The sequence below is a fragment of the Desulfonatronum zhilinae genome, from assembly GCF_900182865.1.
GTDB classification, from domain to species: Bacteria; Desulfobacterota; Desulfovibrionia; order Desulfovibrionales; family Desulfonatronaceae; genus Desulfonatronum; species Desulfonatronum lacustre.
Window position 1 is genome coordinate 1 of sequence record NZ_FXUJ01000019.1, and the last position, 87,685, is coordinate 87,685.

An 87,685-nucleotide genomic window follows, 5' to 3' on the forward strand; every position below is an offset into this window, starting at 1 on the left:
GGAATGGCTGGAGCAATGGGGCGACGCTTCGGCTCCGACGGACCACCACGGACATTGATCATCTGACGCTGAGATGCCCCCCCGGTTCCAGAGCACGTTCCTTCAGTCCAACCTGCACTCGCCCCTGGAACCGGGGCCGCATGTCCGCCCGTCGATCCACACGGCGCCGATCAGGTTGGCTCCGTTCCATTCCACGCCGTCGATCTCGGCCCCTCTCAGATCGGCTCGGCTCAGGTCCGCCAGGAACAGGTTCGCGCGAACCAAGCGCGCGTTCTTCAGGTCCGCCCTGTGCAAGTTGGCCTTGAACAGGACGGCTTCGGTCAGGTCGGCTCCGGCAAGCACCGCCCTGTACAGATTGGCCCCGGTCGCGTCCGAGGTGGTCATGTCCGCGGCCTTGAGATCGACCCGGATCAGGTTGGCCATATGGAGGTCGGCCCCGTGCAAGTCGGCTTCGCGCAAATCCGCTTCAAGCAGATTGGCTTCCGCCAAATTCGCGAACCGCAAATCCGCGCCCCACAGATCAGCCTTGGTCAGATCGGCTTTGCTCAGGTCCGCCCGGCTAAGGTCGCATCCCGGACAGGACCGAGTGAGCAGAAGGCGCTCCAGGTCCGCCTGATCAAATGCAAAACAAGGGAGTGCCCCCAGCCAAAACAGCACGGCCGTCATCGCCAAGGCGACAACGGCCGTGTTCGCGGCGTTCTTGTTCACAAAACCGCCCTACCGGTTGGCCAAATATTCCACCACGGCGTCCCGCTCCTCGGCGTTGAGCAATCCGGCTCGCTTGCCGATCATCCGGTCCACCGTGGTTTCCCAGCCAGCCTGGTCTTTGGTGGCCCGCTCAACCCGCCCCAAACCGTGGCACTGGGAACACCGCTCCTGATAGAGTTTCTCCCCGTCCAGGGCTACAGCGGAAACGGCCGCCGTGCCGGCGAACAACAAAAACCCGCTCAGAGCCAGGCTGGTTATGATGGTATTCTTCTTCATGATGCTCCCTCCTTGGTTTGACGGACACCCTCGTCATTCCGGGTCCGTCCGTTATGGAACCAACTTTCTGACAAGGTGACAGCAGTCCCCAAAAAGATCAATCCCCGGTCGACAGCCTTCCCTGGGCAGATGTGATCTCTCGATTTTCACGCACTATCGGATCGGTATCGAAATCGAAATCGAAATCGTGATCGAAATCGAACATCATATCAAGAAGATGGCGTCATTACGGCGTGAAGCACGTATTTTCCGATTTCGATCACGATTTCGATTTCGATTTCGATGCCCTTGAACCAAACAGGGGTAACTTGACGGCCTTCGGAAAGCTTGGGAAGGAAAGCGACCACCGGCGGGAACGGACGAAGTACCTTTCCCTCCACCCACATGACGACCGAGAGACGAACGTGAGACGACCATGACCATCTGTGACCAATGCGACACCTCCTGCCGTGCCGACGCCCACAAGGGGCCCAGCCCCCATTATGTGTTCATCGGCACGATGAAAGTCGGCAAGAGCACCTTGTACGACCGGTTGACCGCTTCCGACTGCGCTGAAATCGCGATCCCCGGCATCGCGGTCTCCATTCCTCGGGGACGGCTCAAAGGGCGAGACGGAACGGCCCTGGACACGCCGGGCATCCATTCTCTGTTCTCCACCAACGAGGATGAACGGGCCTCCCGGGACATTCTGCTGTCCCCGGAAATCCCGGGCGAAGACCTGCGTCTCGTCCTGGTGGCGGACGCCAAAAACCTGAAGCGGACCATCGCCATCGCCCTGCAGTTCGCGGAATACGGGCTGCCCATGCTTCTGGTCGTGAACATGGTCGACGAGGCCGCATCCCGAGGCATTGAGATCGACTACGCCAAGCTTTCAGAAAAGCTGGGCATGCGCGTAATGACCACCATTGCCCGGGAAGGAATCGGGGTGCGGGAGCTCGGCCGGGCTTTGGACGACGTCCGGCCGATGAAGCCTCTTGTGACGTACTCCCAGCGGGTCGAACAGTTTCTTTCGGTGGTGCAGAAATTGATGCCTTCAAGCCCGTTTTCTTCCAGGGCCTTGGGCATCCTGCTGCTCACCGAGGACACGGCCGTGGAACGATACATCCTGGATAAATACGGGGCCGGAATGCTCGACCAGCTTCACCGACTCGCCGAGGAAGCCCGTCGGGAAAGGCCCCTTGCCGTGGATATCGAGTTGAGCAACCTCTACCAGGCCGAGGCCGCCAGGATCGCCGAACAGGTTCAAAAGGTCGAACCGCCAACCAAAAGTTCGCTGATCCTCTCCTTCGGCGACTGGTGCACCCAACTTTCCACCGGCATTCCCATTGCCCTGGGTATCCTTGTGCTCCTGTACTATTTCATCGGGGCCTTTGGGGCCACCTTCCTGGTGGATACGATCCACGACCAACTCTTCGAGGCCCACCTGATCCCGCTGCTCGCGGCCCTGGTGGACTTCATTCCCAGCGCCCTGATCCGGGACATGCTCATGGACCCGGATTTCGGCGTGTTCCCCACCGGGGTCTTTCTGGCCCTGGGGCTGGTCATGCCGGTGATCTTCTGCTTCTACATCGCCTTCGGTTTTCTGCAGGACTCCGGATACCTGGTCCGGATTTCCATTCTTCTGGACCGGGTCTTCCGCCTGATCGGCCTGAACGGCAAGGGCGTGATCCCTCTGTTCATGGGCTTTTCCTGCGTGACCATGTCCATCCTGACCACACGGGTACTCAGTACGGACAAGGAAAAAAACATCGCCTCGTTCCTGGTCTTTCTGTGCCTGCCGTGCGCCCCGCTGCTGGCGGTGATGATGATCATTCTGGCCAAGATGCCCGTCTCCGCCTCCATCACGGTTTATGGATTGATTTTTTCGCAACTGCTCCTGGCCGGCTGGCTGGCGAACAAGGTCATTCCGGGCAAGCGCTCTCACCTGATCCTGGAAATCCCGACCATGCGCCTGCCCAAGCCCTGGCCGGTGATCAAAATGGCCTCTCAGAAGACCTTTTTTTTCATCAAGGAGGCTTTGCCGATCTTTGTCCTGGCCTCGATGTTCATCTTCCTCTTCCAGCGCGTGGGCGGGCTGAACGCCCTGGAAGCCGCCCTGGGGCCGGTGATCAACACGGTCATGGGCCTTCCGGAACAGAGCATCCAGGTGTTCATCAAGACCATGATCCGCCGGGAAAGCGGCGTGGCCGAACTGGAGCACCTCAGCCCCCTGTTCACCAACCTGCAAATCGTGGTCAACCTGGTGCTGATGACCTTTCTGGCCCCATGCATCAACGCGACCATCGTCCTGTTCAAGGAACGCGGCGCCCGGGCCGGGGCCTTGATCTTGGGCACGGTAACGGTCTACGCCATCGTCCTGGCCGGCCTGCTGAACCACGTGTGTCGCTTGGCCGGGATCACCTTCACATAGCGTCTTCGACTCACAAGGATCATCAACCATGGAACACAAACACGAGGAAATTCTGGAGGCCGTGCTCTGCGCCAGCGAATGCGGGAAGTACGCTCTGGAGGACGTCAGAAAGTACTGTTGCGTGGATTTTTCGGATGAGGATGTTTCCGAACTGGAACGCCAAGGTCTGCTCGTCCGCGGCGAGGGCAAGATCCTGTTTTCCCGTGAGGGCAAGGCCCATGCCGAAAAGATCATGCGTCGGCACCGCCTGGCCGAGGTGTTGCTCAAGAGCATTCTGAAACTCAAAAACTCGGAAATGGAAAAGATCGCCTGCGAGGTGGAGCACGCCCTGCTGCCCGAAGTGGAGGAATCCATCTGCACCTTGCTGGGCCATCCGGAAATCTGTCCGGACGGCAAGCCCATCCCCAAAGGCCCGTGCTGTCACGCCGGACAGCGGACCATCAGCAACACGGTGGTCGGCCTGGACGAACTGCAACCCGGCGAGAAAGGCACCATCACCTACATCAAACCCGGCAGCCACTCCAACCTGCAACAGCTCATCTCGCTGGGCCTGAATCCGGGAACAGTGGTCACGGTCCACCGCAAGACCCCGGCCTTCTGCATCAAATACGAGCAGACCGAACTGGCCTTGGACGACGAAATCGCCAAGAATATTTTTGTCTGGAAAGTGCTGGGAGAAGAAGGCCGGGCTACTGGGGCGCGGGCCTGAATACCGAAAAGCTTTGCGCTATCCGTTTCCCATCGGCAAACGTACGCGCAACGTCGTTCCCTGGCCGACGACGCTCTCCAAGCGGACTTCGCCTCCGTGGGCTTGGACAATTCGTTTGACGATGCTCAGGCCCAGGCCGGTGCTGCGTTCTCCGGCGGTGGGCCGGGCCGAGGCCTTGGCAAAAGGCTGGAATAGTTTGGCCTGGTCTTCCGGGCTGATGCCCGCTCCATGATCCTGGACCGTGAACAGCAGATCCTTCTCTTTCCGGGCCAGGCTGATTTCGACCCGGCTCTCCGCGCTGCTGAACTTCACGGCGTTGCTGACCAGGTTGTCCACCACCTGGGTCAGGCGACCGCGATCCCCTTGGATGACGTGCGGACCCTCTCCCTGGACGGCGAACACCAGCTCCACGCCCTTGGCCTCGGCCGAGGTCCGGGCGTAGGATATCTGCTGGGAGATCAACGCTTCCAGGTCCACGGTTTCCAGTTCCAGGGTCAACTTGCCGGACTCGATCTGGGAAAAGTCCAGTAGGTCCGAGATCAATTGCAGCAGAAAGCCGCAGCTCGAATCGATCAACTGGAAATACAGCGCGGAGTCTTCATTGAGTTTGCCTTGAAACTCGCCCTGGAGCAGTTGGCTCAGGTTCAGGATATTCCCGATGGGATTGCGCAGGTCGTGGGCCGCGATGCCCAGAAACAGGTTCTTCTGCTGATCCAAGGCTTCCAGTGCACGGGTCTTCTTGACCAGATCCCGCTGCATGGTCACCAACTCGTTGTTCAGCCGGGTGACCTCCTCGTAACCTTCCAGATTTATCAAATGCAGTTCGTCGGCCAGTTCCTTGCGCCTCTTGACCTCGGCCCGGAGCAAGGAGATCTGGTCGCCGTGCATGCTGAGGATCTCTTCATAAAGTTCCATGACCGAGTTGATGTCCTCGGCCCCGACTATGACCGTTTGCTTCTCATGGCGGATTCCGGTGAACCGGAGAATGGTCACCGTGTTGTTGGTAAACACGCCCAGCTCCCAGTCCAGGACAATGCCGCTTTTTCGAATTTCCTCCAGAAAGTTTCGGGCTTTAATCAGGGACGTTGGATGGACGAAGGCCGTGAACGGCAACCCGGCGGGAACATTCTCGAACCGGTTGCGCTCGTCGGCGAGCACTTCCCGGACAACCCCCATATCGTCGCACAGCAGGGCGATGACGTCGCGGTGTTCGGTCTTTTTCATGGCTTTCTCCCGTCGTTCAGAAGACGACCGGCCACCTCGATGGCCTGATGGGCGTCCGGGGCAAAAGCATGCGCTCCCACGCCCTTCCAAAGCTGCTGATTGGCCAGAAAAGGATATCCGCCGACCATAATCTTGACGTCGCGGCATTCCGGACGGCTGCGAATGCGCAGGATCAAGCGGCCCACAAGGTGCAGGTGGAAAGTCATGGTCACGGAGATGCCCACCACATCGGCCTTTTGTTCGATGATGGTCCGGATCACGTCCTCATCCGGCGTGTTGGCTCCCATGTAGTAGGTGTCCCAGCCTTCCATTTCAAAAAAGTCCGTGACCATCCGCATCCCGATCTCGTGCAGTTCTCCGCCCACGCAGCACCCTACGAACCGATGTCCGATCTGCTTGCCACTGAAGATGTACGGGTAGAGCAAGGACATGGTGAACTGCGTCGCCGCGGTGCAGTAATGCTCCTGGGCCACGGAGACCTGGTTGCGTTGCCAGAGATTGCCGACCTCGTAGAGCACGGGCTGAAAGACCCGCAGATAGACGTCCCTGACGGTGACTCCGTTTTCCACGGCTTTCACCACCAGGTTCGACGCTTCCTTGCGTTTGGCCGCCAGCAAATATTGCAGATAGTCCCGGGCCAACTCAGCATGCTCCCCGGCCATCTCCGAAAGGCCGACAAATAAAGGCATACGCTCCTGATTCATGACGACTTCCGTCCTGTAGACAGGTTGATGACTCTCTCCAGTTTAGCCATCCTTGGTACTGTAAAAACCGTTATAGGTCCAGGTCAGGGCCAGGGCGAAAAGGGCCGCGGCCACGCCGATTCCGGCGTCGTAATACGGCGGCGCGGTCAGGGACAGGCGCAGCAACAGGGTGGATACGGCATATCCGGAGTTGCGCAGCACTGCGTGAAAGGTCGGGAGGAATCGATGGGAAACCAGAACCAACAGGATATCGCTGAAGATCAGGACCGTGTAAAAAGTGGCGAAAAAGGCAAAAGCACGGTCTCCGAAGAAAAAGTCCCAACCCCCATAGACCGCCAGGGCGATGAACACCGCCAGCAGGCCCAGGGCCACCAGCTTCTTGGCCGCCACGAAACGGTACCGGGTCTCGCCGGTCATCAGTTCGCCGCGCTGCTTCTGCTGGCGGTAGTAAAGACCGAGGATTACGAAGATGGCCAGGGCCCCGAAGCCGTCGGACAGAATCCGCAGCACCGGCATCATGTCCGTGCCGAGCTGGATGGGCTCGGGCAGATAGACCAGTTCCTTGAAGGAGTTGCGCAACAGGATCAGCGCCAGAATCTCGAACTGCTTGCCCACGGACTTGGAAACCGAGCAGGGCAGCACGAAGATCAGGCTGACCACCTCCACCAGCAAAACCAGGGTAAAGGCCGCGTTGATGGCCTGAAAATGGCTCAACCCGACCACCCCTTGCAGGGACGCCGGCAACATTCCTTGCCGGTTCAGTTCGATCAGTCCCAGGGAGACCAGGAACAGGGTCACCAGCAAGACCGTGACCACCTTGCGGTTGGCCTCGGACTCCCAGTAGGCGTGCAAGGGGTCGAAGACGTGGGTTGCGGCGTCGTAGACCCGGGTGGTCATTGATCCGGTTCCTGAAGACGGCTCGAAGCCAACGGCGAAAGCGCCGTGTCCCGCAAGGCGCTCTCCACGTCCGTGAGGATCCCTGCCAAGGCCGAATTCCAACCGGCCACCAGGGAACTGATCGAACCGTCAGGCAGATCCAAAACCTGGTGATAATCCCGCTGCGCGACCACCTCCATGGCCCCGGAGCGGGTCGGGCGCAGCAGCAGCATTTGCAGGGCCAGCGCGGCTTGGGGCCTGTCGGAACGCAGATCCCGGTGCAGTTCCTGAACATACCCTTCCAGAATCAGGTCCGGCTCGGTCAGCCCCCCCATGTCCGTGACCAGGCTGAAGAGCCCGGCTTGGCTCAACCAATTCCGAAACTGTCCGGCGAGCATCTCACCCGGAGACAGAAAGAAGCGTTCGTAAAAATCCCGCTGAACCAGCCCGTCGGCCCGGATGGTCACGATGCCCCTGGAATCGGAAGCCGGAGCGACGCGAAAGGTACGCACGGCCAGAATCGGAGCCTCGGCGGGACGCTCCAGCGCGGGCTCGGGACGTTGGACTTGGATCAGGTAATGGCGACGATCCGGGTCTGGGCGATTCAGGGAGGCGCAACCGGACAGGCCCAGTAAAATGGCCAAGGCAAAAACGCCGAGATACTTCATCGGGTGCAAAAAAAGCGACAAACGGCTCATGGGAAGGACTCCTGGTTCCGAAAACCGGACGGGGGTTCGCCGAAGAACAGCCTGGAGGGATAATCCCGGGCGTCATCCGTGATTTCCCGAATGTTTTCACTGGATCGTCCAAGGTTGTGCAGCAGGACGTCGATCTGTTCCAGCTTCGAGGCCAGGCCAAGCTGGATCTGACCCAGGAGCAGTTGGAGGCGTAAAAAACTCTCCTGAGCCGTGTCCGCAGCGGTGGAAAAATCCTCCACCATCTCCGGGGCCCCGGCCATGGTCCGCCGCAGATCGACGATGGCCAGGCGCACGTCCTCCAGCCCGCCCTGCTCGGCATGGACCCATTTATTCACTTCTTCGGCCATGCCCCGCACTTCGCGCATGGCCAGGGAGACGTCCTGGAAGATGGATTGCAGATCCACCCTCTCGCCCTGCCCCGCGGGATCGTCCGTACCGCCCAGAAGACGAGCCACCTGGGCGTTGGTCCGGCGCAGCTCTTCCATCAGGGCAATGGCCTCGGCGCTGAACTGTTCGGTCTGAACCGCGTCGACCTTCTCCATGGCCAGACTCAGGAGTTGCTCCAGGCGCTCCACCGGGCCGCTCAGATTGACCTCTTCCAGGTTCTTCAGAGTGGTGCTGACCGACTCGAAGGTTTCCTCGAACCGGGCGATGGTTCCCGGGGCCGAAGGAATGTATGGCGCGGCAGGCGTCCAGTTGATGGGCAGGGCCGGAGCCCGAAACGGAATGGTATAGTCCAGTTCCAGATAAGCCGCTCCGGTCAGTCCCTGGGGAGTGATCCGAATCCGCAGCCCGGTAGCGATTTCCTCGGTCAGGAGTTCCTTGAACCTGTCCCGGGGGAATTCCCCGAACTTGTCGGCCTGCAGGCCGATCTCCACCAGCACGTAGCGGTGTCCGGCCTGAAACGCTTCGGGATATTTGAGGTAAACAAAGGATATCCGTTCGATATTGCCCACCTGGACGCCGCGCATCTTGACCACGGACCCGGCTTCCAGCCCTTGGGCGGATTCGTCCAGATAGGTTTCCACAAGGAAGCGCTCGCTCCAGAGCTTGCCGCCGCCCAGCACGATCAGCCCGGCGATGATCAAGGCCGTGGTGATCAAAACGAAGGCCCCGAGTTTGACGTAGTTGGTCTGGACGCTCATGAGAGAAGGGGTTCACGGTTTATGGGTTCAGGTGTTTCACCCTTTAACATTCGCCCTCCAGATACGTGACGGTGGAAGAAATCCTGGACCAGCGGGTCAGTGGATTGGTCGCGCAGAGTTCTCGGGTCGCCTTGGGCCGCGATGCCTTGCCGGGCTTTGTCCAGCATGATCACCCGGTCGGCGATGGCGTACACGCTGGCCAGTTCGTGGGTCACGATCACGAAGGTCATGCCCAGACTGCGGGCCAGGTCCAGGATCAGGGCATCCAGCTCGGCGGAGGTCACGGGGTCCAGCCCGGCTGAGGGTTCGTCCAGGAATAAAATACAGGGGTCGAGGGCCATGGCCCGGGCAATGGCCGCCCGCTTGACCATCCCGCCGCTCAGCTCCGAAGGGGCGTGGTTCTCGAACCCGGCCAGCCCCACCTGGGCCAGCTTCATCCGCGCCACGCGCAGCCGCAAGGGCTTGGGCAGGTCCGTACACTCTTCCAGCGGCAACAGGACGTTTTCCAGGACGCTCAGGGAACCGAACAAAGCCCCGGTCTGATAGCTGACTCCGAAGCCGTGCAGGATACGCGTCCGTTCGGCCCCCCGGGCCGCGTGGATATCCCGGCCGCTGATCAATACCGTGCCGGACATGGGCCGCTCCAGGCCGATCATCTGTTTGAGCAACGTACTTTTTCCGCATCCTGAACCGCCCAGGAGGATCAACACCTCGCCGGGAAAGACCTCCAGGTTCACGTCGCGGAGAATGATTTGTTCTCCATAACCGGCCGTCAAGGCCCGGACCTGGATCAGCGGAGCGCCCCGGTCACCGGCTTCCATGCCGCAGGCCGTGGCCTCAGTAGTTAAAGACATAATACAGCACCGCGAATATGCCGTCCATGACCGCTATCAGAATAATCCCGCTGACCACCGCGCTGGTGGTCGCCGCGCCCACGGCCCAGGCCCCCTGCCCGGTCTGCAGGCCGCGCACGCACCCGATCCAGCCCACCAGCAGGCTGAAAACGAAGGATTTGAACAGCCCGTTGACCAGATCCCCCACGCCCACGGAAAGCGTCACCTGATTAGTGTAGCTTACCAGGGGATAGCCCAGGGAAAGCATGACCACGGCCCCGCCGATGAGGCTGAAGACGATGAACACCATGGTCAACAGCGGCGTCATGCACATGGCGGCCAGCATTCGGGGGACCACCAGCAGCCGGACCGGGTCCAGGCCCATGGTGGTCAGGGCGTCCAGTTCCTGGTTGATCTTCATGGTGCCCAGTTCCGCGGCAAAGGACGCCCCGGACCGACCGGCCAGGATGATGGCCGTGACCAGCGGGCCGAGTTCCCGGATCATGGACAGACCCAAAAGCCTGGCCACGTAGATTTCCGCGCCGAACATCCGCAGGGGCATGGCGGACTGGAAGGAGATGATCAAGCCCATCAGAAAGCCGATGAGGATGATGATCAGCACGGCGTTGGCCCCCACGGTTTCGCAGCTCAGCCAGAAGTCCCGCCACCGGATGCTCCCCGGACGCCTCAGGGCCTGGACGAACCCGGAAACGAACAGCCCCACGAAGCCCACCAAATCCCGCACGTCCCGCCAAAATGCCTGGGCGCCGCGCCCGATCCGCTCCAGCACCCCGCCACGCCGCGCCGGAACGGCGGCGGCACGACTCTGGGCCTGAAACCGCTCCAGGCTTCGACGCAGTTCCTCGCGCATCCCGACCAGCTCCAGCCCCCCTCCCCTGCCTCGCAAATCCTCGTCGAGTTCCGCGAACAAGGCCAACCCCGAGGCGTCCACGTACTCCACCTCTGAAACATCCAGACGCAAAACCACCGACCGGGCCTTGCCCACGAGAACCTGCAACCGCCCCCAGATTGCCCCCGTGCTTCGGACGTCCAGCCGACCGGTCAGGGTCGCGGAAAGCGTGCCGGAAGCAGTGGAGGGGTGTTCTTCAAGTTTTACTTGAGAGAGGAGTTCGGGCTGCACGTCGACCATCGTGATTCGAGTTCGCGAATCTCAGGAAACCAGTTTCAACCCCAAAATTCCGGATACGATCAGCAGGATACAGCCGATCCGGGCCCAGGTCGCCGGTTCGGCGAAGAGGATGATCCCCAGGACGGCCGTGCCCACGGCGCCGATGCCGGTCCAGACGGCGTAGCCGGTGCCCACGGGAATAGTTCGCAGGGCCTGGGCCAGGAAGCCGAAACTGAAGATCATGGCCGTCAGCGTCAGCGCCGTGGGCCAGAGTCGGGTAAAGCCGTTGGAATACTTCAGGCCGATGGCCCAGATTATCTCGAAAACACCGGCAACGGCCAGAAAAAACCAAGCCATTGTTTATCCTCGTGATTGGTTGCGGTTTTTCAGCACGTCGAGAATCGCCCGCCGCAAGGCCTCGATGCTGAACGGTTTTTGCAAAAACGCCCCGGGACGGTCGGCGGCGAAGCGCTGCTCCGCTTCCCGTGAACTGTATCCACTGCACAGGACCACCGGGACGTCCGGCGCGATCTTGCGCAGTTTCGTGAACGCCGTGACCCCGTCCATGTTCGGCATCATCAGATCCAGGACCACGCAGCCGATCCGTTGATGGTTTTCCTGAAAAACCCGGACCGCCTCGACGCCGTCCTTGGCCGTGATCACCGCATACCCAATATGTCTCAAGGCTTCAACCGAGAGGTCCCGGACCATTTCCTCGTCGTCCACGACCAGGATCAGTTCCGGCTCCGGATGAACGTCGCTTCCGGCTTCGGCGACCGGATTCGAGGTCAACGACGGCTCCGGAAGCGGAGAGCTTTTCACTATTGCATCGTCCACCGGAAAAAGCACGTGAAACGTGGTCCCCGAGTCCGGAGCGCTGTCCACGATGATCGCTCCGCGATGACCGCGCACGATGCCCAGGACCGCGGAAAGGCCCAGCCCGCGTCCGGTAAACTTGGTACTGAAGAACGGATCGAACAGTTTGGACTGGACCTCCTCGCTCATCCCCACGCCCGTATCCCGAACCTCCAGGTGGACGAACCAGCCGGGCTCGGGCTTTTCCTCGAGCCGGGAACGGCCCAGAAACGCGGCGTCGCAATGCGCCAGCCGGGTGGCGAGGGTCATGGTTCCGGGATGGTCGCCAATGGCTTCCGAGGCGTTGGTGATCAGGTTCATGATCACCTGCTGGATCTGTCCGGCGTCGGCCCGGATCGGGGGCAGGGACGAGGTCAGTTCCTGAACGAAGCGAACGTTCTTGCCCAGGGCGGTTTGGAAAATATGAGCGTTGTCCCGGACCAGGTCGTTAAGCACCACGGAACGGACATCGAATCCGCCCTTCCCCGAATAGGCCAGCATCTGACGAGTCAGGTCCGCGGCTCGCCGGGCGGCTAAAAGGGCCTGTTCCACGCGCTTGCGGCTCGGTTCCGCCAAGCCGGACATGGACAGAGCCAGTTCCATGTTGCCCATCATGGCCGCGAGAAGGTTGTTGAAATCATGGGCGATACCACCGGCCATGACTCCCAGGCTTTCCAGCTTCTGGGCATGAAGCAGCCGCCGTTCCATTTCCAGGCGCTGTTCCTGCATCCAGGCGCGTTCGGTGACGTCTTCCAGCAGGACCACGGTTTCGCCGTTGGCCGCTCGGGAATACCGAACCCGCAGGATGCGTTCCTCGGAGACGCGAATTTCTTCCGTGCCGACACCGAGGCGAAACATGTCCAGGTGTCGTTCCAACCAGTTTTCCTGCCGTCCAGGCTGATCCAAATTCGTGGATCGTTCGCGGGGAAGCATTTTGGCCTCCTGGATCACGGACAGGCATTCGTGAAACGAAATGCCGGTGCGCAAGGCATTTTCCAGGGCCGGGAACATCCTGGTCACGTTGCGGTTCGCGGTGACCAGGCGTCCGTGCTTGTCGAACAGGGCAAACCCTTCCTCAATGGACTCGATACCCTGGAACAGCCGATTCTGGGTCATTTCCATGCGCCGCTGCAGGTCGTGCATCAGCTTCGCGATGCGCTCGGCCATGGTGTTGAAGGTTTCGGCCAGTCGACCGATCTCGTCGCTGGATCGCACCTCGGCCCGGGCCTGGAGATTGCCGCCCCGGATCTCATCCGCGGCGGCGGTCAGAACCGCGAACTTGCGGGAGATGGAGCGGTGCATGAACAGGGCTGAGGTCAATCCCAAAAGCACGGCGCAGACCACGGCCGAGAGCAAGAGCATGGAGGCGTTCCAGCGGGTCTTGGCGATGCTCATCCAGGCCCGATCCACCTCCTGCCGAGCCTGGGTCATCAGCTGTTCGGAAATGGGCAACAAGGCGTTAATCCGCAGATCGAACTCCCGTGACTTCGCCTCCAAAAGCCGGTCCAACTCGAGAATCCGCTCGGCGACGTATCCGTGATAGCGCAGCATGTTCTGCAGGTCCGAACGACTGACTTCCGGCAGGTCCGGGTCGAGGAGCAAGCGGTCTTCAAAGATTTTCAACACGTTCAGAGCGGACTGCATGTCCGAACGTTGCCGGGTGGCCAGGTAGCGGTTCTGCCAGGTCTGGGCCGTACGAAACAGCAGGAGCAGATCCCAATGCCGGAGCATCTCCATCCGCTCCGCCAGCACGTCGCCCATCACGTACAGCGTGGTCTGTCGCCCGGTGTCTTCCTTGGCCAGTTCCGAAACCAGCAACACGGCTTCGGCAAACGCCTCGGCGTAGCGTTCCGCCGCGGAAAGATAAAAGTCCAGGTACAGCACCGTGTCCCGCAAGTCCTGGCTGATGGCCGGATCGTCAAGCTTGCCGCGCAATCTGGTGGTCAGGGCGATCACGTACTCGATCCGAAGTTGCAGCGGTTCCCCGAAGGACTTCATGGCCTGGGAAAAACCGACTTTGGGCCATTGTTGAAAAAAACCCCGCTCAAGTTGGCGGGCGTATTGCAGTTCCCGGTCGATTTCCAGGGTCAGCTCGCGAATGTCCGTGCTGGCGATGATCACGGATTCAACATGGTTCAGGGTCGCACGCAGGGCGATGGCCCCGGTCAGGGCGGTGAGCATGATCAAGAGCAGCATGAAGGCCATGATGGCCGCGAATTTGAAGCCGATGGACGACCCGCGCCACCATTGCCGAATCAACGATCCGACGCCGTGTTTGGACTGCGGGGAGGGAACCATGGAATCAGGGGGCATACACGGCAAGAGTGTTGTTCAAGGTCTGTTCGAAATCCATGGACGCTTCCAGACGGACCAGCTTGAATCGCGGGACGCCGCAGTCGCCGAAGGCGTCGCAGCTTAGCGCTCCGGTCAGGGCTGGAAAACGGCGCAGTCCATGCAGGACGTCCCGGATCCGCTGCCGCTCGATGCGCAGAGAGCCGTCCGGCTCCGGAAAAGAGGCCTGTTCCAGGGCGTGGAGCAGGATGGACGCGGCGTCGTAGCCGTGGGCATGGAAGTAGCCCACCGGGCCCGTACCGTGATTTTCAACATAACGGTCCAGAAACGCTGTGTACGCCGGGCTCCGGACCTGGTCCGGGGCAATGAAGAGCATGCCCCGGCAGACGTCGCCGCAGCCCTGAATGAATGGCTGGTTGAAGATGGAGTCCGCACTGAGCAGGATTAAATTGGAAAGTTCCGGTTCAGCCCGGATGGCCTGGATCAAGTATTCGGCTTCTGGAGAAAAAATCGGCAGAAAGAGCAATTCCGGACCATATCCGGCCATAGCCTGGGCCACGGGCCGCATATTGCGGTCTCCCGGAGCGACGGCGCCGATGAAGACCACTTCGCCGCCCTTGGCCAGAAAGGCTTCCGCAAAGGCCTCGGTCAGGCCGGCGGCATAGGGGCTTTGATCATGAACCGCCGCGACTCTGCGCAACCCCAGAAAATCGTAGGTTAAGGAGGCCGCGGCCACCCCTTGGAACTGATCATTGGCCGCGGTCCGGAAAAAGCCCGGCTGGTGGTGCTCGCCCCGCTTGCCGTTCTGGGAAGTCAAAGACGGGGCCGTGGCAGTCCCGGAGACCATGACCATCCCCGCTTCAGAGAGAACGCGGGCTGCGGGAACCGCAGCGCTGGAGCAGTTGGGGCCGTGGATCGCGACCACGCTCGAATCCGTGGCGATTTTCTGGGCCGCCACCAATCCCCCGGCCGCGGAACACTGTTCGTCCTCGCGCACGATGGTCACGGCCCGGCCGTGCAGTCCGCCGTGTTCAGCGACATGCATTTTCAAGGTCCGGAGATGCTCAACGCTGACTGTCTCCAAAGGGCCGCTGAAGGTCTGCAAGCTGACGAGCTTCACCGCCTCGTCCGGCTCGATCCAGACGCAGCCCAGGGCGTCCCGGCACGCCGACCGCGGCGCGGTCTCCGGAGCGCAACTTAGGATCACCGCGACCATGGTGCCAAGCAGCAGGCCAAGGAGAAGCCGAAGCGTCCAGAAGCGCAAATTATCCGTTGTTTTCATCGGGCTTCCGTGGTGTTGAGGCCAAACTCCTTCCACAGCGGCCTTCATCCCGCGGGGAGGCGGATGGTCAAGATGTTTCCAATCGCTTCAGGTAGCGCAGACAAACCTCACGCCCGTCATGCCAGTGAATGATCTTGTCCACGCAGCGAAAGTCGATATTCTTCAGGGTATTGTGATATTCTCGGACCATAACGCCATTTTCACCGGCGGACGCGACCTTCTCGGCGCAGCTCTCGCAAGGCTGATCCGTGCCCTGAATCCGTTCATGGCAGGTCCGCCCTACCAGGCCCTCGCCGAAAAGCCGCTCAATGGCCTTGTTGGCATAAAGAATTTCATGGTTTTCCATGTCCGCGACGTAGATACATTCATCAATGTCGTCGAACCAGTCGAAAATGTGCATTCGTTCAGTACGGAGAGCGTCTTCGGCCATTTTCCGTGCCGTGATGTCCAAGCACGAACCAATATAGCCGATGAACGCACCGTCCGTGGAAATTCGAGGATGCCCCTGGTCCAGAAGCCAGCGGTATTCCCCGTCATGGCGGCGCAGTCGATATTCCATTTCAAACGGCTCGCGCCGGTCGAAGGCTTCGGAGTAGATGCGCAGACATCGGGCATGATCCTCTGGGTGGACGCCTTTGGTCCAACCGTCCCCCTGCTCTTGCTCCATGGTCCTGCCGGTAAAGGCCAGCCAGGGTTCATTGAACCACATACACAGCTTGTCCGGGCCGGACATCCAGATCAAAGCCGGCGACGTGTTGGCCACGGAGGCGAAGCGCTGTTCCGACTCCCGCAATTCCTGCTCCACGGTTTTCAGCCGGGTGATGTCCACGAAGGTCAGCACGGTGCCGGAGTACACATTGGGACCGACCAAATACGGGGTGATCCGCATCAGATACCATCGATCGCCCTGGGCCCGGACCTCGGTTTCGATCATCTCCGTGGTCTCCTGGACCTTGCGGGCCATCTTCAGCAGGTCCATGTCCTCCAGAAAATGCACGATATGGGAGATGGGCCGACCGATGTCCTTTTCCATCAGGCGGAACAAGTCGGTGATTTTCGGAGAAAATCGCCGGACCTCGAAGTTTTCATCCAGCAGCAGCTTGCCCACCATGGAGGCGGCCATCAGGTTGTTCACGTCGTGGTTCAGTTCGGTCAACTCGATGATTCGGTTCTGGTATTCGGCGTTAACCGTGTACAGTTCCTCGTTGGTGGATTGCAGCTCCTCGTTGGTGGCCTGCAGTTCCTCGTTGCTGGCCACCAGTTCCTCGTTGGTGGCTTGCAACTCCTCGTTTGAGGTTTCCAACTCCTCAATGGTGGCTTGCAGGTTTTCCCGAGAGAATTGCAGTTCCTGTTCAAGATCGTTGATCCGTTGCTCGGCTTCCTGGCTCAGGTCGCAGGCGTCGGCAGCCCGAGCCATGCCGACCTGGGACACGGTCTGGGAGGCCTCCTCAATGAGTACCGCCACCAACGACGCCTGACCCTTGGCCATGGGCAAAGGCACGAACCGCAGGTTTACGGTGCGGGTGTCGACGGGCGTGGGCATGGGCAAGTTGTGAAACGCCACGTCCCTGCCCTGGCGAAAGACCTTCTGGATGCCCGTGGCCATGGGGATGGCCAGTTGCTTGGCGGCCATCTTGGTCACGTTCAGGGTCGGCTTGCCCGAGGGCAAACGCAGATACCCCTCGCTGTTCCCGATAATGTGCAGCACTTCCATCTGTTCGTTCACGATCAGGGCCAAGGGGATGTAGTGGGTGCTGACGGCGTCCAGGAAGCGCTCCAAAACCCGATCCGGGTCCCCGGAATGCAGGGCCTTGCGGGCCGCGGCGAACTGCCCTTTGACCTCCTGGACCCTGGTGTCGGTCACCGCCAACTGCATCGGTCCTCCGACCCGCTTCATCCGGCCCTTGGACTGGTAGAGCTTCCATTTATGATCCAAGGGGGCGAAGTATTCGGTCATGTCGCCGATGGTCTCGCTGGTACCCAGCAAAAGCAGCCCGTTTGGGTTCAGGGAAAAATTGAAAAACTCGAAAACCTTCTGCTGAAGGGAGGGCTGAAGGTAGATCAGCAGGTTGCGGCAGGAGATCAGGCTGATGTTGGTAAAGGGCGGATCCTTGATCAGATTGTGCTGGGCAAAGACCACCATTTCCCGGATGGTCCGGGAAATCTGGAAATGCTCGTCTTTTCGATGAAAAAACTTGGCCAGCCGCTGTGGGGAAACGTCCGCGGCGATGCTTTCCGGATAGGTGCCGTTGGCCGCGAAGTGGATGGCGTCCCGGTCGATGTCCGTGGCGAATATTTTGATATCCCGACTGACCTCAAGGTCGGCCAGGCACTCCCTGGCCAGAATCGCCAGGCTGTAGGCTTCTTCCCCGGTGGAGCAACCGGCCACCCAGAAGCGGATTTCCCGTGAGTCTATGCTCTGAATCAGTTCCTTGAGCCACTTTTGCCCCAATACGTCGTAGACGGAAGGATCTCGAAAAAAACTGGTCACGCCGATGAGCAGTTCCCGGAACAAGACCGCGGCCTCTCCGGCGTAGCTGTTCATAAACGCGACATAGTCCTTGATGTCCTTGACCTGGTTGATGGTCATCCGCCGCTCGATGCGGCGGTTGACCGTGCTGGGCTTGTAATAGGTGAAATCGACTTTGAACCGTTCCCGGAGAATGGAGAATATCCGGGTCAGACCTTCCTCCTCCTTGAACAGCATCTCCGCCCGCTCGGCCTTGGTCACGTAAGGATGTTTGACCCAGTTCAGGAGCTGTCCGGGCATTTCCTCCGGCGGGAGGATGAAATCGCACAGGCCAGTAGAAATGGCGGCCCGGGGCATGCCGTCGAACTTGGCGCTCTCCTCGTTCTGGGCCATGATCATCCCGCCGAATTCCTTGATGGCCCGGACTCCGCGCATCCCGTCACTGCCCGTGCCGGAAAGAATCACCGCCACGGCCCGCTCCCCCTGGTCCTCGGCCAGGGAATGCAGAAACACATCAATGGGGAGATTGATGCCCCGGGTGTGGTCCTGCTCCGAGAGCAGCAGCTTGCCGTGAAAAATGGTCAGGTTCTTTTTCGGCGGAATCAAATAGACGTTGTCGGCCTTGACGAGCATCCCCTCCTCGGCCCGGTGCACCGGCATCCGGGTCTTTTTGGAGAGCAGTTCCTTCATCAGGCTTTTGTAGTCCGGCGAAAGGTGCTGGACCACGACAAACCCCAGCCCGCTGTTCGGGACCATGCTCGTGAAAAAGGACTCGATGGCTTCCAAACCGCCGGCGGACGCGCCGATGGCCACGTAATGGGACGGGGAGGCATCCGATTGCGGCTGTCCGGCCTGCGGCGTGGAGGGCTTGTCAGTATTGGACATGGGGCTCGCGAAGATGTTGGGTGAGGGAAAACAAATTTCAGACCTGCTTGTTCTCCGCGGCCTGGACCTTGGCCCAGGTATCGCGCAGGGAGATGATCCGGTTGAAAATCAGTTCCTCCGGAGTGCTTTCCACGGGATCCACGCTGAAATAGCCCAGACGCTCGAACTGCCAGCGGCTGCCCGTTTCCGCCGCGGCCAAATGCGGCTCCACCAGACAGTTTTCCAGGACTTCCAGGGAGTCGGGGTTGAGATTGTGGCGAAAATCCTTGCCTTCCGGGGCTTCGTTGGGGTTGAGCGTGGTGAAGAGATGGTCGTAGATCCGGACCTTGGCCCGCTTGGCCGTCCGGGCGCAGACCCAGTGCAGGGTGGCCTTGACCTTGCGCCCGTCCGGAGTGCCTCCGCCCCGTGAGGCCGGGTCGTAAGTGCAGTGCAGCTCCATAACCTCGCCCAGGCTGTTTTTGATCACTTCCCGGCAGGTGATGTAATATCCATAGCGCAACCGGACCTCCCGGCCCGGCGCCAACCGGTAGAATTTCTTGGGCGGCTCCTCCATGAAGTCGTCCTGTTCGATGTACAGCTCCCGGCCGAAGGGAATCTCTCGCGAGCCCATCTCCGGGTTCTCCGGATGCAGGGGCGCTTCCAACTCGTCGATCTGGTCTTCCGGGTAGTTGGTGATCACCACCTTCAGGGGCCGCAGCACGGCCATCACCCGGGGGGCACGGACATTGAGCACCTCACGGACGCAGTGCTCCAGCATGGAAATGTCCACCGTGGAGTCGGCCCGGGCAACGCCGATCCGATCGCAGAACGTCCGCAACGCCTCCGGAGGCACGCCCCGCCGCCGCAGGCCGGAGATGGTCGGCATCCGCGGATCGTCCCACCCGGACACAGCCTTGTCCTGAACCAACTGGATCAGCTTGCGCTTGCTGAGCACGGTATAGCTCAGGTTCAGGCGGGCGAATTCGATCTGCTCCGGGTGGCACGGGGTTTCCAAGGCGTCCAGGAACCAGTGGTACAGGGGGCGGTTGTTTTCAAACTCCAGGGTGCAGATGGAGTGGGTGATCCCCTCGATGGAGTCGGACAGGCAGTGGGCGAAGTCGTACATGGGGTAAATGCACCAGGCGCTTCCGGTCCGGTGGTGGGCGGCCTTCTTGATCCGGTAGATCACCGGATCGCGCAGGCTGACGTTGGGTGAAGCCATGTCGATTTTGGCCCGAAGCACATGCTCGCCGTCCTCGAATTCCCCGGCCCGCATCCGGGCGAACAGCTCCAGATTTTCTTCAACGGTTCGGTCGCGGTACGGGCTGTTCCGGCCCGGCTCGGTCAAGGTGCCGCGGTAGGCCCGGATATCCTCGGCGCTCAGACTGCACACGTAGGCCTTGCCCCGGCGGATCAGCTCCTGGGCGTAGTCGTGGAGCCGGTCGAAATAGTCCGAGGCGTAGAACAGGTTGTCGCCCCAGTCGAAGCCCAGCCAGCGCACGTCGCGCTTGATGGACTCCACGTACTCCACATCTTCCTTGATCGGATTGGTGTCGTCGAACCGCATATGGCAGGCCCCGCCGAATTCCCGGGCCAGACCGAAGTTCAGGCAAATGGACTTGGCATGGCCGATATGCAGATAGCCGTTGGGCTCCGGGGGGAACCGGGTCGTCACCCGGCCGTCGTTTTTTCCGGCCCGCAGGTCTTCCTCCACGATGGTCTTGATGAAATTGGGCGCAATAGTGTTGGTGCTTGTCATATGATTGACTCCTTGATCGGTCCTTTAATTCGACCCGACCGAATCCCGCGTCTTGGCCAGTTCAATGACGCGCTGAAACTCGGACAACGGCACGGCTCCGCGCAGCGGAATGCCGTTGACCAGAAACATGGGGGTACCGCTGAAGCCGAATTTCCGGGCCTCATCCATATCGGCCTGGATCAACTCGGCCAGTTCCGGGCGCTTGCGGTCCTCGGCGAACCGCTCCGAATCGATGCCCAATTCAGCGACGATCTCCTGAAGCACGGCCTCGGCCCCGCCCCGCAACCGGCCCTGTTGTTCGAAAAGGCGGTCGTGCAGCTTCCACGCCGCATCGTGGCTTTGCAGGGCCGCGGCCTCGAAAGCCAAGGCCAATTCCTGGGAAACCGGGTTCAGGGGCAGGTGCTTGAAAACCAGGCGCAGTTCCCCGGCTTGATCCAGGGCCATCAGGCGTTTGACGGTCTCCGTGGCCTGACTGCAATACGGGCACTGGAAATCCGAATATTCGACAATCGTCACGGCGGCATCCGCATTGCCCCGGATGGGACGCTGGTCGGAAACTTCCGGAGTGCGCTCCACGGCCAGATCGGCCTGCTCCTGCCGACGGTGATCCGCCTCCCGCTTGGCCATCACGGCCTGTTCCAGAATTTCCACCAGTTCGAGGGGATTGTCCCGCAGGACGTCCAATACCAGTTCAGGATAGGCCGCAAACAGCTCCCGAACCTCGGACGGCGCGATATTTCCGGCCATGTCTTGCGCATCGGCCGCCTGGGGGGCAAGACAGGAGAAAACAAACGCCAAGGCCGGAACGATAAACAAAAGCCGCAAGGTTTTGATCATGGGTCAGTGTGCTCCAATCCGAAAAAACGTATTGATTTCGGCGGTCATTGTTATGATTAAAAAATCCGTCGGACCAGGGCATGATCGGCAACGCGCGCGACTGTTCCCGAACCGCCTTGAGACAAAAAACCACATTCGCAAAAGTAAGGGTTCATATCCCTTGCCCGATCGCTTGTAAACACGACCCTCAAAGAGGAGGCCACGACTGCTTGTGTCGAAGTGATACGATTCAAACATATTGCACGGCATGACCCTTTCCCGTAAGGACCACCAGTATAATGGAGACAGACCAGCACCCGGCCCCTTGACGGATACCCAGACCAATGCCCGAACACGATATCTACCTGCTCTTCCACGCCGCGAACCGACGCTATGCCCTGGCGGTTTCCGATGTCCTGCGCGTGGTCCCGGCCGCGGAAACCACGCCGGTGCGAAACATGCCCCCTTTGGTCCAGGGCGTGATCAACGTGGCCGGTGAGATTTTGCCGGTGATCGACATTCGGGTGCATGAAGGTGGCAAAGTTGAAACCATTGAGCCCAGCGATCGTTTCATTCTGACCCGGGCCGCCGGGCCGCCGCTGGCTCTCTTGGTGAACGGGGTGGATGGGGTTGAGGAACTGGAGGAAATACCGGTCTCGCTGCCCATGGATGCCGTGGCGTCGCGGGAAACGGATACACCGTGCCCAAGCCGCAAATCAGAGGATCAAGGATCAACCGAGGTTTCTGGCCATGCTCCTGAAAACGGCGCTGACCACGTCTCCGGCCAGGACGACCGCCCCGGGACGGCCGTGGTGGCCACGATGGACGGAGAAATCGTCCTGATCCGGAACATCCGGCATTTCGTTGCCGCGATAGCCGCGATGCTCCCGCCCCACCCAACATCAGACGCAATACCCGACCCAACATCAGTCGTCGCCAAAGACTCCTTGGAAGGCGAAACCATGCCGGAACCCGAACCGATAATCGAGACGCTCCCGTGACCGCCCCCTCTCGATCTGTCGCCGAACCTTCCCCGGAACTGCTCTCCCGGCTGGGAGCGCTGATCGGCGAAAAAATGGGCTTGCGGTTCTCCGAAGACAAGCTGGAGGACCTGCGGCGGGGCGTTCTGGAACTGTCGACGCTCCAGGGCTTTGAAAGCCCCACCGCATTTGTCCGCAATCTGCTGGACTCTTCCCTGAACGAGGAAGAGATCCAGCTTCTGGCCGGGCGGCTGACCACCGGGGAAACCTACTTTTTCCGAGAACAGAACATCCTGCGGGCCCTTCAGGAGCACGTCCTGCGGGAGGTGATCGCGGCCCGTTGGCCCCAGGACCGCACCCTGCGAATCTGGTGCGCGGGATGCAGTTCCGGCGAAGAGCCCTACACCATGGCCATGCTCCTGGACCAAACCCTCCCGGAACCCTCGTCCTGGACCATTCGTATTCTGGGCACGGACATCAACCCCCTGGCCCTGGAAAAAGCCCGTCACGGCATCTATTCCAGATGGTCATTCCGGGGCGTATCCGCCACCCTTCGCGACAGCCACTTTACGCCCGTGGGCAGCGACCGCTACGCGATCAAGCCCAGATTCCGGGCCAATGTTTCCTTCGCCCACCTGAACCTGGCCACGGACACGTATCCGTCCCTGCTCAACGCCACCTCCGGCCTGGACGTGATCGTTTGTCGCAACGTGATGATCTATCTCCTGCCTGAAACCATCCGCCGAGTGATCCATCGCTTTCACCGCTGCCTGGTGGACGGCGGATGGCTGATCGTTTCTCCCAGTGAAAGTTCCCAATTGCTGGCCACGGAGTTCACGCCCATCCACCTCACGGATGCCACGGTCTACCGCAAAGGTCCCCCTTCCGGTTCCCCCGAGACGTCCTTTTCCCCGACAACGGGGTGGAAAGCCGACACCACGATCCAAACCACCTTTTCAGCCCTGGACGGTCAGACGTCGATACCATCGCCATCCCCAGCATACAGGGCATCCAGTCCTGCGGCGGCGTCGCCGTTTACAGTCTCCAAACCGCCACCAGAAGCACCCCAAAAAGCAATCAGCGACCCGCCTCCAGCTTCATTGAGCAATGCATCAAAAGATAGTCCGGACCCGTCGTGGCCGGAGTACGAACAAGCGGCTCTAGCCGTTCAGGAGGGCCGGGCCGGTGAAGCCGAAGCCCTTTTACAGGCTCTGCTTTCCGGGGAAAACGCCCTGAACCCGCATCCCAGGCGACGCATCCGGGTCCTGCGGCTCATGGCCCGGATCCAGGCCGATCTGGGACGGTCGGACGCGGCCCTGGACTGGTGCGAACAGGCTCTGGCAGTGGACAAGACCGACCCTCAAGTGCTTTACCTCCAGGGCATGATTCTCCAGGAAATGGGCCGGGACAAGGATGCCCGGCAGCCCCTGAAGCGGCTGCTCTACCTTGATCCGGACTGCATCGCGGCCCATGCGGCCCTGGCCGGGATCGCCCTGCGGGAGCACGACTCCGGACAGGCCGAACGGTATTTCAACAATGTTCTGGATCTGCTGGCGGACCTGCCCCGTGACGCGCCCATTCCGGAAATGGGCGGCCTGTCCGCCGGAAGACTGATGGAAACCATTCATATGCTGCGCAAGGAGGGCCGCTGATGCAGGACGACACCGCGACCGTGGACCGCAAGCGGGCCATCCTCCGGGAGCGGGCCAAACTTTTGGCTCGCCGCGTCGAGACACCGGAAAGCCAGGGCCCGACCCTGGACATCGTGGAGTTCATTCTGGCCCGGGAACGCTACGCCGTGGAATCCATCCATGTCCGCGAAGTCCTGCCCCTGCGGGACCCGACCCCGGTCCCCTGCACCCCGGCCTTTGTCCACGGCATCGTGAACATCCGAGGCAAAATCCTGTCCGTGATCGACCTGCGCCTGTTTTTCGATCTGCCCCGATCCGCAACGAACCAGGACAAAAATCAGACGCCCAAAGTGGTGGTCCTGGCCTCGCAAACCATGAGCCTGGGCATCCTGGCCGAAGCCTTGGTCGGGGCCGGTTCCGTGCCCCTGGCAAACCTGAACCCACCCCTTCCGAACCTGGAAGGCGTCCCCAGGGCCTATCTGCGCGGCGTGCTCGGCCCCGACCTGATCCTCCTGGACGCGCTCAAACTCCTGAACGACCCGGCCATCGTGGTCAATGAAGAACCTTGATCATCGACAAGGATAAAGAAAGAAGGACTTTGTGCGCTGATGGCCGACTGGTGTGTGATGGTATACAAGGCCAAATCCTGACTCCTGACTCCTGACTTCTGAATTCCACTATCCTTCGACCCTCGGAGCACATCATGCTGGATATGGCAAACCTGAGCATTGGAAACAAACTTGGCTGGGGCTTCGGCCTGGTGGTGGGCATCGCCGTGATTTTAGGGCTGGTGGGTTATTATGGCATTTCCAAAACCGAACAGGCCGTGCTGGAAATTGGTTCGGCCCGGTTGCCCGGCGTCTCCAGTCTGCAGGAAATCAAGGTCGAGGCCGAACGAATCCGCAGTGCACAGCGTATCCTGGGCATACATGGAGTCCCCATCCAGACCCGGCAGCTCCAGTATCAGGAGATGGAGCGGATGAACCAGCGCCTGCACACGGCCCGGAATATCTACGAAGAGTTGGAGCACTCCCCGAAGAATGCCGAGCTGTGGCGCTCCTTTTCCACGGCCTGGGAGGCCTGGCAGGTCGAAAGCGCCACCTTTCTGGAACGCAGCCGGGAATTCGACATCCAGGGCATCGAAGGTCCCAGGGAAGTTACCCGCCAGATCGAACGGTTCATGAAGGACCACTATATTCTGGTCCAGCAGATTCTGCACTTGATCTACCGCGAAAACGAGTTTTCCGGGGGTGATGACCCGACGGCCTGCAATTTCGGGCAGTGGCTTCCGACCTTCCGCTCCGACAACCAGAAACTCACCGAACTGCTGCGGGCCTTTGTCGGCCCGCATAATCGCTTCCATAAAACCGTTGGACGGATCAGGCAGGCGGTGGATCAGGGCCGTCAGGTTCAGGCCGAAACCCTGTATCTCCACGACATGATTCCGGCCAAGGATGAAGTTTTCAGTCAATTCGCGGAAATGCTGGCCATTGCCAACCACTCGGCCCAACTCCTGGAACATGCCCGTGTCCAGCTCCTCGGCCCGCTGACCGAACGCCAGGAAGCCGCTCTGGCCATTCTTGACCAACTGGTCGCCCTGAACATGGACATGGCCGGACAGACGCTGCGGGAAGCCGAAGCCCAAAGTACCCTGTTGCGCGCTCTGAGCCTGATCGCCATGGTCCTGGGACTGCTCCTGGGGGTGTTCCTGGCCGTGTCTATCACTCGCGGCGTTTCCGGACCTATTGCCACCGGAGTGAACCTGCTCAAGGAAATCAGCGCCGGGGATCTGCGCAAGGAAGTTCCGGAAAAGCTGCGTCATCGCCGGGATGAAATCGGCGTACTGGCCCGGGCCCTGCACGACATGAGCACGGCCTTTCGCTCCCAGTTGCGGGACATCGCCGAAGTTTCCACCACCCTGGGCGCTTCGGCCGGGCAGATTTCCGCCTCGGTCACCCAGGTCACTTCCAGCGCCCAGGAAAGCGCCGCCGCAGTGACCGAAACCGTGGCCACGGTGGAGGAAGTCAAGCAGACCGCCCGGATCACCACCGAAAAAGCCCGGGACGTGGCCGAGAACGCCCAGCAGGGTCTGCGGACCGCCCAGGCCGGCCAGCAGACCACCGAAACCCTGGCCCAAGGCATGCATCGCATCAATGACCAGATGACCTCCATCGCCGAAACCATCATGAAACTCAGCGACCAGACCCAGGCCATCGGGGAAATCACCGCCAGCGTGGACGATATCGCGGAACAGTCCAACCTCCTGGCGGTCAACGCCGCGGTGGAGGCGGCCCGGGCCGGGGAAGCCGGGCGTGGTTTCGCCGTTGTGGCCCAGGAAATCCGCAGCCTGGCCGAACAATCCAAGCAGTCCACGCGCAAGGTTCGGGCAATTCTCAATGACATCCAGAAAGCCACCGCCGCCGCGGTCATGGCCACGGAACAGGGCGGCAAGGCCGTGGACCAGGGGGTCCGGGAGGCTCGGGAAGCCACCACGGCCATCCAGACCCTGAACAAGACCTTCACCGAATCCGTGCAGTCCGCCGCCCAGATCGCCGCGGCCAACAAAGAGCAGCTCCTGGGCATGGACCAGGTCTCCCAGGCCATGGTCAACATCAAGGAAGCCGGGAACCAGAACGTAGCCGCCATGCGCCAACTGGAAGCCGCGGCCCGCGGCTTGCGGGACATGGGGACCAAGCTGGGAGAGTTGATTGGGAAGTACAAGATATGAGGTACAGGGGTTCACGGTTCAGCGGTTGGTGGCAGCGCGATTGTTCAACCTCTGAACCGTGAACCTTAGCTAAAACCTCTGAACCACTAAACCCCTGAACCCTTGAACCGTTGAATCATTATGCCCCTGTCCGACGCCGAATTCCTGCGCGAGCTGCGCAAGACCTTTGCCCTGGAGGCCGAGGAATACCTTCAGACTATTGTTCGCGGACTGGTTGACCTGGAGCGGGGGGATGATCCCGGCCGGAGCAAGCAGATCGTCGAGGAGGTCTTTCGCTCGGCCCACAGTCTGAAGGGAGCGGCCCATACCGTGGACATGCAAGGGGTCGGCGAGGTTTGTCACGCCCTGGAAAATATTTTCCTGGCCCTGCGCAACGACAAACTGGTCCTGCAACCCCAGGACTACGATACGCTGCAACGCACCGCGGACGCCGTGGCCAAAATCCTCGCCGCGCCGGATGCGCCGGAATGCGTTGCTGACCGGGACGTCCTCGCGGCCCTGGACCGGATCGTCGGCCAGGAAGCCCGCCTGGTTCCTTCAGCCCGCGCCCGGAAACGAATAGTCCCCAAGCCCTATCTTTCCAAACCAAGGCCGTTGGAAAGCGACCCATTCCAGCACCCAGGGGAAGCAAGGATATCCGCACCGGAGCGACCTTCAGGCGATGAAACCGGACTGGCCGGAAAAGGTATTCCCCCGGACTCACAAACCAATGCCGTAGTTCCGGAACAGGGTCCGCCACCACGCCCCGGCCCCCTGGAACCTGAACCGCCGGAACCCGGGCCGACGGAGCAGTCGGAAACGCCCACGGCCCAGAGCTGTGCCGCGCCCGCCTTGGAAGCCGTTGCGGATCCGGGCGCGGAGATCATTCGGGTTTCCGCCGGTCGGCTGGATGCCATTCTGTTGCGGGCCGAGGAGTTGGTTTCCATCAAACTGGCCTTGGAGCAACGCACTCAGGAGCTTACGGACCTGCTGGCCCTGTTCGGCCCATGGAAGCGCCACTGGCGGCAATTGGAGGACAAGGCCAGACGGACCGTCCGAAAACAAGATCAGGCTGAGGCCGCGGCGACAATCAAGGACATATCCGCCGTGGTCCAGGGCTGGGACTGGAACCAGTCTCCATTGCCGGTCCTGGAGGAACGGCTGGAGGCCATGCGTTCGGCTCTGAGCGCCCAAACCCACGGCGCCGGCCTGCTCATCACCGACCTGCTGGAAAGCACCAAGTCCGTGCTGATGCTTCCAGCGGCCACCCTCACCGCGGCCCTGCCCCGGACCGTGCGCAACATCGCCCGGAGCCAGGGCAAGGAAGCCGTACTGAATGTCTTTGGTGCGGAAATCGAGGTGGACAAGCGCATCCTGGAACGAATCAAGGACCCGCTGATCCACTTGGTCCGCAACTGCATCGACCACGGCCTGGAACCTCCGGACCGACGCCGGGAACGGGGCAAGCCGACCACCGGAACCGTGAGCCTGGAATTCTCCCAGGCCCATGGCAACCTGCTGCGGATCGTGATTGCGGACGACGGCTCGGGCATTGATCCGGAAAAGGTTCGCAAGAGCGCCCTGAAACGTGGATTGATCACCCCGGAGGAAGCCCGGTCCCTGGACGACCAGGCATCCCTGAAGCTGATCCTGCGCTCCGGGGTTTCCACCAGCGGAATCATCACGGACATTTCCGGTCGCGGACTGGGCATGGCCATTGTCCTGGAAGCGGTGGAGGCCCTGGGCGGAGACATCCTCATCCAGTCCCGGATCCATGCCCGAACCGAATTCACCATCACCCTGCCCATGTTCCTGGCCGGAGTCCGCGGCCTGCTGGTCCGGGAATCCGACCAGGTTTTCGCCCTGCCGGCGGCGCATGTGGAAAGCACGCTGCGCGTGGCTCGCGACGCGGTCTATACCGTTGAAGGGCGGGATACCATTGCCCCTCGGGGCGTTCCGGTACCGCTTTACCGCCTGGGCCGGATTCTGGAAATGACCGAGCCGCCCCCCGTCACGGCGGAATCCGGCTTCCTCTCCGTTGTCCTGCTTCAGGCCGGACGACGGCACATGGCCTTTTCCGTGGACGAGGTGCTCAATGAACAGGAAATCCTGATCAAGGGGCTGGGCCGACAATTGCAAAGGGTGCGCAATGTTTCCGGAGCGGCGGTGCTCGGCTCGGGCCGGGTCGTTCCGGTGCTCAACGTCAACGATCTGCTGCGCTCCGCGGTCCAGGCCGCCCCGCATTCCCGTTCCGCCTTTGCCGCGTTCCAGGACAGGCCGGCAACACGCCGGGTTCTGGTGGCCGAGGATTCCATCACCTCCAGGACCCTGCTCAAAAACATTCTCACCGCGGCCGGGTACGCCGTCCGGGTCGCCGTTGACGGGGCCGCGGCCTGGAGCCTCCTGGGAGACGAACCGGCGGACGTTGTGGTATCGGATGTGGAAATGCCGCGGATGAACGGCTTCGAACTGACCGGGCGAATCCGCTCCGACAAACGAACGGCCCATATCCCCGTGGTCCTGGTCACCTCCCTGGAATCCAGAGAGGACAAGGAACGCGGCATCGACGTGGGCGCGGACGCCTACATCGTCAAAAGCAGTTTCGATCAGAGCAACCTGCTGGACGTGCTGCGCAGACTGGTCGGGTAACCAAGGAGCAGAGGCACATGACCACGGTGCTCATCGTCGACGATTCCAAGTCCGTCCGGGACTACCTCGAACACCTGATCGGCTCGGACCCGGAACTGCGAATCATCGGCAAGGTGGACAATGGACGCCAAGCCCTGGAATTTCTGGGCCGACAACGCCCGGACGTGATCACCATGGACATCCAAATGCCGGAGATGGACGGATTTGAGACCACGCGGCGGATCATGGAGACCGATCCCGTACCCATCGTGATCATCAGCTCGCTCTGGAGCCCGGGGGAGGTGGTCAGGACGTTTCAGGCCATGGAAGCCGGAGCCGTGAGCATCCTCCAAAAACCGGCCGGCATCGGACATCCGGGCCATGCCGATTCCAGGGAAGAGCTGCTGAAATCCATCAAACAGGCCGCCTTGGCCAAAGTTCGCCGTCTGCGCCGCCTGTTTCGCGACGATCCTCGAACCGCTCCGTCCCCCTCTGCATCGAACGAGGCCGCCAGAAACGTCCAGGTCGTGGCCATGGGCGCATCCACTGGCGGGCCTCCAGCCATTCAACAACTCCTCGCCGCCCTGCCCACGGACTTTCCCGCGCCCATTCTGGTCGTCCAGCACATTGCCTCGGGCTTCACCAGCGGCTTCGTGGACTGGCTGGGAGGAACCATTCGCCTGCCGGTGCACCTGGCCGGAGACGGCCTCCCACTCCTTCCCGGCCAGGTGTACGTGGCCCCCGAGGGAACGCATCTTCTGGTCGGCTTCCGATCCACCGCCCGGCTCTCCGCCGACCCGCCGGAACATGCCATGCGCCCGGCGGTTTCCTGTCTGTTCCGTTCCGTGGCCCGAACCTGCGGGCGGAACGGAGTCGGCATCCTGCTCACGGGCATGGGCCGCGACGGTGCGGCGGAACTGAAGCTGATCAAGGACGCCGGGGGGATCACCTTTGCCCAGGACCGGGCCACCTCGGTGATCCACGGCATGCCCGGAGAAGCCCTCAGACTCGACGCCTGCACCCACGTCCTGCCCCCCCAGGACATCGCGGCCACCTTGGTCAGCCTGGCAGGCGCAACCAAACCCTGAAACCCCAACCCAACCAGGCAAGCAACCGCGAACCAGATTGGCAGTCAATACCCGCATGTTCCCGAATCGAAATCGAAATCGTGATCGAAATCGGCTTCAAACATGCTCAGTAACGATTTCGATGGCGATTTCGATTGACCCCGTTTTACGCTGAACCGTTGAACCCCAACCTCCCCGGAAAACCCATGAAACGCAGAAACGACATCCTGATCGTCGAGGACAGCCTGACCCAGGCCATGCGCCTGCAACGCCTCCTGGAAGACGCCGGGTACGTGGTCCATGTCGGTCGCGACGGTCTCCAGGGGCTGGAACTGGCCAGACACGTTCGTCCCACGGTGGTGATCACGGACATCATGATGCCGAACCTGGACGGCTACGAATTGTGTTCCCGGATCAAGGCCGACGAGGACCTCAAGGACATTCCCGTGGTCCTGCTGACCTCTCTGACCGACCCGCGCAACGTGATCCGAGGCATCCAGTGCGGGGCGGACAACTTCATCACCAAGCCCTACGACGAGGAATTGCTGCTGCGTCGGCTGGAGCACATCCTGACCAACATGGAGCTGCGCAAGGCCGGCATCGCCCAGGTTTCCGTGGACGTGTTCTTCGCCGGGCAGTACTACACCCTGAACTCGAATCGCTTCCAGATCATCGACATGCTGCTGTCCACCTTCGAGTCGGCCATCCAGCAGAACATCAAGCTGAACAAGACCGAGGCCGAGCTTCGGGAGGCCAACCGAAGTCTGCAAGCGGCCAAGGATGCGGCCGAAGCGGCCAGCGCGGCCAAAAGCGAATTTCTGGCCAATATGAGTCACGAAATTCGGACCCCTCTGAACGGGGTGGTCGGAATGACCGGAATGTTGTTGGACTCCGAACTGAAGGAAGAGCAGCGCTATCAGGCCGAGGTGGTCCGTTCCAGTGCCCTGACCCTGCTGAGCCTGATCAACGATATTCTGGATTTTTCCAAAATCGAGGCCGGGAAGATGGAGCTGGACCGGATGGACTTCTCCCTGCACGACATGCTGGAGGAATTCGCGGCCATGATGGCCCTGAACGCCAACGAAAAACATGTGGAGTTCATCTGCGGCGCGGACCCGGACGTACCGTCCACCCTCCACGGCGACGAAAAACGACTCCGTCAGATCCTGACCAATCTCACCTCCAACGCCTTGAAGTTCACCGCCGCCGGAGAAGTCTCGGTGCGCATCGTTCTGGAAGAGCAAGCCGCGGACCAGGCCCTGCTCAAGGGCGTGGTCCGGGATACGGGCATCGGCATCCCGGAGGACAAACTGGACGTCCTGTTCACCAAATTTTCCCAGGTGGACGCCTCCATGTCCCGCAAGTACGGCGGAACAGGGCTGGGCCTGGTCATCTCCAAACAATTGGTCGAGTTGATGGGCGGCGAAATCGGTGTGTTCAGCACCCCGGGAAAGGGATCGGAATTCTGGTTCACCTTCCGTATCCAGCTTCCGGAAAAGTCCTCGCCATCGGCCATGCCCCCGGACGCCCTTCAGAACGCCCGCATTCTGGTCGTGGACCAGAACTCCGCGGTCCGCGAGTTCCTGATGAGTTGGTTGACCCATTGGAAGTTTCGACCGGTGGAGGCCAGGAACCGCTCCGAGGCCCTGGAACTGCTCTCCCGGGCCGCCACCTCCGGAGACCCGTTCAAGCTGGCCATGATCAGCCAGCCCCTGACCGAGTCGGAGGATGGACGCGAACAAGAGCCGGAAGGACAGGAGCCACGACCGATCAAGGAAGCGGAACGATTTCCTCAGACCGTCATGCTGGCCATGCTTCCCCTGGACCGACACGTTCCGACGGATCGTATCCGCGGACTCGGCTTCGCCTCCTCCATCAACAAGCCCATTCGAATGTCCACCCTTTTGGAATGTTTGACCTCCCTGCTCACTTCCGAATGTTCCCCACGCTGTCGGCACGTCGGGGGCTCCGGTTTCGCCCTGCCCCGGGTTCCGGAAAACGCAAAGGTGCTGGTGGTGGAGGACAATATCGTCAATCAGCGCGTGGCCCTGGGTATTTTAAAAAAAATGAATATCCATGCGGACCTGGCCAATGACGGCGAGGAAGCCCTGACTATCCTGGAGCACAAGGCGTATGACTTGGTGTTCATGGATATCCAGATGCCCGGGCTGGACGGTCTGGAGGTCACCCGGATCATCCGCTCCTGGCCCCCTGTCTCCGGTCCGGAAGAACCCAAAAACCCGCTTGTCCCGATCATCGCCATGACCGCCCACGCCCTGGACAGCGACCGGACCCAATGCCTGCAAACCGGAATGAACGATTATCTGTCCAAACCTCTGAACCCCAAGGCCTTGGCTGAAATGCTCGAAAAGTGGCTGGGACCCGGTTCGAACAGGGATTCGCTCCAAAGTTGCTGATCCCCCGGAGTGGCTTTAAAATGACGAAAAACACTGAACAACAGTCGCTGCTTGAGCCTTCGGCGGCTTCCCGGACTGATCAACGGCCTGACCCGGCCTCCGAACACCCGACGGACCGGACATCTGAATGTTCGGAAGATACGATGCGACTGGTCGAGGAACGCGGCGAGCTGCTGGCCGAACTTGAACAGCAAAACGAGGAATTGCGGCTCGCCCAGACCGAACTGGCCCATTCACGGGACCGTCTGCAAAGCCTGTTCGATCAAGCGCCCATCGGATACGTGGTCCTGAACGAAGCCGGAATCATCCGCGAGGTCAACCGGCGCTTCAGCGCGATGGTCGGACGCGAACCCAGCCGCATCATCGGCACGGGCCTGAACCAGTTTCTGGACCCCAGGGACGCCGACTCCTTCCTGGCCCGGTACCGCTCCTTGTACAAAAATCCGAAGAACAAGATCCTGGAAGCCAGCCTGGCGGTTGCGGGCCGGAATACCGCCATCACCGTCCGCATGGAAGCCGCGGTCTTGAAGACCTCCGCGCAGGGAACCACCAATTTGCTGCTCACCGTGGCCGACGTCACGGACCGCAAGCAGGCCGAGAAAGCCCTGCAAAGAAACGCCTCCCGGCTGCGCAAGGTCGTCCGCATCCTGGAAACGCCCATCGACTCCACGGAAGCGTTTCTGGATTTCGTCCTGCAGCAGGCCGTCGCCCTGACCGGCAGCGTCACCGGCTGTCTGTACCTTCTGGACCAGGAAACCCGCCAATTGGTGCTCAATACCAACCCGCTCACCGAAGGCATTCCCGAGGCCGCGCTCCCGATTCCGGCCCGTTTGTCCTTGGCCGAGGCCGGAGTCTGGGCCGACGCCGTGCGCTTCGCCCGTCCGGTTCTGGAAAACGACCTCGACGACCCTCGCCTCCAAGCCGGATTCTTGTCCGACGGCCCGCGCATCCACCGTTTTCTCTCCCTGCCCGTGATCCGGGACGGGCTGGTGGTCGCGGTGATCTGGGTGGGCAACAAGCCGCATGACTACTCGGAAAACGATGTGCTTCAGCTCTCCCTGCTCATGGACTCGGTCTGGAACATGGTCGAGCGCAAACGGATGGAGGTGGAGTTGAAAGCACGGCGGATCGAGGAAAAGAATTTCGCCGCCCTGGGTACGGCCCTGCTCCGTTCCGAAGACCTGGATGCCATGGCCTACCGGGTCTATAGAATGTCCCGCAAACTGACCCGCAGTCGCCACGGTTTTACCGGGCTGATCGACCCGGATACCGGGTTCATGTACAGCCACTCCATGTCCAGGGACGTCTGGTCGGAATGCGACATCCCGGAAAAGACCTCCGTCTTCAAGGAGTTTTCCGGCCTTTGGGGCTGGGTGCTGCACCACCGCAAACCCCTGCTGACCAATGATCCGAAGCAAGATGCCCGCTCAACGGGCATCCCGGCGGGGCACATCCCGATCCAGAATTTCCTGGCGGTTCCCGTAATGGTCCACGGCGAACTGATGGGCGAAATCACCGTGGCCAACAGCACCACGGAATACACCCGGCAAGACCTGCGCATCCTGAAGCGACTGGCCAACATTTTCGGCATGGCCATCGCGCGAGGCCGCTTCATTGAACGGCTGACCGAGGCCAAGCACCAGGCCGAGGCCGCGAACAAGGCCAAGAGCGATTTTCTGGCCAACATGAGCCATGAAATCCGCACCCCGCTGAACGCGGTCATCGGCATGACCCATCTGGTCCTGCGAACGAACATGACCCACGAACAGCGGGACTATCTGCACAAGGTGGACCGCTCGGCCCAGTCTCTTCTGGCGGTTCTGAACGATATCCTGGACTTCTCCCGCATCGAGGCCGATCGCCTGGAACTGGAGAAGACGCCGTTCTCCCTGGACGATGTCCTGGAGAACCTGGCGACCATCATCTCCGGGGCGATCCAGGACAAGGATCTGGACCTGCACTTCAAACTGGAGCCCGATATTCCCCGGACCCTGCTCGGCGACCCGTTGCGGCTGAATCAGGTGCTGATCAACCTGACCAGCAATGCCGTCAAGTTCACGGAAAAAGGGAGCATCACCATCCATGTCGGTGCGGATGGCCAGATTGAAGGCTCCCGTGAGCTGCGGTTCAGGATTGAGGATACGGGCATCGGCATGACCCAGGAGCAGATCAGCCGTCTGTTTCAGCCCTTTTCCCAGGCCGACACCTCCACCACCCGGCGCTTCGGCGGGACCGGACTGGGATTGTCCATATGCAAGCGCTTGGTGGAGATGATGGGAGGAGAGATAGCCGTCGTCAGCGAGGTGGGACGGGGCAGCACCTTTTCCTTCACCGTCCTGATGGAGCAGGCCGATGCGGAACAGGTGGCCGGGCTGGCCCTGCGACGCCAGCGGGCCTATCTGACGGAACATGCCCTTTCGGACTCCGCCCTGCATGGCCGCAAGGTGCTGCTGACCGAGGACAACAAACTGAACCAGGAAGTGGCTCTGGGCATGTTGCGGGGGTTCGGGATCCAGGCCAAAGTGGCTGAAAACGGAGAGCAGGCCCTGGAACTGTATGCCCAGGAGCGATTCGACGCCGTGCTCATGGACATTCAGATGCCGGTGATGGACGGACTGGAAGCCGCGCGGCGCATCCGGGCCTGGGAAGCGGAACAGGGACAGCCCCGGGTGCCGATCATCGCCATGACCGCCCACGCCCTGAGCCAGGACCGGGAAGCCAGCCTGAACGCGGGCATGGACGACCACCTGGCCAAGCCCGTCAACCCACAAGGGCTCTACCAGATTCTGAACACCTGGCTGCGCCGGGAAACGCCGCCGGACGGCGTACGGCAAATATCCCCAGCGACCATGACCGCGCTCACGCCGGATCTCAAGACACCAGCCGTCCCGACGGACGGAGAGGCCCTCCTGCCCGGCATCGATATGCCGTCGCTCCAGGAGCGACTGATGCACGACGAAGACCTGATCCAGGAAGTATTTGGACTGTTTCTGCGGGAAAACGTCGGAAAAATCGACCAGATCCGGCAAGCCCTGCTCCAGGGTGACTACGCCCAATCCGTCCTGCTGGCCCACTCCCTGAAAGGCATGGCCGCCAACATCAGCGCCGTCCCCCTCTCCCAGGCCGCCGCAACCCTGGAACATACCCTCCGCGAAACCCAAACCATCTGCTCCCCCCAAGCCCTGGAGCCCATGCTACGGCAAATCGAAACGGCCCTGAACGAGGTCACCCGGGGATTGCGAGCGCGGCTTCCCGGACTGGACGCCTGACCTGCCTTCGCGGGCCCGCTCCCCCGGAAAACCGCTACGGGGAAAACGTTGGTGCTCCGGTGAAAAATTGCTGGCAGGTCAGGACCAGAGCGGTCAAAACAGGCAGCATCAACAGGATGTGCGCCAGCATCAGTCCTTTCAGGCGCATGGGATGCTGGCTTTTGATCAGCGGAATCAGGCTCAGCCAGGCCAGCAAGGATAAAACCAGAAACGCCAGTAGAGCCGCGAGGGCCGAAGATCCGGATACCGCCGCGAGGGCGGTCGCAAGCCAAGAGGACGGCCCCTGAAGCGCCAAATCGGCCCAGGGCACGCTGAGGGCGATGAACGTCGTCACGCCCCAAAGGGCTTGGACCACGCCGGAACTCAGGGCCCTGCCGGAGCAGGTCCGCGCGGCCCAGGCGTAGTAGTCCCGTCCATAGTCTTCCTTGTTGCGCCGGGCCACCAGGAACAGCAGTCCCGCCCCACCGGCCAGGGCCATGGCCAAGAACAGGCCTTGGGCCCAGATCAGCCAGGCCGTGGGATTCATGAGCAGCAGCGGCAGGGTAACGGGATCCATCTTTTGGGCCATGCCCTCGACGCGCCCGCTCTCCAGCCAGCCGGTAATGAACAGCATCAAGGCGACCATCCAGGTCAGGCAGGATATGCCGCCGAGCACGAAGTGCACGGCAGAGCCTTTCTTGTGTCGCCTCCAGGCTCGGGCGGTAATGATGGACGTCAGGACAGCCAGCATGCTCACGTGCCCGGGGATGTCGAAAAAGAGGTGGTAAAACCGTCGCAAGGTTCCGGACACCGGCCAAATCTCGCTGATCCAGAGCCCCCACCTCGCTGAAACGAGCAACAGCCACACGCCCAGCACGAGCATCCCGAACTCGGACATCTGCTTGGCCAGCTTGTCCGCGAACACTCTGGACGATTTTCTGTATGTCACCGCCGTAAGCACGGCCACGAACACCGCCCCCACGGCGATCAGTCCGGGCAGGAGCAATGCCGCCAAGCCCAAGGCCGGAAGCAGAACGTCCGGCGTGATCAGGGCCGATATGTCTTCCATCCGCATGATATTTGGCTCCCGATAGTCTTATCGTTCGATGATTTCGCGAATAATATAGGACTTATCCTTGGATTTCTCGTAGTACAGCTTGGACATCATGTCCGCGAGGAGGCCGCTGACAAAGAGTTGCAATCCAGTGATCACGGAAAAGGCGGACAAGAGCGGCCAGACCGTGTTGGAGAGGTTCTGCCCCTTCAGGAACAAGATCAACGTATACAACGAGAAAAACATTCCGATACCCAACAGGACCATTCCGACTCCGCCCAGCAGATGCAAGGGCCGGACCGCATATTTGTTCCAGAACCACACGGAAACCATGTCCACGAAGCCTTTCATGGCCCGCTTCCAGTTGTACTTGGAAACCCCGGCCACCCGGGGCCGGTGGTTGACCTCCACCTCGCCCACGGTGAAGCCCTTGATCTTGAGCAGGGCCGGAATAAAGCGGTGCATCTCGCCGAACAGATTGATGTTTTCGAAACATTCCCGCCGATAGACCTTCAGGGCGCAACCGCTGTCGTGAATTCTGTCCTTGACCAGCACGTCCCGCAACATTTTGGCCCCGTTGGAAAAAAACCGTTTAGAAAAATTATCCTTGCGGTTCTTGCGCCATCCCGAAACCACATCGTAGTCATGCTCTTCCAAATAGGCGACCATCCGGGGGATGTCCCGGGGGTCGTTCTGCCGGTCGCCGTCCATGGTCACGATATACCGGTATCGAGCCTGCTTGATCCCGGCGTCGAAGGCGGCTGTTTGCCCGAAGTTGCGGCGAAAGCGAACAATTTTCGCCGGCGAACATTCCTTGGCCCGCTTCAGCGTCTCATCCTCGGACCCGTCGTCCACCAGGATGATTTCATACGTATACCCGTTGGCTTCGCAAACGTCCTTGATCTCCCGGTGCAGTTCCGCCACGTTGCCCTCTTCGTTGTACAAGGGCACCACAACCGATAATTCCGTCATGATGGCAACTCAACTTGTTTCATAGCTGTTCGATAATCAGATAAAATCAAATCGTACTCGTGTTCAGCCCAGCCCCATTCGATCCAACACCCGCTGAAATCGATCATGGAACCTCTCGGCCACGAAGGCTTCCCGACGCTCCCGTTGGGACTGGATCACACGTTGCCGGACCTGGTCGTCACGGATCAACACATGGGCCAAAGCGGCCAGCCGAGAAGTGCTCTCCACCCGATGAATCAGCGCTCCGGCGCCGCCCATGGTTTCCGGGACCGCGGAACTGGCTAAAGCCAGCACCGGGATATTGAACCACATGGCTTCGATCAGCGGCACGCCAAAGCCCTCGTGCTCGCTCATGGACCAAAACAGATGGGCCGTGCGGTAGCAGGACTGCAAGCTCGCATCCGGAATGCTTCCCAGAAACAGCACGTTGTTTCTGAGGCCGAACTTGTCCACCATCCAGGTCAGGCTGACATAATAAGGGTCCGCCGGGTCGTAGCCGCCCGCCAGGATCAGCCGGGCAAAAGGATCCAGAGTCCGGTACGCGGCAAAGGCCCTGATCAGTTGGTCCTGACGTTTGTTCGGCGCCAGTCGTCCCACAAACAGTATATTCGTCCGTCCGTCCTGAAACCGGGCCATCAGGGTCGGCCCGGGAGAGTTGTTCCACTGGCCGGGGTCCACGATCAAGGGCAATACGCCCGGATCACGAAATCCGGCCTGGGCCAGTTCCTGGGCATTGTAGGCGGAGTCTCCGACGCTGAGCGGAAACCGGTCCGCCAATGATCCCAGTTCGGCTCGACCACCTTCCAGCAGACCGACCCGGGCATCGCTGTAGGGCGCATAAAAGTGCGCCGGGGTGACGTTGTGGTAGATCAAGCATTTCGGTCCGTTATGGTCAGCGGCAAAAGGCGTCAGATCCGAACCGATGGAATGGTGGTAGATCAGGCCGTCGCCGGGTTTGATGCAGCCATCCTGAAAAGGATGAGCCAAGTGCCGGGCCGCGGAGTCCAGGTGTTGGCCGGGCAGATAAATTTCCGAGGCGAATCCGCGTGCAATGAGCTGTTGACGGATGGCTCGGGCATAGTTGGAAATGGCGTCGCCTAGGCGAAATCCGGCCACGATCTGATGGACCGACCGGCCCGAGGAGCGCACTTCGAGACGGCTTGTTTTCGGCCCCGGCGCAGGGGCCGAGGTCGGAATCAGGCCCAATGCCTGTTCATAGCGATCCACCACCCGCTCCCAGGAAGCGTGTTCCCGGGCATAGGCCTGGCCCAGTCGTCCCAGAGAGCTCAGCTCGGCTTCGGACGCCTGCTCCACGGTCGCGAACAAATCAGCCCATTGGTCCAGGGTCTCCGCCAGCCAGCCGCCGCCACTGCGGCGGACCACCGTGGCCGTGGCCAGACAGCGTCCGTGGGCCACCACCGGTCGCTCACTGAACCAGGCCTCCATGATCACCCGCGAATAGCTCTCGTTTTCGCTGGGATGAAACAAGGCGCGGCATTTGGCCAGGAGAACGGCTTTATCCTCTTCGCTCACCAAGCCCAGATCCACCACGCCGCGTTCCCGGTCGTCGTAGGGATGGTCCCCCGGACCGGCAAGAACCAGTCGCAACCTGGACTCCGGGTGGCGGGACCGATAGGCTTGGTGGGCTTGAACCAGAAAGTTCGTATTCTTATGCAGGTCCCTCCGGCCCAGGCAGAGCACGAAGGCCTCGCCCGCCTGATCCAGAATCCGATTCGTGTCCGACCCGACATGCGGAGCGACCAGTTCCACCCCCGCGCCCACCAGCACGCCCTTGGAGACGATCCCAGGGCCATAGAGCCGCTCGGCCAAGGCCTGTTCTCCGGCGGAGAGGTACAGAATGCCCTTGGCCTGCCGAAAAATACGTTCCACCTGAGACAGATAAGCATAAGCCTCGTCGTGCAGGCAGGGCATCAGAAAGGCCCGCTCCGCCACCAACGGCAGTCCGTTCAAAATCGGCCCGTACAGATAGGGCAAAAAAACCACGGCGGCGTAGTTTTGACCATGGCCGCGCAGATGGTTCAGCAGCCCTTGGGCGTTGACGCTGTCTGAGGCGAAAACCTCGGACGCATTGCCCGGCACCGGACTGACTCCGGGCTTCAGCATGTTCCGATCCAGGCGCAGCAAGTGACCGTTCAATGCGTTGAAATCCTGGAAGGAACTCCGGCGCAAGGCAAACCGCCGGATCACCACTCCATCTTCGCGGCTCATGCCTTCGGGGTAATGATTCTCGGCCCAATGGTCCTGAAATGAACGACCGCAGGTGGTCAGCACCTCGACGCGATGGCCCCGAGCCGCCAGCCGGGTGGCCATCTGCCAGGCCTGCTGTTCGGCCCCGCCCTTGAGGTCCTTGCCGAACCAGGGAATAACGATGGCGATGGTTCGTTCTATGGAAGTGGTATGCACGGTGAAATCGGATCGATGAGGTGATGAGGAGACGCGGTCCGGATCGGACCACGAAAGATCAGGCCGGGAACGCATGGTCGAGACGACGTGGCCGGGACTATCCGGCGGCGTCAGCCCCGTTCCCGCAATTCCCGCAACTCGCGTTCCAGGCGGTCCACCATGGCCTGCTGGGCCGCGGCCCGGACCTGCATGTCGCGCAGCACCTCGGCCAGCTTGTGCTGTCCGCGCCGGACCTGCTCGTTGAGCTGGCGATTGACGGCCATGGACTCCCGTAAGGCCTTGATCAGGGCCAGATTCACCCCGCGCTGCTCCCGGAACAGCACCTCGTAGAATCTCAGGATGAAGCGATGCAGAAATCCAAGGTACTTCAGGGGAAACCGGCTCATCCTGGCCGGCAGCACGGTTCTGGACGGGAAACACTGGGCCGCTTCGTTGACCAGGCCTTCCACGTGGTAGCTGCGCAAAGCGATGTCGTCCTGCAAGGCCTTGATCATCGGATCGCCCTGATCCGCACCCATTTCCGCCAATACGGCGTCGATCTTGGCATTGAGTTCGTCGACGGAGATCCCCGCCGCGGTGATATCGGTGGTTTCAGACATTACTTCACCTTCGCCTCGACCATCATCCGAGCCACGTCCGGCATGGCGAACTTGGCCCGCCACCCTAACTCTCGCGCGGCCTTGGTCGGGTCGGCGCGGCTGATCATGATGTCCGTGGGACGGATAAATTCGGGGTTGGTACGCACATGACGGGTCCAGTCCAAGTCCAGGCGCTCGAAAACCATGCGCACGAAGTCTTCCAGGCTGAAGGTTTGGCCGGTGGCGATGACGTAGTCGTCCGGGGCGTCCTGCTGGAGCATCAGCCACATGGCCTCCACGTACTCCGGGGCCCAGCCCCAGTCCCGCTGGACGTCGATGTTGCCCAACGACAATTCCCCGCCGCCCTCCCGGGCGATCCGGCAGGCCGCGGCCACGATCTTCTGGGTCACGAAGCGTTCCGGGCGCAGGGGGGACTCGTGGTTGAAAAGGATTCCGGAGCAGGCGTAGAGGCCGTAGGCTTCGCGATAATTGGCCACTTCCCAGAACGCGGCGGACTTGGCCACGGCGTAAGGACTGCGTGGTCGGTACGGGGTCTCTTCGTTGGCGGGCACCCCCTGGGTGTTCCCGAAGCATTCGCTGGAACCGGCGTTGTACAACCGCACCGGTCGTTCAAAGAACCGAATCGCCTCCAACAGATTGATCACCCCGACGCTGATGCTCTCGAAGGTTTCCATGGGCTGTTCAAAGGACAGTCCCACGGAACTCTGCCCGGCGAGATTGTAAATTTCGTCCGGCTCGGAGCGGATGATGGCCTGCAGCACGCTGCGAAAATCATTCACGGCCACGGAGAAGAGCGTGACCCGGTCCAGCACGTCCAGCCGCCGCAGATTCGCGAACGAGGACATCTGCACGTCCCGGGACGTACCGAAAACCTGGTAGCCTTTGTCCAGCAGCAGCTTGGTTAAATAGGCCCCATCCTGTCCGGAGATGCCCATGATCAGGGCTTTTTTTTGTGGGTTCGACATATCCTTGGATCAGATCTGTTCGGGGTTACTTTTCGGGAGGGATATTCATGAATCAGAGCAGATTTTTTCTCGATCCTCATCCGTTATCTGAATCGGCATCGAAATCGAAATCGCGATCGAAATCGAACCTCATGTCCAAAAAGATGACGTAATCCCGGGTGATGCACAACATTGTCCAATTCCGATTTCGATTTCGATTGCGATTTGGATTTTGATGAGAAAAAACCTGCCCTGGCTCATGAATGCGGTGGTCTTGCGTGAAGCTGTTCTTTATGGTCAAATTTTCAGCTTGTCCACCTGGAACCCCATGCACCACACCTCCCCTTCTTCATCCACCAAACCGGACGTCCTGCTGCTCACGGACCCCTTGCGCGACACGCCCTTGACCGGGATTGGCCGCTATGTCCTGGAGCTGGCTCGTGGGTTGCGATCCCACTCCGGGCTTGGTTCGGTGCGTTTTTTCGCCGGCCGCGGCTGGGTGGCTGATCCGTGTCGGCCCTTTGCGCCAAGTGTTGCCAAGGGTGCCGCAGCGGATGCGCGGACAGGTTCGGATCAAACCGGACGCCTGCGGTCACTGCGCAAGGCCCTGCCCTGGCGATGCTTGCAGGACCGAATCAGTTTCAGCTTGAAAAAGGTTTCTTTTTGGACAAAAACTCGCCGGGGTGCAACCCCGATCGTACATGGCCCCAACTATCTGCTCCTGCCCTACGACGGCCCGAGCGTGGTCACGATCCACGATCTCTCCTTCATTCATTACCCCGAATATCACCCCAAGGAACGGCTTGCCCTGCTGGACCGGGAGCTACCCAAAACCCTGCGCCGGGCGGACCATGTGCTCACGGACTCGGAGTTCGTTCGCCGGGAAATCATCGATATCCTGGGCGTGGCCGCGCACCGAATCAGCGTCACGCCCTTGGGAGTGGACCCCGTCTTCCAGCCCATGTCCGCGCAGCGTACCCAGCCTGTCCTGAAAAAGTTGAGCCTTGAACACGGACGCTACCTGCTTTGCGTGGCCACACGGGAACCGCGCAAGAACCTGGCCCGATTGCTCACGGCCTTTTCCGGACTTCCAGCCGGAATCAGGTCCACTTTTCCTCTTGTCCTGGCCGGATCCGGCGGATGGCTGACCGAAGACCTGGAACGGCTGATTCAGCCTTTGGAATCCTCCGGGCTGGTCCGTCGCCTGGGCTATGTTCCGGAACCCAGCCTGCCCGCCCTGGTCGCCGGAGCTTGCGGACTGGCCATGCCCTCGTTTTACGAAGGATTCGGCCTGCCCGTCCTGGAAGCCATGGCCTGCGGTGTGCCGGTGCTCACCGCCAACCGCGCAAGTCTGCCCGAAGTGGCCGGAGACGCGGCCCTACTGGTGGATCCCGAGGACGAGCAGGCCATCCGCGAGGGCCTGGAGCGATTGCTGACGGACGAACGGTTTCGAAGTACGGCCACGGAGCGCGGGTTGAAACAGGCCACGCGGTTCACCTGGGCCGCATGCGTGGACCAAACCGTGCGGGTCTACCAGCAAGTCGCCGGTCACCAGGCTTCCCCCTCTTTCTCCCAACACCCCTCCCCGGCGTCTCCGGGAGATGTACGAGTGGCACCATGAAGCGCACCACAAAACGCCTTTTGGTCGACCTCAGCCTGACGGCCCAAACCGAGGCCGGTTCCGCGGTGTACGCCTGGGAAATCTGTCACCGCCTGATGCGTCAGGCCATGCCCATGCAGGTCATGCCCCTGACCAGCCCTTTCCGCGTCCAGGGCCGAACCGGCATCCGGCGCAAGCTCAACGGCCTGCTCCGTGATCTGCTCTGGCGGCCCCTTCTGGCCGGTCTTGAAGCCCGGCCCGACGACTGTTTTCTGTTCACCAACGCTTTTGTGCCCCGGAAATTTTGGCGTCGAAAATTCGGAGTGGTCATCCTGGACCTGGGCGCATGGCACGACCGGGCCTTGCTCTCCTGGCGCGGACGCCTGGGCACCCGCTCCCTGCCCGCGGTCCTGGCCGGCGCGACCCATATTTTCGCCATCTCGGAACACACGGCTCAGGATGTTGCCCGCGAATTCGCCATTCCCCTCCATCGGATCACCCTGGCCCCCTGCGGGCTCTCCGAAGCCTTCTCCGCTCCGGCGGCTCCCTTGGCGACAATCAACGGCATCCCTCTGCCCCCGCGCTACCTGCTCCACGTGGGCAGCCTGGAGCCCAAGAAGAACATCCCCTTTCTGCTCCAGGTCTTTGCCCAGCTTCGACAGCAGGACGACAACCCGGCCTCGCCGCCAACCGGCACACGGCCCCCTTGCAAACTCGTCCTCACGGGCGGCGAGTCCTGGCACGACGCATCTCTGCGCCAGGCCGTCGCCGACCACCCCTATGCCGAGGACATTCTCATCCTTGGCCGGGTGGCTCCGGAAGAACTGCCCGCGCTCTACCACCAGGCCGCGGCCCTGGTCTTCCCCTCCCTGCTGGAAGGTTTCGGCCTGCCGGTAATCGAAGCCCTGTCTCAAGGCACTCCGGCCCTGGTCCAGGCCAACAGTTCCCTGACCCAGTTCGGGGCCTACGGAGCCACGGTCCTGGACAGCTTCGAGCCCGAACTCTGGGTCCGTCGGCTCCAGGAAATACTTGCATCAGAAGCCGGAATACCCGAGAAACAGAGACAGGCCATTCAGGAAACATTCAACTGGGACCGCACAGCCGCTATTATTCATCGGGCCATGCTTGGAGCGACATGACCGCCACATCGCTTGATCTCGGCACCCACCGCCCCATGCGCGTCGGCCTGAACCTCCTTTATCTTCTGCCCGGCATCGTGGGCGGTACGGAGACGTACGCCGCGGGATTGCTGCGGGGTTTGGCCGAGGTCGAGGACGGGTTGGAGTATGTGGTTTTCCTGAACAGGGAGAGCGCGGACTGGCCTTTGCCCGATATTCCGGCCTTTCAGCGGGTGGTCTGCCCGATACGGGCTTCGAGCCGGGCTTGGCGGCTGCTGTACGAGCAATTCCGGCTCCCCGCCCTGGCCCGCCGTCACGGCGTGGACGTGCTGCACTCCCTGGGCTACGTGGCCCCGGTGCTGGGCCGCTGTCCCGGAGTGGTCACCATTCACGACATGAACACCAGGGGCCATGGCCGGAGTATGCCGCTGTTCAAGCGCCTTGCGCTGGCCTTTCTGGTCCGTCTCGGCGCCCAGGCGGCCCGCCAGGTGATCACGGTTTCCGAATTTTCCCGCCAGGAAATCCACCGCCATCTCGGCCTGCCCCTGGAACGGATCCATGTGGTCCACGAAGCCCCGTTGTCGCCGACATCAGTGCATGAAGAAGCAACAGCGTCTCCTGTTGCCGATGCCTCCACCAATCAACAGCCTCGCCAGCCGGACGCGCCCTTCATCCTGGCCTTTGCCAGCCAGTCCCCGCACAAGAACATCCCCCGGTTGATCGAAGCCTTTGCCCGGATCGCGCCTTCCGTGCCGCACCATCTGGTCCTGGCCGGACATCTGCCCGGAGACGGAGCCGTGGACCGGGCCATCGTCCGCTGGGACATTGCCCACCGGGTCCGGCTGACCGGCTACCTGCCCCGGCCCGAGGTGGAGCGCCTACTGACCCAGGCCGCGCTGTTCGCCTTTCCGTCCATGTACGAAGGGTTCGGCCTGCCCGTGTTGGAAGCCCAGGCCGCAGAGACGCCCGTGGCCTGCGCACGTCGCGGAGCCCTGCCCGAAGTGGCCGGTGAGGGCGCGGTGTTTTTCGATCCGGAAAACGTCCTGGACATGGCCGCGACCCTGGCCCACGCCCTCACGGACGAGGATCTTCGCCACAACCTCGTGGCCCAGGGACGCCTCAACCTGGAGCGCTTTTCCTGGACCGAGGCGGCCCGCCAAACCCTGAACCTTTACGCCCGGGCCGCTTGGCGCGGTGGGAACAGGTACGCCGGATCTCCGGCCAAACCTTCGGCCGTCCTTGCACACGGCGCTCCAGCGACTTCCCGTGATCACTCAGCGGGCGAATCGTCGGACGTCGCCGATGAAGAGTTCTCGCTCGGCGATCATACACTCCCGCCTCCCCGCGCCGGGTCCAAACCAAAGCAGCCCTGATCCATGACCGCTCCCTCCGCCATGGCCCCCGGGAACGACGTTTCTCAACTGGAACGGGAACGCGCCCCGGAACACTTTCCTGAACACTTTCCTGAACACTTTCGGGTCAGCATCGTCACCGCGGTGCTCAACGGCGAAGCGCATCTGGCCGACGCCATCCAGAGCATTCGCGACCAGAACTATCCCCACATCGAGCACATCATCGTGGACGGCGGCTCCCGGGATGGAACCGTCTCCATCATCCAGACCCACGCGGACGGGATCGCTAAATGGATTTCCGAACCGGACCAGGGCATTTACGACGCCATGAACAAGGGCATCAGCATGGCAACCGGGACCATCGTCGGCACGCTCAACGCCGATGATTTCTACCCCCGACCGGACGTCATCGCCGACGTGGTCCAAGCCTTCGCGCGAACCAAGGCCGACGCGGTGTTCGCCGATTTGCTGGTGGTGGACCGGGCCGACCCGCGCAAGGTCGTCCGGTATTACGACTCTTCCGAGTTCCATCCCGGACGCTTTTGCCAGGGCTGGATGCCGCCCCACCCCACCTTTTTCACCCTGCGAGAACACTACCGACGCTTCGGGCTCTACCGCACGGACTACCGCATCGCCGCGGACTACGAACTGCTGACCCGCTTCCTGGCCCGCCACGGCCTCGCCTATACCCGCATACCCAAGGTACTGGTGCACATGCGTTCAGGAGGGGTCAGCTCCAGGAACCTCAAGAGCAACTGGGTGTTGAACCGTGAAATCGTGCGAGCCTGCAAGGAAAACGACATCCACACGTCCATGCCGCGCCTGCTCTGCAAGTATCCGCGCAAACTGCTGGAGTATGTTCGCAGGCCAGGGCGCTAGGTCCGGGCGTCTCGGGTTGGGCGACTTGGCGGCCCAGCTTGTCAGGACAATGTCCGGATGATAGAAAAATACTTCGTATCTACTCAGCACATTTTGTATCCGCCCTTGCTCCGACAATCGGAGTCGGGGTCGCTATCGGAATCGGAATCGGAACAGGAAAAATTTGAACGCTTCCCAGCGTTTTCGATCCCGATAGCGAAGCGCCGATCCCGACTCCGACCCCGACAACGGCATTACTCTATGCTGAATAGTTACAATACTTCGCCATTCATAAATCGATGGAGGAAAGATATGGCCACTGTAACGCATCAGAAAACCGAACGAATCGATGTCCGTGCCAGCTATGCGGTCAAACAGTTACTCCAGGAAGCCGCTCGGGCATCCCATAAAAATGTCAGCGAATTCTTGCTGGACGCTGGAGTGACCGTCGCCAACCAAGCTTTGGCGGATCGTCGCCGCTTCGTCCTTGATGATACGCAATGGGCCGCTTTTCAACAGGCCTTGGACCGGCCCGTCCAAGCCAAGCCCCGCCTTGCCAAACTGCTGGCGGAACCCGGGGTGCTGGATTGAACGAATACGACCCGGTTCGAAAACTTCTGCCCGAAGACAAGATTGACGGGTTTGATTGCGGCGAACCGGCATTGAACCACTTCCTGAAGCGCTATGCCCTCGTCAACCAAAAGGCGGACAGCGCTCAAACGTACGTCGTTTGCTGCTCGGGAGCCGTTGTCGGATTTTACAGCCTTGCCGTCGGCAGCGTGCATCATGAACTCACTCCAGCCAGAGTCGCCAAGGGCTTGGCTCGCCACCCCATCCCGGTGATGATTCTGGCTCGCTTGGCCGTGGACAGGGGACACCAACGCAAGGGGCTGGGCCGGGCTCTCCTTCGGGACGCCTTGTTACGTACCTTCCAGGCATCGGATATCGCGGGGATCCGATGTCTGCTTGTCCACGCCAAGGATGACAAAGCCAAGCATTGGCACACATCCTGGGATTTCGAACCAAGCCCCACCGCTCCCAACCATCTGTTTCTGATGCTCAAGGACGTAAAAGCGCTGCTTTCGTGAGCCGTCACGAAGAGTCGTGCCGCCTCGTTTTTTCCTACCGCGTCATTTCGTTCCCAGCCCCTTGAAAAAGCAGTGCCGCATGGCTCCCCTCACGGCAAGGACGAAAAGCCCTTGTATTGAGGGGAGTCATGCGGCACTGCGGAAAACGGCTTGGTCGATCGGCGAGAGATGTCGGCTACAGAAGCTTCTTGGCCGCATCCAAGGCCAGTTCGTAATTCGGCTCCTGCCCTACTTCCTTGACCAACTCCATATACCGAACGATTTTCTGACGATCCACGACGAACACGGCCCGGGCCAGGAGGCGCAGCTCCTTGATTAACACGCCATACTCGGTGCCGAAGGAGGCATCTTTGTGATCGGAGAGGGTCAGGACGTTGTTCACCCCGGCGGCGGCGCACCAGCGTTTTTGAGCAAAGGGCAGATCCATGCTGATGACCAGGATCTGGACGTCGTCTCCCAATTTGGCCGCTTCCTGATTGAAGCGACGGGCTTCGAGGTCGCAGACCGGGGTGTCCAGGGACGGAACCGATGTGATGATCGCCACCTTGTCCTTGAGGGACGAAAAACTGAACGGCTTCAGGTCGTTGTCCACGACCTGAAAATCCGGCGCGGCGTCACCTTCCTGAACCGTGTTGCCCGTCAGCGTTATGGGCTGGCCTTTCAACGTGATCAATCCAAAACGTTCCTTCATGATCGGCTCCTTGTTATAGTTATGTTTTCCAAAAGCACGTCCATCGGGGTGGACTCGGCGAAACGGGTGTTCGTCGACGGCGATTCCCGGGCAGGGCAGATTTGTTCTTGATACTCACCCGCTATCTGAATCGGTATCGAAATCGTGATCGAAATCGAACTCATGTCCACGAAGATACCGTAATCACGGGATGATGCCGGCATTTTCCAATTCCGATTCTGATTTCGATCGCGATTTGGATTTTGATGAGAACATATTTGCCCTGTATTCCCGGGTCATCATCTCTTGGCATTCTGGTTTCGTAAGAGTATCCTTCACGATTCGGAGTTGCAAGGACCTCCCGCAATTCTTATGAACATCTTCAAGACGGCAATCAATCACCCAATCTCATGCCCGCTTCCACCACCCGACTCCTCATCGACATGTACGACGCCATGCTGGCCCGACTCGGGCCAAGCGGGTGGTGGCCGGCCAAGAGTCCGTTTGAAGTGGCCGTGGGCGCGATTTTGACCCAGAACACCAACTGGTCCAACGTGGAAAAAGCCATTGCCAACCTACGCCTCCACGACCTGCTCGAGCCGGAACAGCTCCGCTCAGCCCGGCCGGAGGTCGTGGAGGAATGCATTCGGCCATCGGGATTCTTTCGGCAAAAAGCCAAAAAACTACGAAATTTTCTGGACTTTCTGGATCGGGAGCAGGCCTTGGATCTACAGAGTCTTGCCCTCCTGGACACCGTCGAACTCCGCGTACGGTTGCTGGCCGTCAATGGCATCGGTCCGGAGACAGCGGACAGCATTCTGCTCTACGCATTGGACCGCCCGGTGTTCGTGGTGGACGCCTACACGGCCAGGATCTGCAATCGACATGGGCTTGTTCCCGAAGACGTGGATTACGACGCTTTGCAAGATTTGTTCCTGTCCCACCTCCCTGAACGGGTTGAACACTACAACGAATACCACGCCTTACTGGTTCGAGTCGGCAAGCAATGGTGTCGAAAACGAGAGCCGCGCTGCGATGGGTGTCCCCTCCGACCGTTTCTCCCGCACTCACACCTCTCATAAGCCCTGGCTCTCCATCTACCGTGCCCTCCACGCATCCCATGAAAGCGTCGCCCTTTGCCCTTCCTCGACTCCGTTGGACCATGATTTGGTTTTGGACGGCCATGATCGGACTTCTTCTGAGCGGTCCGAACCCGGCCGCGGCCACGACCACGGGAACCATTCAACGCACCCTGGAAGAGCGTGAGCGCGATGTTCGGGCCCACGAAGAAATTCTGAAAGGCCTGTCGGAGCAGGAACGCGCCTTGTTCGCCGACCTGCAGGAAGTGGAAGCCCGGTTGCGGGCCACCGCGGACGAGATTACGGACCTGGAAACGCATTTGGACCGACTGCGTCAGGAAGAACGCGTCCGGCTGAAGGACTATCAGGAACTGGACCTGGCCCGGGCCCAAACCAGCGAGGAATTGGGGCGTCTGCTGGCCCTGCTCTGGCCGGTGCATTTGCAGGGCGTGGAACACAATCTCCAATCTTTAACCTCCTGGGACGAGGCTGACCGGCAATACCATTGGCTGTCCCGGATCTACGACTTGGTTCAGGACCGGATCGATCAACTCCGCCGACAAGGGCGGGAATTGGCCCAAGGACAGGCCCGCCTGGAGCGGGCGCGAGAAGAAATCACCGCGCAGATGCTCCGGATCAATGCCGGCAAGGACCGGCTTCTCAAGCAAAAGCTGGAATTCCTGCGCCGCGTCCAGGAAGTGCGTGCGCAACAAGTCTCCGCTGAGGAGCAGATTAAGGAAATCCTGCAAAGCATCGCCGAGCTGAACTACCGACTCCAAACCCTGACCTCCAGGAACTTTACGGATTTGCGCGGTCACATGCCTTGGCCGACCCAGGGCCGGATCGTGGAGCGGTTTCGGCCTCAGACTGATCCTCCGCACCGCGGTTTGAGTTTCGCGATGTCCGAGAACGCACCGGTACGCGCCATCTCCTGGGGCAAGGTGGTCCATAGCGATGTGCTCCGAGGATATGGCCACGTGGTCATTCTCTACCACGGTGAAGATTACTACAGCCTGTACGCCTTTCTGAACAACCCTCTGGTCGCCGTGGGCCAGGAAGTGGAAAAGGATGAACAGATCGGCGTAGCGGGGCTTTACCCCAAAGTGGATGGTCCGGGGCTGTACTTTGAATTGCGTTTTCAGCAAAATCCCGTTAATCCTGATATCTGGCTTGTCGCCGATTAACGGCGGCAGTGGCGAAACCCGTCGTCACCAAGCCGCACCGGAGCTTATATCCCCCTGCACGGCGCTTTCGGGCGCCGTCCACCATACCAGCACACGCTTTCAAAATGCATTCGGAGGTCATTATGCGGGTTGTCCACTGGGTCGGCACCGTTACACTTCTTTTCTTGCTGGCCGTCACCTTCGGCCAGAGCATGGCCACGGACGAGGAACGCTACTCGCCGCTCAAGCGCTTCAGCCAGGTTTTGGACTTGGTGGAGCGCTATTACGTTCAGGACGTGGATCGCAACGAGATGATCCAGGGCGCCATCCGGGGCATGCTTCAGGAACTGGATCCCCATTCCAGCTTCATGACCCAGGACGCCTTCCGGGAAATGCAGATCGACACCTCCGGCGAATTCACGGGGATCGGCATTGAGATCAGCCTCGTGGAAGGCAGGCTGACTGTCGTGTCCCCCATCGAGGACACCCCGGCTTTCCGTGAGGGACTCAAATCCGGAGATCACATCCTGGAGATCGACGGCCAGTCCACCCAGGACATCACGATCATGGACGCCGTGAAGCTGATTCGAGGCCCCCGGGGCACCACCGTGGATATGACCATCCTGTCCAAGGGCGAGACCGTTCCCCGCACCGTGACCATCACCCGGGACGTCATCCCGATGCACACGGTCAAGCTGTTCGAATTGGAACCCGGCGTGGTCCTGATGCGACTGACCAGCTTCAAGGAAACCACCATGGACGACCTGCGGGAAGCCCTGGACCGATTCGACCTTGATCAGCGCGTCGGCCTGATCCTTGATCTGCGCAACAACCCCGGCGGATTGCTGAACCAGGCCGTGGCCGTGGCCGACGCCTTTTTGCACGAGGGCAAAATCGTCTACACCAAGGGGCGGTCGGCTCAGGCGGAAATGAATTTCGACGCATCCCGAAACGTGCTGGACAAGGAAACCCCCATGGTGGTGCTGATCAACGCCGGCTCCGCCTCTGCCTCGGAAATCGTCGCCGGGGCCCTGCAGGACCACGGACGGGCGCTGATCCTGGGTGAGCAGACCTTCGGCAAGGGGTCCGTGCAGACGATCATCCCCCTGGCCGACGGCTCCGGGATCAAGCTGACCACGGCGGTCTACTATACGCCCAACGGCCGCTCCATCCAGGCCAAGGGCATCGACCCGGACATTTCCGTTCCCTTCGTCGCCTTGAATGACGACCAGCGAGAAGGACGCATGCCTTTGGTTCGCGAAGGCGACCTGATCCGACACCTGGAAACCGGCCCGATTCCTCCGGACCAACGCGATCAACCCAGGCCTCAAGCTCTGGAAATGCTCGAACGGGACAATCAGCTGCGCCTGGCCTTGGAAATGGTCAAAGCCATGCCCAGGCTCAAGGCGCTCCGTTAACCACGCAAACCGACATGGGTCGGCGATGACCGGTAAAACAGCGAAAAAAAGCGGCAAGCCCTCCCGCTCTTCCACTTCCACGAAAAGTGGTGGCAAGAGCGGGGGCAAGCCCAAGAAAACCACCGCCAAAACCAGCCGCAAACGATCATCCCGCAGGGGTTTTTCCAAGCTCTGGGTGATGCTCATGGCCGCGGCCACCGGGTTGACCGCCATCACCCTTGTCTGGGCCTTGAGCCTCTCCCCCGTGGATACCTTGTCCACGGACGTCGCGACTATCGACAAGCCTGTCTCCGCTCCACCCCCAACCTCCGCTGCACCGTCCGCTTCCCGCTCCACCCCCCGGTCCGCGCCTGCGCAGCCGGACAGGGTCGCCAGTTTGACGACTCCTGCCCCCACAAACCACATCCGCGCCCGAATCGCGCCCGATGCCGCCCCCCCCCCGGCTCCCTCACGGCGCCAAGGCTTGGTTTACGAAATATTCGATACGGAACTGCTGGAACAGCAGGTCAAGGAAGTCGACCTGGCCCTGGTCCAGACCATCATGGAGTTGAACCTGGACCCTCGTTCGGTGCGTCATCTGGATATTCAGATGAAAACCCGCAACGGGCAGAAATATCATACCCAATCCTTGGCCATCGGATTGGACCGGGACGCCCGAAGCTTTGAGCAGACCTTGCGCCGGAATCTGGAACTCTGGGTCCAAAGCGCGGAACTGCGTCAGATCAACAAAAAATCCGGCAAGCAAGAGTGGCGAATAACCCTGCTCAACCTGCCCACGCACACCCTGTTCCTGGAGGAACACGGTCGCAAACCATCCCCGCCTCCCCCGCCGGCCTCGCCGGGAATCGGGCCGCGGCTGGTGGTGGTGATCGACGACCTTGGCGAGAACGTACACCAAGCCCAGGAACTGGCCGCCCTCTCCTTCCCGGTGACCTTCGCCGTTTTGCCCAATATTTCCAAAAGTCGGGAAGTGGCCCGGATCGGGGCCGCGGCGGGTCGCGACGTGCTCCTGCACCAGCCCATGGAACCCCTGGACTACCCCCACCGGGCCGACCCCGGCCCCGGGGCCCTGTTCGTGGGCATGGAGGACGAACAAATCCTGAGAATCCTGCGGGACAATTTGGCCCAGGTTCCTCAGGCCATCGGCATCAACAACCACATGGGCTCCCGGTTCACCGCCGACGAGTCGGGCATGTCCACGGTGCTCCAGGAATTGAAGCGCCGCGACCTCTTTTTTCTGGACAGCCTGACCACCGGAAGCTCCGTCGCGGACAAACAGGCCCGCAAAGTCGGCCTGGAGCATCTGCGCAGACATATTTTCCTGGACAACATTCCCAATGTCCGGGCAATTCTGTTTCAACTACGCAAAGCCGAGCAACTGGCCCATAACCAGGGCCAGGTGATAGCCATCGGCCACCCCTACCCGGAAACCCTGGAAGCCTTGAAGCTCTGGGAGCGGGAACGTGATCAGCGGATCAACGTCGTCTCCCTCGGCTCCCTGCTCTCCCGCCGGTCATTGGCCGAGCGTTGAAAGCGCGACTCGCCATGCTCAACCTGTTCGCCATCCCAAAGGGCCCCATGCCCGAGGAACGCGTCGATCTGCTGGCGCGTGGGGACGGGTTGCGCATCGAACGAATCATCTCGCTGGGCCATGTTTCGCCTCCCGATTTCTGGTATGACCAAGAATTGGACGAATGGGTCGTCCTCTTGCAGGGCGAGGCGGAAATCCGCTTCGCGGACGGGCGGACCAAGGCCCTCAAAGCCGGAGACTGTCTCTTTCTCCCAGCCGGCCTGGGACATCGTGTGGACCGCACCAGCGACGACCCGCCTTGCATCTGGCTGGCCGTGCATGGCCGAATGACCGACAAGGCGCGCCCCTGATCCGTGCGCCCCGCCGACGGATCAGACTTTCGCCGCCCCTCGAAGACCAAAGGAGACGATCATGCACCGGATACGCTTTCCCCTGGCTCTCATCCTGTTAGTGTTCCTGACCGGCTGTTCCTACTCCAGCGTCGGCCACTTGCAGCGCCAGCCCTGGGTATTGAACGCGGAACAACAATTGGAGATGCGTTTCTGGCGGTTTTCCTATGTCGCGGAATCCTTCGGCGGACAGTACAGAGTCAAGGGGCGGGCGACGCCCAAGACGGAAAGCCTCCCCGCCGACCTGGGTTGGATCGAGGACTTGTGGCTGGCCGCTTATCTCAGTGATGATCAGGGACGGGTGTTGGCTCAGGATTTGCGGGTTTATTCCAGCCTCCCACTGGACCCCGACCAAGGCGTGTCCTTCACCTTCACCCTGCGTCCGGACCGACTGAACCGCACGGCCTCCCTCCAGATCACCTTCGGCTACAACATGACCCTCACCCCGGATGAACACTACATGGCCCAGGAAACCCCGGAAAAGAAACACGCTGGGGAGCGCGGCGCGGTGTTCTTCGCCCATGAGGGGGCATTGACCAGGTTTTAAGCCGCAGGCTGGTGGCCAAAGTCGGCGATTATTCCGTCCAGTCGTCCACGTGCCAATTCCGCCACTTCGTCGCGACTTCTGGACATTGTCACGGATTCTTTTTAAGTACGTCACACGCATGGTTGAACTCGTTTTCAACGAACGACCACGCCACGTCTCCTTGCTTCAGGTCGCCGCATGGCGCCAAGAGGGAACCCGGTGCGATTCCGGGACGGTCCCGCCGCTGTAAGTCCCATTCAACCTGACTGGCTTCGCATGGCCACTGGAACCGTGTTCCGGGAAGGCCCGCCAAAGTCGGGGGGACAAGTCAGAAGACCTGCCTGAAGCGCATTTGTCGCGGGACACGCGGATGTCCAGGCGGCCGTTCCCCGGGGCTTTTCAGCCCCATCGCTGACTATGCGGAACCACCCTTCCCCCTGGTCCAGGCTGCGCGGCCTGGAGCCGCTGAGTTTGTGCGACTGGCCGGGTCGCGTCTGCGCCGTGCTGTTTCTTGGCGGCTGCGACCTGCGCTGCCCCACGTGCCACAACTTCCATCTGGCCTGGAACTCCGAAGACGATCCCCGTATCTCTCGCGACCACGTTCTGAACTTTCTCGACCAGCGAGCCCCCTGGTTGGACGGCCTCGTGGTCACCGGCGGAGAACCGGCATTGTCCACGGACCTTCCCGAATGGCTCGCCGAACTCCGAAACCGGTTTGGCTTGCCCGTCAAGCTGGATACCAACGGCATGCACCCCGACATCGTGGAGCGGATTTTGGACAACCAAGCCGCAGACCTGGTGGCCGTGGACGTCAAAGGCCCGTGGTCCAAATATCCCGCGTTGACCGGAAACAAAATTTCCGCTCGTGAAGCCAAGGCAACCCTGGGCCGGATCTTCAAGCTCGCCGAAGGCCACCCGAAACACTTTCTCTTCCGAACCACCCTGGTCCCCCTGTTGACGCCGGAAGACCTCCGGGAGACCCGGTCTTTCCCGCCTTCCGGATTTCTCCTGCAGACCCAGCCTTTTCGCCAGCCATCCCGCCCTTTCCAGGGCCATCATCACAAGGAGCAATCATGCTGACCCACATTTGCAAACGTGACGGCCGCACCGAAACCTGGGCCGTGGACAGGATCGCCGCGGCCGTTCTCAAGGCATTGAGATCCTGTGGAATCCAGGACGCGCTTTTGGCCGACCGCCTGGCCCGCAAGGTGGAGGAACGCCTGGCCGAAGCCGGCCTGACCGTCCCGGACCAGGAGCAGGTTCAGGATCAGGTCGAAGCCGTGTTGATGCAGTCCCGCTTGTTCGACGTGGCCAAGCGCTACATCCTGTACAGAGAGAAACGCCGCCAAATCCGGGAACAAAAGGCCGCGTTCCTGGACATCATGGAAACCATCGACGCCTACGTAAACAAATCCGATTGGCGGGTGGCCGAAAACGCCAACATGTCCCACTCCTTCCAGGGCCTGATGCTGCACCTTTCCGGCACGGTTCAGGCCCGTTACGCCCTGGAAAAATATCCCCTGGAAGTCCGTCAGGCCCATGAACACGGCTACCTGCACATCCACGACCTGTCCTTCGGCCTGGCCGGATACTGCGCCGGGTGGAGCCTGCGCGACCTCCTTCTGGAAGGCTTCAACCTGGAAGGCCGCTCCTCCTCCGGTCCGCCCAAACACTTCGACTCCGCTTTGGGCCAGATGGTCAACTTCCTGGGCACCCTGCAAAACGAATGGGCCGGGGCACAGGCCTTCAACAACGTGGACACCTATCTCGCGCCCTTCGTCCGTCATGACGAATTGGACTACCGACAGATTCGTCAGGCCGTCCAGAAATTCGTCTTCAATCTGAACACCACCTCCAGATGGGGCGGTCAGAGCCCGTTCACCAACCTGAGCTTCGACCTGGCTCCGCCCAAGCACCTGGCTTCCGAAGCGGTGATCATCGGCGGTCGGCTCCATGACAGCCAGACCTACGCGGACTTCGGACCGGAGATGGAGATGATCAACCGGGCCTTCCTGGAAGTCATGCTTCAGGGTGACTACCACGGCCGTATTTTCTCCTTCCCCATCCCGACCTACAACGTGACCGAGGATTTTCCCTGGGAGACCGAGGTGGGCGAGCTGCTGCTCCAGCTTACGGCCAAATACGGAGTGCCGTACTTCCAGAACTTCATCAATTCGGACTTCAAGCCCGAGGACGTCCGCTCCATGTGCTGCCGGTTGCAGATGGACCTGCGCGAGCTGCGCAAAAAGGTCGGCGGGCTGTTCGGGGCGGGGGACCTGACCGGATCCATCGGCGTAGTCACCCTGAACCTGCCCAAGCTGGCCTTCCTGGCCCACGACGAGGCGGACTACCTGGACCTGCTCACCGAATACGCCGAACTGGCCCGGGACAGCCTGGAGTTCAAGCGCAAGCTGATCAACGACAACCTGGAACGGGGCATGTTCCCCTTCACCCGGCGCTACCTGAAAAACGCCTACCGCGGGCATTTTTCCACTATCGGCGTGGTGGGCGGTCACGAGGCCTGCCAGAATCTGCTGGGCAAGGGCATCGAAACTCCGGCCGGTATCCGACTGATGCGGACCACCCTGCTCCACCTCCAGGACCTGACCCGACGCTTCCAGGAAGAGACCGGCAACCTGTACAACCTGGAGGCCACCCCGGCCGAAGGCGTGAGCTACCGGCTGGCCAAGCTGGACAAGACGCTCTACGCCGGGATCAAGGCCTCGGGCAACGGCGTGCCGTACTACACCAACTCCACGGCCCTGCCCGTGGACCTGGGGCTGGACGTCTTCGCGGCCCTGGAGCACCAGGACCAATTGCAGACCCTGTACACCGGCGGGACGGTCTTTCACACCTTCCTGGGCGAGGCCGTGGCCGATCCCCAATCCTTACGAGCCTTCCTGGTCAAAGCCATGACCCGGACCAAGCTGCCCTACATCTCCATCACCCCGACCTTTTCCGTGTGCAAGGACCACGGATACCTCCGAGGCGAGCATCCGGAATGCCCGGAATGCGGCAACCCGGCGGAAGTCTACACCCGAGTCGTGGGCTACTACCGCCCGGTCCAACGCTGGAACCAGGGCAAACAGTCCGAATACGCCCAGCGCCGCGTCTTTGCCGGGCTGGGAGGCGAAAGCGCCGCAAGCTGAATGTCGCGGTGGAGATACGATGATATGGACGCCATCGACTCGATCAAAAAGTGACCGGGTTTCCCTGGACGGTCACGACGGCTTTCGAAAACCGAAGACGCGTCCCCGAACCATAGCCCCAGGGCCGAACTTTTCCCGGATCGCGTCCAGGGTCGTGTCCAGGGTTTTGTCCAGATCGGTTTCGTTTCCGGAGAAAAGAGAAAGCTGACGCCTTGCATTGGAAAAATTGGACACGCTCAGTCCGATCAAACGGACTTTATTGGGGAGTTGCTCGGCGTCCAGCAGTTGGGCGGCGGTCTGGAAGATCATCCGCGTGGACGCGGTGGGCTCGCGCAAGGTTTTCGCGCGCGTGATCACCTTGAAGTCGCTGAACTTGACCTTCAGGGACACGGTGCGCCCGGCATGACCGTCCCGGCGCAACCGGCGTCCCACGCGCTCGGCCTGATCCAGCAGCCAGCGCTTCAACTCCTCCCGGTCGTCATGGTCCTCGGCAAAGGTGTTTTCCGCCCCTTCACTTTTGGCTTCGGACTCCGGAACAACCGGCCTGGGGTCAATGCCCCTGGCCCTGGCATAGAGGACCTCCCCCCACTTTCCGAACCGCTCGCGCCAGAATCGTTCCGAATACCTCGTGACATCGCCGACCCGACGCACTCCGAGCAGCGCGAGCTTTTCCACAGCCTGCCGCCCCACGCCCGGAATCTTGGAGACCGGCAGGGTCTCGAGAAAAGCCGGTACGTCATTCGGAGCGAGGATGAACAGACCGTCCGGCTTGTTCTGGTCCGAGGCGATCTTGGCCAGAAACTTGACCGGAGCCATGCCCACGGAGCAAGTCAGCCCGGTTTCCGCGGCCACGGCCTGCTTCAACACGATCCCCAGCCGTTGCGGAGGTCCAAAAATACGTTCCAGACCGCTGCCATCGAGATAGGCCTCGTCCACCGAGGCCTGCTCCACCAACGGTGAAAACCGCTCCAGGACGGCCATGACCAGCTGGGAGACCTGGGCATAGCGTCCCATGCGCACGGGCACGAACGCTCCGTTTGGGCACAAGCGCCTGGCCTGGACAATGGGCATGGCCGAATGCACGCCGAATTTTCGGGCTTCGTAGCTGCACGCGGAAACCACCCCGCGCTGGGACCCGCCGACGATCACGGCTCTGCCGCGCAACTCGGGATGGTCCAGTTGCTCCACGGACGCAAAAAAGGCGTCCATGTCCACATGCAGGATCAGGGGGGCAGTGGAAGATGGAAGGGAAGCGGGAACGGCGGTGCTCATGGCCCGAACTGTCCGCAAGAAAGAAGACGGGACGGAATCGTCGTCGCCGAGCAACGAAAAAGAACGCTACTCGGCGAAAACGATCTCCAGGATGTTGCTGTCGCCCTCCCGGCGATACCGCTGGGAGGCGCTCATCTCTTTGGTCAGCAGAATGCCCAGCCCACCCTGAACACGCTCGTCCATGCCCAGGGTGACGTCCGGAGGAGGCTTGGAAAGCGGGTCAAAGGGAGGCCCCTGGTCCGTGAAGCGCACCAGAAACCGCCCCTCCTCCGCCAACTGTCCGCACGCCACGGAGACCATTCCGGTCTGGTCCGGACCGTAGGCGTAATCAAAAATATTCAGGAGCACCTCTTCCAAGACCAGATCGATCTTGAGCTCCAACGCCGGAGACAACCCGGTGGATTCGAAACGCTCCAGGACAAAGCGCCGCAGAGGCTCCAGAGAGGATTTGTCCGCCGGCAGCGAAAGACCGGCCACATCCTCGGCGCTACTTGGCCGCAAGGGCCGCCTCCAGGGAATCGTACACCGGGAAAATGGACGCGAAGCCGGAGATGTCGAAGACTTCCTTGACCATGGAACTCATCCCGCCGAAAGCCAACGAGCCTCCCTGGCTTTTCAGCTTCTTGCCCACGCCCAGAATGACCCGCAATCCCGCGCTGCTGATGTATTCCAGGCCGGTGAAGTCCACGATCAGCTTGGAATCGCCCTGCTCCATCCAGCGCAGACATTCCTGCTCGAAAGACGGGGCCGTGACCGCGTCCATGCGGCCCGTCGCTTTGATCGTCACGCCCTGCTCCACCTTGGTACTCGTAAATTCCATGCTGTCACTCCTCTTGTTGTTTTTGAAAATTTTTCAACGACCCATTACATGCCCATGAATCGTTGTCGCGTGTACCCCTCTGGAATATCAAAACTTCCGGAGGGAGCGGCCATTTTTTGGTGCTCCAGAAGTTCTTCCCGGGTCACCACCGTCGCGCCCATGACATTGGCTCTGCTCACGGTCAGCACGGCGACTCCCCGAATCTTCTCCATTTCCCGAAGCAGCTCTTCGAAACCATGCTGCCCGGCCATCATGGCATGACCGATCTTGTTGTACATGCTCACGTTCACGTCGATCTGGTCCGTGGCGCAGATTTCAGCAGCCGTTTGCCCCATGGGCATGTTCAAGGTCAGCTCATAAACCCGACAGGTCCAGTCGTTGACGTTCTTCACGGTCCCGGTTTCCACGACCGAAGCCTGCATCTGCATCATCCCCCCCATCATCTGAGCCATCATCTGGGCCTTTTCATGTCCCCCTTCCTCGCCCAGCATGCCGGCCATGGCTTCGGACAGGTTCAGCGGCACCTCGGTATACGTCCGCTCACCGTGGTCCAGCATGTACATAGTCTGCTTGTCGCCATCGAAAATCACCGACGTCTTGTCGGAAGAGTTCATTCGGGCCTTGTTGCCGCTCAGCCATGTCTCGACTATTTCCTCGCTGCCCGCCTGTTTTTGCCCCATGATCTCATACGGCTCACTGACATGGAGAATCTTCAGGTAATCCTCGGCCCAGACCCAGCCCCCCTGAAGCAATACAACCAGAATAGTCGTCAAACAAATCGTGGTTCTTTTCATCTCTGCTCTCCAGTTCTGAAGTTGAAACCGGCCCAGGCCGGAACGCGTTCGGTCTCCAACGCAAACCGTCGCCACCTCTGTACGAAGCCAAGCGGAAAAAGTCCATATGGTCGGTGACCACCTCCTGAATGTTCAATCCGGCTCCAACCGACAACACTGGCTGTACAGGGCCGCGCAGTCGCCCATGTCCGTAATTTGAGGCTCGATGATCGCGTTGGGGCCGTGGCCCAGACTGACCCAGCCGTCGCGGCGGATCAGGACGACCAGGGGATGCAGGGATGCGTCCAGACGCAACCGAACAGCCATGCGTCCCAAAGGAGTGGCCAGGAAAGTCGGGCCTTCGGGGTCCAGGTCGTCCAGATCCGGGTTGTCCGGGGAGACCGATATCTCGGGCAGCCCCTGCTGCTCGCTCTCCGGAATCTGGGAGTGCATGTATTTGCTGCGGACCAGGGAGAGCAGGCGCAAAGGGAATTCGGGGTCGTCGTCCTGATCCAATTCCAGGGGTTCCGGGTCGAGCGTTTCAGGAAACCGATACAACCCGTCCGGATGGGCGAACGTCAACCCCGCGAAGGCAACGGGAGGATGGTCGGCCCTGACAAAGCCCCTGGCTCGGAACGATTCCAGGTCGACGCCCAGCGGGCCAAGGCCGATACGCAGGCACTCGTCCGGCTCCGGGAAGCCCACCGGCGGATTCAATCGTGCGCCCAGGTCACGAAGGATGTCGAAATCCGAACGACAATCTTCCCGGGGTGGGATCGCCTGGCCGGAATAGTTGACGTAGTGATGCAGACAGGAACCCACTATTTCTTCGCGCTCCAGCATCAACGCGGGCGGCAGAACCACGTCCGCACAACGAGCCGTGTCGGTCAGAAACGCATCCACGCAGACCACGAAGGGCCGTTGCAAGGCCTTGGCCATGGCCAGACCGTCCGGAACCTGATTGACCACGTTGTGCCCGTCCACCCAGACGAACTCCACCGGCGGGTCGGCCCATTCCAGTTCCCAGGCCAGGGAGGGCAACAGGAAGGAGCGCCGGCCGGCGACATCAGGTCGTCCCGGTGAATCAGCCCGCCAGCGCCCCAGATTCCGGCCCGAGGCGATGTTGAAATACGAGCCTCCTCCGACGCGACCGATATTGCCCGACAACAAGGCCAGGGCATTGATGAACCGCACATTCTGACCACCGAACAGATACCGCTGCACGCCCCAGCCGATCAGCGTGGCCGTGGGGTCGCCAAGAGCGGCACCCAAAACAGCACCAGAAACAGGATTTGCCGCAACCCAAGGCGCGTACCACTCCAGCAGTTCTTGCGCCGAACCACGATCCACGTCGCACGTCCGCAACAGATCGTCGTCGTTCAAGCCGTGCATCAGCGCTTGCAACGCATCCCAATCGGCGCAGGCCCGAACGACTTCCGGAGAGACGGCGTCCCGCTCCAAGAGTCTTCGGATCAGCCAGGCCGCCAGGAAACGGTCCGTACCGGGGCGGATGCGGACCGTCCGGTCGGACCACCCTTCGCTGCCATCCCCGCCAGGGGAAATGGTCAGCACCCGCGTTCCCTTTTTACGCGCCTCGCGGACCAAAAGGCCGATATGCGGGGAAGAACGACCCAGGTCCTTGCCCCAATTCACGATCCGGGCCGCATTGAGCAAATCCAACGGATCGTTGTGCTCCAACGCGCCGAAGTCGCGGATGCAGGCCTCAATCCCCGCGTCGTCGCACAAGGAGCCGTGGATGGTGGAGGAGCCGAGAGCCGCGAAAAAGTTCAGACTGGCCTGAGCCAGAACCCCGCGATACCCGTGGCCGCGCACGTGCAGCACGGCCTCGGGCCGGTCCGCCAAAGCGTTCAGCTTGGCCGCGATCAAATCCAAAGCCGCGGCCCAGGAAACCGGCTCAAACCCGTCATGGCCCGCCTCCACGGCTTTCCCGCGCCGCAAGCCGCGCTTGGCCTTCGTGCGCACCAAGGGCCGGGTGATGCGCTCCGGAGCGTCAAGCCGATCAAAACAACGAGCACCCTTGCGGCAAATAAACCCATTGGTGAACGGATGCGCCGGATTTGCCCGGAGAGTTCGAGCCCGAGAATCCACCAGAAACGAACAGGCATCCGGACAGTCCAGAATACAGGCGGAAATCCGCGATGTCTCACCGTTGTTCTTCAACATTTCCATGCTCCTCATGACCTACCTCGCTTCCGCGAACTTCGGTAGCGTATTGAAATTGCGAACCGTGTCATTCCGACGGCATCCGCTATATTTCGTCACCATGGAAGCGGTCAACAATCCAGACGCCGTAGCAGTAAAACGCACGAGCGCCGACCGATATATATCAGCCGCCCCTCGTGCGTTTCCACGCGCCAAAACGAGGCTCCACCGCCGGTCCGGTCCGGACCGGCGGTGACAGCGATACGGTTTCTTGTATCGCGGAGAAAATTGAAATATGGACATCCAGAACGGTCAACAGCGTCCTGCTCCGGCTCCAGTCCAGGCTGAAGAAGGAAACGGCGCTTCGGAGAAGGGTGGATTCGGTGAAAAAAGGAATACTGACGAGCCAAGAGCAGACTTGCCCCCTCACTCCAATTCGGCAGGAATCACCTCCATCTGGAATCTCCCTTCTTCCGGACAACCTTCACCTTTGACATGATATATGCAATAATGTAGCGAAATGTTTGACAAATCAATATCAATTGTTTTTGATTCGCCGACGTTCAAGGCAGTGGCCCTGGTTGTTCTCAAAGACGAACATATCTTTGCTGAGCTGGTGCGACGGGTTGATTACCACTGAACCAGATCAAACTATAAAACACACATATACTCGACTGGGTACATGCTTGGTTACAGGTACAAAAAACAATGATCGACTGAAAGAGCCATGTTTGGTAACGTTGATATAAAGGTCCGACCGGTCAAGCTAGCGTATTTGGTTGACCCGAACAATGCGACGCAGGTTCGAGCGGCTATCCAACTCAGCTCGTCACTCTGGGGCGGTGCTTTTTTTCCAATTATCCCACTCTACCGACGAATTCCCGCGACCTGGCGAAACAACTCTCTCAAGGCTCCGTCTGCTAGGAGCACAATCCTTGGCTTCATCGACGCCTTCGATCCAGACATCCTCGTGCAGTTTTCGAAGAGCGTGCCAAGCTACATCAGCCTGACTGGCCTCCAAATCATCAAGCCACAGGAGATCTGGGAGCGATTCAGCGAATATTACAGACCAATGCCGGTCTATGGCATCGGCATCTTCGAGTTGCTTGGGGATATCTACCGAGAGTACTTTAAATACAAGGCGAAGTATCCGGTCAAGGTGGTCCTACCAAAGATTCCGAGACAATTGGCCTTGTTCTGGACAAGCATTGTCGGGGAGATACCTGAAAAACTTTTGCCCGCGCTTGAATCCGAATACTTCGAACCACTCGAAATCGAACGAATTCAGCTTGAGCCCAGCAAGTTGAGCGAGCTATTAGAGCGCGACGTACTTTTTCCCCGACGAATCTCGGCGTACGGGATTTCGGTGCAAAGTCGCCGTAGCTTCGGAAGAGGGGCTGCCGCCTTCTTCATGGATGCCTCGAAGCTTGAGGATGTCGTCGATTACTGGAACCTGAGGGCTACGGGACGAGACATCCTGCCACTGCCGAAACAGTTCAAAGACGTGTCAACGTTCTGGGATACGGCTACTCGCTTTTTCAAAGCGCATCGCGTGCATTGGAGGCACCAGCCGCAGCATTGCGATACGGCCTCCATCATTCAAAGCCGCAACTCGACGATGGAAGAAATGCAGGAGTTTGTGAAGGGACTCAAGATCGAGCGGCCGCCCAACGATCCGTCAAACGACGGTTTCTTCGTCCTCCAGCACTGGTATCCGCGCATTTGGGATAAATGGGCGAGAGACCATGATGGGGCGATTGCCGACATCTACGGCAAAGATGAGGAATCATTAGATATTATGGATCAGAAAAAGGGAGGGTTTCGCTTCCGATCACTGCTACCAGAGTTCTCAAACAAGCACGCCTGCACCGGCGAAGTGCGGTGTATGAACGAAATTTCGTTTCGCTTTTATGGCACCGAGGAACACTTAGCCGAGGTCTTTCCGAAAGCCTCGGGCGAGCGATTCCAACGTGCGATCTTGAACATGGGTTCCATCACCGAGTGGCGCATTGGGCAACATGGCCTTGTCAAGTTCGTGCAGTACGAGTTCTCGGAAACACGTGACCTGCCGACCTCAGAACCGATCTTTTTCGCGTGGTTGGTGGACCAGGGTTGGAGCGCCGAGCTTTCCGCCCCAGGAATACTGGCAAAACAAATCTTGCAAAAGCTCGGCGGGCGTGTCGGCGTCCTTCGCGACGAGAAGCTTCTTGGACTCATCGAATACATGAATGGCGGGTCAGTCAACGCCGACGGAACGCCCGTGGTGTCAAACAAGATCGGGCAGGATCGTGACATGCCAGTGAGCGAAGTAAAGAGCAGGCTCGAAGGTACTGGGCGTCGAGATCTCCATGACTACCTTGTCTCCAAGGGCATCTTCAAATTAGGCCTTCGTACACAATGTCCGATATGCCAGCGACGATCGTGGTTCCCACTCGCAGCGCTGACAGATAACCTGAATTGCCCTAAGTGCCTCAACTCGTTTCCTGCTACTGGAAACATCGACCGTGGTGTTTGGTGCTACAAGACGGCCGGGCCCTTTAGTGTCCCAAGGTATGCCGAGGGAGCATACACTACGTTGCTCGCACTTGACTTTTTCAGCAATCGGAGACTCACGACGATGCGGACCACCCCAGTGCTGAGTTTTACGGCGAAGAACCGTAGCAAAGGAGATCTTGAGGCGGATTTCGGCTTGTTCTGGAGTGAATCGATATATGGTGGCCACCAAGACGGGCTGGTGTTCGGCGAATGCAAGACGTACGGGCCTTTCACGAAGAAAGACTTTGGGCGAATGCAGCACTTGGCAAAAAATTTCCCCGGCGCCGTGCTGGTTTTCTGCACGTTGCGAAAGTCCCTCACCAAGGAGGAGATTGCCGGAATAACGCGCATAGCTAGGACGGGACGGAAGTATTGGAAAGCTGAGCGGCCCATCAACCCGGTCCTTGTACTCACAGGGACGGAGCTTCTCACGCACGAGCGGCCACCGTACTGCTGGAGGGAGAAGGACCAAGAGCGACCCGAGTGGATCTCCGGCTTCCTCAGCGTGTGCGACGCGACACAGCAACGCTACCTAAATCTGCCGTCCTGGCACACGGAATGGCATGACAAATGGAAAATGCGGCGAAAGCGGTATATGGCGCGCCAAGAGGCCGCAACACAGCATGCAAAGGCAGAGGCTCGACCGGGTGAAGCGAAAGGCTAAACATGGTCCCGGCCGGGGTTGTGGAGCATCCCCGGCAATGGCCTTTCAGCCCTGGAGGGCTACCCGGGGCATTCAACAATTTAGACGGCGATGCAGGGAGCGGCGGCATTAAACCCTTTTAGCCTTTACATACCCTTTCGAAATTCAATAGATTAGCTCGGTCCGATCCCAAGCCAAAAGGCACAACTCCGACACGCCAAAGTAAAACGGCCTCGGCACGTTTCGTGCCGAGGCCGTTTGCTTATGCATTCAATGAGCTGAAACCGCGCGTTACTGAACGCGACGATTCAGATCCCAGATCAGATCCGCTTCCGGAAGCAGCGGGAGATAGCCCAGCCACTCGTGGGAATCCAGATGCTCCTGGCTTTGTTGCAGTTTGCGGCTGTGCTCCATGATCGGCGGGACGATGTCCTTGATGTCGCCTTCCAGGTTTTGGGCGATGCCGTAATTGGTGGCCTGCATGGCATAGTCCACTGCCTGTTGGCTGTATTGGATGGAACGGGAAAGCGTTTCCAGGGCTTTAGCCGGGTTATGGAATCCGGCGCTGTTTTCCGCCGAGACCCAATCCCAAAACATTTGCCCCTTCCGAATCCGTTCGCGAGCATTGATCATCAATTGATCAAAATCAGGTCGTTTGTACCCCTGATACTCGCTGGCAAGTCGAACGGCTTCGTGAGCCTTGACCGAAATATCCTGGGCGGCAAGCAATTGACCCCAAACTTTTTGTTGACTGAAAACAACACGTTCCTTGAGATATTCCGGAGACTTGTCCGCATGGCATTGCCCGCAGGCGCTCTTGATCATTTCCGCGGACTTGAGCGGTGAAGTCCAGCGATGGGATGAAATCTTCTTTTTTCCATCCAGCCGACGATAGTTCATGTGACAATCCGCGCAGGCCACGCCGGCCGCGCCATGCGGGCTATCATACCACATCTCGTATTCGGGGTGCTGGATTTTGATCATCGGCGTGTCGGACACCGCATGGGTCCAGTCGATGAAATGCCCCTCAAAGCCTTCTCGTGTGGTCGATCCATGATCCTTGTAGTATTCATACATATCTTCCGGATCCTTGCCCAGGTCCCAAGGAAAGATCGGCTTGGCCGCAGCGCCGAATTTCTTGTCCTGAAAATAGTACTCCACGTGACACTGGGCGCAGACCAGGGAGCGCATCTCGTTGCGCGAGGCTTCCCGCCAATCCTTGCCCTGACGCTTCAGCGCCTCATCCAGAGGAACGCTGGTAATTCGCAGGTCCATGGTTTGCGGGTCATGGCAGGTGGCGCAGCCGATGGTGTGGTCGTCCAAGTCCAATTCTTCCCGGAACTGGTTGAATTCCATGATCCAGAAATCGTCGCCGTATTTGGGAATCCACTCCACCATCTTGGGGGTTTTGCAGTTGTAGCAGGTGGAGGGCAACCCGGCCTGTTCGCTGTAGCGGTTGATCCGGTCGATTTCCAAAACGTCGTGCAGGGCGTAGGTATGTCCGCGGGCTCGGTTGTATTCGTAACTGAAGGGGTAGCCCATCCAGAGGTTTTTCAGATATGGCTGACAGTATTTCCAGCCTTTGGGCGGATCTTCGCAAAGATGCTTTTCATGAGGGATCGAACCGGAGTACTCGGTCATCTGGCTGTCGTCGTTGTTTTCCAGGAACGTTTGGTAGTGAATGGGAAAAAACTCTTCAAACGCGCTGTTCTTGATTTCCGTGGCCGCCAGCGTGGTCGTGTAGGACGGCGTGACCGGCTCAGGCACCTCGGTACAGCTCACCAGGGCCATGACCCCAAGGGCTATGGCCGCACAACAGACCGTGACAAGCATTCTATTCATCCGACACCCTCCTTTCGGAAATCGGTAATTTGGACATGTGTGGCACGGAGCGATGACAATCCGTGCAGTACGGCTTGGCTTCGACCATCTTCTCGGAAACATTCAAAATCGTCATGGAATGACAACGGATGCAGCTGTCGTTGACCACGTCCTTGGTCTTGTCCGATGCATGGATGACGTCGTAAACGTCACCCAGGGTATTTTGGTAAATATCCTTGGTACCGGCCCTGGCCTTGAATACAATCTTGGGCACCCCCGTCTCCGGGGCATGGCATTCGTTGCAGGCCAGATTGGCGTGGGGCGACACTTGATGCGTCCGAACGGCCTCGTACATCACGTGACAACTGCCGCAGAACTCCGGCTGATCCGTGACCTTCATGGAAAAGGCTATTCCGGCATACAGCCCGGCGCCGACAAGCAGCAGCACGAGTACGGCCACCTTTCCTCTACCGGGGGGTTGTACCATGATCCACCTCCTTGCAGGATGACGAGAGAAGATTCACATGCCGATCGACAACTCAGATAAGAAAAGACTCCATCGATTTCAACTGCTGCGAGTTTAAGCATGAAACAAAAATGAAGGTCAAGGAAAAATTTAGTATCGAAAATTTGGCACAACTCGCCTTGCCCCTTCTTTTCGCTTAGCCATCTTTCTCGTTTGATGCCTGGACAAGCTTCACTAAACCCTGAATATCCAGGATTGACCGTCAGGCTTGTCCGTCGCGCCGATCTTCGGCAAAGTAGCGAGAAAACGTATTGGCTTCCATGCTGGCACATGCTCCCCAGCGTACCGCCTTTCCAATACTTTTTCAAAACCAGGAGAAATTCATCATGTACCGCCCGTTACCCACACCGGATGAAATGGCCCATTGGGACTCCGCGGCCCAGCGCGACTACGGCTTGTTGCAGGAACTACTCATGGAAAACGCCGCACGGGAGGCATTGGCCGTGCTGCTCCAGGAGTACGGGCCAGTGGAGGGAAAGCAGGTCGTGCTGCTGGCCGGACCGGGAAACAACGGCGGGGATGCCTTTGCCTTGGCCCGGCACCTGGCCGATCGCGGCGCCTGGGTCAGCACGTTTCACGTCAAGCCGCTCGAAGCCTATACCGGCGCGGGGGCCTATCATTTGAATTTACTGAACAAGCTGAGCCTGCCTCTGGTCCCGCTGCCCGAGGCCCACATCGACCACCTGCGCCAGCCGGATATTCTGGTGGACGGCCTGCTGGGCACCGGCTTCCAGGGAGATTTGCGACCGGATTATCGGCAGTGGATCGAATACATCAACCGTCTGCCCAGGGAGGTCTTCATCCTGTCCCTGGACATCCCCACGGGCTTGAACGGACTGACCGGACGTCCTTCGCCCATTGCCGTCCGGGCTTCGGCCACGGTCAGCTTCGAGGCGACCAAGCTCGGCCCGGCCCTGCCGGAAGCCGCTTCGTACGTGGGCCGAGAACACGCCCGCCCCATCGGGATTCCGTTTCGGGTCAAACAGGCCCAGCCGCCGGGACAATTTCTGCTGGAGAGCGGCGTTTTGAATCTCCTTCCTCAATCGAACGACCTGCTGCATAAAGGCACGGCCGGCCACGTGCTGGTGGTCGGCGGCTCACCAGGGCTAACCGGAGCGCCCCTGCTCTCGGCCCTGGCCGCCTTGCGTTGCGGAGCCGGACTGGCCTCCGTGGCCTGTCCGACCAAGCTGGCGAGAGAGATCAAAGCCGGATGCCCCGAAGTGATGCTCCTGCCCCTGGGCCACGGAACCTCCTGGAGCCGGGACTGCCTCGACGACCTTTCCGGAGCTCTGGAGCGCTTCGACGCGGTGATACTCGGGCCGGGTCTTGGCCGCTCCCCGGAGACGGGCGCCTTTTGTCGAACCCTGCTGGCCCACGACCTGCCCTCCTTGATCGGCGACGCGGATTTCCTGTACGCTTTGGCCCAGGATTCGAACCTTTTCACCCAACTCCCTCCGAACACCATCCTCACCCCGCATCCGGGAGAAATGGCGATGCTGACCGGACTGACCATCGACCAGGTCCAGGCAAGCCGTATCGAAACGGCCCGGGAGTACGCCCGGAAATGGAACGTCGTCCTGGTGCTCAAAGGGGCCGGGACGGTCATTGCTTCCCGCGAAGGTGCCGTGTATGTATCTCCGTTTGCCTGCCCAAACTTGGCGGTGGGAGGTTCCGGCGACGTGCTCTGCGGCGTCCTGGGCGCCCTGCTGGCCGCGGGCCTCGACCCGCTGGCGGCCGCCAACGCGGCCGTGTACTGGCATGGCTTGGCGGGAACGGAGTTGAGGAAGCGCTTTCCCCGGCGGGGCAATTTGGCCCGGGAAATCGCGGACATGCTGCCACATGTGGTGGACTGAACAATACGGAGCCGAGAGGAGGCGCACAGGATGCGGACAGCTAAGGACATTATGACCCGGGACGTGGTCACCGTAACCCCGGATACGGACGTCAACGCGGCGGCCAAAATTCTGCTGGAAAAGGACTTCAACGGGCTGCCCGTGCTGGATGAAGACGGCAAGCTGGTGGGCGTGCTCTGCCAGAGCGACCTCGTGGTCCAGCAACGCGAATTCCCCCTGCCCTCTTTTTTCACCCTGCTGGGCGGCTTCGTGGCCCTGACCTCCCTGAGTCAGCTCCAACGCGCCGTGGACAAAATGGCCGCCACCAAGGTCAGCCAGGCCATGACCCCGGACCCGGTCAGCGTCTCCCCGGACACCCCGGTGAACAAACTGGCCGACCTGATGGCCGAAAAAAAATATCACACCATCCCGGTGCTGGAAGATGGAAAACTGGTCGGAGTCGTGGGCAAGAAGGACATCCTTCGTCTTTTGGCCAGTTCCGAGGAATAAATCAGCAAACACGAAACCAACCGAATCGCCCGCCTCACGTCGAGGCTCTCCTCCTCATGCCTTCACCGTCAGCACCGCTTCATCTCCACCTCAAGGGTCACGACGCCACCATGGCCCTGGGCGTCTGCTTCGTCGACGCTATGCGGGCCTTGGGCGCATATCCGGCGCTGTTACTGGACGGCGAGTTGGGGGCCGGGAAGACCACGTTTACCCGGGGCGCGGTTCAGGCCCTGCCCGGCGGCGACCAGGCCGAGGTGGCCAGTCCCAGCTTCAATTACCTGAACGTCTACCCCACTGAGCCGGAAACGTATCATTTCGACTTTTACCGGCTGGAAGGCCGGGAGCTGGATGACGAGTTATTCTGCGCCCTGCACGAACCGGCCCGGCTGATCATCGCGGAATGGGCCGCGTATTGCCGGTCCGGAGACCTGCCCGGGGATCATCTGGCCGTCCGGTTCAGCGTGGTTCCCGGCGGTCGCGAAGCCGCGGTCCAGGCCCATGGAGCCATGGCCGAGGCGGTGCTTCGGCGGTTGCGCGACAGCCTTTCCACTCATTTTCCGTTTCACGACGCCCTGCAAGGAGGAGATCCGAGATGCGGATCGTAGTTCAGAAATTCGGCGGCACGTCCGTGGCCAATCTGGAGTGCATGCGCCAGGTCATGGCCAAAAACCAAAAAGTCCTGGACCAGGGAGCCAAGCTGGTCGTGGTCCTCTCGGCCATGGCCGGGGAAACCAACCGTCTCCTGGGCATGGCCAAACAGTGGAGCACCCGTCCCGACCCCTGGGAGATGGACGCCCTGGTGGCCACCGGGGAGCAGGTCTCCGTGGCCTTGTTCGCCATGCTGCTCAAGGACCACGGCATCCGGGCCCGTTCCGTGCTCGGCCATCAGGCTGAAATCCTGACCGACTGCTCCGCCGGACGGGCCAGAATTTTGGGGATCAACACCGAACGACTCATGGAACTGCTGGAAAAGCACGATGTCCTGGTGGTCGCAGGATTTCAGGGCTGCGATATCCGGCAACGGATCACCACCCTGGGCCGGGGAGGCTCGGACACCTCGGCCGTGGCCATGGCCGCCGCGCTGCACGCTGATCTGTGCGAAATTTTCACGGACGTGGACGGCGTGTACACCACGGATCCGAACATCTGCCCCAAGGCCCGCAAGATCAACCGGATTACCTACGACGAGATGCTGGAGATGGCCAGCATGGGGGCCAAGGTGCTCCAGATCCGGTCCGTTCAGTTCGCCAAAAAATATTCGGTCCCGGTGCATGTCCGCTCGACGTTTTCCGACGAACCGGGAACCATCGTCACCAAGGAGGAGGAAGGCATGGAAGAAGCGCTGGTATCCAGCATCGCCTACGACAAGGATCAGGCCAGGGTCACCCTGATGGACGTGTACGACGAACCGGGCGTGGCGGCGACGATCTTCGCGCCCATTTCCGACGCGGACATCGTCGTGGACATGATCGTCCAGAACCCCAGCCGGGAGGGCCGCACGGACATGACCTTCACCGTGCCCCGGGGCGACCTGGACGGGACCATCCGCATCCTGGAGCGCATGAAGACCGAGATCGGCGCCCCGGCCGTGGTCTCCGACGCCCATGTCAGCAAGGTGTCCATCATCGGCGTGGGCATGCGCAACCACTCCGGCGTGGCGGCCATGGCCTTCACGGCCCTGAAGAACGAAAGCATCAACATCCTGATGATCAGCACCTCGGAGATCAAGATTTCCATTCTTCTGGATGAAAAATACACCGAGCTGGCCGTGCGCACCCTGCACGAGGCCTTTGGTCTGGACAAAGCGGCAACTCCGACGCACTGTGAGCAGACATGACCTTCATCAGCATCTACGACACCACCCTGCGTGACGGGGCCCAGTCCGAGGATCTGCATCTCTCCACCGAGGACAAGATCCGCATCGCCCGCAAACTGGACGAGTTAGGCATTGCCTACATCGAAGGCGGCTGGCCCGTATCCAACCCCACGGACCTGCATTTTTTCAAGGACATCAAGAACTACGACCTGAAAACCGCCCAGGTGGCCTGCTTCGGCAGCACCCACAATCCAAAGGGCTCGCCGGACAACGATCCGAACCTGAAGGCCGTGCTCCAGGCGCGGACCGAGGTGGTCACCCTGTTCGGCAAGACCTGGGACATCCATGTCCAGGAAGCCCTGCGCACCACTCTGGAGCACAACCTGGAGATCATCGCCGGCTCCCTGGCCCATGTCCGTCCGGAGGTCAAGGAGCTGTTCTTCGACGCCGAACACTTTTTCGACGGCTTCAAGGCCCATCCCGAATACGCCCTCCTCTGCCTGCGCAAGGCCTGGGAGGCCGGGGCGGATGTCCTGGTGCTCTGCGACACCAACGGCGGTTGCCTGCCCCAGGAGATCGGAGAAATCGTGACCCGGGTCCAGGAAGCCCTGCCCGGAGCCAAGCTGGGCATCCACACCCACAACGACTCCGAAACCGCGGTGGCCAGCTCGCTGATCGCCGTGGCCAACGGCGCGGTCCAGGTCCAGGGGACCATCAACGGCTACGGCGAGCGCTGCGGCAACGCCAACCTCTGTTCCGTGATACCCAGCCTGGAACTGAAAATGGGCTGCGCCTGCCTGCCCGAAGGCCACCTTTCCCGGCTGACGGCCACGGCCCATTTCGTCTCCGAGGTGGCCAACCTGAAGCCTTTCCTGCGTCAGCCCTTCGTGGGCAATTCCGCCTTTGCCCACAAGGGCGGCATCCACGTCAGCGCGGTGACCCGCAACCCGATCACCTACGAGCACATCCAGCCGGAACTGGTGGGCAACAAGCAGCGCATTCTGCTCTCGGACCTGGCCGGACGCAGCAACATCCTGTTCAAGGCCAAACAGTTCGGCTTTCACCTGGAAAAAGACGACCCCTTTGTCTCCGAGCTGCTGGCCGAGATCAAGCAGCGGGAAAGCACCGGCTACGAATACGCCGCGGCCGAGGCGTCCTTTGAGCTGCTCCTGAACCAGACCCTGGGCCGGATGCGCCGCTACTTCACCCTGCTCAGCTTCCGGGTCATCGACGCCCGCCACGAGGACCAGGCCCAGCCCTGGGCCGAAGCCACGGTGATGCTCAAGGTCGGCGGGGTGGTGGAACACACCGCCGCGGCCGGACAAGGCCCGGTCAACGCCCTGGACCATGCTCTCCGCAAGGCCCTGGAACGCTTCTACCCCAATCTCAAGGAAATGCGCCTCCTGGACTTCAAGGTCCGGGTTCTCTCCGGCCGCTCCGGCACCGCGTCCCATGTCCGCGTGCTCATCGAATCCGGGGACGCCCATTCCAGCTGGATCACCGTGGGCGTGTCCCACAATATCATTGAAGCCAGTTGGCAGGCCCTGGAGGATTCCATGAACTACAAGCTGTTCAAGGACGACCAGCGCAAACTGGAGCAGATCACCACGGGAAAATAGGAGATGGTTCAGAATTGGTTGACAGTTTTGCGCACACCCCCTGGGAGCGAGGGCGTCTCGCCTTGGGAGCATTGGAGCTTGTCCCAAGCATAGGCTTTTTCAGGTCTTTCTCGACGAAGCGGAAATGATGGGGCTCAATCAGACGTGCGAGGAATTTTGGAACCGGTTGCCACTGACCGGCAACCGGTCCAGGTTCGATTCATCATTTCAGTGCTCAGACTAGAATACGCCGAGCAGCCACAGTATAATAAGCAATGTAAACGGGACTCCGAGAAGCCATAAGAGAATAGGCATAACGTTACTCCTTTATTGTTGAGGGAGGATGCGCTTCCGACAGCCATGCTTCCGGACATGCTTCCGGACATGCTTCCGGATATGCTTGATCATTTTGCTGTCGGAAGCGAAATTGATGCAACAAGCCAGGAATCTACTTATTCCGGACAACGATCTCGTTGTTGACCGAATGAACACCTTCCACCTTGGCGGCCAGTTCTTCTGCTCGCTGTTTCTGCTGCCGCGTATCCGCCGCGCCGGTCAGATTGACCTGACCTTCAAAAGTCTTGACGCCTATTGCGAGGCCTTTCACTGAGTCATCAGCCAACAGTGCCGCCTTTACTCGCGTCGTGATGGCTGAATCGTCAACAAATTCGCCTGGCGTGCGTCCCGCTGGGGTTTGGCATCCAAGCAGGGATGCAAGCATGATCAGAACGAAACCGAATCCCAGAATTTTCTTGAAATTTAACATGACGATCTCCTTTTTATAATGTGAATAAAGATGGACGGCAGTTTATGGATGATGCGTTTTGGATGCACGCATTATTTTTTCATGGCATCTTTTCTGATACCCGGGAATTCACTCTCTCGCCCCCCCTCTTCCATTAACCGTTCCCCCTTGATTTACGTATTGCATGGTTCGCCGTCCGGCTGAATCAGGATGGCTCTGGCCGGTGCGCCGTCCGCTTTGATCCGCAACGGCAGACCGACGAAAATGTATTTCCCCGCGGACACCTCCCGCAGATCGAGCCCCTCGAAAACCGTCATCGCCGGAACCAGGGCCTGATGGACCTTCATACCGCTGTCAAAGGGCTCCACGCTCAGATAATCCACGCCCACGGTCTTTACCCGCTGCTCCGCCAGGTAGGCGGCTCCGTCCGCGGTCAGATGGGCGTAATCCTTACGGAACCGGACGTAGCCCTTCAGGGAATTTTCCGTTTTGAGCAGCACGATGAGGTCTTTGTGGATGTCTTCATTTTTCAGATGCTCCGCGGTGATTTCCCGCCCATGCCGCGTCATGTCCAACACCACGCAGGGGCCGTAGAAACTTTCCAGGGGCAGGTCGGCTACGCTGCCGCCGTCCTCTTTGATGTGCAGTAACGCATCCACATGGGTTCCGGTATGCATGCCGAGAAACAAGGACGACTCGTTTATGCCCTCATCCTGAATACTCTTGTATCGATCAATGCGCGGCGCCGGATTGCCCGGATAGACGAGCAAGTCCGGGTGAATCTCCATGGAGATGTCGTGAATTTTCATTGGTTGCTCCTTCGGCGTTCATTGATTCCCGGCAGTATCCCCGTTGTTCCGGAATTCCCTGTGTCCGGGAGTGCCGATTGGATCATGCACCGGCACATCCAACCCCTTGGCGTAGGCCAGATACAAAATGCTGTTGATCAGGCCGATGTGCGTGAAGGCCTGGGGGAAATTCCCGAGAAACCCGCCTGTCTTCGAATCCACCTGTTCAGAAAAAAGGCCGAGATGATTGGCGTATTGGACAATATTCCTGAAGATCTTCTCGGCTTCCTCGATCCGCCCGGAAAGGGCCAGTACGTCCACCAACCAGAAGGTGCACAACCCGAACGCCCCCTCTTCTCCGGGGAGGCCGTCGTCGGCGATGTAGCGTCGGATCAGGCAGTCGCTCATCAACTCCTTCATGATCCGGTTCACGGTGCCCTGGATCTTGGGGTCGTCCGCGGGCAGAAATTCCACCAATGCCAGGCGAAGATTGGCGGCATCCATGTCCTTGGAGCCGTAGGACTGGACAAATGCATTCAGTTCCGAATCAAAACCCTTCTCCATGACCTGTTCCTGGATCCTGGTCCGGGTTTCGTCCCAGAGTTCCACATTGCCCTTGAGTTTGTAATGCTTGGCCAGCAGCAGGGCCTTGTCCAGGGCGACCCAGGCCATGGCCTTGGAGTAGACGAAATGGCGCGCCTCTCCCCGGAACTCCCAGATTCCAAAATCGGGACGCTCCCACACTTCCACCACGTGGTCGGCGATCCAGGTAATGAATTCGGATATGTCGTCGGTGAGCGGATGTCCTCTGCGGGCCAGTTCGTACGCCGTACTGACCAGCTCGCCGTAGACCTCGAGCTGGAACTGACCGTATGCCTCGTTGCCGATGTTCACCGGCCTTGACCCCTTGTAGCCTTCCAGATGTTCAAGCTGCTGCTCGGTCAGTTCCAATTCCCCCTGCAGGCCGTACATGATCTGCAGGTCCCGCTTGCAGGACTTGCAGGTTTTGGAAACTTCCTCGAACCAGCGCATCAGGTCCACGGATTCCGCTTCATGGCCGATGGAAATCAGGGCCTGACCGGTCATGGCCGCATCCCGGATCCAGGCATAGCGATAGTCCCAGTTGCGCACCCCGCCGAGCACTTCCGGCAGGGAGGTGGTGGGCGCCGCGGCAATGGAGCCTTGATCGCCGATGCACATCAGCTTGATGACCAGCGCCGAGCGGATGACCATGTTGATCTGATCCCCGGCCCAGACCTGCTTCATGACGCTGCCTTCCTGATGCAGCCAGCCGTTCCAGCACTCCAGGGTGGATTTGAGCGCGAGTGCTGTTTCATAGCCGTTCTTTCCGTCCTCCGCGCCCCAGCGCACGACAATGGCCTTGCTCTCTCCGGGATTGATCCGGAACCTGGCCCGGATCAGCGGACCGTGATCGTCCTCGCCCGGTTCCGCGCTTTCCAAGCCTTCCAGGCGCATGGCATCCTCTTCGGATCGGGCGATCCATCCGCCGGAAATGCGTTCCAGGGCAACGGTCTTTCCGGCGTAATCGAATCGGGGACACCACAGGAGTTCAACATCCACGGAACCGCCGCGGCACTCGATCAGCCGGTGAATCTCCGGAGGGGCGTAGGCGTCGTTGCGCCCGTTGATGTCTCCGTCCAGGGGCATGAAGTCGGTCACCGTCAGGACGGCGCCCTCCAATTCAAAGCTGGTCTTCAGGACATTGCTTTCCTGGACATACTCCTGATTGCCGCGGCCTCCGCCCGCGGGACCGATCCGAAAAAAACCACCGCGCCGGGCATCCAGGAGAGCTCCGAAAACGCTGGGACTGTCCATCCTGGGCAGGCAACACCAGTCGATGGCCCCGTCCCTGGCGATCAGGGCGACGCTTTTCAGATTACCGATGATGCCGTAATCGGAAATGGGCTTGTAATCCTGGATGTTCATCCTTGAAGACTCCTTTCAGTGCTTGCGACCGGGTATTCGTATTCTTCCATGATTGCCAGCTTATCTTCCTGAACACCGCTGGCTGTTGGAGGAAGTAACTACTCAGCAAACAAACTACTCATAAAGATAGGGCTCGTGAGGCCACGGAAAACAACTGGATTCCGGCCTTCGCCGGATGACTGACGAAGGAGGCCGTTTTTCGTGTTGACGTCATACCGGCGAAGTTCGGCGACCGCTATCCAGGTTCTTTTCTCTGGCTTTGCTGAGTAGTTACACCTGGAGGATACCCTTTTGAGCATCCCTGTCTGTAGGGGAATCGCATGTTTATCGTGGGGAGAAATCACAGGCGGCGGGAATAATTCCCGAGATGGACGAGCGGAGAATCGAAATCGAACCTCATGTCCAAGAAGATAACGGGATCACAGGATGGTAACTGCTCAATTCTATTGCCGGGGTCGGAATCGGAATCGGGATCGGGATCGAAAACGCTGGGATGCGTTTTCAATTCTTCCTGTTTCGATTCCGACTCCGATAGCGAAGCGCCGACCCCGACACCGATTGCCGGAGCAAGATCGGACACAAAATGTACTGAGTAGTCCGGCTACCGTTCCTGAATGCTCAGCAGCTCCTCCGCCTGACGTCGCGGATCGACGCTCTCCGGCATATGGGTGGTGTCGCCGCGAAGCATCTTGAGGGCATGGCGCTCCTGCTCTATTTCCTGGCAAGTTCTGATCCCCATCCGCCGGAGGATCGGCAGTGGCGGGCACCATCCCTGCAGGGCATGCTGGACGAGAAAACCTGTCACTCCGATGGACAGAAAAAACCACTTGCGGTTGACGTATTTACCGAGGACCACGCCGGTCAAGGTCAACAGCGAGGCGTTGAGTTCCAGCACGCGTTCGACATCCCATTCCCGGTCGAGTTCCCTCAAGCGGGTATCGATCGTCTCAGGCGAGGAGACAGCCCGGGCAATATTCTCCACGGTGCGCAACCGTATCCTTTCCTGCACATGGGAAGCAGTACGTTTCGCAACCCGGACGGCTGAAGGAGGAATTATCTGTTCGAATCTGATCTCTGTTTCTTCGGAGGGGGAAGTTACACGATTATCGGTTACCTGTGTCTGATTCATGATTGATCTCCTTCTAATTTTTTCCGGGAATGGTTAGAACATAAGAGGGTGCGGGCCAACGGAACAATCAGAAAGGCCACATCAGGGGCACGAGCACGGCCACGACTGCCAGGGTGATCACCACCAGCCCGGTCCCGAACTTGAGATAATCCCTGGTCGCATATGACCCGGGACCCTGGACCATCAGGGGCGCCGGATGGCCTTCAGGCAGCAGGTAGGTGGCCGCGGCCCCCACAATAACGGCGACGGCAAACGCTTTCGGCTCGACCCCGAGCAGGCCGGCTGTATCCAATGCGACCGGAATCATGATCACCGCCACGGCTGCCCCGTGCAGGGACTGCGTCAGGAGCAGGGCGATCAACGTGATCCCGATCATGGTGACATGCGGGCCGAGTGTACCCAACGTATCGGCTATCAGGCTGGAAACCAGTCCGGCAGCGCCGCTTTTCTCCATGGCCAAGCCCAACGGGAACATCCCGCCGACCAGGACAATCGTCCGCCACTCCACATGTTCATAGACCAGCCGGAGAGGCAGAATGCCGATAAGGACCATTAACGCCGCGCCCCCCAGCGCCGCCACGGCAATCGGAAGCAGATTGAAACCAGCCAAGGCAATCACCCCGGCCATAATCAAGGCGGCCCACTTGCCCAGATGGCGCAGCTTCCGGGGAGCTTCCTGCGGGTGTGGCTCATGCAGCCACAAGAAACCCGGCCTGGGATCGTAGCTGCGCGTCTGATCGCCCGGACCATAGAGCAGCAGCGCGTCACCTTCTTGCAGGGGAGTGGTTCCCACATCGGTTCGAATGGGGCTGTCCGCGCGCCAGATCGCTACGCCCGTGAGGCAGGTTTTCCTGCGCAAATCCAAATCAGTCAGGGTCTTGCCGACCACCGGTGAACGCGGTGGGACAACCACTTCGATCAGCTCTCCACTGGATGACGGAAATTGTTCAGGTTCGCTGGGATGTCCCAATACTTTGAGTCCCGGATGTTCCTGGACCAGTTTTTCGACCCTTGTCCTGCGTCCGCCCACCAGCAGCATATCGTCCTTCTCCAGGACAAAATCCACTCGTTTAACAAGGTGGGGTTCGTCATGGCGCACAACAGACAAGACCGTAAGCCCGTGCTCATTACCGATTGCGATTTCTTGCAACGTCTTCCCCACCCAGGAAGAATCGTTCAGGAGCAAGACCTCCCAGAGACGATCTTCCAAATGGTATGTCCGCATTAAATCAGTATGATCTCCCCGGCTTTCCACGGCGCCCTTTTCGCCCGGCAACAGGCGCTGCCCAATGACCAGGGTGTAGACAGCGAAAGAAATGATCAGGGCAATGCCTACCGGCGCAATTTCGAAGAAACCAAACGCTGACTGTCCCGAGGATCGAAGCAGATCGTTGACCACAAGGTTATGCGAGGCCCCGATAATGGTCAGGCTTCCACCTGCCAGGGCAGCCATGGCGATGGGCAGGAGCAGCTTTGAACGGTGGATATCGTTCTTACGGGCCAGTCGGAGGACCACCGGGATGAATAACGAAACCGTGGCAATATCGCTCACAAAACCCGACAGGACGCCGGGGACCAGGGTGCTCATCCAAGTCAACCGTTTGCGGCTCCCTCCGGCGATGTCGTTCAGACGCTCCGCGATCCACCGGACCACCCCGCTGCGTACCAACCCGGCGCTCAAGATCAACAAGCCGGCGATGGAGATGACGGCTTCGCTGCTGAAGCCGAGCAAAACCTCCTCCACCTCCAATACGCCGGTAGCCGCCAGCGAAACGAGTACCAATACCGCGACGATATCCGCACGGATCCAACCGGTTATAAACAACAGCATGGCGGTTCCCAGTATTGCGAAAACCACCCCGATTTCCATGGTCATGGTACCTCTCTCTCCCCAGACCTTCCATGGACAAATATCAGAGCTTGGTGCAAAAAGTTATATTACACCAAGCTTGTTGAAAGTTGATGGTTGAAAGCTTATTCAAAACGATGTGTTATGAATTACGGTTTTGTCCCGGCAAGATGGTTAAGGAATGGACACCGCATGGAAGATTGGAAGGGAGCGACGGCGATTCTACCTGACGCCTCGCGAAATACAGCCCGGATTCAGACTGGTGTCGCCTTTTGCTCCCAGGTCAATCCTGAACCAGTGCGTGGCGGTACTGGATATAGGCGTCGCGGAAAGCGACATAGGGATCAATGGCTGATTCCTTCATGTCCTCGTATTGTCCGATCCTGAATGATAAAGAATTGATGCGTTGATGGGCCTTCAGAGCCCATCCCAGTTCATGAGGTTCAAGGTAGGAGAGTGGTGAAAGGAAGAAATCGCCTGTCATGCCCACCGAGTCGCGCAGTGTCGATGGACCGAGCAATGGCCAGACGATATACGGACCGTTGCCGATCCCCCAAACGCCGAATGTCTGTCCGGCATCCTCGTGAGTGACGGTCAGGGCCGGGAACGTGTCTGAGATCTTGACCAGGCCGAGGAAACCGAAGGTCGTGTTCAAAACGAAACTCCCGGTTTCCTTGGCGACCTTATCGCCCTTGCCCTGCAACAGGCTGTTCACAACGCGCACGGGATAGGCCAGATTGGTGAAGAAATTTCCAATACCGATTCTGAAGAGTTCGGGAACAACCATGGCGTACGTCTGGGCGACCGGTTTGAGCAGATAGAGATAGAGCTTGTCGTTGACGGTGAACATGGCCCTGTTCCATCCCTCCAGGGGGTCGGCCACGCGGAGAGGCTCGTACTCCTCGGCCACGACCTCCCATTCCTCTTCCCACCAATCGTCATTGTCGAGGTCATCAAGCCGGTCCGGGCCGCCCTCTCCTTCCACGGCAACCGTTCCCCCGTTCGCGATCATTGCGGGACCGGGATTGTTCTTCCCGGCGCATCCGGTCATGAACAGCAACAGGCACGCCAGCAAGAGATACGCCAGCAAGAGACGCAACACCGCTAATCCTCTTTTCGCCATCATGTTTTCCCGTCCTCCACTCAATTAGCAACCTCAACACCGTCTCGCAGGCTCGCAACTTTGCCCCGCAATGATTCGAGCAATCCTTCCACACCGCTTCGATGCAGGATCTCCTCGAACTGGGTCCGGAAGTTCTGTGACAGGCTAATCCCTTCCCCATGGATGTCGTAGACCAGCCATCTCCCATTGTCCTCATGGAGCCGGTAGAGGACCTGAACAGGACCCTGCCGGGCCATGACCCGGGTTTCCACCTCGGCCCGGTGAACGCGCGCCCCCGGCTCCGTGAGCAGTGTTTCCCGGACGTAGACGACGTCTTCATCGGAATAGTCGACAATGTAGTTTCGGTAGGTGCGCTCAATCAATTCTGAATACAGCGAAATAAATTGCTCCTTCTGCGAATCGTCCAACTGTCTCCAGCCTCGACCGAGGGTGACGCGCGAAAGAACCTCGTAGTCAAAGGCGTCATCAACTACCTGTTTGATGCGCTCGTACTTTGTATCGATGCCCTCCTGCTCCGCATTGGCCGGTTCGCGCAGAATGCTGAGGACCTGGTCAACCGCGCCCTGAACGGCCGACATCGGAGAAGCGGCCAGAGCCGTGGACGCAAAAAAGAGCAGGCAGATCGTCATTATGATGTATTTCAACATATTATCATCCTCGAAGTTTGACGTTTTCGATCGTCATTTCTTAACGTCGCCAAAGGCGAACCGTCCGATCAGGTTTTCGATATCCAGGGCTGGTACGGTATCCACGATGGTTTCTCCCGGGCCGAGTTCGAAATCCGACCCCCCGGGTGCGATATCGATGAATTTGTCCCCGATCAGGCCACGGGTTTTGATGGATGCGACGGAATCGTCGAAAATCGGCACTCCCTTGTCGATCCGCACGGTCACGATGGCCACCAGATCCGTGGGATGCAGGCGGATGCTCTCGACCTTGCCGATCCCGACTCCGGCCATTTCCACGACACTGCCCCGGTTCAGCCCGGCGGCCGAAGTGAATCTCGCGTTGAGCAAATAGGTGTTGCCGCGCAGCAGTTCCAAATCTCCCAGCCTGATCGTCAGATACCCGACGCACAGCAGTCCAATGAGCATGAACACGCCCACGCCCGTTTCCATGGCGTACTTCTTCATATCGTTTCCTTTTTTTCGCGTACCGGACAAACCGTTTGCTGCTCATTGTCACGAGCCACCAGGACCAATGCCTGCAAGTCGGGGTATGCATCCACCTCCGCAACCCCCAAACTGATGCAGAAATTTCTGTAGCCGGGATGTTCCGCTCCGGATGTGCGTTTCCCCATGGTGCTGATCCGTTCGAGCATTGCCGCGCGGAAAGCGTCGATCTGATCGGAATCGGCTACCGGGAAATACGCCGCGACCTCATTTTTCCCGATCCGCACGGCTCGCCCTTGGCCGTTCAATTGGGCGATCAGTCCGTCGGAGAGGTTTTGGATGGCTCGTTGCGCCGCGATTTGGCCCACATGCTCATCCACTTCATCCAGGCCATCCAACAAAAAGAGGATGAAACCATACCGCTCGCCGAGTTGGATGCGAGGGCCAAGGCGTCTCAAACCGGCCATGAACTCCTTGCGGTTGTCCAGCCCGGTCAGGTCGTCCTTGAGCATCTCCACGCTGTTCAGAAAGGCCTGGATGTCCGGGTCGTCGGACTGCTCCAGGACAACCGGCGTGTCTTCAAAAATGATCCCGCTGGAATCGATGATGGCCACCTTGTCCGCGATGTAGAACACATCAGGGATGTCATGGCTGACGACAACGGCCGTGAACCCCAGCTGCCGCTGATAATGAGCGATCATGTTCAGCACGGCGTTTTTTCTGATCGGGTCGAGCCCGGTGGTGGGCTCGTCAAAGAGAACGATCTCCGGATCGGTGATCAAGGCCCTGGCCAGGGCCACGCGTTTTTGCATCCCTCCCGAGATCTGCGAAGGATATTTGCTCAGGACATCGGAGATCTCCAACTGTGTCGTCCGCTGAATGACCTTCTCCCGAATCATCGCGGACGCCAGACTCGTCTTTTCGGTCAGGGGCAGGGCGATGTTCTCGTACACGGTCATGGAGTCGAACAGGGCGTTGTTCTGGAACATGTAGCTGAAACAACTCTTCAACTCGGACATGCTCTTCCGGCTCATGCTGGAAAGAGGTTTGCCCTTGAAGAAAATATCCCCGGAATCCGGCTTGAGCAGTCCGATGACGTGCTTCAGCAAGACGGACTTGCCGACCCCGCTCTTCCCGATGATCACCGTCACCTGTCCGCCGAGGATATCCAGGCTGACGTCCTTCAGGACGACCTTGCCGTTGAAGCTCTTGCAGACCTTTTCGAAGCGGATGACGGGTTCCGGCATAATCGTCCCAACTGTTTATTCAACGGACAGCTAAAGCAGAAACGAGGTCAGAACATAGTCCACCACCAGCACGGCCACGCAGGACATGACCACCGCGGTGGTCGTGGACATGCTCACCCCTTTGGCCCCGAAGCCCCCGGCGCGCATATGGGTGAAATACCCCTGGAAACAACAGATGACCGTAACGATAAATCCGAAAACCACCGCCTTGACGAAGCCCCCGGTAATGTCCTGCATGACCACGCTGGCCTCGATCTGGGTGAAGTAGGTTCCGGCGCTCAGGTGGAGCAGCACCACGCTGGTTATGTAGCCTCCAAAGATGCCCACCACGTCGAACAAGGCCGTCAAAAGGGGAAAGCTGATCAGGGAAGCCACGATTCGGGGACTCACCAGAAACTTGATGGGATTGATGTTCATGGTGTCCAGCGCGTCGATCTGTTCGGAGATGCGCATGATGCCAATTTCCGCGGCCATGGATGAGCCGGCCCGGGCAATGATCATGATGGCCGTGAGCACCGGCCCCAGCTCCCGAATCAGTGACAGGGCCACGGCCGGCCCCAGCAAGCCCGTTGAACCGAATTTTGCCAGGGTATAGTACCCCTGAAGACCCAGAACCATCCCCGTGAACACGGATACCAGGAGAATCACGGACACGGATCGGAAGCCGATGAAATACAATTGGCTCAGTATCTTTCTGAACTGGAAGGGAAAGGTGAACACGTGCAGAACGGCCAAACCGGCGAAGATGGCCATTGCCCCCAGCTCATTGACCAGGGCGAACACCATCCGTCCCAAGGCGGCAAAAGGATTTGCACGGATCTCCGCATAATCTGCCATGGCTCGACTCCATTAAAATGAAGGGATGGCCCCGCCCCTTAAAGAGGAGACATCAAGGACACGTCACCCCCTTGAAGGAGGCCGTCCCATCACTGATGAGACGGGGCTATGTCGGTGCCGATGAAACAGCGACCTGACGTTTCAGCACTCCGCCATGGATCATTCCGTCATCTTGGCGGACTCCAGGAGGCCTTCCAGCATCATGTACATCATTTCCATCTTGGAGTGCATCATCTGACGACATTTCATCATGCCCTGGCACAATTTCCGGCCACACAGTGGTTGGGGGCAAGACATCAGCCTGCTGGTTACGTTCATATTTTTTGGTAACCACGTGAGCTGTTGGCCCTTGCTCGATTATCCACCTTCGGCGTAACGGTAACTCCGAAAATACATTCACATGGCTGGCGGAATGGAGGCGTCATCATGTACCAGTGTTGTGACGAGTTCCTCGAGCAGTGCGTTAGCCTCGTGCGGCAGGTAGACGTGGATGACTGCCGAATTTTCTGTTGGCCGCTACATCAAGGAAGTCGGGATACTGTGAGAGTTATTGTCCTGCCGCCACACATACGACGGCTTGTAGTTACGGTCATAACTTCTCACGTCTGAGCAGCTGGGCATTGACGGCCACGATCACCGTGCTCAAGGACATCAAGATCGCGCCGACAGCCGGGGCCAGCAGGATGCCGGCCCAGGCCAGCACGCCTGCGGCCAGTGGAATGGCCACGATGTTATATCCGGCAGCCCACCAGAGGTTCTGAAGCATCTTGCGGTAACTTGCCCGGCTGAGTCGCACAATTCGCGGTACATCGCGCGGGTCGCTCCGGACCAGGACCACGTCTCCCGCCTCAACAGCCACATCCGTGCCGGCGCCGATGGCGATGCCGATGTCGGCCGTTACAAGGGCCGGAGCGTCGTTGACCCCGTCGCCGACCATGGCCACACGCTTGCCCTGACGCTGCAGCTCCTTCACCTTCTCGGCCTTGTCCTCGGGAAGGACCTCTGCCAGGACGATGTCGATGCCGAGTTCCTTGGCCACGCTCTCGGCCACTGCTCGGGAATCGCCCGTAAGCATGGCCACTTCCACCCCTTCTTGTTTCAGTTTCTTCACCGCTTCATAGGATTCCGGACGGATGGCGTCGGCAACAGCAAAAGTTGCCAGAACGGTTCCGCCTTCGATCAAGTAGACCGCTGCCTGACCGCTCCGGCCGAAGCGTTCGGCCGCTTCGCTCAAAGCACGGGGCGGCTCGGCACTCAGCTTTCGAAGCGAGGCCGGCCCACCCACCTGAAGCTCGCGGCCATCAACCCTGGCCTGCACGCCCTGGCCTGGGACAGCCTGAAAAGCCTCGGCTCCCGGAACCTCGATCCCCTGTTCCTCCGCGCTTTGGAGCAGGGCACGGGCAATGGGGTGCTCGGAGTCGCGTTCAACGGCCGCGGCGAGTCGGAGCGCCTCTTCAGGCGCGACCCCTTCGGTAGCCACAGTCTCGATCACACGGTGCTCCCCCAATGTCAGGGTTCCGGTCTTGTCAAAGACCACGATATCCAGATTCCTTGCCTCCTCGAGACCCCGCCGGTTGCGCACGAGTAGGCCGGACTGCGCCCCCATGGTGGTTGAGATGGCAATGACCAGAGGAACAGCCAGCCCCAGCGCGTGAGGACAGGCGATAACAAGGACAGTGACCACGCGCGTGATTGTGAAGTCGAGCGTTGCGCCAAACCACAACCAGGCGAGCAGGGTCAGTATCCCCGAACCAATAGCAACGATCGTGAGGAAAAACGCGGCACGATCGGCAAGGGCCTGGGCACGGGACCGGGAGCTCTGGGCCTGCTCGACCAGCCGCATGATTCCCGCCAAAGCGGTCTTCTCGCCGATACCGGAGACTTCGACCCGCAATGAGCCTTGACCGTTGACTGTTCCGGCAATGACCTTGTGACCCTCGCCTTTCTCGACCGGATTGGACTCGCCAGTAATCATGGCCTCGTTGACCGAACTTTTGCCGCTTTTGACCACGCCATCCACCGGGACGCTCGCACCTGGGCGGATCAGTACGAGATCACCCTCGCTCAACTGATCGACATTGACTTCCTCGGTGCGATCCCCTCCGACCAGTCGCAGGGCCGTGTCCGGCAGGAGCTTGGCCAAAGCCTTGAGGGCCCCCTGAGCCTGGAAGATGGAGCGCATCTCGATCCAGTGGCCCAGGAGCATGATCGTGACAAGGGATGAGAGTTCCCACCACAGACCATGGCCTTCAAACCCCAGGATTACGGCTACGCTGTAGAGGAAAGCAACACAGATGGCCAGGGAGATCAGAGTCATCATCCCAGGCATGCGCTCACGCAACTCGCGGACGGCACCCTGGAGGAAAATCCAGCCGCCGTAGAGGAATACCGCTGTTCCGAACAAGGCCGGAATCCAGTCGGAGCCGGGAAAGCGCGGCGCCCGGTATCCGAACCACTCCTGGAGCATGGGCTCCCAGATCAATGCCGGGATTGTCAGCGCCAGGCAGATCCAGAATCTGGTCCGAAACATCTCCACGCTGTGTCCCGCATGCTTGTCGTGTCCATCGTGCCCTGCATGCTCATCGTGCCCGGGTCCGGAACGAACATGGCCGCTAGCCTCCTCAGGCGAAGTGTGTCCACCTTGCTCCGATTGCGAGTGTTTCATCCGATCCGAGATTCCGACTCCCCGTTTTTTGTCGTGGGAATGTCCGTGATGCGATGGTTCTTTCATGTGCTTCTCCGGCTCTTATCTGCGACAAGATCTTCTGATATTGCTGCCTGATGACGTGTTTTAAACACATCCTGTGCATTCCAGGTTTTTCCCGCGCATTGAGCTCTGAAAAAGAACGTGCCCTGGAACCGGGGGGCTTCTCTGCGTCAGATGATCAATGACCGTGGTGGTCCGTCGGAGCGCCGCCCCATTGCTCCAGCCATTCG

69 protein-coding genes and 1 riboswitch are annotated in these 87,685 nt (G+C 60.1%); of the genes, 30 read left to right on the forward strand and 39 right to left on the reverse strand.

Annotated features, from left to right (window positions below):
* Positions 1-102: 102 nt before the first annotated feature.
* On the reverse strand, positions 103-708 hold the full coding sequence (locus AC559A_RS14215) for a pentapeptide repeat-containing protein (protein ID WP_498818412.1): 606 nt from the start codon (positions 706-708) through the stop codon (positions 103-105).
* A gap of 9 nt (positions 709-717) precedes the next feature.
* Complete coding sequence (locus tag AC559A_RS14220; RefSeq protein WP_028571662.1) at positions 718-984, reverse strand: c-type cytochrome; 267 nt, start codon at positions 982-984, stop codon at positions 718-720.
* Between the two features lie 415 nt (positions 985-1,399).
* Between AC559A_RS14220 and AC559A_RS14225 the strand changes: the two genes are divergently transcribed.
* Together AC559A_RS14225 and AC559A_RS14230 are read left to right on the forward strand one after the other, a co-directional pair.
* On the forward strand, positions 1,400-3,394 hold the full coding sequence (locus AC559A_RS14225; RefSeq protein WP_498818413.1) for a FeoB small GTPase domain-containing protein: 1,995 nt from the start codon (positions 1,400-1,402) through the stop codon (positions 3,392-3,394).
* Positions 3,395-3,422: 28 nt separating this feature from the next.
* On the forward strand, positions 3,423-4,103 hold the full coding sequence (locus AC559A_RS14230) for a metal-dependent transcriptional regulator (protein ID WP_498818414.1): 681 nt from the start codon (positions 3,423-3,425) through the stop codon (positions 4,101-4,103).
* A gap of 18 nt (positions 4,104-4,121) precedes the next feature.
* Here AC559A_RS14230 and AC559A_RS14235 read toward each other — a convergent pair whose 3' ends face one another.
* From AC559A_RS14235 to AC559A_RS14295, 13 genes are all read right to left on the reverse strand, one after another.
* Positions 4,122-5,327 carry a sensor histidine kinase gene (locus tag AC559A_RS14235; RefSeq protein ID WP_498818415.1) on the reverse strand — a complete coding sequence of 402 codons (1,206 nt, stop codon included), beginning with the start codon at positions 5,325-5,327 and terminating at the stop codon, positions 4,122-4,124.
* On the reverse strand, positions 5,324-6,016 hold the full coding sequence (locus AC559A_RS14240) for a cobalamin B12-binding domain-containing protein (RefSeq protein ID WP_498818416.1): 693 nt from the start codon (positions 6,014-6,016) through the stop codon (positions 5,324-5,326). The genes AC559A_RS14235 and AC559A_RS14240 overlap by 4 nt, the downstream gene beginning before the upstream one ends.
* A gap of 57 nt (positions 6,017-6,073) precedes the next feature.
* Positions 6,074-6,928, reverse strand: coding sequence for a hypothetical protein (locus AC559A_RS14245; RefSeq protein WP_028571664.1), 855 nt, complete (start codon positions 6,926-6,928; stop codon positions 6,074-6,076).
* Positions 6,925-7,605 carry a hypothetical protein gene (locus AC559A_RS14250; protein WP_498818417.1) on the reverse strand — a complete coding sequence of 227 codons (681 nt, stop codon included), beginning with the start codon at positions 7,603-7,605 and terminating at the stop codon, positions 6,925-6,927. The genes AC559A_RS14245 and AC559A_RS14250 overlap by 4 nt, the downstream gene beginning before the upstream one ends.
* The gene (locus tag AC559A_RS14255; protein ID WP_028571666.1) at positions 7,602-8,750 is read right to left on the reverse strand and encodes an MlaD family protein; all 1,149 of its coding nucleotides are present in this window, start codon (positions 8,748-8,750) and stop codon (positions 7,602-7,604) included. The genes AC559A_RS14250 and AC559A_RS14255 overlap by 4 nt, the downstream gene beginning before the upstream one ends.
* On the reverse strand, positions 8,747-9,604 hold the full coding sequence (locus AC559A_RS14260) for an ABC transporter ATP-binding protein (RefSeq protein WP_498818418.1): 858 nt from the start codon (positions 9,602-9,604) through the stop codon (positions 8,747-8,749). Before AC559A_RS14260 ends, AC559A_RS14255 begins: the two co-directional genes overlap by 4 nt.
* Complete coding sequence (locus AC559A_RS14265; RefSeq protein WP_498818419.1) at positions 9,588-10,724, reverse strand: ABC transporter permease; 1,137 nt, start codon at positions 10,722-10,724, stop codon at positions 9,588-9,590. The genes AC559A_RS14260 and AC559A_RS14265 overlap by 17 nt, the downstream gene beginning before the upstream one ends.
* A gap of 30 nt (positions 10,725-10,754) precedes the next feature.
* Positions 10,755-11,069, reverse strand: a complete 315-nt coding sequence (gene sugE / locus AC559A_RS14270; RefSeq protein ID WP_028571668.1) for a quaternary ammonium compound efflux SMR transporter SugE — start codon at positions 11,067-11,069, stop codon at positions 10,755-10,757.
* A 3-nt stretch (positions 11,070-11,072) separates the two neighbouring features.
* Positions 11,073-13,880, reverse strand: coding sequence for a hybrid sensor histidine kinase/response regulator (locus tag AC559A_RS14275; protein WP_498818420.1), 2,808 nt, complete (start codon positions 13,878-13,880; stop codon positions 11,073-11,075).
* A complete protein-coding gene (locus AC559A_RS14280; RefSeq protein WP_498818421.1) occupies positions 13,870-15,141 on the reverse strand; it encodes a branched-chain amino acid ABC transporter substrate-binding protein in 1,272 nt (423 codons plus the stop codon). Before AC559A_RS14280 ends, AC559A_RS14275 begins: the two co-directional genes overlap by 11 nt.
* Before the next feature lie 67 nt (positions 15,142-15,208).
* The gene (locus tag AC559A_RS14285) at positions 15,209-18,496 is read right to left on the reverse strand and encodes a chemotaxis protein CheB (RefSeq protein ID WP_498818422.1); all 3,288 of its coding nucleotides are present in this window, start codon (positions 18,494-18,496) and stop codon (positions 15,209-15,211) included.
* Between the two features lie 37 nt (positions 18,497-18,533).
* The gene (locus AC559A_RS14290; RefSeq protein WP_498818423.1) at positions 18,534-20,234 is read right to left on the reverse strand and encodes a glutamine--tRNA ligase/YqeY domain fusion protein; all 1,701 of its coding nucleotides are present in this window, start codon (positions 20,232-20,234) and stop codon (positions 18,534-18,536) included.
* A 24-nt stretch (positions 20,235-20,258) separates the two neighbouring features.
* Positions 20,259-21,071: a DsbA family protein gene (locus AC559A_RS14295; protein ID WP_498818424.1), complete on the reverse strand. Its 813-nt coding sequence runs from the start codon at positions 21,069-21,071 to the stop codon at positions 20,259-20,261.
* Positions 21,072-21,394: 323 nt separating this feature from the next.
* Between AC559A_RS14295 and AC559A_RS14300 the strand changes: the two genes are divergently transcribed.
* The 8 genes from AC559A_RS14300 to AC559A_RS14335 all read left to right on the forward strand — a co-directional run bounded on the left by AC559A_RS14300 (position 21,395) and on the right by AC559A_RS14335 (position 35,749).
* Positions 21,395-22,051 (forward strand): chemotaxis protein CheW, encoded by a 657-nt coding sequence (locus AC559A_RS14300; protein WP_498818425.1) that lies wholly within the window; start codon positions 21,395-21,397, stop codon positions 22,049-22,051.
* Positions 22,048-23,682, forward strand: coding sequence for a CheR family methyltransferase (locus tag AC559A_RS14305; protein WP_498818426.1), 1,635 nt, complete (start codon positions 22,048-22,050; stop codon positions 23,680-23,682). The genes AC559A_RS14300 and AC559A_RS14305 overlap by 4 nt, the downstream gene beginning before the upstream one ends.
* Positions 23,682-24,230, forward strand: coding sequence for a chemotaxis protein CheW (locus AC559A_RS14310; RefSeq protein WP_498818427.1), 549 nt, complete (start codon positions 23,682-23,684; stop codon positions 24,228-24,230). The genes AC559A_RS14305 and AC559A_RS14310 overlap by 1 nt, the downstream gene beginning before the upstream one ends.
* Before the next feature lie 134 nt (positions 24,231-24,364).
* The gene (locus AC559A_RS14315; protein ID WP_498818428.1) at positions 24,365-26,389 is read left to right on the forward strand and encodes a methyl-accepting chemotaxis protein; all 2,025 of its coding nucleotides are present in this window, start codon (positions 24,365-24,367) and stop codon (positions 26,387-26,389) included.
* 120 nt (positions 26,390-26,509) lie between these two features.
* Positions 26,510-29,017, forward strand: coding sequence for a hybrid sensor histidine kinase/response regulator (locus AC559A_RS14320; protein ID WP_498818429.1), 2,508 nt, complete (start codon positions 26,510-26,512; stop codon positions 29,015-29,017).
* A gap of 17 nt (positions 29,018-29,034) precedes the next feature.
* On the forward strand, positions 29,035-30,084 hold the full coding sequence (cheB, locus tag AC559A_RS14325; RefSeq protein ID WP_498818430.1) for a chemotaxis-specific protein-glutamate methyltransferase CheB: 1,050 nt from the start codon (positions 29,035-29,037) through the stop codon (positions 30,082-30,084).
* Positions 30,085-30,269: 185 nt separating this feature from the next.
* Positions 30,270-32,480 (forward strand): response regulator, encoded by a 2,211-nt coding sequence (locus AC559A_RS14330; RefSeq protein WP_498818431.1) that lies wholly within the window; start codon positions 30,270-30,272, stop codon positions 32,478-32,480.
* A 20-nt stretch (positions 32,481-32,500) separates the two neighbouring features.
* The gene (locus AC559A_RS14335; protein WP_498818432.1) at positions 32,501-35,749 is read left to right on the forward strand and encodes a PAS domain-containing hybrid sensor histidine kinase/response regulator; all 3,249 of its coding nucleotides are present in this window, start codon (positions 32,501-32,503) and stop codon (positions 35,747-35,749) included.
* A 34-nt stretch (positions 35,750-35,783) separates the two neighbouring features.
* Here the strand turns inward: AC559A_RS14335 and AC559A_RS14340 are convergent, their stop codons facing one another.
* The 5 genes from AC559A_RS14340 to AC559A_RS14360 form a co-directional block, all read right to left on the reverse strand.
* Positions 35,784-36,803, reverse strand: coding sequence for a hypothetical protein (locus AC559A_RS14340; RefSeq protein WP_498818433.1), 1,020 nt, complete (start codon positions 36,801-36,803; stop codon positions 35,784-35,786).
* Between the two features lie 21 nt (positions 36,804-36,824).
* A complete protein-coding gene (locus AC559A_RS14345; RefSeq protein ID WP_028571671.1) occupies positions 36,825-37,754 on the reverse strand; it encodes a glycosyltransferase in 930 nt (309 codons plus the stop codon).
* Between the two features lie 63 nt (positions 37,755-37,817).
* The gene (locus AC559A_RS14350; RefSeq protein WP_498818434.1) at positions 37,818-40,178 is read right to left on the reverse strand and encodes a glycosyltransferase family 4 protein; all 2,361 of its coding nucleotides are present in this window, start codon (positions 40,176-40,178) and stop codon (positions 37,818-37,820) included.
* A 110-nt stretch (positions 40,179-40,288) separates the two neighbouring features.
* On the reverse strand, positions 40,289-40,777 hold the full coding sequence (locus AC559A_RS14355; protein ID WP_498818435.1) for a hypothetical protein: 489 nt from the start codon (positions 40,775-40,777) through the stop codon (positions 40,289-40,291).
* Positions 40,777-41,742: a GDP-mannose 4,6-dehydratase gene (locus tag AC559A_RS14360; protein ID WP_028571674.1), complete on the reverse strand. Its 966-nt coding sequence runs from the start codon at positions 41,740-41,742 to the stop codon at positions 40,777-40,779. The genes AC559A_RS14355 and AC559A_RS14360 overlap by 1 nt, the downstream gene beginning before the upstream one ends.
* Before the next feature lie 307 nt (positions 41,743-42,049).
* Between AC559A_RS14360 and AC559A_RS14365 the strand changes: the two genes are divergently transcribed.
* The 6 genes from AC559A_RS14365 (at position 42,050) to AC559A_RS14390 (ending at position 47,737) form a co-directional block, all read left to right on the forward strand.
* Positions 42,050-43,342, forward strand: coding sequence for a glycosyltransferase family 4 protein (locus AC559A_RS14365; protein ID WP_498818436.1), 1,293 nt, complete (start codon positions 42,050-42,052; stop codon positions 43,340-43,342).
* On the forward strand, positions 43,339-44,460 hold the full coding sequence (locus tag AC559A_RS14370; protein WP_028571675.1) for a glycosyltransferase family 4 protein: 1,122 nt from the start codon (positions 43,339-43,341) through the stop codon (positions 44,458-44,460). The genes AC559A_RS14365 and AC559A_RS14370 overlap by 4 nt, the downstream gene beginning before the upstream one ends.
* Positions 44,457-45,812, forward strand: a complete 1,356-nt coding sequence (locus AC559A_RS14375; RefSeq protein WP_498818437.1) for a glycosyltransferase family 4 protein — start codon at positions 44,457-44,459, stop codon at positions 45,810-45,812. The genes AC559A_RS14370 and AC559A_RS14375 overlap by 4 nt, the downstream gene beginning before the upstream one ends.
* A 3-nt stretch (positions 45,813-45,815) precedes the next feature.
* Complete coding sequence (locus AC559A_RS14380) at positions 45,816-46,670, forward strand: glycosyltransferase family 2 protein (protein ID WP_498818438.1); 855 nt, start codon at positions 45,816-45,818, stop codon at positions 46,668-46,670.
* 291 nt (positions 46,671-46,961) lie between these two features.
* Positions 46,962-47,240 (forward strand): type II toxin-antitoxin system TacA family antitoxin, encoded by a 279-nt coding sequence (locus AC559A_RS14385; protein ID WP_028571677.1) that lies wholly within the window; start codon positions 46,962-46,964, stop codon positions 47,238-47,240.
* A complete protein-coding gene (locus AC559A_RS14390) occupies positions 47,237-47,737 on the forward strand; it encodes a GNAT family N-acetyltransferase (protein ID WP_498818439.1) in 501 nt (166 codons plus the stop codon). The genes AC559A_RS14385 and AC559A_RS14390 overlap by 4 nt, the downstream gene beginning before the upstream one ends.
* Positions 47,738-47,912: 175 nt before the next feature.
* On the opposite strand, the gene tpx is transcribed toward AC559A_RS14390, so the two are convergent.
* Positions 47,913-48,428: a thiol peroxidase gene (tpx, locus tag AC559A_RS14395; protein ID WP_028571679.1), complete on the reverse strand. Its 516-nt coding sequence runs from the start codon at positions 48,426-48,428 to the stop codon at positions 47,913-47,915.
* 389 nt (positions 48,429-48,817) lie between these two features.
* Between tpx and AC559A_RS14400 the strand changes: the two genes are divergently transcribed.
* The 8 genes from AC559A_RS14400 to AC559A_RS14435 all read left to right on the forward strand — a co-directional run bounded on the left by AC559A_RS14400 (position 48,818) and on the right by AC559A_RS14435 (position 57,662).
* Positions 48,818-49,489 (forward strand): endonuclease III domain-containing protein, encoded by a 672-nt coding sequence (locus AC559A_RS14400; RefSeq protein WP_498818440.1) that lies wholly within the window; start codon positions 48,818-48,820, stop codon positions 49,487-49,489.
* Positions 49,490-49,590: 101 nt separating this feature from the next.
* A complete protein-coding gene (locus AC559A_RS14405) occupies positions 49,591-50,670 on the forward strand; it encodes a murein hydrolase activator EnvC family protein (protein WP_498818441.1) in 1,080 nt (359 codons plus the stop codon).
* Positions 50,671-50,792: 122 nt separating this feature from the next.
* Positions 50,793-52,067, forward strand: a complete 1,275-nt coding sequence (locus tag AC559A_RS14410; RefSeq protein WP_028571682.1) for a S41 family peptidase — start codon at positions 50,793-50,795, stop codon at positions 52,065-52,067.
* Positions 52,068-52,092: 25 nt separating this feature from the next.
* Positions 52,093-53,598, forward strand: a complete 1,506-nt coding sequence (locus AC559A_RS14415) for a divergent polysaccharide deacetylase family protein (protein ID WP_498818442.1) — start codon at positions 52,093-52,095, stop codon at positions 53,596-53,598.
* Complete coding sequence (locus tag AC559A_RS14420) at positions 53,595-53,948, forward strand: cupin domain-containing protein (protein WP_498818443.1); 354 nt, start codon at positions 53,595-53,597, stop codon at positions 53,946-53,948. Before AC559A_RS14415 ends, AC559A_RS14420 begins: the two co-directional genes overlap by 4 nt.
* A 61-nt stretch (positions 53,949-54,009) precedes the next feature.
* On the forward strand, positions 54,010-54,534 hold the full coding sequence (locus tag AC559A_RS14425; protein ID WP_498818444.1) for a hypothetical protein: 525 nt from the start codon (positions 54,010-54,012) through the stop codon (positions 54,532-54,534).
* A gap of 150 nt (positions 54,535-54,684) precedes the next feature.
* Positions 54,685-54,872: riboswitch (cobalamin riboswitch) on the forward strand.
* A gap of 58 nt (positions 54,873-54,930) precedes the next feature.
* Complete coding sequence (locus AC559A_RS14430) at positions 54,931-55,593, forward strand: anaerobic ribonucleoside-triphosphate reductase activating protein (protein ID WP_035261415.1); 663 nt, start codon at positions 54,931-54,933, stop codon at positions 55,591-55,593.
* Positions 55,587-57,662: a ribonucleoside triphosphate reductase gene (locus AC559A_RS14435; RefSeq protein WP_498818445.1), complete on the forward strand. Its 2,076-nt coding sequence runs from the start codon at positions 55,587-55,589 to the stop codon at positions 57,660-57,662. Before AC559A_RS14430 ends, AC559A_RS14435 begins: the two co-directional genes overlap by 7 nt.
* Positions 57,663-57,734: 72 nt before the next feature.
* Here the strand turns inward: AC559A_RS14435 and AC559A_RS14440 are convergent, their stop codons facing one another.
* From AC559A_RS14440 to AC559A_RS14460, 5 genes are all read right to left on the reverse strand, one after another.
* The gene (locus tag AC559A_RS14440; protein WP_498818446.1) at positions 57,735-58,934 is read right to left on the reverse strand and encodes a DNA polymerase IV; all 1,200 of its coding nucleotides are present in this window, start codon (positions 58,932-58,934) and stop codon (positions 57,735-57,737) included.
* A gap of 66 nt (positions 58,935-59,000) precedes the next feature.
* The gene (locus AC559A_RS14445; protein WP_169732594.1) at positions 59,001-59,435 is read right to left on the reverse strand and encodes an ATP-binding protein; all 435 of its coding nucleotides are present in this window, start codon (positions 59,433-59,435) and stop codon (positions 59,001-59,003) included.
* Entirely contained in the window at positions 59,422-59,754 is a 333-nt protein-coding gene (locus tag AC559A_RS14450) for an STAS domain-containing protein (RefSeq protein ID WP_028571688.1), read from the reverse strand. The genes AC559A_RS14445 and AC559A_RS14450 overlap by 14 nt, the downstream gene beginning before the upstream one ends.
* 44 nt (positions 59,755-59,798) lie before the next feature.
* Entirely contained in the window at positions 59,799-60,548 is a 750-nt protein-coding gene (locus tag AC559A_RS14455) for a DUF4412 domain-containing protein (protein ID WP_498818447.1), read from the reverse strand.
* 132 nt (positions 60,549-60,680) lie between these two features.
* Entirely contained in the window at positions 60,681-62,711 is a 2,031-nt protein-coding gene (locus tag AC559A_RS14460) for a molybdopterin-dependent oxidoreductase (protein WP_498818448.1), read from the reverse strand.
* 706 nt (positions 62,712-63,417) lie between these two features.
* Here AC559A_RS14460 and AC559A_RS14465 point away from each other — a divergent pair.
* Positions 63,418-65,889, forward strand: a complete 2,472-nt coding sequence (locus tag AC559A_RS14465) for a hypothetical protein (RefSeq protein ID WP_498818449.1) — start codon at positions 63,418-63,420, stop codon at positions 65,887-65,889.
* A gap of 270 nt (positions 65,890-66,159) precedes the next feature.
* On the opposite strand, the gene AC559A_RS14470 is transcribed toward AC559A_RS14465, so the two are convergent.
* Positions 66,160-67,710 carry an ammonia-forming cytochrome c nitrite reductase subunit c552 gene (locus tag AC559A_RS14470; RefSeq protein WP_498818450.1) on the reverse strand — a complete coding sequence of 517 codons (1,551 nt, stop codon included), beginning with the start codon at positions 67,708-67,710 and terminating at the stop codon, positions 66,160-66,162.
* On the reverse strand, positions 67,703-68,176 hold the full coding sequence (locus AC559A_RS14475; protein WP_498818451.1) for a NapC/NirT family cytochrome c: 474 nt from the start codon (positions 68,174-68,176) through the stop codon (positions 67,703-67,705). Before AC559A_RS14475 ends, AC559A_RS14470 begins: the two co-directional genes overlap by 8 nt.
* Before the next feature lie 365 nt (positions 68,177-68,541).
* Here AC559A_RS14475 and AC559A_RS14480 point away from each other — a divergent pair, with 365 nt between their 5' ends.
* Genes AC559A_RS14480 through cimA form a run of 5 tightly spaced genes read left to right on the forward strand, consistent with a single transcriptional unit; the run spans position 68,542 to position 73,992 of the window.
* Positions 68,542-70,068 (forward strand): NAD(P)H-hydrate dehydratase, encoded by a 1,527-nt coding sequence (locus AC559A_RS14480; protein WP_498818452.1) that lies wholly within the window; start codon positions 68,542-68,544, stop codon positions 70,066-70,068.
* Positions 70,069-70,098: 30 nt separating this feature from the next.
* Positions 70,099-70,557, forward strand: a complete 459-nt coding sequence (locus AC559A_RS14485; protein WP_498818453.1) for a CBS domain-containing protein — start codon at positions 70,099-70,101, stop codon at positions 70,555-70,557.
* Between the two features lie 56 nt (positions 70,558-70,613).
* On the forward strand, positions 70,614-71,162 hold the full coding sequence (gene tsaE / locus AC559A_RS14490) for a tRNA (adenosine(37)-N6)-threonylcarbamoyltransferase complex ATPase subunit type 1 TsaE (RefSeq protein WP_498818454.1): 549 nt from the start codon (positions 70,614-70,616) through the stop codon (positions 71,160-71,162).
* Positions 71,150-72,394 (forward strand): aspartate kinase, encoded by a 1,245-nt coding sequence (locus tag AC559A_RS14495; RefSeq protein WP_028571697.1) that lies wholly within the window; start codon positions 71,150-71,152, stop codon positions 72,392-72,394. Before tsaE ends, AC559A_RS14495 begins: the two co-directional genes overlap by 13 nt.
* Entirely contained in the window at positions 72,391-73,992 is a 1,602-nt protein-coding gene (gene cimA, locus AC559A_RS14500; RefSeq protein ID WP_028571698.1) for a citramalate synthase, read from the forward strand. Before AC559A_RS14495 ends, cimA begins: the two co-directional genes overlap by 4 nt.
* Positions 73,993-74,419: 427 nt before the next feature.
* Here cimA and AC559A_RS14505 read toward each other — a convergent pair whose 3' ends face one another.
* The 11 genes from AC559A_RS14505 to AC559A_RS14555 form a co-directional block, all read right to left on the reverse strand.
* Positions 74,420-74,737: a BON domain-containing protein gene (locus tag AC559A_RS14505; RefSeq protein WP_498818455.1), complete on the reverse strand. Its 318-nt coding sequence runs from the start codon at positions 74,735-74,737 to the stop codon at positions 74,420-74,422.
* A 152-nt stretch (positions 74,738-74,889) separates the two neighbouring features.
* A complete protein-coding gene (locus AC559A_RS14510) occupies positions 74,890-75,525 on the reverse strand; it encodes a cyclase family protein (protein WP_028571700.1) in 636 nt (211 codons plus the stop codon).
* Between the two features lie 18 nt (positions 75,526-75,543).
* Positions 75,544-77,451, reverse strand: a complete 1,908-nt coding sequence (locus AC559A_RS14515; RefSeq protein WP_498818456.1) for a glycoside hydrolase family 15 protein — start codon at positions 77,449-77,451, stop codon at positions 75,544-75,546.
* Positions 77,452-78,052: 601 nt separating this feature from the next.
* The gene (locus tag AC559A_RS14520; RefSeq protein ID WP_498818457.1) at positions 78,053-78,580 is read right to left on the reverse strand and encodes a YgaP family membrane protein; all 528 of its coding nucleotides are present in this window, start codon (positions 78,578-78,580) and stop codon (positions 78,053-78,055) included.
* Between the two features lie 67 nt (positions 78,581-78,647).
* Positions 78,648-80,456: an SLC13 family permease gene (locus AC559A_RS14525; protein WP_498818458.1), complete on the reverse strand. Its 1,809-nt coding sequence runs from the start codon at positions 80,454-80,456 to the stop codon at positions 78,648-78,650.
* A gap of 256 nt (positions 80,457-80,712) precedes the next feature.
* The gene (locus tag AC559A_RS14530) at positions 80,713-81,555 is read right to left on the reverse strand and encodes an MlaA family lipoprotein (RefSeq protein ID WP_498818459.1); all 843 of its coding nucleotides are present in this window, start codon (positions 81,553-81,555) and stop codon (positions 80,713-80,715) included.
* A gap of 17 nt (positions 81,556-81,572) precedes the next feature.
* On the reverse strand, positions 81,573-82,199 hold the full coding sequence (locus tag AC559A_RS14535; RefSeq protein WP_498818460.1) for an MlaC/ttg2D family ABC transporter substrate-binding protein: 627 nt from the start codon (positions 82,197-82,199) through the stop codon (positions 81,573-81,575).
* Between the two features lie 33 nt (positions 82,200-82,232).
* Positions 82,233-82,685: an outer membrane lipid asymmetry maintenance protein MlaD gene (gene mlaD / locus AC559A_RS14540; protein ID WP_498818461.1), complete on the reverse strand. Its 453-nt coding sequence runs from the start codon at positions 82,683-82,685 to the stop codon at positions 82,233-82,235.
* Complete coding sequence (locus tag AC559A_RS14545; RefSeq protein ID WP_498818462.1) at positions 82,682-83,911, reverse strand: ATP-binding cassette domain-containing protein; 1,230 nt, start codon at positions 83,909-83,911, stop codon at positions 82,682-82,684. The genes mlaD and AC559A_RS14545 overlap by 4 nt, the downstream gene beginning before the upstream one ends.
* A 30-nt stretch (positions 83,912-83,941) precedes the next feature.
* Complete coding sequence (locus AC559A_RS14550; protein ID WP_028571710.1) at positions 83,942-84,748, reverse strand: MlaE family ABC transporter permease; 807 nt, start codon at positions 84,746-84,748, stop codon at positions 83,942-83,944.
* 589 nt (positions 84,749-85,337) lie between these two features.
* Positions 85,338-87,278, reverse strand: a complete 1,941-nt coding sequence (locus tag AC559A_RS14555) for a heavy metal translocating P-type ATPase (RefSeq protein WP_498818463.1) — start codon at positions 87,276-87,278, stop codon at positions 85,338-85,340.
* Between the last annotated feature and the right edge of the window lie 407 nt (positions 87,279-87,685).

Excerpts from the sequence above, each read along its gene's own strand:
- AC559A_RS14220 (WP_028571662.1), bottom strand. The coding sequence starts at position 984 with ATGAAGAAGAATACCATCATAACCAGCCTGGCTCTGAGCGGGTTTTTG.
- AC559A_RS14225 (WP_498818413.1), top strand. The coding sequence starts at position 1,400 with ATGACCATCTGTGACCAATGCGACACCTCCTGCCGTGCCGACGCCCAC.
- AC559A_RS14230 (WP_498818414.1), top strand. The coding sequence starts at position 3,423 with ATGGAACACAAACACGAGGAAATTCTGGAGGCCGTGCTCTGCGCCAGC.
- AC559A_RS14235 (WP_498818415.1), bottom strand. The coding sequence starts at position 5,327 with ATGAAAAAGACCGAACACCGCGACGTCATCGCCCTGCTGTGCGACGAT.
- AC559A_RS14240 (WP_498818416.1), bottom strand. The coding sequence starts at position 6,016 with ATGCCTTTATTTGTCGGCCTTTCGGAGATGGCCGGGGAGCATGCTGAG.
- AC559A_RS14245 (WP_028571664.1), bottom strand. The coding sequence starts at position 6,928 with ATGACCACCCGGGTCTACGACGCCGCAACCCACGTCTTCGACCCCTTG.
- AC559A_RS14250 (WP_498818417.1), bottom strand. The coding sequence starts at position 7,605 with ATGAGCCGTTTGTCGCTTTTTTTGCACCCGATGAAGTATCTCGGCGTT.
- AC559A_RS14255 (WP_028571666.1), bottom strand. The coding sequence starts at position 8,750 with ATGAGCGTCCAGACCAACTACGTCAAACTCGGGGCCTTCGTTTTGATC.
- AC559A_RS14260 (WP_498818418.1), bottom strand. The coding sequence starts at position 9,604 with ATGTCTTTAACTACTGAGGCCACGGCCTGCGGCATGGAAGCCGGTGAC.
- sugE (WP_028571668.1), bottom strand. The coding sequence starts at position 11,069 with ATGGCTTGGTTTTTTCTGGCCGTTGCCGGTGTTTTCGAGATAATCTGG.
- AC559A_RS14275 (WP_498818420.1), bottom strand. The coding sequence starts at position 13,880 with ATGCCCCCTGATTCCATGGTTCCCTCCCCGCAGTCCAAACACGGCGTC.
- AC559A_RS14280 (WP_498818421.1), bottom strand. The coding sequence starts at position 15,141 with ATGAAAACAACGGATAATTTGCGCTTCTGGACGCTTCGGCTTCTCCTT.
- AC559A_RS14285 (WP_498818422.1), bottom strand. The coding sequence starts at position 18,496 with ATGTCCAATACTGACAAGCCCTCCACGCCGCAGGCCGGACAGCCGCAA.
- AC559A_RS14290 (WP_498818423.1), bottom strand. The coding sequence starts at position 20,234 with ATGACAAGCACCAACACTATTGCGCCCAATTTCATCAAGACCATCGTG.
- AC559A_RS14295 (WP_498818424.1), bottom strand. The coding sequence starts at position 21,071 with ATGATCAAAACCTTGCGGCTTTTGTTTATCGTTCCGGCCTTGGCGTTT.
- AC559A_RS14300 (WP_498818425.1), top strand. The coding sequence starts at position 21,395 with ATGCCCGAACACGATATCTACCTGCTCTTCCACGCCGCGAACCGACGC.
- AC559A_RS14310 (WP_498818427.1), top strand. The coding sequence starts at position 23,682 with ATGCAGGACGACACCGCGACCGTGGACCGCAAGCGGGCCATCCTCCGG.
- AC559A_RS14315 (WP_498818428.1), top strand. The coding sequence starts at position 24,365 with ATGCTGGATATGGCAAACCTGAGCATTGGAAACAAACTTGGCTGGGGC.
- AC559A_RS14320 (WP_498818429.1), top strand. The coding sequence starts at position 26,510 with ATGCCCCTGTCCGACGCCGAATTCCTGCGCGAGCTGCGCAAGACCTTT.
- cheB (WP_498818430.1), top strand. The coding sequence starts at position 29,035 with ATGACCACGGTGCTCATCGTCGACGATTCCAAGTCCGTCCGGGACTAC.
- AC559A_RS14330 (WP_498818431.1), top strand. The coding sequence starts at position 30,270 with ATGAAACGCAGAAACGACATCCTGATCGTCGAGGACAGCCTGACCCAG.
- AC559A_RS14335 (WP_498818432.1), top strand. The coding sequence starts at position 32,501 with ATGACGAAAAACACTGAACAACAGTCGCTGCTTGAGCCTTCGGCGGCT.
- AC559A_RS14340 (WP_498818433.1), bottom strand. The coding sequence starts at position 36,803 with ATGCGGATGGAAGACATATCGGCCCTGATCACGCCGGACGTTCTGCTT.
- AC559A_RS14345 (WP_028571671.1), bottom strand. The coding sequence starts at position 37,754 with ATGACGGAATTATCGGTTGTGGTGCCCTTGTACAACGAAGAGGGCAAC.
- AC559A_RS14355 (WP_498818435.1), bottom strand. The coding sequence starts at position 40,777 with ATGTCTGAAACCACCGATATCACCGCGGCGGGGATCTCCGTCGACGAA.
- AC559A_RS14360 (WP_028571674.1), bottom strand. The coding sequence starts at position 41,742 with ATGTCGAACCCACAAAAAAAAGCCCTGATCATGGGCATCTCCGGACAG.
- AC559A_RS14365 (WP_498818436.1), top strand. The coding sequence starts at position 42,050 with ATGCACCACACCTCCCCTTCTTCATCCACCAAACCGGACGTCCTGCTG.
- AC559A_RS14370 (WP_028571675.1), top strand. The coding sequence starts at position 43,339 with ATGAAGCGCACCACAAAACGCCTTTTGGTCGACCTCAGCCTGACGGCC.
- AC559A_RS14375 (WP_498818437.1), top strand. The coding sequence starts at position 44,457 with ATGACCGCCACATCGCTTGATCTCGGCACCCACCGCCCCATGCGCGTC.
- AC559A_RS14380 (WP_498818438.1), top strand. The coding sequence starts at position 45,816 with ATGACCGCTCCCTCCGCCATGGCCCCCGGGAACGACGTTTCTCAACTG.
- AC559A_RS14385 (WP_028571677.1), top strand. The coding sequence starts at position 46,962 with ATGGCCACTGTAACGCATCAGAAAACCGAACGAATCGATGTCCGTGCC.
- tpx (WP_028571679.1), bottom strand. The coding sequence starts at position 48,428 with ATGAAGGAACGTTTTGGATTGATCACGTTGAAAGGCCAGCCCATAACG.
- AC559A_RS14400 (WP_498818440.1), top strand. The coding sequence starts at position 48,818 with ATGCCCGCTTCCACCACCCGACTCCTCATCGACATGTACGACGCCATG.
- AC559A_RS14405 (WP_498818441.1), top strand. The coding sequence starts at position 49,591 with ATGATCGGACTTCTTCTGAGCGGTCCGAACCCGGCCGCGGCCACGACC.
- AC559A_RS14410 (WP_028571682.1), top strand. The coding sequence starts at position 50,793 with ATGCGGGTTGTCCACTGGGTCGGCACCGTTACACTTCTTTTCTTGCTG.
- AC559A_RS14415 (WP_498818442.1), top strand. The coding sequence starts at position 52,093 with ATGACCGGTAAAACAGCGAAAAAAAGCGGCAAGCCCTCCCGCTCTTCC.
- AC559A_RS14425 (WP_498818444.1), top strand. The coding sequence starts at position 54,010 with ATGCACCGGATACGCTTTCCCCTGGCTCTCATCCTGTTAGTGTTCCTG.
- AC559A_RS14430 (WP_035261415.1), top strand. The coding sequence starts at position 54,931 with ATGCGGAACCACCCTTCCCCCTGGTCCAGGCTGCGCGGCCTGGAGCCG.
- AC559A_RS14435 (WP_498818445.1), top strand. The coding sequence starts at position 55,587 with ATGCTGACCCACATTTGCAAACGTGACGGCCGCACCGAAACCTGGGCC.
- AC559A_RS14440 (WP_498818446.1), bottom strand. The coding sequence starts at position 58,934 with ATGAGCACCGCCGTTCCCGCTTCCCTTCCATCTTCCACTGCCCCCCTG.
- AC559A_RS14450 (WP_028571688.1), bottom strand. The coding sequence starts at position 59,754 with ATGGAATTTACGAGTACCAAGGTGGAGCAGGGCGTGACGATCAAAGCG.
- AC559A_RS14455 (WP_498818447.1), bottom strand. The coding sequence starts at position 60,548 with ATGAAAAGAACCACGATTTGTTTGACGACTATTCTGGTTGTATTGCTT.
- AC559A_RS14460 (WP_498818448.1), bottom strand. The coding sequence starts at position 62,711 with ATGTTGAAGAACAACGGTGAGACATCGCGGATTTCCGCCTGTATTCTG.
- AC559A_RS14465 (WP_498818449.1), top strand. The coding sequence starts at position 63,418 with ATGTTTGGTAACGTTGATATAAAGGTCCGACCGGTCAAGCTAGCGTAT.
- AC559A_RS14470 (WP_498818450.1), bottom strand. The coding sequence starts at position 67,710 with ATGAATAGAATGCTTGTCACGGTCTGTTGTGCGGCCATAGCCCTTGGG.
- AC559A_RS14475 (WP_498818451.1), bottom strand. The coding sequence starts at position 68,176 with ATGGTACAACCCCCCGGTAGAGGAAAGGTGGCCGTACTCGTGCTGCTG.
- AC559A_RS14480 (WP_498818452.1), top strand. The coding sequence starts at position 68,542 with ATGTACCGCCCGTTACCCACACCGGATGAAATGGCCCATTGGGACTCC.
- AC559A_RS14485 (WP_498818453.1), top strand. The coding sequence starts at position 70,099 with ATGCGGACAGCTAAGGACATTATGACCCGGGACGTGGTCACCGTAACC.
- tsaE (WP_498818454.1), top strand. The coding sequence starts at position 70,614 with ATGCCTTCACCGTCAGCACCGCTTCATCTCCACCTCAAGGGTCACGAC.
- AC559A_RS14495 (WP_028571697.1), top strand. The coding sequence starts at position 71,150 with ATGCGGATCGTAGTTCAGAAATTCGGCGGCACGTCCGTGGCCAATCTG.
- cimA (WP_028571698.1), top strand. The coding sequence starts at position 72,391 with ATGACCTTCATCAGCATCTACGACACCACCCTGCGTGACGGGGCCCAG.
- AC559A_RS14505 (WP_498818455.1), bottom strand. The coding sequence starts at position 74,737 with ATGTTAAATTTCAAGAAAATTCTGGGATTCGGTTTCGTTCTGATCATG.
- AC559A_RS14510 (WP_028571700.1), bottom strand. The coding sequence starts at position 75,525 with ATGAAAATTCACGACATCTCCATGGAGATTCACCCGGACTTGCTCGTC.
- AC559A_RS14515 (WP_498818456.1), bottom strand. The coding sequence starts at position 77,451 with ATGAACATCCAGGATTACAAGCCCATTTCCGATTACGGCATCATCGGT.
- AC559A_RS14520 (WP_498818457.1), bottom strand. The coding sequence starts at position 78,580 with ATGAATCAGACACAGGTAACCGATAATCGTGTAACTTCCCCCTCCGAA.
- AC559A_RS14525 (WP_498818458.1), bottom strand. The coding sequence starts at position 80,456 with ATGACCATGGAAATCGGGGTGGTTTTCGCAATACTGGGAACCGCCATG.
- AC559A_RS14530 (WP_498818459.1), bottom strand. The coding sequence starts at position 81,555 with ATGATGGCGAAAAGAGGATTAGCGGTGTTGCGTCTCTTGCTGGCGTAT.
- AC559A_RS14535 (WP_498818460.1), bottom strand. The coding sequence starts at position 82,199 with ATGTTGAAATACATCATAATGACGATCTGCCTGCTCTTTTTTGCGTCC.
- mlaD (WP_498818461.1), bottom strand. The coding sequence starts at position 82,685 with ATGAAGAAGTACGCCATGGAAACGGGCGTGGGCGTGTTCATGCTCATT.
- AC559A_RS14545 (WP_498818462.1), bottom strand. The coding sequence starts at position 83,911 with ATGCCGGAACCCGTCATCCGCTTCGAAAAGGTCTGCAAGAGCTTCAAC.
- AC559A_RS14550 (WP_028571710.1), bottom strand. The coding sequence starts at position 84,748 with ATGGCAGATTATGCGGAGATCCGTGCAAATCCTTTTGCCGCCTTGGGA.
- AC559A_RS14555 (WP_498818463.1), bottom strand. The coding sequence starts at position 87,278 with ATGTTTCGGACCAGATTCTGGATCTGCCTGGCGCTGACAATCCCGGCA.